This window comes from Microbacterium croceum, from assembly GCF_023091245.1.
GTDB lineage: Bacteria > Actinomycetota > Actinomycetes > Actinomycetales > Microbacteriaceae > Microbacterium > Microbacterium croceum.
On sequence record NZ_JAHWXN010000002.1, the window covers coordinates 565,569 to 680,150 of the forward strand.

General features: G+C 69.6%; 104 protein-coding genes. 54 read left to right on the plus strand and 50 right to left on the minus strand.

The features are described from left to right. Positions 1 to 35: 35 nt before the first annotated feature. Positions 36 to 638: an NUDIX hydrolase family protein gene (locus KZC51_RS16850; RefSeq protein WP_247631157.1), complete on the minus strand. Its 603-nt coding sequence runs from the start codon at positions 636 to 638 to the stop codon at positions 36 to 38. Between the two features lie 72 nt (positions 639 to 710). On the opposite strand from KZC51_RS16850, the gene KZC51_RS16855 reads away from it, so the two are divergent. Both KZC51_RS16855 and KZC51_RS16860 read left to right on the plus strand, forming a co-directional pair. Then, a complete protein-coding gene (locus tag KZC51_RS16855; protein WP_247631158.1) occupies positions 711 to 1,364 on the plus strand; it encodes an alpha/beta hydrolase in 654 nt (217 codons plus the stop codon). A 260-nt stretch (positions 1,365 to 1,624) separates the two neighbouring features. Continuing rightward, a complete protein-coding gene (locus KZC51_RS16860; protein ID WP_247631159.1) occupies positions 1,625 to 3,334 on the plus strand; it encodes an ABC-F family ATP-binding cassette domain-containing protein in 1,710 nt (569 codons plus the stop codon). 25 nt (positions 3,335 to 3,359) lie between these two features. Here the strand turns inward: KZC51_RS16860 and KZC51_RS16865 are convergent, their stop codons facing one another. Beyond that, positions 3,360 to 4,451 (minus strand): ATP-binding protein, encoded by a 1,092-nt coding sequence (locus KZC51_RS16865; protein ID WP_247631160.1) that lies wholly within the window; start codon positions 4,449 to 4,451, stop codon positions 3,360 to 3,362. Positions 4,452 to 4,608: 157 nt separating this feature from the next. Here KZC51_RS16865 and KZC51_RS16870 point away from each other — a divergent pair, with 157 nt between their 5' ends. The 5 genes from KZC51_RS16870 (at position 4,609) to KZC51_RS16890 (ending at position 12,325) form a co-directional block, all read left to right on the plus strand. Beyond that, on the plus strand, positions 4,609 to 5,556 hold the full coding sequence (locus KZC51_RS16870) for a DUF1214 domain-containing protein (protein ID WP_247631161.1): 948 nt from the start codon (positions 4,609 to 4,611) through the stop codon (positions 5,554 to 5,556). Positions 5,557 to 5,600: 44 nt separating this feature from the next. After that, entirely contained in the window at positions 5,601 to 10,241 is a 4,641-nt protein-coding gene (locus KZC51_RS16875; protein ID WP_247631162.1) for an ATP-dependent helicase, read from the plus strand. Between the two features lie 5 nt (positions 10,242 to 10,246). Further along, positions 10,247 to 11,062 (plus strand): EI24 domain-containing protein, encoded by an 816-nt coding sequence (locus tag KZC51_RS16880; RefSeq protein ID WP_247631163.1) that lies wholly within the window; start codon positions 10,247 to 10,249, stop codon positions 11,060 to 11,062. Then, a complete protein-coding gene (locus KZC51_RS16885; RefSeq protein ID WP_247631164.1) occupies positions 11,062 to 11,835 on the plus strand; it encodes a DNA-formamidopyrimidine glycosylase family protein in 774 nt (257 codons plus the stop codon). The genes KZC51_RS16880 and KZC51_RS16885 overlap by 1 nt, the downstream gene beginning before the upstream one ends. Positions 11,836 to 11,917: 82 nt before the next feature. Beyond that, positions 11,918 to 12,325: a DapH/DapD/GlmU-related protein gene (locus KZC51_RS16890; protein ID WP_247631165.1), complete on the plus strand. Its 408-nt coding sequence runs from the start codon at positions 11,918 to 11,920 to the stop codon at positions 12,323 to 12,325. 25 nt (positions 12,326 to 12,350) lie between these two features. Here KZC51_RS16890 and KZC51_RS16895 read toward each other — a convergent pair whose 3' ends face one another. Both KZC51_RS16895 and KZC51_RS16900 read right to left on the minus strand, forming a co-directional pair. Next, positions 12,351 to 13,010: a LuxR C-terminal-related transcriptional regulator gene (locus tag KZC51_RS16895; protein ID WP_247631166.1), complete on the minus strand. Its 660-nt coding sequence runs from the start codon at positions 13,008 to 13,010 to the stop codon at positions 12,351 to 12,353. Continuing rightward, positions 13,003 to 14,271 carry an ATP-binding protein gene (locus KZC51_RS16900; protein ID WP_247631167.1) on the minus strand — a complete coding sequence of 423 codons (1,269 nt, stop codon included), beginning with the start codon at positions 14,269 to 14,271 and terminating at the stop codon, positions 13,003 to 13,005. The genes KZC51_RS16895 and KZC51_RS16900 overlap by 8 nt, the downstream gene beginning before the upstream one ends. A 115-nt stretch (positions 14,272 to 14,386) precedes the next feature. On the opposite strand from KZC51_RS16900, the gene KZC51_RS16905 reads away from it, so the two are divergent. From KZC51_RS16905 to KZC51_RS16920, 4 genes are all read left to right on the plus strand, one after another. Continuing rightward, entirely contained in the window at positions 14,387 to 15,946 is a 1,560-nt protein-coding gene (locus tag KZC51_RS16905) for a PspC domain-containing protein (RefSeq protein WP_247631168.1), read from the plus strand. Further along, a complete protein-coding gene (locus tag KZC51_RS16910; protein ID WP_247631169.1) occupies positions 15,943 to 16,446 on the plus strand; it encodes a hypothetical protein in 504 nt (167 codons plus the stop codon). The genes KZC51_RS16905 and KZC51_RS16910 overlap by 4 nt, the downstream gene beginning before the upstream one ends. A 38-nt stretch (positions 16,447 to 16,484) precedes the next feature. Beyond that, entirely contained in the window at positions 16,485 to 17,228 is a 744-nt protein-coding gene (locus KZC51_RS16915) for a LysR family transcriptional regulator substrate-binding protein (RefSeq protein ID WP_247631170.1), read from the plus strand. 148 nt (positions 17,229 to 17,376) lie between these two features. Further along, entirely contained in the window at positions 17,377 to 18,093 is a 717-nt protein-coding gene (locus KZC51_RS16920) for a glutamine amidotransferase-related protein (RefSeq protein ID WP_247631171.1), read from the plus strand. A 31-nt stretch (positions 18,094 to 18,124) separates the two neighbouring features. Here KZC51_RS16920 and KZC51_RS16925 read toward each other — a convergent pair whose 3' ends face one another. Next, the gene (locus tag KZC51_RS16925) at positions 18,125 to 18,589 is read right to left on the minus strand and encodes a glutaminase (protein ID WP_247631172.1); all 465 of its coding nucleotides are present in this window, start codon (positions 18,587 to 18,589) and stop codon (positions 18,125 to 18,127) included. After that, entirely contained in the window at positions 18,589 to 19,803 is a 1,215-nt protein-coding gene (locus tag KZC51_RS16930) for a cation:proton antiporter (RefSeq protein WP_247631173.1), read from the minus strand. Before KZC51_RS16930 ends, KZC51_RS16925 begins: the two co-directional genes overlap by 1 nt. 83 nt (positions 19,804 to 19,886) lie before the next feature. Between KZC51_RS16930 and purU the strand changes: the two genes are divergently transcribed. After that, positions 19,887 to 20,738: a formyltetrahydrofolate deformylase gene (gene purU / locus KZC51_RS16935; RefSeq protein WP_247631174.1), complete on the plus strand. Its 852-nt coding sequence runs from the start codon at positions 19,887 to 19,889 to the stop codon at positions 20,736 to 20,738. A 19-nt stretch (positions 20,739 to 20,757) separates the two neighbouring features. Here the strand turns inward: purU and KZC51_RS16940 are convergent, their stop codons facing one another. Beyond that, positions 20,758 to 21,801 carry an NAD(P)H-dependent flavin oxidoreductase gene (locus KZC51_RS16940; RefSeq protein ID WP_247631175.1) on the minus strand — a complete coding sequence of 348 codons (1,044 nt, stop codon included), beginning with the start codon at positions 21,799 to 21,801 and terminating at the stop codon, positions 20,758 to 20,760. 119 nt (positions 21,802 to 21,920) lie between these two features. Between KZC51_RS16940 and KZC51_RS16945 the strand changes: the two genes are divergently transcribed. Together KZC51_RS16945 and KZC51_RS16950 are read left to right on the plus strand one after the other, a co-directional pair. Next, on the plus strand, positions 21,921 to 22,193 hold the full coding sequence (locus tag KZC51_RS16945; RefSeq protein ID WP_247631176.1) for a DUF6412 domain-containing protein: 273 nt from the start codon (positions 21,921 to 21,923) through the stop codon (positions 22,191 to 22,193). A gap of 63 nt (positions 22,194 to 22,256) precedes the next feature. Further along, on the plus strand, positions 22,257 to 23,024 hold the full coding sequence (locus KZC51_RS16950) for a YidC/Oxa1 family membrane protein insertase (RefSeq protein WP_247631177.1): 768 nt from the start codon (positions 22,257 to 22,259) through the stop codon (positions 23,022 to 23,024). Between the two features lie 16 nt (positions 23,025 to 23,040). Here the strand turns inward: KZC51_RS16950 and KZC51_RS16955 are convergent, their stop codons facing one another. The 3 genes from KZC51_RS16955 to KZC51_RS16965 all read right to left on the minus strand — a co-directional run bounded on the left by KZC51_RS16955 (position 23,041) and on the right by KZC51_RS16965 (position 25,429). Further along, positions 23,041 to 23,994, minus strand: a complete 954-nt coding sequence (locus tag KZC51_RS16955) for an EamA family transporter (RefSeq protein ID WP_247631178.1) — start codon at positions 23,992 to 23,994, stop codon at positions 23,041 to 23,043. A gap of 45 nt (positions 23,995 to 24,039) precedes the next feature. Then, the gene (locus KZC51_RS16960) at positions 24,040 to 24,924 is read right to left on the minus strand and encodes an SDR family oxidoreductase (protein ID WP_247631179.1); all 885 of its coding nucleotides are present in this window, start codon (positions 24,922 to 24,924) and stop codon (positions 24,040 to 24,042) included. A 157-nt stretch (positions 24,925 to 25,081) separates the two neighbouring features. Further along, on the minus strand, positions 25,082 to 25,429 hold the full coding sequence (locus KZC51_RS16965; RefSeq protein WP_247631180.1) for a DUF7882 family protein: 348 nt from the start codon (positions 25,427 to 25,429) through the stop codon (positions 25,082 to 25,084). Between the two features lie 264 nt (positions 25,430 to 25,693). On the opposite strand from KZC51_RS16965, the gene KZC51_RS16970 reads away from it, so the two are divergent. Beyond that, on the plus strand, positions 25,694 to 26,188 hold the full coding sequence (locus tag KZC51_RS16970; RefSeq protein WP_247631181.1) for an FHA domain-containing protein: 495 nt from the start codon (positions 25,694 to 25,696) through the stop codon (positions 26,186 to 26,188). A 109-nt stretch (positions 26,189 to 26,297) separates the two neighbouring features. On the opposite strand, the gene KZC51_RS16975 is transcribed toward KZC51_RS16970, so the two are convergent. Continuing rightward, complete coding sequence (locus KZC51_RS16975; RefSeq protein WP_247631182.1) at positions 26,298 to 27,386, minus strand: alcohol dehydrogenase catalytic domain-containing protein; 1,089 nt, start codon at positions 27,384 to 27,386, stop codon at positions 26,298 to 26,300. 386 nt (positions 27,387 to 27,772) lie between these two features. Between KZC51_RS16975 and KZC51_RS16980 the strand changes: the two genes are divergently transcribed. Next, entirely contained in the window at positions 27,773 to 28,258 is a 486-nt protein-coding gene (locus tag KZC51_RS16980; protein ID WP_247631183.1) for a YfbM family protein, read from the plus strand. Between the two features lie 152 nt (positions 28,259 to 28,410). On the opposite strand, the gene KZC51_RS16985 is transcribed toward KZC51_RS16980, so the two are convergent. Both KZC51_RS16985 and KZC51_RS16990 read right to left on the minus strand, forming a co-directional pair. After that, positions 28,411 to 28,641 carry a hypothetical protein gene (locus tag KZC51_RS16985; protein WP_247631184.1) on the minus strand — a complete coding sequence of 77 codons (231 nt, stop codon included), beginning with the start codon at positions 28,639 to 28,641 and terminating at the stop codon, positions 28,411 to 28,413. A 211-nt stretch (positions 28,642 to 28,852) separates the two neighbouring features. Further along, entirely contained in the window at positions 28,853 to 30,373 is a 1,521-nt protein-coding gene (locus tag KZC51_RS16990; protein ID WP_247631185.1) for an HNH endonuclease signature motif containing protein, read from the minus strand. A 385-nt stretch (positions 30,374 to 30,758) separates the two neighbouring features. Between KZC51_RS16990 and KZC51_RS16995 the strand changes: the two genes are divergently transcribed. From KZC51_RS16995 to KZC51_RS17005, 3 genes are all read left to right on the plus strand, one after another. Beyond that, complete coding sequence (locus KZC51_RS16995) at positions 30,759 to 32,042, plus strand: M18 family aminopeptidase (protein ID WP_247631186.1); 1,284 nt, start codon at positions 30,759 to 30,761, stop codon at positions 32,040 to 32,042. 152 nt (positions 32,043 to 32,194) lie between these two features. After that, the gene (locus KZC51_RS17000; RefSeq protein ID WP_247631187.1) at positions 32,195 to 33,637 is read left to right on the plus strand and encodes a purine-cytosine permease family protein; all 1,443 of its coding nucleotides are present in this window, start codon (positions 32,195 to 32,197) and stop codon (positions 33,635 to 33,637) included. Then, a complete protein-coding gene (locus KZC51_RS17005) occupies positions 33,634 to 34,227 on the plus strand; it encodes a cysteine hydrolase family protein (RefSeq protein WP_247631188.1) in 594 nt (197 codons plus the stop codon). The genes KZC51_RS17000 and KZC51_RS17005 overlap by 4 nt, the downstream gene beginning before the upstream one ends. A 124-nt stretch (positions 34,228 to 34,351) precedes the next feature. Here KZC51_RS17005 and KZC51_RS17010 read toward each other — a convergent pair whose 3' ends face one another. After that, positions 34,352 to 35,077 (minus strand): MBL fold metallo-hydrolase, encoded by a 726-nt coding sequence (locus KZC51_RS17010; protein ID WP_247631189.1) that lies wholly within the window; start codon positions 35,075 to 35,077, stop codon positions 34,352 to 34,354. An 81-nt stretch (positions 35,078 to 35,158) separates the two neighbouring features. Here KZC51_RS17010 and KZC51_RS17015 point away from each other — a divergent pair, with 81 nt between their 5' ends. Next, a complete protein-coding gene (locus KZC51_RS17015) occupies positions 35,159 to 35,683 on the plus strand; it encodes a TetR/AcrR family transcriptional regulator (protein WP_247631190.1) in 525 nt (174 codons plus the stop codon). A gap of 181 nt (positions 35,684 to 35,864) precedes the next feature. Beyond that, the gene (locus tag KZC51_RS17020) at positions 35,865 to 36,920 is read left to right on the plus strand and encodes an alpha/beta hydrolase (RefSeq protein WP_247631191.1); all 1,056 of its coding nucleotides are present in this window, start codon (positions 35,865 to 35,867) and stop codon (positions 36,918 to 36,920) included. Positions 36,921 to 37,089: 169 nt separating this feature from the next. Here the strand turns inward: KZC51_RS17020 and KZC51_RS17025 are convergent, their stop codons facing one another. Further along, positions 37,090 to 38,463 carry a pyridoxal phosphate-dependent decarboxylase family protein gene (locus KZC51_RS17025; RefSeq protein ID WP_247631192.1) on the minus strand — a complete coding sequence of 458 codons (1,374 nt, stop codon included), beginning with the start codon at positions 38,461 to 38,463 and terminating at the stop codon, positions 37,090 to 37,092. A gap of 10 nt (positions 38,464 to 38,473) precedes the next feature. Continuing rightward, on the minus strand, positions 38,474 to 39,091 hold the full coding sequence (locus KZC51_RS17030) for a TetR/AcrR family transcriptional regulator (RefSeq protein ID WP_247631193.1): 618 nt from the start codon (positions 39,089 to 39,091) through the stop codon (positions 38,474 to 38,476). A 103-nt stretch (positions 39,092 to 39,194) separates the two neighbouring features. On the opposite strand from KZC51_RS17030, the gene KZC51_RS17035 reads away from it, so the two are divergent. The 6 genes from KZC51_RS17035 to KZC51_RS17060 all read left to right on the plus strand — a co-directional run bounded on the left by KZC51_RS17035 (position 39,195) and on the right by KZC51_RS17060 (position 46,031). Next, complete coding sequence (locus KZC51_RS17035) at positions 39,195 to 40,262, plus strand: agmatine deiminase family protein (RefSeq protein ID WP_247631194.1); 1,068 nt, start codon at positions 39,195 to 39,197, stop codon at positions 40,260 to 40,262. Then, positions 40,262 to 41,980, plus strand: coding sequence for an amidase (locus KZC51_RS17040; protein ID WP_247631195.1), 1,719 nt, complete (start codon positions 40,262 to 40,264; stop codon positions 41,978 to 41,980). Before KZC51_RS17035 ends, KZC51_RS17040 begins: the two co-directional genes overlap by 1 nt. A 74-nt stretch (positions 41,981 to 42,054) precedes the next feature. Further along, entirely contained in the window at positions 42,055 to 42,912 is an 858-nt protein-coding gene (locus tag KZC51_RS17045) for a tryptophan 2,3-dioxygenase (RefSeq protein WP_247631196.1), read from the plus strand. Then, complete coding sequence (locus KZC51_RS17050) at positions 42,912 to 43,943, plus strand: amidohydrolase family protein (RefSeq protein WP_247631197.1); 1,032 nt, start codon at positions 42,912 to 42,914, stop codon at positions 43,941 to 43,943. The genes KZC51_RS17045 and KZC51_RS17050 overlap by 1 nt, the downstream gene beginning before the upstream one ends. A gap of 1 nt (position 43,944) precedes the next feature. Beyond that, complete coding sequence (locus KZC51_RS17055) at positions 43,945 to 45,189, plus strand: kynureninase (protein ID WP_247631198.1); 1,245 nt, start codon at positions 43,945 to 43,947, stop codon at positions 45,187 to 45,189. Next, positions 45,186 to 46,031, plus strand: a complete 846-nt coding sequence (locus KZC51_RS17060; RefSeq protein WP_247631199.1) for a PaaX family transcriptional regulator — start codon at positions 45,186 to 45,188, stop codon at positions 46,029 to 46,031. The genes KZC51_RS17055 and KZC51_RS17060 overlap by 4 nt, the downstream gene beginning before the upstream one ends. A 9-nt stretch (positions 46,032 to 46,040) precedes the next feature. On the opposite strand, the gene KZC51_RS17065 is transcribed toward KZC51_RS17060, so the two are convergent. Beyond that, positions 46,041 to 47,051: a LacI family DNA-binding transcriptional regulator gene (locus KZC51_RS17065; RefSeq protein WP_247631200.1), complete on the minus strand. Its 1,011-nt coding sequence runs from the start codon at positions 47,049 to 47,051 to the stop codon at positions 46,041 to 46,043. Positions 47,052 to 47,215: 164 nt separating this feature from the next. On the opposite strand from KZC51_RS17065, the gene KZC51_RS17070 reads away from it, so the two are divergent. Genes KZC51_RS17070 through KZC51_RS17085 form a run of 4 tightly spaced genes read left to right on the plus strand, consistent with a single transcriptional unit; the run spans position 47,216 to position 52,674 of the window. Next, positions 47,216 to 48,505 carry an extracellular solute-binding protein gene (locus KZC51_RS17070; RefSeq protein ID WP_247631201.1) on the plus strand — a complete coding sequence of 430 codons (1,290 nt, stop codon included), beginning with the start codon at positions 47,216 to 47,218 and terminating at the stop codon, positions 48,503 to 48,505. Further along, positions 48,486 to 49,424: a carbohydrate ABC transporter permease gene (locus tag KZC51_RS17075; RefSeq protein WP_247631202.1), complete on the plus strand. Its 939-nt coding sequence runs from the start codon at positions 48,486 to 48,488 to the stop codon at positions 49,422 to 49,424. Before KZC51_RS17070 ends, KZC51_RS17075 begins: the two co-directional genes overlap by 20 nt. Further along, on the plus strand, positions 49,421 to 50,311 hold the full coding sequence (locus KZC51_RS17080) for a carbohydrate ABC transporter permease (protein WP_247631203.1): 891 nt from the start codon (positions 49,421 to 49,423) through the stop codon (positions 50,309 to 50,311). Before KZC51_RS17075 ends, KZC51_RS17080 begins: the two co-directional genes overlap by 4 nt. 35 nt (positions 50,312 to 50,346) lie before the next feature. Next, positions 50,347 to 52,674 (plus strand): beta-xylosidase/alpha-l-arabinosidase, encoded by a 2,328-nt coding sequence (locus tag KZC51_RS17085; RefSeq protein ID WP_504927199.1) that lies wholly within the window; start codon positions 50,347 to 50,349, stop codon positions 52,672 to 52,674. A gap of 101 nt (positions 52,675 to 52,775) precedes the next feature. On the opposite strand, the gene KZC51_RS17090 is transcribed toward KZC51_RS17085, so the two are convergent. After that, the gene (locus KZC51_RS17090) at positions 52,776 to 53,261 is read right to left on the minus strand and encodes an FBP domain-containing protein (protein ID WP_247631204.1); all 486 of its coding nucleotides are present in this window, start codon (positions 53,259 to 53,261) and stop codon (positions 52,776 to 52,778) included. Between the two features lie 318 nt (positions 53,262 to 53,579). On the opposite strand from KZC51_RS17090, the gene KZC51_RS17095 reads away from it, so the two are divergent. After that, on the plus strand, positions 53,580 to 53,927 hold the full coding sequence (locus tag KZC51_RS17095) for a hypothetical protein (RefSeq protein ID WP_247631205.1): 348 nt from the start codon (positions 53,580 to 53,582) through the stop codon (positions 53,925 to 53,927). 40 nt (positions 53,928 to 53,967) lie between these two features. On the opposite strand, the gene KZC51_RS17100 is transcribed toward KZC51_RS17095, so the two are convergent. Beyond that, positions 53,968 to 54,369 (minus strand): four-helix bundle copper-binding protein, encoded by a 402-nt coding sequence (locus KZC51_RS17100; RefSeq protein WP_247631206.1) that lies wholly within the window; start codon positions 54,367 to 54,369, stop codon positions 53,968 to 53,970. A 215-nt stretch (positions 54,370 to 54,584) separates the two neighbouring features. On the opposite strand from KZC51_RS17100, the gene KZC51_RS17105 reads away from it, so the two are divergent. Continuing rightward, positions 54,585 to 54,791 carry a CsbD family protein gene (locus KZC51_RS17105; protein ID WP_247631207.1) on the plus strand — a complete coding sequence of 69 codons (207 nt, stop codon included), beginning with the start codon at positions 54,585 to 54,587 and terminating at the stop codon, positions 54,789 to 54,791. 80 nt (positions 54,792 to 54,871) lie between these two features. On the opposite strand, the gene KZC51_RS17110 is transcribed toward KZC51_RS17105, so the two are convergent. Next, entirely contained in the window at positions 54,872 to 55,036 is a 165-nt protein-coding gene (locus KZC51_RS17110; protein WP_170198021.1) for a hypothetical protein, read from the minus strand. 121 nt (positions 55,037 to 55,157) lie between these two features. On the opposite strand from KZC51_RS17110, the gene KZC51_RS17115 reads away from it, so the two are divergent. From KZC51_RS17115 to KZC51_RS17140, 6 genes are all read left to right on the plus strand, one after another. Beyond that, complete coding sequence (locus KZC51_RS17115) at positions 55,158 to 55,424, plus strand: DUF7218 family protein (RefSeq protein ID WP_247631208.1); 267 nt, start codon at positions 55,158 to 55,160, stop codon at positions 55,422 to 55,424. A 26-nt stretch (positions 55,425 to 55,450) separates the two neighbouring features. After that, positions 55,451 to 56,527: a carboxylate-amine ligase gene (locus KZC51_RS17120; RefSeq protein ID WP_247631209.1), complete on the plus strand. Its 1,077-nt coding sequence runs from the start codon at positions 55,451 to 55,453 to the stop codon at positions 56,525 to 56,527. A 50-nt stretch (positions 56,528 to 56,577) separates the two neighbouring features. Then, complete coding sequence (locus tag KZC51_RS17125; protein WP_247631210.1) at positions 56,578 to 57,984, plus strand: MFS transporter; 1,407 nt, start codon at positions 56,578 to 56,580, stop codon at positions 57,982 to 57,984. Between the two features lie 38 nt (positions 57,985 to 58,022). Then, complete coding sequence (locus KZC51_RS17130; protein WP_247631211.1) at positions 58,023 to 58,868, plus strand: endo alpha-1,4 polygalactosaminidase; 846 nt, start codon at positions 58,023 to 58,025, stop codon at positions 58,866 to 58,868. Positions 58,869 to 59,022: 154 nt separating this feature from the next. After that, positions 59,023 to 59,211, plus strand: coding sequence for a hypothetical protein (locus tag KZC51_RS17135; protein ID WP_247631212.1), 189 nt, complete (start codon positions 59,023 to 59,025; stop codon positions 59,209 to 59,211). A gap of 459 nt (positions 59,212 to 59,670) precedes the next feature. Continuing rightward, the gene (locus tag KZC51_RS17140) at positions 59,671 to 61,071 is read left to right on the plus strand and encodes a threonine/serine exporter family protein (protein WP_247631213.1); all 1,401 of its coding nucleotides are present in this window, start codon (positions 59,671 to 59,673) and stop codon (positions 61,069 to 61,071) included. Positions 61,072 to 61,092: 21 nt separating this feature from the next. Here the strand turns inward: KZC51_RS17140 and KZC51_RS17145 are convergent, their stop codons facing one another. From KZC51_RS17145 to KZC51_RS17175, 7 genes are all read right to left on the minus strand, one after another. Next, positions 61,093 to 62,181, minus strand: a complete 1,089-nt coding sequence (locus tag KZC51_RS17145; protein WP_247631214.1) for an alkene reductase — start codon at positions 62,179 to 62,181, stop codon at positions 61,093 to 61,095. Positions 62,182 to 62,234: 53 nt separating this feature from the next. Next, entirely contained in the window at positions 62,235 to 63,935 is a 1,701-nt protein-coding gene (locus KZC51_RS17150) for a long-chain-fatty-acid--CoA ligase (RefSeq protein ID WP_247631215.1), read from the minus strand. A gap of 48 nt (positions 63,936 to 63,983) precedes the next feature. Continuing rightward, entirely contained in the window at positions 63,984 to 64,868 is an 885-nt protein-coding gene (locus KZC51_RS17155; protein ID WP_247631216.1) for an NAD(P)-dependent oxidoreductase, read from the minus strand. A 34-nt stretch (positions 64,869 to 64,902) separates the two neighbouring features. Further along, on the minus strand, positions 64,903 to 65,385 hold the full coding sequence (locus tag KZC51_RS17160; RefSeq protein ID WP_247631217.1) for a MarR family winged helix-turn-helix transcriptional regulator: 483 nt from the start codon (positions 65,383 to 65,385) through the stop codon (positions 64,903 to 64,905). Positions 65,386 to 65,439: 54 nt separating this feature from the next. After that, positions 65,440 to 65,895 carry a MarR family winged helix-turn-helix transcriptional regulator gene (locus KZC51_RS17165; RefSeq protein WP_247631218.1) on the minus strand — a complete coding sequence of 152 codons (456 nt, stop codon included), beginning with the start codon at positions 65,893 to 65,895 and terminating at the stop codon, positions 65,440 to 65,442. 1 nt (position 65,896) lies between these two features. Then, positions 65,897 to 67,621 (minus strand): DHA2 family efflux MFS transporter permease subunit, encoded by a 1,725-nt coding sequence (locus tag KZC51_RS17170; RefSeq protein WP_372491812.1) that lies wholly within the window; start codon positions 67,619 to 67,621, stop codon positions 65,897 to 65,899. A gap of 441 nt (positions 67,622 to 68,062) precedes the next feature. Next, positions 68,063 to 69,454, minus strand: coding sequence for a helix-turn-helix domain-containing protein (locus KZC51_RS17175; RefSeq protein WP_247631220.1), 1,392 nt, complete (start codon positions 69,452 to 69,454; stop codon positions 68,063 to 68,065). A gap of 116 nt (positions 69,455 to 69,570) precedes the next feature. Between KZC51_RS17175 and KZC51_RS17180 the strand changes: the two genes are divergently transcribed. Further along, on the plus strand, positions 69,571 to 70,668 hold the full coding sequence (locus KZC51_RS17180; RefSeq protein WP_247631221.1) for an alcohol dehydrogenase catalytic domain-containing protein: 1,098 nt from the start codon (positions 69,571 to 69,573) through the stop codon (positions 70,666 to 70,668). Between the two features lie 122 nt (positions 70,669 to 70,790). Then, positions 70,791 to 72,164, plus strand: coding sequence for an APC family permease (locus tag KZC51_RS17185; RefSeq protein WP_308194324.1), 1,374 nt, complete (start codon positions 70,791 to 70,793; stop codon positions 72,162 to 72,164). A 136-nt stretch (positions 72,165 to 72,300) separates the two neighbouring features. On the opposite strand, the gene KZC51_RS17190 is transcribed toward KZC51_RS17185, so the two are convergent. Continuing rightward, entirely contained in the window at positions 72,301 to 73,302 is a 1,002-nt protein-coding gene (locus KZC51_RS17190; protein ID WP_247631223.1) for a serine hydrolase domain-containing protein, read from the minus strand. Positions 73,303 to 73,616: 314 nt separating this feature from the next. Here KZC51_RS17190 and KZC51_RS17195 point away from each other — a divergent pair, with 314 nt between their 5' ends. The 7 genes from KZC51_RS17195 to KZC51_RS17225 all read left to right on the plus strand — a co-directional run bounded on the left by KZC51_RS17195 (position 73,617) and on the right by KZC51_RS17225 (position 80,579). Beyond that, positions 73,617 to 74,579, plus strand: a complete 963-nt coding sequence (locus tag KZC51_RS17195; protein WP_247631224.1) for an ABC transporter ATP-binding protein — start codon at positions 73,617 to 73,619, stop codon at positions 74,577 to 74,579. Further along, positions 74,566 to 75,333, plus strand: a complete 768-nt coding sequence (locus KZC51_RS17200; RefSeq protein ID WP_247631225.1) for an ABC transporter permease — start codon at positions 74,566 to 74,568, stop codon at positions 75,331 to 75,333. Before KZC51_RS17195 ends, KZC51_RS17200 begins: the two co-directional genes overlap by 14 nt. Continuing rightward, entirely contained in the window at positions 75,330 to 76,013 is a 684-nt protein-coding gene (locus KZC51_RS17205) for a TetR/AcrR family transcriptional regulator (protein WP_247631226.1), read from the plus strand. Before KZC51_RS17200 ends, KZC51_RS17205 begins: the two co-directional genes overlap by 4 nt. A 23-nt stretch (positions 76,014 to 76,036) precedes the next feature. Beyond that, positions 76,037 to 78,337: an FtsX-like permease family protein gene (locus KZC51_RS17210; RefSeq protein WP_247631227.1), complete on the plus strand. Its 2,301-nt coding sequence runs from the start codon at positions 76,037 to 76,039 to the stop codon at positions 78,335 to 78,337. 5 nt (positions 78,338 to 78,342) lie between these two features. Next, the gene (locus KZC51_RS17215) at positions 78,343 to 79,050 is read left to right on the plus strand and encodes an ABC transporter ATP-binding protein (RefSeq protein WP_247631228.1); all 708 of its coding nucleotides are present in this window, start codon (positions 78,343 to 78,345) and stop codon (positions 79,048 to 79,050) included. A 48-nt stretch (positions 79,051 to 79,098) separates the two neighbouring features. Further along, on the plus strand, positions 79,099 to 79,785 hold the full coding sequence (locus tag KZC51_RS17220) for a HEAT repeat domain-containing protein (protein WP_247631229.1): 687 nt from the start codon (positions 79,099 to 79,101) through the stop codon (positions 79,783 to 79,785). A 188-nt stretch (positions 79,786 to 79,973) separates the two neighbouring features. Beyond that, positions 79,974 to 80,579, plus strand: coding sequence for an HAD family hydrolase (locus tag KZC51_RS17225; protein ID WP_247631230.1), 606 nt, complete (start codon positions 79,974 to 79,976; stop codon positions 80,577 to 80,579). A gap of 17 nt (positions 80,580 to 80,596) precedes the next feature. Here KZC51_RS17225 and KZC51_RS17230 read toward each other — a convergent pair whose 3' ends face one another. The 13 genes from KZC51_RS17230 to KZC51_RS17290 form a co-directional block, all read right to left on the minus strand. Continuing rightward, entirely contained in the window at positions 80,597 to 81,352 is a 756-nt protein-coding gene (locus KZC51_RS17230) for a PIG-L deacetylase family protein (protein WP_247631231.1), read from the minus strand. A gap of 43 nt (positions 81,353 to 81,395) precedes the next feature. Continuing rightward, positions 81,396 to 82,232, minus strand: coding sequence for a carbohydrate ABC transporter permease (locus tag KZC51_RS17235; protein WP_247631232.1), 837 nt, complete (start codon positions 82,230 to 82,232; stop codon positions 81,396 to 81,398). Then, complete coding sequence (locus KZC51_RS17240; protein WP_247631233.1) at positions 82,222 to 83,130, minus strand: carbohydrate ABC transporter permease; 909 nt, start codon at positions 83,128 to 83,130, stop codon at positions 82,222 to 82,224. The genes KZC51_RS17235 and KZC51_RS17240 overlap by 11 nt, the downstream gene beginning before the upstream one ends. A gap of 52 nt (positions 83,131 to 83,182) precedes the next feature. Further along, a complete protein-coding gene (locus KZC51_RS17245; protein WP_247631234.1) occupies positions 83,183 to 84,481 on the minus strand; it encodes an extracellular solute-binding protein in 1,299 nt (432 codons plus the stop codon). A gap of 164 nt (positions 84,482 to 84,645) precedes the next feature. After that, positions 84,646 to 85,431, minus strand: coding sequence for an SDR family NAD(P)-dependent oxidoreductase (locus KZC51_RS17250; RefSeq protein ID WP_247631235.1), 786 nt, complete (start codon positions 85,429 to 85,431; stop codon positions 84,646 to 84,648). Then, positions 85,428 to 86,102, minus strand: a complete 675-nt coding sequence (locus KZC51_RS17255; protein ID WP_247631236.1) for a GntR family transcriptional regulator — start codon at positions 86,100 to 86,102, stop codon at positions 85,428 to 85,430. The genes KZC51_RS17250 and KZC51_RS17255 overlap by 4 nt, the downstream gene beginning before the upstream one ends. Positions 86,103 to 86,109: 7 nt before the next feature. Continuing rightward, a complete protein-coding gene (locus tag KZC51_RS17260; RefSeq protein WP_247631237.1) occupies positions 86,110 to 87,000 on the minus strand; it encodes an aldose epimerase family protein in 891 nt (296 codons plus the stop codon). Further along, a complete protein-coding gene (locus KZC51_RS17265; protein WP_247631238.1) occupies positions 86,997 to 88,508 on the minus strand; it encodes a sugar porter family MFS transporter in 1,512 nt (503 codons plus the stop codon). The genes KZC51_RS17260 and KZC51_RS17265 overlap by 4 nt, the downstream gene beginning before the upstream one ends. After that, a complete protein-coding gene (locus KZC51_RS17910; protein ID WP_308194320.1) occupies positions 88,498 to 90,093 on the minus strand; it encodes an N-acyl-D-amino-acid deacylase family protein in 1,596 nt (531 codons plus the stop codon). Before KZC51_RS17910 ends, KZC51_RS17265 begins: the two co-directional genes overlap by 11 nt. 4 nt (positions 90,094 to 90,097) lie before the next feature. After that, on the minus strand, positions 90,098 to 90,826 hold the full coding sequence (locus KZC51_RS17275; protein ID WP_247631239.1) for an amino acid ABC transporter ATP-binding protein: 729 nt from the start codon (positions 90,824 to 90,826) through the stop codon (positions 90,098 to 90,100). Continuing rightward, on the minus strand, positions 90,823 to 91,530 hold the full coding sequence (locus KZC51_RS17280; protein ID WP_247631240.1) for an amino acid ABC transporter permease: 708 nt from the start codon (positions 91,528 to 91,530) through the stop codon (positions 90,823 to 90,825). Before KZC51_RS17280 ends, KZC51_RS17275 begins: the two co-directional genes overlap by 4 nt. Beyond that, positions 91,530 to 92,192, minus strand: coding sequence for an amino acid ABC transporter permease (locus KZC51_RS17285; RefSeq protein WP_247631241.1), 663 nt, complete (start codon positions 92,190 to 92,192; stop codon positions 91,530 to 91,532). The genes KZC51_RS17280 and KZC51_RS17285 overlap by 1 nt, the downstream gene beginning before the upstream one ends. Before the next feature lie 57 nt (positions 92,193 to 92,249). Then, complete coding sequence (locus KZC51_RS17290) at positions 92,250 to 93,068, minus strand: transporter substrate-binding domain-containing protein (protein WP_247631242.1); 819 nt, start codon at positions 93,066 to 93,068, stop codon at positions 92,250 to 92,252. A gap of 183 nt (positions 93,069 to 93,251) precedes the next feature. On the opposite strand from KZC51_RS17290, the gene KZC51_RS17295 reads away from it, so the two are divergent. Genes KZC51_RS17295 through KZC51_RS17305 form a run of 3 tightly spaced genes read left to right on the plus strand, consistent with a single transcriptional unit; the run spans position 93,252 to position 96,034 of the window. Further along, on the plus strand, positions 93,252 to 94,394 hold the full coding sequence (locus tag KZC51_RS17295; protein WP_247631243.1) for a mandelate racemase/muconate lactonizing enzyme family protein: 1,143 nt from the start codon (positions 93,252 to 93,254) through the stop codon (positions 94,392 to 94,394). Between the two features lie 51 nt (positions 94,395 to 94,445). Further along, entirely contained in the window at positions 94,446 to 95,084 is a 639-nt protein-coding gene (locus KZC51_RS17300; protein WP_247631244.1) for a bifunctional 4-hydroxy-2-oxoglutarate aldolase/2-dehydro-3-deoxy-phosphogluconate aldolase, read from the plus strand. Between the two features lie 20 nt (positions 95,085 to 95,104). After that, entirely contained in the window at positions 95,105 to 96,034 is a 930-nt protein-coding gene (locus KZC51_RS17305) for a sugar kinase (RefSeq protein WP_247631314.1), read from the plus strand. Positions 96,035 to 96,306: 272 nt separating this feature from the next. Here the strand turns inward: KZC51_RS17305 and KZC51_RS17310 are convergent, their stop codons facing one another. From KZC51_RS17310 to KZC51_RS17345, 8 genes are all read right to left on the minus strand, one after another. Beyond that, positions 96,307 to 101,970 carry a DUF7927 domain-containing protein gene (locus KZC51_RS17310; protein ID WP_247631245.1) on the minus strand — a complete coding sequence of 1,888 codons (5,664 nt, stop codon included), beginning with the start codon at positions 101,968 to 101,970 and terminating at the stop codon, positions 96,307 to 96,309. Between the two features lie 165 nt (positions 101,971 to 102,135). After that, the gene (locus KZC51_RS17315) at positions 102,136 to 103,059 is read right to left on the minus strand and encodes a helix-turn-helix domain-containing protein (protein WP_247631246.1); all 924 of its coding nucleotides are present in this window, start codon (positions 103,057 to 103,059) and stop codon (positions 102,136 to 102,138) included. 92 nt (positions 103,060 to 103,151) lie between these two features. After that, positions 103,152 to 103,973, minus strand: a complete 822-nt coding sequence (locus KZC51_RS17320) for a patatin-like phospholipase family protein (protein ID WP_247631247.1) — start codon at positions 103,971 to 103,973, stop codon at positions 103,152 to 103,154. Positions 103,974 to 104,061: 88 nt separating this feature from the next. Further along, positions 104,062 to 105,468: a glutamate decarboxylase gene (gene gad / locus KZC51_RS17325; RefSeq protein WP_247631248.1), complete on the minus strand. Its 1,407-nt coding sequence runs from the start codon at positions 105,466 to 105,468 to the stop codon at positions 104,062 to 104,064. A 91-nt stretch (positions 105,469 to 105,559) separates the two neighbouring features. Further along, a complete protein-coding gene (locus tag KZC51_RS17330; protein WP_247631249.1) occupies positions 105,560 to 106,564 on the minus strand; it encodes a phosphotransferase family protein in 1,005 nt (334 codons plus the stop codon). Between the two features lie 181 nt (positions 106,565 to 106,745). Beyond that, the gene (locus KZC51_RS17335; protein WP_247631250.1) at positions 106,746 to 107,558 is read right to left on the minus strand and encodes a DUF1206 domain-containing protein; all 813 of its coding nucleotides are present in this window, start codon (positions 107,556 to 107,558) and stop codon (positions 106,746 to 106,748) included. After that, complete coding sequence (locus tag KZC51_RS17340) at positions 107,555 to 108,226, minus strand: phosphatase PAP2 family protein (RefSeq protein WP_247631251.1); 672 nt, start codon at positions 108,224 to 108,226, stop codon at positions 107,555 to 107,557. The genes KZC51_RS17335 and KZC51_RS17340 overlap by 4 nt, the downstream gene beginning before the upstream one ends. Positions 108,227 to 108,231: 5 nt before the next feature. Further along, positions 108,232 to 108,492 carry a DUF6458 family protein gene (locus KZC51_RS17345; RefSeq protein WP_247631252.1) on the minus strand — a complete coding sequence of 87 codons (261 nt, stop codon included), beginning with the start codon at positions 108,490 to 108,492 and terminating at the stop codon, positions 108,232 to 108,234. A 116-nt stretch (positions 108,493 to 108,608) separates the two neighbouring features. On the opposite strand from KZC51_RS17345, the gene KZC51_RS17350 reads away from it, so the two are divergent. After that, entirely contained in the window at positions 108,609 to 109,271 is a 663-nt protein-coding gene (locus KZC51_RS17350; RefSeq protein WP_247631253.1) for an arsenate reductase/protein-tyrosine-phosphatase family protein, read from the plus strand. Between the two features lie 29 nt (positions 109,272 to 109,300). Here KZC51_RS17350 and KZC51_RS17355 read toward each other — a convergent pair whose 3' ends face one another. Next, positions 109,301 to 109,867 carry an aspartate/glutamate racemase family protein gene (locus KZC51_RS17355; protein WP_247631254.1) on the minus strand — a complete coding sequence of 189 codons (567 nt, stop codon included), beginning with the start codon at positions 109,865 to 109,867 and terminating at the stop codon, positions 109,301 to 109,303. A gap of 374 nt (positions 109,868 to 110,241) precedes the next feature. Between KZC51_RS17355 and KZC51_RS17360 the strand changes: the two genes are divergently transcribed. Both KZC51_RS17360 and KZC51_RS17365 read left to right on the plus strand, forming a co-directional pair. Then, complete coding sequence (locus tag KZC51_RS17360) at positions 110,242 to 112,950, plus strand: DUF7927 domain-containing protein (protein WP_247631255.1); 2,709 nt, start codon at positions 110,242 to 110,244, stop codon at positions 112,948 to 112,950. 50 nt (positions 112,951 to 113,000) lie between these two features. Further along, positions 113,001 to 114,557 (plus strand): SpaH/EbpB family LPXTG-anchored major pilin, encoded by a 1,557-nt coding sequence (locus KZC51_RS17365; RefSeq protein WP_247631256.1) that lies wholly within the window; start codon positions 113,001 to 113,003, stop codon positions 114,555 to 114,557. The last annotated feature ends 25 nt before the right edge of the window (positions 114,558 to 114,582 follow it).

A 114,582-nucleotide genomic window follows, 5' to 3' on the forward strand; every position in this document is an offset into this window, starting at 1 on the left:
CGGGACCAGGCTCGGCGCGATCAGGCGCGGCGAGTTCAGCGCAGCAGGCCGAGGTTCGCGAGGGCCTGACGGATGAGCGTGCCGCGGCCGCCCTCCATCTCGGCGGCAACCGCGTCGGAGCCTGCGGCCTCCGGCGAGAACCAGGTGACCTCGAGGGCATCCTGACGCGGCTCGCACGTGCCGGTGACGGGCACGACGAAGGCGAGCGACACCGCGTGCTGACGGTCGTCGTGATAGGCGCTGACGCCGGGGATGGGGAAGTACTCGGCCACCGTGAACGGGAGCGGCTGCGGCGGCAGCAGCGGGAACGCCATGGGCCCGAGGTCGTTCTCGACGTGGCGGAAGAGCGCATCGCGGATGGTCTCGCCGAAGCGCACTCGACCGGAGACGATGGTCCGTGTCATCTCGCCCATCGGCGTGGACCGCAGCAGGATGCCGATCTCGGTCACCTGACCGGAGCCGTCGGTGCGCACCGGGATCGCCTCGACATAGAGCATCGGCAGGTGCCGACGCGCCTCCGCGAGTTCGAACTCGCTCAGCCAGCCGGGGTTGGCGCCTCGGGAGGGCTGCTGCCCGTCGCCGAAACCGCCCAGGCCGTCATCGGGCTCAGGATCGGGATCAGGTGTGCGAACGGCCATGCGTCCTTTCTACCAGCCGTTCCTCTCCGCCGACACAGCGTGCACGTCGGCGGCCCCTGGCAGGATGAAGGAGTGAGCGAGAACCTGACGATCGACGACACCGCGACACGCTGGTCGACGCCCGACCGCGCCGGGATGCCGCTGGTGGTGCTGCTGCACGGCTACGGCGCCGACGAGCACGACCTGTTCGGGCTCGTCCCCCACCTGCCGGAGGGCATCGTCGCCGCATCCGTCGCCGCGCCGCTCTCACCGCCGTGGCCCATGCCCGGCCGCTCCTGGTACCCGATCGAGGGCCTCGACGGCCGCAGCGCAGTTGCCGTCACGGCCGCAGCCGACGCCTTCCTCCGGTGGCTCGACACCGCAGGAGCGGAGGCCTCCTCCGTGGCCCTGCTCGGTTTCTCCCAAGGTGCAGCCGTCGCGCTGCAGGCCCTGCGACTGGCACCGGAGCGGTTCGGCGCCGTGGCAGCCCTCAGCGGCTACGCCACACCGGGCGAGCTGCCCCTCGACGACACCCTGAAGGAGCTCCGTCCGCCGGTGTTCTGGGGACGCGGCTCGCACGACGATGTGATCCCCCCTGCGCTGATCGATCACACCGCGCAGTGGCTGCCCGAGCACTCCGAGCTGTCCGGTCGCGTCTACATCGGCCTCACCCACAGCATCTCCGAGGAGGAGCTCGTCGACGTGCGGCTGTTCCTGGAGAAGTGGATCGACGACATCGCCCCCTGACGTCGACGTCGATCGCCGCAGGGCCGCACGACACGCCCGAGTGTTGCGAAACGCGACACGCCCGGGTATCGTCGGGGAGTCCTGTCCGCCGTGTCTGGAAGTCCTTTGATCTGATCCGTCGCCTCCGCGCCTCTCTTTCCGCGCGCTGACCCGACGATCGCCGACTCACACGGCCCGCACCGCCCTTCGGGGGCGTCGATTCTCGACGACCCCGCCGGTGCTCCGGTGTCAGTGCACCCTCGCACTCGACAGGAGACTCCATGTCCACCCCCACCCTTCATGCCTCGGTCACTCTGGACCGGCTCACCTTCACCTGGCCTGACGGCTCGACCGCGCTGGACCAGGTGTCCGGCTCCTTCGGCGTCGGCCGCACCGGCCTCGTCGGCCGCAACGGCTCCGGCAAATCCACGCTTCTCCGGCTGATGGCCGGCGAGCTGACGCCCACGTCCGGCACCATCAGCAGCGCCGGAGACGTCGCGTATCTCCCGCAGCGACTCACGCTCGACGTCGAACGTCGGGTGTCCGAGCTCCTCGGCGTCGCTCCGGCGCTCGATGCGGTGCGTGCCATCGCCGCGGGCGACGTCGACGCCACGCACTTCGACACCGTCGGCGACGACTGGGACATCGAGGCGCGCGCCGAGGCGTCGCTGGCCGAGGCCGGCCTCGCTCCGGACTTCCTCGATCGGCGGGTCGGCGAGCTCTCGGGGGGCGAAGCGGTGCTGGTGGCGATCGCCGGCATCCGCCTGCGCCGCGCACCCATCACCCTGCTCGACGAGCCGACCAACAACCTCGACCGCGACGCGCGCGCGAAGCTCGCCGCCATGGTCGCGGCGTGGAAGGGCACCCTGATCGTGGTGAGCCACGACGTGTCCCTGCTGGAGCTGATGGACGACACCGCCGAGCTGTACGCGCACACCCTGAGCGTGTTCGGCGGCCCGTATTCGCAGTGGCGCGCCTGGCTGGACGCCGAACAGGATGCCGCGAAGCAGGCCGAACGCGAGGCGGCGCAGTCCGTGCGCAAGGAGAAGCGGCAGCGCATCGAGGCCGAGACCAAGCTCGCGCATCGGGCACGCACGGCGAAGAAGGCCGAGCGGGAGAAGCGCGTGCCGAAGATCGTGGCGCATGGTCGAAAGATGGCCGCGGAGGTGTCGGCCGGCAAGCTGCGCACGGAGGTCGGGGCGAAGGAGGAGGCCGCGCGCGCCGCGCACGACGAGGCGGGACGCCGCATCCGCTCCGATGCGTCGATGAACATCGAGCTGCCGGATCCGGAGGTGTCGCGCGCCCGACGCATCGCGACGATCGGCGACGGCGCGCGGTCGTGGGTGGTCCAGGGGCCGGAGCGGGTGGCGCTGGTCGGGCGCAACGGCGCCGGCAAGACCACGCTGCTGGAGCGTCTGGTGGCGAGTGCCGGTGCAGTGTCCGGCGACGCGGTCGTCCGCAACTCAGGAGAAACGGAGCCTCCGAGCCTCGAGACGCCTGATTCGGGCGACACCGACGCGGATGTCCTGAGCTGCGAACGGCCGCCTCTGCAGGCACAGGCACATACTGCCCTGGTCGGCTACCTGCCACAGCGCGTGGACGGGCTCGAGGAAGGCCGCTCGGTGTTCGAGAACATCGCCGCGGCGGCACCGCACGTGCCGGAGAAGGAGCTGCGCAACCGGCTCGCCCGCTTCCTCATCCGCGGTGCGACGGCCGATCGACCGCTCGCCTCGCTGTCGGGAGGAGAGCGGTTCCGGGTGGCGCTGGCGACACTGCTGCTCGCCGATCCGGCACCGCATCTCGTGGTGCTCGACGAACCGACCAACAACCTCGACCTCGACACGGTCGACCAGCTCGTGGAGGCGCTGCGTGCCTATCGCGGAGCAGTGCTGGTCGTGAGCCACGACGACGCGTTCCTCGCACGGCTCGACCTGGATCTGCGGCTGGAGATCGACGCCGACGGCGCGCTGCAGGAGGTGGACGCGAGCTGATGACGCCCGTGACGGTCCTCCTGTGTCACACGACAGGGCGCAGGGGGACCTTCACATCGGCTCCGGCCTCTTCCGTGATCCGGGCCCCCATCTGCACGAACGTCGGCTCGGAGATGAACCCGCCGGCGAACAGCGCCTGCCCCTGCGCGAAACCGGAGGAGCGACGGATGGCTTCATCCGACGCGAACCCGAACACGTCGGCGATCTCCGCGAGGTCGCGCGGCGCGTTCACCCGCATCAGGGCGAGGTTGTCGCACTGCGAGAGCACGTTCGGGTGGATCTTGGTCGGGCGCTGGGTCGACAGGAGCAGCCAGAGGCCGAACTTCCGGCCCTCCGCGGCGATCTGCACGAGCTGCGCGGTGAGAGCGCGCTCGACAGCGGTCTGCGGGTTCGGCGAGCAGATGTTGTGGGCCTCGTCGATGACGATCAGCACGGGACGGCGCTCCTCACGGCGCGCCCAGAGGTGCTCGAGCACCGCGAGGGCAGCGACCTTCGGTTCGACCGGATGCGCGAACCCGCCCAGATCGAGGACGGTGGCATGAGGACGTTCGTCGATGGTCTCGAGCACGGTCGACGCACCTCGCGACCACAGGTCCCAGTCCAGCACCTGCAGGTTCTCCATGCGGTTCGCCAACCGCGCCTCGCCCGGGTCGCCCGATGCGCGCAGGCGTCCGAGCAGGTGCTCCGCATCGAAGTCCTGAGCGTCCACCCCGGCGTGCAGCAGCACGTTGTACTCATCGGCATCCGCGATGGGATCCAGCTGGAGCACCGCCGCCTTCGACGCCACCGAGAGCTCGGTGTAGCGCACGTGCAGAGGCTCGCCGCCGGAAGGCCCGGAGCGGAACACGCGGATGTCCCGCTCAGAGATCGTCGATGCATCGTCGCCCTGTGCCGATGGACGTGTCTCGCGCAGCCGGGTGTAGTCGCCGTTCGGGTCGAGGATGAGCAGCGGCAGCTCCGTCTTCAGCAGGAGCTGCTCCAGCACCACGCCCAGCGCATAGGTCTTGCCGCTGCCGCTCTGACCGCACCAGAAGGTGTGCCGGTTGAACCGTCGGGCGTCGAGCTGCACAGGGATCTCGGGGTCGCCGAAGGCACTCCCGATCGTGAGATTCGTCATCGTGCGATGTGCCTTTCGTTCGCGCCGCGTCCCGCACGGTGCCTTCGTACCGAGAAGGAGACCTGCGAGTCTTCGTGATCGAGATCTTCCTCGCTCGGGGATGCGCGCGCCAGTGCGGATGCTCCAGGATGGGCGTATCTCCGAAGAAGGGCAGCCCATGGTCGACTCCTCCGTCCACGTCACATTCGAGAACTTCGTCCGCGTCGAGAGCTCCCGCATGTTCGCCGGCATCGCCGCCGCGGCCGGCGGATCGAACATCTGGAACCACTACCGGACCCCGACGCCGATCGACCAGCAGACCGTCATCCGCATGAATCGCGACACGCTCTACAGCGCCACCATCATCGATGTGTCCCAGGGCGCGACCATCACGATCCCGGATGCCGGTGAGCGCTACATCTCGGTCATGTTCGTGAACGAGGACCACTACATCAACCTGGTGCTGCACTCCGGCGGCACGTACGACCTCACCGCCGACGCGCTCGGCAGCGACTTCGTGCTCGCGGCCGCGCGGGTGCTGGTCGACCCGGAGGATCCGGCGGATGTCGCGGCAGTGAACGCGCTGCAGGATCAGCTCGCGCTCTCCTCTGTCGCGGGCGGGCAGTTCACCCCTGCCCCGTATGACGAGGTCTCCTTCGCGGCGACGCGCGGCGCGATCCTCGAGCTCGCGAAGGGACTGGGCGGTTTCGACCGCGCCTTCGGCAGGAAGGAGGACGTCGACCCGATCCGACACCTGCTCGGCGCGGCCGCCGGATGGGGCGGCCTGCCGGAGACCGAGGCGTTCTACATCAACGTCAACCCGGAGCTGCCGGTCGGCGAGTACACGCTGACGATCGGAGACGTCCCGGTCGACGGCTTCTGGTCGATCTCGCTGTACAACGCCGACGGCTACTTCGAGGAGAACCCGTCCGGCGCCTACAGCGTGAACAACATCACAGGCCAGCGCGACGACGACGGCACGATCACGGTGCGCTTCGGCGGCGATCCGTCGGCGCCCAACGCGCTGCCGATCACGGAGGGCTGGAACTACCTGGTGCGGTTGTATCGCCCGCGCCCCGAGGTGCGGGACGGCTCCTGGACCTTCCCTGGCATCCGCCGGAAGTGATCCGCAGCGCGCCGGATGTCGGTGGCAGGCGTGATGATGGAGGGATGAGCGACGTGCTCGACCGCTTCACCCCCGCCACTCAGGACTGGTTCCGGGGGGCGTTTCCCGCGCCCACGCCCGCGCAGGACGGAGCGTGGACGGCGATCTCAGCCGGCAAGCACGCCCTCGTGGTCGCTCCGACCGGATCCGGCAAGACGCTCTCGGCGTTCCTGTGGGCGATCGACAGCGTGTTCCGAGAGCGCACCCGTGCGACGGAGGCCGGGATCCCGGCGCCGGCGAAGGGCGAGCCCCGCACGCGCATCCTCTACATCTCGCCGCTGAAAGCACTGGGGGTCGACGTCGAGCGCAACCTGCGCTCCCCCCTGATCGGCATCGGGCAGTCCGCGCGTCGCCTCGGCATTCCTGCTCCTGCCGTCACGGTGGGGGTGCGCTCGGGCGACACGACGTCGAGCGATCGGCGCAAGCTGGTCTCCGATCCGCCCGACATCCTGATCACGACGCCGGAGTCGCTGTACCTGATGCTCACCAGCCGCGCGGGTGAGACCCTGCGCGGCGTGCACACCGTCATCATCGACGAGGTGCACGCGGTGGCCGCCACCAAGCGCGGCGCCCACCTGGCTGTGAGCCTGGAGCGCCTCGATGCGCTGCGGCGTTCGCACGCCCTTCGAGAGGGTCAGGAGCCCAGCGAGTTCACGGCGGCTCAGCGCATCGGGCTGTCGGCGACGGTGCGCCCCATCGACGAGGTCGCCCGGTTCCTCGGCGGGTCGGCGCCGGTCGAGATCGTGGCGCCGCCGGCATCCAAGACGTTCGAGCTCTCGGTGGTCGTGCCGATGGACGACATGACCAATCCTCCGCCGCCACCCGGCGCCCCACCCGAAGCGCCCGGCGTCGATGCGGAGTACACCGAGGTCACCGGCTCGGTGTGGCCGCATGTCGAGGAGGCGATCGTCGACCGCATCCTGCAGAACAACTCGACCATCGTCTTCTCGAACTCCCGGCGTCTGGCCGAACGACTGACCGGCCGCCTGAACGAGATCTACTCCGAGCGCATCGGGGCCCCGCTCCCCGAGACCACCGTGCCCGCGCAGATGATGGCGCAGGCGGGCGCGACGGCCGGTGCCGACCCCGTGCTGGCGAAGGCCCACCACGGCTCGGTGTCGAAGGAGCAGCGCGCCCTCGTCGAGGAGGAGCTCAAGTCGGGTGCGCTGCGGTGCGTGGTGGCGACCAGCAGCCTCGAGCTCGGCATCGACATGGGAGCGGTCGACCTCGTGATCCAGGTCGAGGCCCCGCCGTCGGCCGCATCGGGGCTGCAGCGCGTCGGGCGCGCCGGTCACCAGGTCGGCGAGATCAGCCGCGCCGCGCTGTTCCCCAAGCATCGCGGCGATGTGCTGCACACCGCGATCGTCACCGAGCGGATGCTGGCGGGCAAGATCGAGGCGATCCAGGTGCCGCGCAATCCGCTCGACATCCTCGCTCAGCAGACGGTGGCCGCCAGTGCTCTCGGGGCGATCAGCGTCGAGGAGTGGTTCGAGACGGTGCGCCGTTCCGCGCCCTTCCAGTCGCTGCCGCGCTCGGCGTACGAGGCGACACTCGACCTGCTGGCCGGTCGCTTCCCCTCCGACGAGTTCGCCGAGCTCCGCCCCCGGCTGGTGTGGGACCGCGACGCCGGAACGCTCACCGGCCGCCCCGGCGCCCAGCGCATCGCCGTGACGAGCGGTGGCACCATCCCCGATCGCGGTCTCTTCGGCGTCTTCGTAGCGGGCGAGACGACCGGCGCCAGGGTGGGCGAGCTCGACGAGGAGATGGTCTACGAGTCGCGTGTGGGCGACGTGTTCACGCTCGGCACCACGAGCTGGCGGATCGCCGAGATCACGCACGACCGCGTCAACGTGATCCCCGCATACGGACAGCCGGGCAAGGTGCCGTTCTGGCACGGCGACGGCATCGGCCGCCCGTTCGAGCTCGGCGAGGCGCTCGGAAAGTTCTCCCGTGAGGTCTCGACGGCCGCCCCGGAGAAGGCCGCTCAACGCCTGATCGAAGCGGGGCTCGACGAGCAGGCCCGCGCGAACCTCCTGGCCCACCTCACCGAGCAGCGCGAGGCCACGGGTACGCTCCCCACCGACCGGACTCTGACGGTCGAGCGCGGGCGGGACGAGGTCGGCGACTGGCGCGTGATCCTGCATTCCCCCTACGGCATGAAGGTGCACGCGCCCTGGGCGCTGGCGATCAACGCCCGGGTGCGCGAGCGCCTCGGCGTCGAGGGATCGGCAGTCGCGAGCGACGACGGCATCATCGTGCGCATTCCGGATGCCGAAGCCGAGCCCCCCGGCGCGGAGCTGTTCGTGTTCGACCCGGATGAGCTCGAGCACCTCGTCACCGAGGAGGTCGGCGGCTCCGCACTGTTCGCCTCTCGCTTCCGCGAGTGCGCCGCCCGCGCGCTGCTCATGCCGCGCACCAACCCGAACCGGCGCTCCCCGCTGTGGCAGCAGCGGCAGCGCTCGGCGCAGCTGCTCGAAGTCGCGCGTCGGCACCCCACCTTCCCGGTGATCCTGGAGACGCTGCGCGAGGTGCTGCAGGACGTCTACGACCTCCCCTCCCTGCGGCGCCTCGCGACCTCGATCGCCGACCGTCGGGTGCGCCTGGTCGAGACCCAGCCCGCCCAGCCCTCCCCCTATGCGCGCGATCTGCTGTTCGGCTACGTCGGCGCCTTCATGTACGAAGGCGACTCTCCGTTGGCCGAGCGGCGGGCGGCGGCGCTCTCGGTCGACCCCGCACTGCTCGGCGAACTGCTGGGCACCGTCGAGCTGCGTGAGCTTCTCGACCCCGAGGTGATCGCGCAGTTCGAGCGCGAGGCCCAGCGTCTCGACCCCGAACGCCGGGCGCGCGGTCTGGAAGGAGTCGCGGACCTCCTGCGCATGCTCGGGCCGCTCGACGCGGTCGAGGTCGCCGCCCGACTCGCCCCCGAGAACGAGACCGATGCCGATGCCGTCCGCATCGACGACGCCGCCGCGCACCTGGACGCCCTGATCAGCGCCCGCCGGGCGATCCCGGTCACGATCGCGGGCACGACCCGCATCGCGGCGATCGAGGATGCCGGGCGGCTGCGTGATGCGCTCGGCGCCGCGCTCCCCACCGGCATCCCCGTCGCGTTCCTCGAACCGCTCTCCGACCCGCTGGGCGACCTGGTCGCCCGGCACGCCCGCACCCACGGCCCCTTCACCACGGATGCCGTCGCCACCCGTTTCGGCATCGGGGCAGCGGTGGCCCGGCACACCCTGCAACGACTCGAGGCCGCCGGGCGCCTGACGAGCGGGTACTTCCTTCCCGACCCTTCGTCGGGCTCAGGGAACGACATCGAGTGGTGCGACACCGAGGTGCTGCGGCGGCTGCGCATGCGGTCGCTCGCCGCGATCCGAGGCAGCGTGGAGCCGGTCTCGCCTGAGGCCTATGCACGCTTCCTGCCCGATTGGCAGCATCTGAGCCGTCCGCTCGAAGGGCTCGACGGCGTGATCAGCGTGATCGAGCAGTTCGCCGGCGTGCCGATCCCGGCCAGCGCGTGGGAGTCGCTCGTGCTCCCCTCGCGGGTGCGCGACTACTCCCCCGCGATGCTCGACGAGCTCACGGCAGCGGGCGAGGTCATCTGGTCAGGGCACGGCACACTGCCCGGACGTGACGGCTGGGTGTCGCTGCACCCTGCGGACCTCGCCCCCTTCACGCTCCCCGAGCCCGACGCCGAGATCGCCGCCGACTCGCTCGAGGCGCGGCTGCTCACGGCGCTGCAGGCGGGAGGCGCGTACTTCGCCGCCCCGCTGAAGGAGATGGCGGCGGCCGAGAACGAGCAGTCCGTGCTGGAGGCGCTGTGGTCGCTGACCTGGTCGGGGCATGTCACGAACGACACCTTCGCGCCGATCCGCTCGCTGCTCGCCGGGGGCTCCCAGGCGCATCGTGTGACCCGCAAGGCGCCTCGTGCCCGCACGTACCGCGGCATGTCGCTGACGCGCACGGCCCCGCGGCCCCCCTCGATCGGCGGCCGCTGGTCGTTGCTGCCCACCGTCGAGACCGACGCGGCGCGGCGCGCCACGGTCACGGCAGGGCTGCTGCTCGATCGCTATGGCGTCGTCACCCGCGGCGCCGTGCAGGCGGAGGGCGTGCCGGGAGGTTTCGCGCAGGCCTACCGGGTGCTCGCGGGCTTCGAGGAAGCCGGCCACTGCCGCCGCGGCTACGTGATCGAGAAGCTGGGCGCTGCGCAGTTCGCGGCGTCGGCCACGGTCGACCGTCTGCGCACATTCGCCGGGCTCGCCGACCCCGCTCCCCGCACGGCGGTGACCCTGGCGGCCACCGACCCCGCGAATCCCTATGGCGCCGCGCTCGGCTGGCCCAAGCTCGACGAGGTGTCGCATCGTCCCGGCCGCAAGGCTGGTGGGCTCGTCGTGCTGGTCGACGGATCGCTCGTGCTCTACCTCGAGCGGGGCGGACGCACCGTGCTGTCGTTCAGCGACGACGGCGAGGTGCTGCGCGCCGCCGCCACCGACCTCGCCGCGACGGCCCGCAGTCGGCGCCTCGACACGCTCACGGTCGAGAAGGTCAACGGGGAGGGCGTGTACGGCACCGAACTCGCCCTGGCCCTGCAGGATGCCGGTTTCGTGGTCACCCCCCGCGGCTACACGCTACGCAAGGCGGTCTGAGAGCCATGATCCGAGAGTTCACCACCGGCGTGCGTCTCCTGTTGCGCGGCTTCGGACTATGGCGCACGCGGCCGGGCCTGATGGCGCTCGGTCTGATCCCCGCGGTCATCGCGATCATCGTGCTCGCCGCCGTGCTGGTGCCCCTCGTGCTGGGCACCGGGTCGATCTCGACCTGGATCACACCCTTCGCCGACGGCTGGATCGAGCCGTGGCGCGGACTGCTGCGCGGCGCGGTCAGCCTCGTCATCATCGCGGCCGGTCTCGCCCTCGCGGGCGCCGTCTTCACCGCCCTCACCCTCACGATCGGCGACCCGTTCTATCAGCGCATCTGGCACGCCGTGGAGCGCGACCTCGGCGATGCGCCTCCGGCCGACGGCGGCAGTTTCTGGACCACGGTCGGCGAGGGCCTTCGCCTCGTGCTGCTCGGTCTGCTGATCGCGATCCTCGTGCTCGTGCTCGGGCTGCTCCCCCTGATCGGCGGCTTCCTCGGCCCCGTCGCCGGTATCGTGCTCTCCGGGCGGATGCTGGCCCGCGAGCTGACCGGTCGCGCGTTCGACGCCCGCGACCTCAGCCCCGCTGACCGTGCGGCGCTGTTCGGCGGCAGCAGGGCGCGGGTGCTCGGCTTCGGTGTCGCGACGCAGTTGTGCTTCCTCATTCCCGGCGGCGCGGTCGCGGTCATGCCCGCGGCCGTGGCCGGTGCCACGATGCTCGCCCGCACCATGACCGAGCGCACGCCCACGCCGGCGCCGGGCTCGTCGCCCTTCGTCGAGCTCAGGATCCCGGGCTCAGGGCCCCACGAACCGCCGACGGGACTCCGCTGATGCCCGAGGGCGACACCGTCTTCCGCACGGCGCGACGACTCGATGAGGCACTGGCTGGCTCCATCGCCACCCGCTTCGACCTGCGCGTGCCGCAGGCCGCCACGGTCGATCTGACCGGTCAGCCGATCCACGGCGTGGCGGCGCGCGGCAAGCACCTGCTGCTGCGGATCGGCGACAGCACCCTGCATTCGCACCTGCGCATGGACGGCGCCTGGTTCGTCTACCGGCCGGGCGAGAAGTGGCGGCATCCGGCCTTCAAGGTGCGCGCGATCGTCGGCACCGCCGAGCGTGAGGCGGTCGGTGTCGACATCGCCGAGATCGAGGTCGTTCCCACGCGCGACGAGAGTCAGCTGGTCGGCCATCTGGGCCCCGATCCGCTCGCTGCGGACTGGGACGCGGCCGAGGCCGTGCGTCGTCTCAGCGCCGACACCCGCAGCATCCACGTCGCCCTGCTCGACCAGCGCAACGTCGCGGGCTTCGGCAACGAGTACGCCGCAGAACTCCTGTTCCTCCGCGGAATCTTGCCGACCACCCCGACACCGGAGGTCGACACCACCGCGCTGATCGACCTGGGCGTGCGCACCATCCGCGCCAACCGCGACCGCTCAGGACGCACGTTCACCGGCATCGATCGCCCCGGCCAGGCCACGTGGGTCTATGGCCGCGCGGGAAAGCCGTGCCGCCGCTGCGGAACCCGCATCCGACGGGGTGAACAGGGCGCTGATCCGACCCGGGAACGGATCACTTTCTGGTGCCCCTCGTGCCAGCGGTGACCAGCATCCCGGCGAGGGAATGAATCCGCCAGTCCCATGGTTATGCATATATCCGGGGAATCTCCGGAGCACGGGAGGAATCGTGGGCAAGAACTACATCGACATCGAGAACGACCAGGGCGCCACGCTGCGGTATCGCAAGCACGCGAACGGTCGCGGTCTGGTCGCGCACGGCGCGAAGGTGCACCCGCAGGCGCACATCGAAGCCGGCGCCTACATCGAACCGGGTGCGCGCATCGGCGCCGGGGCGACGATCGCACGGGGTGCGTGGATCGAACCGGATGCCGTGATCGGCGAAGGGGCGCACATCGAGGCGCACGCCCACATCGGCCAGGGCGCGGCGATCGGCGACAACGCGTATGTCGGCGTCCGCACCGACGTCGGCGCCGGTGCCCGCATCGTCCGAGGAGCCCGCATCGGCGACGACGAGACAGTCGCGGCCGGTCTCACGGTGGCCACGAACCCCAAGGGTCTCTGGCTCGCCGCCTGAACCACCCTGCCCCGGAGCGCGGCCGCTACAGCAGCCGCCGCTCCGAGGCCCACGCCGTCAGTTCATGCCGTGAGGAGAGCTGCAGTTTGCGCAGCACTGCGGACACGTGCGTCTCGACCGTCTTGATCGAGATGAACAGTTCCGCGGCGACCTCCTTGTAGGCGTAACCGCGGGCGATGAGGCGCATGACCTCCTGCTCTCGCGCGGAGAGCCGGTCGAGCTCGTCGTTCGCGGTCGCGGTCTCCCCCGACACCGCGCCGAATGCGTCGAGGACGAAGCCCGCCAGCCGCGGCGAGAACACCGCATCGCCGCCGGCCACCGCATGCACAGCGCTGCTGACCTCGACGCCCGACGACCCCTTGGTGATGTAGCCGCGCGCACCGGCACGGATGACCCGCACCACGTCGGACGCCGCGTCCGAGACGCTGAGTGCGAGGAACTTCGACGTCGTGGGCGCGCTGCCGCGGATCACGGCTTCCCCACCACTGGCGTCATCACCGCTGCCACCGGGAAGGTGCACGTCGAGCAGCACGATGTCGGGAACCGTCTCACGGATCACAGCGATCGCGGAGGGCACGTCGGCTGCTTCCCCCACCACGTCGACGCTGTCGTCGAGGTCGGCGCGGAGGCCGGAGCGGAAGATCGAGTGATCGTCGACGATCACCACGCGCACGCGGTCAGCCACGGTTCTCCCCCGTCGTCGTGAAGGTCAGGTGCACCTCGGTGCCGCTGTCGGTGCTGCGCACGGTGGCACTGCCTCCGGCGCGGCGCATGCGTCCGATGATCGACTGTCGGACACCGAGCCGATCACTCGGAACCGTGTCGAGGTCGAACCCGGCGCCGCGGTCGCGGATGAAGACGTCGACGCCCGAGGCGCTGCCCTCGATGTAGACCGAGATCTCTCCACCCGCGTGCCGTGCGGCATTCACCATCGCCTCCCGCGCCGCCGCGGCCAGCTCCCCGCTCGCGCGCTCCGCCGACAATCCGGCGGAGACCACGTCGATCCGCACCGGATAGTCGAGCTCGAGCGCGCCCGCGTAGTCGCGCAGGTCGGTGGGCAGGTCGCTGTCGGCGGGTGCATCTCCGTCGTACAGCCAGGCACGCAGCTCGCGCTCCTGCGCCCTGGCCAAGCGAGCCGCCTCGCTCGAGGCTCCCGCCCGGTTCTGGATCAGTGCGAGTGTCTGCAGCACCGAGTCGTGCAGGTGCGCGGCCATCTCGCTGCGCTGCTCTTCGCGGATACGGCGGGTGCGCTCCCCGGCGAGATCCCGCCAGCGATGGATGAGCGTCGATGAGGCGACAGCCAGGATGCCGGCCAGCGGCAGCAGCGCGATCAGGAACTGGATGCCGCCAGTGGCGCGAGACAGCAGCACGAAGAAGAGCACCACGAGCAACGCGACCGCGAGGATACGGACCACGGTGGTGTGCCGGGGGCCGCGAGCGGTGTCGGTGCGATCGATCAGCGTCGCCCACAGCCCTGCAGCCGTCGCGAGGACCACGGATGCCGTCGCCGTCAGCACAGCCGGCGCCTGCGAGAGCACACTGCCGGTGGGACTCCCGCCCACCGACCACGACGCGAGGATCAGCACCCCGAGTGCGGCCGGTGCCAGCAGGATCCAGGCCACCGGCACCCGTCGGGACGGAGCGGACCCGCCTGCCGACGCAGCCGCCGCAGGCTCACCCTCGGTGCCGTCAGCGACCGTGTCTGGCGCGGCATCCGTCCACGGCGTGAACACCCAGCACCAGGCATACAGGAGCACTCCCGCGCCGCCGCACAGGGTGAGCGCAATGAAGAGCGCGCGGATCATCCACACCGGTGCGCCGAGGTGACGCGCAAGGCCCGCGCTGACGCCCGAGACCAGGCATTCGCGGTCCCTGGTGAGCGCCGGGCGCGGAGGCGCGGCGACACGGGGAGGGCGCGCGGAGGCGGGCGGCGCGGAAGAGGACATGTCGCCCATCCAATCACCCGCCGGCGCCCTGGGGGGATTCCCTCGGACAAGATCAGGGGTCGCTCAGGGGTTCACCCCATGGTCGGCGCGCGCCGGTGGCGGACAGTATCGAAGCATGACGATTCCGACAGCGCCTCCGCCTGCCGCCGACGCGACCGATCCCGCCGCCGGCACCCGCACTCCGCACGCCGCCTCTCCCTCTGCCGAGCGCTTCTTCCTCTGGTTCGCCGGTCTCGGCATCGCACGCTCCGACGGCTGGCTCGGCGGCATCGCCGCGGGCATCGCGGCCCGACTGCGCATCGATCCGCTGATCGTCCGCGGTGTGCTGGTGATCGCCGCGCTGTTCGGGCTGCCGGTGATCTTCCTCTACGCCCTCGCCTGGGCACTGCTGCCGGATGCCGACGGGCGGATCCACGCCCGCGACCTGCTCAACCGGGACTTCCAGCCCGTGCAGCTCGGCATCCTCGGCATGGCCGTCGTCGGCCTCATCCCGACGGCACCCTTGAGCGGCCGCCTGTTCGGCCTCGGCTACGAGAGCTGGTCGGCCCTGTCCGTCTTCGGCTGGATCGCCGGACTGGTCGTGGTCGGCGGCCTGCTCTTCCTGATCGTGCGTGCTGCGAGCCGCACCCCGGATGTCTCCGCGTCGAGTGGGCAGGCTTCGCCCGACTCCGCGGCTCCGGGAGCATCCGCGACCCTCGGCGATTCGGGTACCGCCGAGGGCGCGGGTGCGACACCGCCGCTCCCCGCGGTTCCTGCGCCTGACGCCGCCGGAGAACACGCGTTCTCCGCCGCCGAGCGACCGATCGCCCCCACTCCGCTCCCCGCGAGCACCCAGAACCCCGAAGAGCTCGCCGCCTGGCGCGCGCAGCATGCCGCCTGGCGGGAGCAGGATCAGGCCTGGCGCCGACAGCAGCAGGACGCCGAACGTGCCGCGCGCGACCAACTGCGCCGAGAGCGCCAGGCCGCCGCAGCGACCTTCGCGACCGAGGCAGCGGAGCGTCGCCGCCTCCGCCGGGCGTCGAACCCGCGCGCGAGCTTCGCGTTCGTCGCGTCCGCGATGGGGCTGGCACTGGTGGTCGGCGCGGCCGTGGGACTCACGGGCGGCCCGACGGCCGGCGCTCTGGGCTTGCTGTCCGCCGCACTGGTGCTCGCGGTGGGCATGATCGTCGCCGGTCTGTTCCGCCGTCGCAGCGGCTTCCTCGCCTTCCTCACGATTCTCACGCTGGCCGGAGGCGTGACCGCGAGCTCGTTCGCGACCTTCGACGACCTGACCCTCGGCTGGGCCTCGGTGTCGAACGTCGAGTCCTCGCACGTGCGCCAGCCGTTCGGCGACCTCAACGTCACACTCCTGCCTCACGACGACGCACCGCGCCCGATCGTGATCGATAAGGGGACCGGACAGACCTGGATCGATGTGCAGCCCGGAGTGGAGCTCGAGCTCAGCGCGACCCTGGGCACCGGAAGCGTGACCTGGATGCGCACGGACCCCGACACGGGTGCCGTGCTCGACTCCGGCATCTGGCCGCTGGTGGGGCAGCAGGACGGAACCCAGACGGCCGTCGCAACAGCGGCCGCCGAGAACACTCCGGTGCGGACACGACAACCGGTCACGATCACCCAGACCTCCGGCGATGTCCGGGTCATCATCTACGACAGCACGGAGGAAGAGCGATGAGCGCCGACACCACCCCGACCAGCCCCCTGGATGACGCGGTGGGCGAGACGGATGCGACGGCCGTGACACCCGGACCGATCGCGGATGCTGCCGCTCTGCCGTCCCCCACGCAGGCCGACGTGAACGGCGAGGTGCAGACGGAGTACGCTCCCCCTCCCGCCGACGACGGAACGGCGCACTCCGCCCCCGTTGCGGCCACGGCTGCGGTGTCATCCACCGCAGACTCCGCCTCTGCATCCGCGGCTTCCGCCGAACCGACGCCGCCGCGCACCCGCGGCGCGGCGATCGTCTGGGGGCTGCTGTTCGCCGCGATCGCCGCGTTCGGGATCTGGACCCTCACCGACGACGACCGGCGCGCGAGCACAGCCGACTGGATCACGACCTTGACTCCGAACACGGTCTACTCGCTCGTGCTGCTGACGATCGGCGTGCTGATCCTGGTGAGCGGCGCGGTCGGACTGATCCGCCACGCCCAGCGCCGCGCTGCTCCCCAGAGATGACACGGGTGCGCCGCCCGGCGCCCGATACTCTGGATCACATGGCGACTCAGGGACGGCGACCGGCGCGGCGCACCGGCGGAGCGACGCCCGCGCGTCGCGGCAGGGCGGGGGCCGCGAAGAAGCCCGCCGCGAAGTCCCGCACGAAAGCACAGGCCAAGGTCGTCTTCGACGCCCCACGCAGCGCACCGGAGGAGCCGCATCTCTTCCGCCTCGGAGCGGTTCCCGGTGCCACTCCCGGCCGCTGGATCGACGCGTGGAAGCAGCGGATGCCTCACGTGCGACTCGAGCTCGTGCCGATCTCCGCCGCCGAGCAGCGCGCCGCACTCGCCGATCTGGATGCGGCCCTGGTGCGGCTGCCGCTCGTCGATCCGACGCTGCACATCATCCCGCTCTACGACGAGGTTCCGGTCGTGGTCGCCGGCGCGGACTCGCACCTCCTGGCGGTCGACGAGCTCTCCACGGCCGATCTCACCGGCGAAGTCGTGATCGTCCCGCGCGACGACGTGCTCGGTCCGCTCGAGCTCCCCGGCACGGTGAGCCCGAACTTCCCCGCACTCGAGACCACTGCCGACGCCATCGCTACCGCCGCCTCTGGAGCCGGCATCGTGATCGTGCCGATGTCGCTGGCACGTCTGCACCACCGCAAGGACGCCGACTACCGTCCCCTGGCCGACGGCCCGTCGTCGACCGTGGCCCTGGTCTGGCCGCGGGACCGTACGACAGACGATGTCGAGACGTTCGTGGGCATCGTGCGCGGGCGCACCGCGAACTCCTCGCGCTGACCGGGCATCCGCAACTCAGGAGATCCGTACCGGTTCGATGACCGCACGCCCGGAAAAGTGCCCCGAGCGCTCGGTTCTTCGTGAGTCATGGACACGGTGCGAGCGCGACGGCGTTCTCGCCTCCCCCGTTGATCGTTAGAATCGCCGGATGGCTTCGCTTCTCTACGTCTGCGTGCGTCCTGAGCGCGGGGCGGCGGATGCTGAACATGCGTCGTTCCGTCGTGCGCTCGGCGCCGAGGCGGTCGATCGGCTCGATCTGCTCGACGAGCCGCTCGACCCCGCACGTCTCGCGCGCTACCGCGGTGTGGTCGTCGGCGGCTCCCCGTTCAACGTCAGCGACCCCGTGAAGGACGAGGTGCAGCTGCGCGTCGAGTCCGACCTGCGCCGCATCGCGCGTCGGGCGATCGACGGTGACATCGCCGTGTTCTTCACGTGCTTCAGCATCGGCGTCGTGACCCGCATGCTCGGCGGCGAGGTGACCACCGCGACCCCGGAGGCCGCGAGTGCCACGGTCATCCGCACCACGGCCGACGGCGCGGTCGACCCGGTCTTCGGTCCCAGCTCCCCTGCCCTGACGGTGTTCACCGCCCACAAGGAGAGCGCGGTCGCACTGCCCGCCGGCGCCACCCTGCTCGCGACCAACGACTCCTGCCCCGTGCAGGCGTACCGCGTGGGCACGCACCTGTACACGGCGCAGTTCCACCCCGAGCCCACGCCCCGCGACTTCGCCGATCGGATGACGTTCTACCGCACGACCGGCTACTTCGACCCCGAGGAGTTCGACCGCGTGCAGCACCAGGTGCTGACGGCGTCCGTGACCGAGGGCGCGGCGCTCCTGCGCCGGTTCGCCGACACCTTCGCCTGAGGCCGACTCGGCTCCGACCGCACGCCCGACTTCAGCCCGCCGAACCCCGCAACAGCTCGACCCGTTCACGCAGGTATGCCCCCAGCGGCATGTGCCCTCCGGCCGCACTCCAGCGCACTTGCGGCACCCCATCGATCAGGGCGAGCGGCCCGGAGGATCCGCCGGCGTCCACGGCATCGACGTCGATGATGCTCCAGCCGACGTGCACGACCTCGCCCTCGGCGAAGCCGCCCCGCAACGCTTCCTCTCGGCGCACCGCGCGCTCACGCGCCGACTCCGCGGTGTAGCCCCGCCGGCCCGGGTCCGCCGCGCGCAGCACCTCGGCGGTCGCCAAGGCGTGCGTCTCCGTGAGCAGCAGCACGCCGAGGTGCCACGCGGCCCCGACCCGCACGATGCGCCGGCCGCGCCACCGGGATTCGCGTTCTTCGCCGAGCCCCTCCTGCGGGGCGCCGACGAGGTCGTGGGCGGCCTGCGTCAGCAGAGCGGATGCCGTCATCACAGTTCTCCTTGCGGAAGTTCGTCGGCGGGACGTCGGCCGGCGATCCGGTCACGGTCTCCGTGCAGCAGCATCCCCAGCACCGGGAAGAACAGCACCGACAGCATGCCGGCGCCGACGAGAGCGGCTGCAGTACCCGGCTCGATCATCTTCTCATCCACGCCGATCGCGGTCACGGCGACGATGATCGGCAGGCCCGTCGCGGTGAGGAGCCCGAGAGCCGCACGGTCGCGCACCGTCGCGCGGTCCGGTGCGGAGAACTGCGCGGCGGAACCGCGGATCACCAGCAGCGCGATCAGGAACAGCGGCACCAGCGCCATCGCGGCCGGCGAGCTCAGCAGCGCCTGCAGATCGAAGTTCACGCCGGTGTACAGGAAGAAGATCGGCACGAGGAACCCGAACGCGATCCCCTCGAGCTTGCTCTCCACCGCCTCCGCATCCTTCTTCGGCGCGCGTGCCATGATGATGCGCCACACGGCTCCGGCGACGAAGGCACCGAGCAGCATGTCGAGATCGAGCATCACGCTGAGTCCCACGAGCGCCGCGATCAGCAGCAGCACGAACCGCACACCGAACTGATCGGAGGTGTGCAGCGTGGCGCGCACGATCGCGTGCAGCCGGCCGTGCGGCACGCGGTGGGCCGCCACCACCGCCACCACCGCGAGCAGCACGAACGCGAGGAGCACGGCCGCGGCGACCGGAGTCGTGCGGGTGCTGAGGAAGATCGAGATCGCGATCAGCGGCAGGAACTCACCGACCGCTCCGATGGCGGTGAGCGCCTTGCCGAAAGGGGTGTCGAGCTCGCGCGCATCCCGCAGGATCGGCATCAGCGTGCCGAGAGCGGTGGAGCTGAGCGCGATGCCGATCACCACCATGCCCTCGCCCGGAGCGAAGAAGAACCCGACGCCGATGCCGAGGGCGACGCTCATCACCCAGCCGAGCGACGCGCGCATGACGGGTCGTCCGGCCACGGCGCGGAAGTCGATCTCGGAACCGGCGACGAAGAACAGCATCGCCAGGCCGAAGTCGCTGAGCTTCTCGAGCAGGGCGTGCGGCTCGACCCAGCCGAGCACGGCGGGCCCGACGAGGATGCCGAGCACGAGCTCGAACACGATGATCGGGACCCGCACGATCGGCCGGACGCCGCGCGCCAGCAGCGGCGCGGCGACAGCGAGCAGAGGGATCAGCACCAGTCCTACGTCGCCCGCGTTCACGGACTCAGGGTATCGAGTCGTCCACGATTCGTCCGGTGGCGCGCATCCACGGCAGAATCGAAGCACATCCCCGAGGAGCGTTCATGTCACAGCCCGATACCGCCCGCCTCCTGATCGCCTGCGACGACCAGCCCGGCATCGTCGCGGCGGTGGCCGGAGTGCTCTCCGCGCACGGCGCGAACATCATCTCGCTCGACCAGCACTCGACCGACTCCGAGGGCGGGCGCTTCTTCCAGCGCACCGTCATCCACCTCGAGGGGTTGGCGGCCGCGCGCCCGGCGCTCGAGGCGGACATCGCCCAGGTCGCCGAGCGCTTCGGCATGGAGTGGTCGCTGCACGACACCGCCCGCCGCAAGCGCGTCGCGATCTTCGTCTCGAAGTACGACCACTGCCTGATGGAGCTGCTGTGGCGCACGCAGCGCGGGCAGCTTGACATCGACATCACCATGGTGGTGTCCAACCATCCCGACCTCGCCGAGTCCGTGCGGTCCTTCGGGGTGCCGTTCGTCCACATCCCCTCGGGCGACAAGCAGGCCATGGAGCAGCGTCAACTCGAACTGCTGCGCGGCAATGTCGATCTGGTCGTGCTCGCGCGCTACATGCAGATCCTCACCGACGACTTCATCCGTGAGCTCGATGCCCCGGTGATCAACATCCACCACTCGTTCCTGCCCGCCTTCATCGGGGCGAACCCCTATGCCCGGGCCAAGGAGCGCGGCGTGAAGCTGATCGGCGCCACCGCGCACTACGCGACCGCCGACCTCGACGAGGGGCCGATCATCGAGCAGGATGTGACACGCGTCACGCACTCCGACTCGGCCGCCCAGCTGCAGAGCCGTGGCGCCGACGTCGAGCGCCTGGTGCTCGCCCGCGCCGTGCAGTGGCACGCGGAGGACCGCGTGATCGTGCACGGCAAGTCGACCGTCATCCTCTGACGACGACCGACGCGCACGGTCACCGGGCGGGAACCCCCTCCACGAGCTCGGCGAACGCCTCGGCCGCCGTGCCGTAGCGTGCGAGCGGCGCGGCCTGCCCCATCCACAGCGACTGCAGCTCGCCCAGGTTCTGCTGTCCCGCCGCGGCGCGGAACTTCCCGGTGAGCCAGTTCTGCATCGGGAACGGGGCGATCGTGCCGCTGGCCTCGATCGCGCGCACGGCACGGTTGCGGGCTCCACGGGCGAGGCGTCCGCTCATGGCCCTGGTCAGCACCATCTCATCGGCCGCGGTACGGCGGATCGCCTCGCGGTGCGCGTCGGTGATCGCGGACTCCGCGGTGGCGAGGAAGGCTGTGCCGATCTGAGCGCCCTGCGCACCCAGAGCGAAGGCGGCGGCCACCCCGCGGCGGTCGGAGATGCCCCCGGCGGCGATCACCGGCACATCGACCGCGTCGACCACTTGCGGGACGAGCGGGAACGTGCCGACCAGCGACTCCTCGGCGGTGCGGAGGAACGAGACCCGATGGCCGGCGGCTTCCGCGCCCGTGGCCACGACGGCATCCACTCCTCCCTCGGCGAGCGCCACCGCCTCCGCGACCGTGGTCGCGGTGCCGATCACCCGGACGCCGCGGTCATGCGCCTCCGCGATCAGCGCCTCCGACGGCACGCCGAACACCACGCTGAGCACAGCGGGCGCCACGTCCCAGACCGCCTCGAGCTGTTCGTCGAGCGAGGGCAGGTACGCCTCGGGTCGTGCGGGGAGCTCTTCGCCGACCGCCTCGAAGAACGGCTGCAGCGCCTGCGCGAAGATCGCATGCTGGGCGTTCGGCGCGACCTCATCGCCCATGGGGAGCCAGATGTTCACTGCGAAAGGCTGAGACGTCGCCGCCCGCAGCTGGGCTCCGGTCTGCCGGATGCGATCGCCGTCATAGCCGTACAGCCCGAAAGAACCGAGACCGCCGGCCTCGCTCACCGCCGCCGTCAGCGGCACCGACGACAGGCCGCCGAAGGGGCCGAGGACGATCGGATGCTCGATGCCGACCAGGTCGCGCAGATCACTCATGTGTCGAGGCTACGCCGCACCGCACGCCAGAGCGCCGGCTGTGACGCCCCATCCGCCGATGCCCGACCGCCCGGCGTCCCGCGCCCGGTGCTACCCTCGCAGCAGAGGGGAGAGCGCACATGAGCGAGTGGTTCGGGCAGATGCTGAGCATCGTCCTCACGGCGCTCGGCCTGGTCTCCGTCCCGGATGCCGCCGCTCTCGGCCTCGCGATCGCCCTCATCGCCGTGACCGCTCTCACGCTCGCGCTGGTCCTGAGCCTGCAGCGGGCCACGGGCCGTACCGCGCCGCATCCCTGGCGAGCCATCGACGTCTCCACCCTCCTCTCGCAGAGCGATCCGGATGCCGCGGGGCACCCGCGCCCGCGAGCGCCGGGAGTCGCGACCGCCGCGTAGTCCGTTCCGACCGGGACCGCGCGGCTTTCGCCGACCCTTCCCGACCTCTCGAACGGACATCTGATGGACTTCTTCGCCTTCCCACCTCTCGCTGCCCTCCTGGACGCCGCCTATGGCGCCCTCGCCGGGCTCTCGTCCCTGCTCGAACCCCTCGCCGGCGGTGCCGCATCCGCCGCCGCCGTGATCCTCGTCACACTCCTGGTGCGTGCTCTGCTCATTCCCGTCGGCATCTCGCAGGCCAAGGCGGAGCTGACCAGGGCACGCCTCGCACCGAAGCTGCGCGAGATCCAGCGCCGCCACAAGAAGAACCCCGAACGACTCCAGCGCGAGACGCTCGCGCTGTACCGCTCCGAGAACACCTCGCCGTTCGCGGGGATGCTGCCCGTGCTGGCGCAGGCCCCGGTGGTCGGCATCCTGTACACGCTGTTCCTGCGTCCCGAGATCGCCGGGCACCCCAACGAACTCCTCACCCACGACCTGTTCGGCGCCCCGCTCGGCACGAGCCTGGTGTCCGCGATCTTCGGCGGCACCGCGACCCCTGCCACGTTCCTGGTGTTCGGCACGCTGCTGGCGATCATGATCGCGGTCGCCGAGGTCACCAGACGGGTGTTCCGTCCCGCACCCGTCGAGGACGACTCACCCCTCAACTCCCCGGCGATGGCGCGGATGATGAGCGCTCTGCACTACCTGACCGCGGTCTTCGCGGCGTTCGTCCCGCTGGCCGCCGCCCTGTATCTCACGGTGACCGTGGTGTGGACGCTCGCACAGCGGGCGATCCTGCGCCGCCGCTACCCGCTCCCGGTGGCGACGCCTGCGCGGGTGGCCGCCTGACGGCTCCCCCGGCCGCTCAGTCCGGCAGGGGGATCGGCCCGGTGAAGACGGCGGGGGGATCGCCCTCATCCCGGGAATCCGCTCGGGTCTCCTCGGCATCCGCTCGTGAACGGCGGCGGATGCCGAGGGTGGCCCCGACACTCGCGGCGACGACCAGGGCGATCGCGAGCATCCGCAGCGGCGTCGCGCTCTGGCCGAGGATCAGCCACCCGGCGAGCGTCGCGAAGACGGGCTCCAAGCTGAGCAGCACCCCGAACACGCGCTGCGGCAGCCGGCGCAGCGCCGCGAGCTCGAAGCTGTACGGGATCACCGAGGACAGCACCGCTGTGACGGCCGCGAGAAGCAGCAGCTGCATGTCACCCGACACGGTGACCGCGGCGGGCACGCCCACCGGCGCGAGCAGCAGCGCCGCGATGAGGAGTCCCATCGCGAGTCCCCCGCTGCCGGGGATCAGCGCTCCTACGCGGGCGCTCGTGCGGATGTACATGGCCCAGAATCCGGCGGCGATCAGGATGAACACGACGCCGATCGGGTCGAGCGGCTCCGCGCCGATCAGCCCGTCGACGCCCAGCAGCACCATGCCGACCAGCGCGAGGCCGACCCACGCGGCATCAGCCAACCGGCGGGTGAGGACAGCGGCGAGGACGAGGGGGCCGAGGAACTCGATCGCGACGGCCGGTCCGAGCGGGATGCGGTCGATCGCGGCATAGAAGAAGCCGTTCATCGCGGCGAGCGAGAAGCCGAAGAGCACGGCCGCGATCCACTGCGGCCTGGTCCAGCGCCGGGGACGCGGGCGCACGATGACGAGCAGGAGCAGCGCGGCGATCGCGACGCGCAGCGAGGTCACGCCCCAGGGGCCGAGCACCGGGAAGAGCTGCGCGGCGACGGCGGCGCCGAACGGCAGCGACAGGCACGAGCCGATGACGAGAGCGACGCCGACGAGAGGACGGGACGACGCTGACTGCTGCACGTACTCCAGCGTGGGGCATCGGCATCGCCCGCGTCCACTCGACACTCAGAGGTGCTTGCCTCCTGTCACCGGGAGCACAGCCCCGGAGACGTACATCGATTCGTCCGAGGCGAGGTAGACGTAGGCTCCGGCGAGCTCGGCCGGCTGGCCCGCGCGTCCGAGCGGGGTGTCCTGGCCGAAGGTCGCCAGCCGCTCGGCGTCCCATCCGGTGGCCGGGATCAGCGGCGTCCAGATCGGGCCGGGGGCCACCGCGTTCACGCGGATGCCGCGCGGACCCGCCTCTTCGGCGAGCGCCTTCACGAACGCCACCTGTGCGGCCTTGGTCATGGCGTAGTCGATGAGCCCCGGCGAGGGCTGATACGCCTGCACCGAGGCCGTCACGATGATGCTCGCGCCCGGAGCCAGGTCGGGGTACGCGGCGCGAGCCGTCTGCACGAGACCGGTGAGGTTGGTGTCGAACACTCGCCGCATGTCCTCGGTCTTCAGGGTCTCGAAGCCATCGATGTCGTGCTGGTACCCGGCGTTCAGCACGAGGATGTCGAGGCCGCCGAGCGCTGCTCTCGTCTGCGCCACGACACCGGTCGCGAAGTCCTCGTCACGGAGGTCGCCCGACAGGCCGAGAGCCGTGCGTCCCGCGTCGCGGATGTGGGCGATCGTCTCATCGGCGTCGCCCTGCTCCTCCGGCATGTGCACGATCGCGACATCGGCGCCCTCACGGGCGAAGGCGATCGCGACGGCGCGGCCGATCCCGGAGTCTCCGCCGGTGATCAGCGCACGGCGGCCCTGCAGCCGATCGTGCCCGCGGTAGCTGGATTCGCCGTGGTCAGGGGTGGGGCTGGTCTGCGCGGTGAGCCCTGGTTGCGACTGCCGCTGATCGGGGAAGCCGTCTTCGCGGTGGGCATGACGGGGGTCGACGGGGGTGTCGGTCATCGTGATCTCCTTCGTCGAGGTGTCTTCCGACTCTCGACGAAGGGGCCGTCCTCGCCCAGGGGGTTGACAGCATCTGCCCGGTGCGGCGATGGTTCTCGCGCTCGGAGTGCCGAGTGATCAGCCGCAGTGCCGCGTGATCAGCCGTAGTGCCACGTGATCAGCCGGGCAGAGTCACGGGATTCTCGCCGGTCCTCGGACCCTCGCCGCCCTCGGCCGGCTCCGGCGCCAGGTACAGGCCGGACGGCGCGTTCGCGGTGAACGCGAGCGCTTCGATCCAGGCCCGGTTGATGGAGGGCTGGCGACTGCCGAAGTACTTGAAGACGAGTGAGCTGCCCGGATGGATCCACACCGTCGTGCGTCCTCCACCGACGCTCGCGTCTTCGCGCCAGCTGAACGGGAACGGCTCTCCGCGACGAAGCTTCGCCGTGATCACGAGCTGCAGGTGTGTGAGAGCGCGATCCTCGATCTCGGTCTTCACGCCGCCTTCGTAGATGAACTTGCCCATGCGGAATGATCTCTTTCTCTGGCAGGGCTTTTTCGGCCGGTCGGACACTTTCCCCTCTGCGTAGCGTAAGTGCTGCCGCGACATCCTGCACTACGCGCGGGGAACCGCGCGCGTCGCGCCCCTGCCCGCGTCCGCGTCGCCCCTGCCCGCGCCCGCGTCAGGGCAAAGCGCCCATGCCGCCATCGCGACGCGAAGTCAACCCCCTCCATCCGCACCACCGCAGCCCCTAGAGTCGGTGATCCACCAGCCGAGGAGGCGATGAGGATGAGCGATCCGCAGACACCCGAGCAGGGGTACACCCCGACCACCACTCACGCGGAGTGGGGCGCCGGAGATCCGCGCCTGCGCATCACGCGCGACGAGGAGCGCACCGAGTATCTGCTCGATGTGGATGTCGTCCGCATCGGATCCGCCGAAGGCAACGAGCTGCGGCTCGCCGACACCGACCCGGTGCACGCGACCATCACCCACGATGAGCGCGACGAGTACGTGCTGACGCTGCATGGCGAGGGCAGCACCAGCGCCAGCGCCGGCACGGACGGCACCCACCAGGCTGAAGACGCGCAGACGCTCCGCACCGGGGCTCAGTTCACCGCCGGCCCCTGGACGTTCGTGTTCGCACGCGAGGAGTTCGCCGACCACGGTCGCCCGTTCGGCGGACGCAAGGGCGGCGAGTACGACGACCAGGAGTTGCAGCCGCCGCGTCCCGATTACAGCGCCGACGCGGCAGCCTCCGCAGCCGACGACCGCACCACCTGAGTCGGGTCCGCGCTTCCCCGCGCTTCCCCCTCGCCTGACACTCGCGGCCACGACTTCCGGGGCGGAGCGACCCTATCGCGGCCGTGGTGTCGCGCGAACCTGCGTGTGCTCAGCGGCCGGGAATGAGGCCGATCCTCAGGGGCGCACCCGGTGCCCCCGCCGCGTGCAGGGCGTCGTCGATCTCGGCCAACGCCCGCACCGCACTCACCGCGTCGGCGAACGGATACGCGCGACCGGGGCCTGCGAGGAACCCGACCGCGGCGGCCAATTCGGCGCCGGTGCAGTTGTGCACCGCGGTGATCGTGACCAGGCGTCGCAGGATGCTCTCGGCATCCATCGGCACCGGATCGGCGGGCAAGACGCTGCCGACCAGCACGACGGTGCCGCCGACTGCGACCCCGGCCAGCGCGTCGGCGACGGCATGGCCAGAGGCCTCGATCACGACATCCGGCTCCCGGTCGAGTGCGGTCGCCCCGAACCGGGTCGCCAGCGTGCGGCGGTCAGAGTTCGGATCGAGCACCTCGACGAGGGCGCCCTGATCCGCAGCGATCGCCGCGGCGGACAGGCCGACCAGTCCGGCGCCGTGGATCCGCACCCTCGCTCCTTCCAGCTCCCTCCCCTGGGCCGCCCTGGCCACCGCGGCCCAGGCGGTCGCGGTCGCGCAGCCGGCGGGAGCGAGGACCGCGGCTGGCAGCGCCTCGGGCACCCGCACGATCGCGGTTCCCGCGCGCAGCTGCATGTGACTGCCGAAGGCGCCGGCGAGGTCGCCGTGCACGCCGATGCGGTCGTGGCCGTAGGTGCCGAGGTCCCGGCACTTCTGCGGCATCCCCGCCAGACACCGGTCGCAGCGCCCGCACGACACGGTCACCGACCACACCACGCGATCTCCGATGCGCAGCGGCGTGCCGTCCACGGCGAGCGCGCCCTCGTCGCCGATCGCGATCACGCGTCCGACGCTCTCGTGGCCGAGCACCAGCGGCGACGGCGCGGAACGACGCCCCTGCACGGTGTGCACATCCGATCCGCAGATCGTCGACAGCTCCACCGCCACCAGCACATCGGCATCACCCAGCGCGACGCCCGGCACGGCGATCATCTCGTGCGGGTGCCCCTCGCCGATCCACACCATCGCGGTGGCGGCGGGGCGCAGGGCGACATCCCGGCGATGGCCGGGTGGTCTGATCAGCAGCGTGCCCACGAGGTGCTCCCGGTCACGAGGTCGCGATCTGTGCGCCAGGGCTGGTGACGATGCGGTTCCTTCGCGGACGCGCGATCCGAAGCAGGTCGCCGAAGAGAGGGAGAGTGCGCAGCGCCATCAGGGTCTTTCCGGGTCGGAGCAGTGTCTGCCAACGACTCTCTCAACCCGAGAGGGGAGCGAACGCCGCAATACGGAAGTGTTCAGCGCATGTTCACCACGGGTTCCACGAGGGAACCCGTCGATGGCGAGATCCCGCCGCATCCGTGGTTGATCGCCATCCACGGATCTTCCTGCTGATCGTGGCGCCCCGCAGCCGTCCTTCGGCGTCGCATGCTCGACGTAGAGTCGAAGGGAATCGATACGCATTCGGAGGGACTCTGATGGGGATGCGCGCGGCCTACACACTCGTGGATGAGCGGACACTCGACCGCCTGGTGTCGCTGGCGCCGGAAGTGCTCGTCTCGACGCTGGAGGAGCTCGAATCGGGTGGCTCTCCGACGGTCTACCTCGACAAGATGTGGGATGGTCTGCACTTTCTGCTCACCGGCGTGTCGGCTGCGACCCCGCGTGACGATGACCCGCTGAGCGAGTCGGTCGTGGGCGTGCACGTCTTCGACGGCGAGGACTTCGTGGGCTGCACCGAGAACGACGAGCTGCAGACGATCATCGAGGCGCTGGAATCGCTGGATCGCGATGAGGTGATCGGTGGTGCCGACTTCGCGGCGTTCGCTGAGGCCGGCATCTACCCGAATGTGTGGGACGACGATCCTGACGTCCTTCGTCGCGAACTCACCGACGCGTGGGACGCCCTCGCGTCGGTGCACCGCAGAGCAGCCGACGAAGGTCATCATCTCGTGATCAGCATCTTCTGAGGCGGCTCAGCGGGCGGTGGACCCCGTCGTTGCGGCCCGAGCCGGGAGAGCCATGAGCAGGCTGCCGACTCGACCGGCCGGGCCGGGAAGGAGTTGCTCGCGCGCGGGTGATGTGGGCGGGCATCATCTATCGGCGGGACGAGCAAACTCGGTCAGGACGGAGCAGACTGGTTCGACTTCACCTTCGCCATGATCGCTGCGAAGACTCCCGACCACCCGCTGGCGACTGCTGCGAACATCGCACTCGCCACAGCCATCTGAACGCCTGACCCGTCGGCGGCAGCGAACCCGAACCAGACGACGGCTATGCCCGCACCGACAATCGCACCGGCACTGGTGAGCCGCAGCGCCAGCCGCAGCCGCCGAACACCGCGAACACCCACTTCTCCTCTTCGATGAATCAACTCCATGGTTCAACTGCAGCACACGCGTCGCGGCCGCACATCCCTCTGAAGACGGACCCCGGCCACGGGCACGCGAACCTTCTACGAAGACGGACGCGCGCTGGGGCAGAACGTCGTGACTGTCTCAGCACTCACTCATTCAGAGCCCACCACCCCAGAGCCCACCACCCCAGCGCTCACCACCCAGCGCTTACCGTCTCTTCGTGGCGGCGAACGCGGCGTCGCCTGTGGGTCGTGGTGTGCGCCATCGTCGTGCGGGGTCCCACCAGGCGGGTCCGCGGACGACGGGGAGACCGTTGTCCATACGGATCTCCCACCCGGACGAGTCCAGGGTGCGGTGGTGGTGCCAGCACAACGTCACACCGTTATCGGTGTGCGTCCGCCCGCCGCGGGAGTGTTCCTGCACGTGGTGGATCTCACACCACGAGCCGGGGACATGACACCCGGGGATCAGGCACTCTTTGTCGCGGAGCGTGATCGCGCGGCGTTGAGGAGTGGTGAAGATGCGGTCGGTACTCCCGATGCCGACGATGCGACCTTCGGGGTCGAACAACACCCGTTGGATGGTGCCTCCGCAGGCGGTGTGCCGGGCCGTGCCGATCGTGGTCGGCGTGTCGATCCCGTCGATGTGCGCCCACCCTCGGCCGGTCGCATAGGCCTCCGCCGTCACGGACACGATCAGCGTCGGCGCCGCCCCACCGAGCTTCGGCATCTCGTCATGCCGGGCCGCGATCCCCAGCACCGCCGCCAACGCATCGTGCTGCTTCTGCGCCCGGGTGCGCGGGTCGACCATGCCGCCTGGATCCCCGGACGGCAACACACCACCGTCCCGATCCGCCCTGTCCTGCACGTCCAGAGCATCCCGTTCCTCCCGCGCGTACTGTGCGTCCCCGTTGTCAGACGGCACGAACCGGACCCCCGGCATGGGAGGCCCGTCGACTTTCGGGTTCAGGTACGCGTCCCAGATCCGTTGCAGCTGCCCCGCTGTTTCCGGCAACAGGTCTCCGCGGATCGGAATCAGCCCGTTCTTCGCCCGGCCCAGGATTACCCCACGCCCCCGCATCGCGATCTCCTCCGCGGGTTCGGCCCCGTCCGGATCGAGGAACATCACGATCCGTTGCGCGAGAATCCGCAGATCCTCCGGCGTCGTCACCGGTGCCGCCTCAATAGAGTTCTGGACCCCGGGTTCGTCATCACCGACAGGCACACCGCGCACCAGACGCGCGAGCTGCGCGTCAGCCTGAGCTCGCGCCTCGTCCGAGATCCGACGCTGAGCTTTCTCGAGCGGGCCGATCGCCGCGAGGAGCCCCGCGATTCCGACCGACCCGTCAAGAAGCGCCTCCCGCAGCGCGGGCCAGCGCGCAGGCTGCACGCTTCCCGATGAGATTTCGACCTCACGGTGGACGGCCCTTGCAGCGTGAACGACACGGCTCGCGCCCGTGGCATCGACCCTCAGCACACGTTGCAGGAGCTCATGCATCGTGCGGCATCCGAACATGCCGCAGAACGCCGGATCTCCCGACCCCGACGGCCGAGCGGCCACCGAGGCCACGGTCTCGACGACGATGGCATCTGCCTTGCGCTGGACGTCTCCTGCGAGCCGCAGCACTCGCATCTTGGCGTCATCCGAGAACGTTTGAAAGGAGCCCGCGCTCAGGGCCCGATCCAGGTCGCTGACGACCTGCTCCAGGATCTCCTCGGCGTTGTCCATGCCCCTCATCCAACCCGGGGGCACCGACATTCATCGCCTGTTTATCCCTGTTCAGGGCGATATTTCGGCATGCGCTCCCCGCCCACTACCGCTCCACGAAGGTCTACGGATTCCCGTTCTCCACAGACATCGGCGACCCCCAGACCTGCGCCCGTGCGATTGATGCCGCGGACAGCGGTGCTCCCTGCCGCGTGCGACGCCGCAGCACCGACCACGGGAGTGCCACGAGTCCCAGACGCTATCGCGACCTGGAAGACCGCGCCCGATGAACGCCCGGCACACAGCACTGGTCCGATCCCGGATGCGAACCTGAAGCACTCCGGGCGAGGACCACCTCGCCACCGCGACTACGCTCGAATCACGCCCGTCTTCAGGAAGGCACACCATGCCCGTCACCCCGGTCGCCCTCTCGCACGCCGATGACCTCGCCGACTTCATCGCCGCCTCCCCCTCGAGCTACCACGCCGCAGCCGAGATCGCTCGCCGCCTCGAAGGCGTCGGTTTCACTCGGGTGAACGAGGAGGACTCCTGGCCGTCGCAGGCCGGCGGACGCTACGTCGTCGTCCGCGATGGCGCGGCGATCGCCTGGGTCGTCCCGACCGACGCCACCGCGACCACACCCGTGCAGATCTTCGGCGCACACACCGACTCCCCCGGCTTCAAGCTCAAGCCGCAGCCCACGACCGGAACCCGCGGCTGGCTGCAGGCCGCCGTCGAGGTGTACGGCGGCCCGCTGCTGAACTCCTGGCTCGACCGGGAGCTGCGCCTCGCCGGGCGGCTCGCCCTCGCCGACGGCCGGGTCGTGCTCGCCGACACCGGAGCGCTCCTGCGCCTGCCGCAGCTCGCGATCCACCTCGACCGATCCGCGAACTCCGGACTCGCTCTCGACAAGCAGGTCGAGACCCAGCCGGTCTGGGGTCTCGGCGACCCGACGCAGGCCGACATCCTCGCCGAGCTCGCCCGCTCGGCCGATATCGCGGCATCCGACATCCGCGGCTACGACGTCGTGATCGCCGACACCGCCCGTGGCGCGGTGTTCGGCAAGGACGACGCGTTCTTCGCCGCCGGGAGACTCGACGACCTCGCCTCGGTGCACGCGGGTCTCGTCGCTCTCGAGACGTACGACCCCGCGGCCGGCGCTCCGATCGCCGTGCTCGCCGCCTTCGATCACGAGGAACTCGGATCGGCATCCCGCTCGGGCGCGGCGGGCCCGTTCCTCGAAGACGTCCTGGAGCGCGTCTACGCCGAGCTCGGTGCCGATTCCTCCGCGCGGCGCCAGGCGTATGCCTCGTCGTGGTGCCTCTCCAGCGACGTGGGGCACTCGGTGCATCCGAACTACGTCGCCAAGCACGACCCGGTCGTCCAGCCCGTGCTGGGTTCCGGCCCCATCCTCAAGCTCAACGCCAACCAGCGGTACGCGACGGATGCCGTCGGCACCGCGTCCTGGCGAGCATGGTGCGAACGCGCGGGAGTGCACACGCAGGAGTTCGTGTCGAACAACGCCGTGCCGTGCGGGTCGACGATCGGGCCGATCACGGCGACGCGCCTCGGCATCCGCACGGTCGACGTGGGCATCCCGATCCTCTCGATGCACTCCGCGCGGGAGCTCGCGGGAGTCTCCGACCTGCACGACCTGACCCGCACCGCACAGGCGTTCTTCGCGGGCTGATCGGCCAGGCACGCACGTCAGAACACGCGAGGGAAGGGCGCGAACAGCGCCCGACACCCAGAACGAGCGCGAAAGCCGGATGACCGGCGCACCACCCGCAATATTCACCCCATCGGCGCCCCAGATGCCCCGGGCAGTGCCAGGATGTTGGCATGACGGACATCAAGCCGGCTCTGATCGAGCGCGTCGGCATCGAGATCATCCCCGAATCCGACCGCACCGCGAAGCCCCGCGACCTCTTCTGGCCGTGGTTCGCGGCGAACGTGTCGGTGTTCGGCATGTCGTACGGCTCGTTCGTGCTGGGCTTCGGCATCTCGTTCTGGCAGGCGACGATCGTGTCCGTCATCGGCATCGTGGTGTCGTTCCTGCTGTGCGGACTGATCGCCATCGCCGGCAAGCGCGGTTCCGCACCGACCATGGTCCTCTCGCGGGCCGCATTCGGAGTGCACGGGCAGAAGGTGCCGGGCATCGTGTCATGGCTGACGTCGATCGGCTGGGAGACCTTCCTCGCTATCCTCGCGGTGCTCGCCACCGCGACCGTCATCACGCAGCTCGGTGGCGACGGTGACAGCATCGCCCTGAAGATCACCGCGACCGTGATCGTCGCCGCGCTCATCGTCGCGGCATCCGTGCTCGGGTATCACACGATCATGAAGCTGCAATCGGTGCTCACCTGGGTCACCGGCATCGTGACGGTGCTGTACATCATCCTCGCCGCGCCCAGCATCGACATCGCCGCCGTCATGGCACGACCGGACGGCGGCATCGGCCATGTCATCGGCGCCCTGGTCATGGTCATGACCGGCTTCGGGCTCGGCTGGATCAACATCGCCGCCGACTGGTCCCGGTACCAGAAGCGCACGGCGTCCGACGGGGCCATCGTCGCGTGGAACACGATCGGCGGCTCGATCGCCCCGATCATCCTGGTGGTGTTCGGTCTGCTGCTCGCCGGGTCCAACGACGACCTCTTCAACGCCGTGCAGGCAGACCCCGTGGGCGCACTCGCGACCATCCTGCCCGTGTGGGTGCTCGTGCCGTTCCTGCTCACCGCCGTGCTCGCGCTGGTCTCGGGTGCCGTGCTCGGCATCTACTCGTCCGGGCTGACGCTGCTCAGCCTCGGCATCCGCATCCCCCGCCCCTCGGCGGCCGCGATCGACGGCGTGATCCTCACGATCGGCACCATCTTCGTCGTCTTCTTCGCGACGGACTTCCTCGGCCCGTTCCAGAGCTTCCTGATCACCCTCGGCGTGCCGCTGGCCTCCTGGGCCGGCATCCTGATCGCCGACATCCTGCGCCGCAAGAAGGACTACGACGACGACGCGCTGTTCGACGAGAACGGCCGCTACGGCGCCTGGGACTGGACCTCGATCGGCACCATGATCGTCACCAGCGCCATCGGCTGGGGCCTGGTCGTGAACAACTTCGCCGAGGACGCCGCCTGGAACAACTGGCAGGGGTATCTGTTGTTCCTGATCGGCGGCAAGGACGGCCAGTGGGCGTATGCGAACCTCGGTGTGTTCTTCGCCCTCGTGCTGTCGTTCGCGGTGACCTACTTCGCGCGGGCGGGGAAGATCCGTCGGCAGGAGCGGGCGTGACGGGTCCTTCGGCGAGCTCAGCGCCGCACGAAGAGCAGGCAGCGGATGCCGCGTGGCTGGTCGTGATCGATCCGCAGGCGATCTTCGCGTCACCCGACTCCGCATGGGGCTCTCCGTTCTTCGCCGAGGCGATGCCGCGCATCCGCGAGCTGGCCGCAGCGTTCGGCGAGCGCGTGCTCGTGACGCGCTGGATGCCGACGGCCGACCGCTCGACGTCGTGGGGTGACTACTTCGCCGCCTGGCCGTTCGCCGACCAGCCGCCGAGCGACGCCCTGTTCGCTCTCGTGCCCGAGGCCGCACCGCTGTCGCCGCATCCCACGCTCGATCTGCCGACGTTCGGCAAGTGGGGTTCCGAGATCGAGGCGGTGGTCGGACGCGGCGCCCGCGTCGTGCTCACCGGCGTCTCGACGGACTGCTGCGTGATCTCGACGGCCTTGGCGGCGGCGGATGCCGGTGCACACGTGACCGTCGCGGCGGATGCGTGCGCGGGATCGACGGCGGAGAACCATGCCGCGGCTGTGCAGGTCATGGGCCTCTACCCGCCGCAGATCACGATCAGCGACTCCGCCACGGTTCTCGCGACGCGCTGAGTCCCGCGGCGAACCGGGCGACGGATGACGGACCCGATGACGGATCACGGACGTATTCAGGGAATCAGTCCGTGATCCGTCATGTGCTCCGCGATCCGTCCGCGTTCACTTCGCCGCAGTCCGCTCAGCCCGCCGCACGCACGGCCGCGGCGCGCACGGCCGCGGAGATCTCGGCGGGAGATCCCCGCCAGGGCGCCCCATGTCCGGGCAGCACCCATGATGCCGAGACCTCCGCGAGCCGGTCCAACGACGCGAGTGCCTCCTGAGGATCGTCGGTGAACGGCGCCGGCTGCGCTCCCGTCCGCCCGGTGAGCACATGCCTGGTGGTCAGCGCGTCACCCACGAACACCGCGTCGGCGAGGGGCACGTGCACCGCGATGCTGCCGGGCGAGTGTCCCGGCATCCCGACCACGACCGGCGCTCCCGGCAGATCGAGCACATCCCCGTCGGCCACTTCGGTCACCGCGGTCACGTGCGGGATGCGCAGGGCGCTCTTGCGGATGCCGTAGGCGAAGAACCCGAGCGTGGGGCCCAGACGCGCGGGTCCCATCGGGGTCGTGGGCTTCTCGCCCGTGCGCACGCGGTGGGCATCCGCGGCGTGGATGAACACCGGCACCCCCGCCTCCTTGCGCAGGCGCTCCGCGAAGCCGATGTGGTCTCCGTCGCCGTGGGTCAACACGAGTCCGCGGATGTCGGACAGCGGCCGCCCGATCTCCTCGAGCTCGCGCTGCAGATCGCGCCAGTGCCCCGGCAGGCCCGCGTCGATCAGGGTGATGCCGTCCGGCAGGTCGACGAGGTAGGAGGCGACGATGTCGTTGCCGAGCCGGTGCAGATGCGGTGCGAGCTTCATGGCGGGTCCTCTCAGGATGATTGCGATGGCTACGTTACGTAGCTATCATGGCTATTGTCAATAGCCATGAAGGAGAGCCGCATGCCGACACCTGAACGCACATCGACCGCGGCGATCGTCGCGGCAGGGCGCGAGATCCTGGAGACCGCCGGTCCCGCCGGACTCACGATGCAGGCGGTGGCCGACCGCGTCGGAGTACGCGCACCCTCGCTCTACAAGCGCGTCCGCGACCGCGATGCCCTGCACGCCGCCGTCGCCACGGCATCCATCGACGCGCTCACCACCCGGCTCGAGGCGGCGGGCGACGACCTCACCGACCTCGCGCACGCGTATCGGTCTTTCGCACAGGACCACCCGGAGGGGTTCCGGATCATGTTCACGGCGGCCTCCCCGCACGATGCGCTCGAGCGCTCGGCGGCACCGCTCATCCGCGCCGCATCCGCTCTGGTCGGCGAGGACGACGCGCTCGATGCCGCCCGCCTCCTCACGGCCTGGGCGACGGGCTTCCTGCAGATGGAGCTCTCCGGCGCGTTCCGCCTCGGCGGCGACGTCGACCGCGCCTTCGACTACGGACTGCAGCGTCTCCTCGCCGGGCTGACGGGCTGAGACCGGAGCCGAGAATCATCCGATCGGGACGACGGATCACGGAGCCGATGACACTCTGCGGACGGATCACCGTCGATGTCTCCGGGATCCGTCACGAGTTCCGCGATTCGTCAGCCGAACACGACGACCAGTTCACCCGACGACCGGAATACTGGCACACTGAGGCGCGGAGAGGGGCGACATGACCGCGCGCGAGAACGACGCAGAGCTGGACAGCACGAGGAAGGTCCGCCGACCCTGGCACCGCACCAAGGTCGCCATCGCCTGCGTCGTCGGTGTCACGGCGATCGTGGCGATCGTCGGCTCGCTGACCCCGTGGCCCTCGGCCATGATCATCCGCGCGGTGTTCACGAAGGGCGGCGACGAGACCGCCGCCGAGATGGACAAGCACGTCCCCGATACGAAACTCACCGAGCGGCTCGACGTCGCCTACGCGGATGACGGCGCCGACACCACGATGGATGTCTTCGCCCCGGCGGCCGCCAGCGGCCCGCTGCCCACGATCGTGTGGATCCACGGGGGCGCGTGGATCTCGGGAGTCAAGGAGAACATCGACCCCTACCTGCGCATCCTCGCCGCCGAGGGCTACACGACGATCGGCGTGAACTACACGATCGGCCCGGAGGGCGTATACCCGCTCGCGGTGCACCAGCTCAACGATGCCCTCGCCTACATCGACGCGCATGCCGCGGAACTGGGTGTCGACCCCACCCAGATCGTGCTCGCGGGGGACTCGGCCGGCGCACAGCTCGCCAGCCAGATGGCGACCCTCATCACGAACCCCGAGTATGCCGCGCTCATGGACATCTCACCGTCGATCGGGGCCGACCAGCTGGCCGCGACCGTGCTCAACTGCGGCGTCTACGACCTCGCGGCCCTCGCCCGGCTCGACGGCGTCGCCGGCTGGGGCTTCAAGTCGGCGATGTGGGCCTACTCCGGCACGAAGACCTGGGCAGAGGACTCGACGGGCGCGACCATGTCGACCGTCGACTGGGTGACCAAGGACTTCCCGGCCACCTACATCTCGGGCGGCAACGGCGACGGCCTCACCTGGCTGCAGTCCATCCCGATGGCGCAGCGCCTGGACGAGCTCGGCGTCGACGTGACGACCCTGTTCTGGCCCGCACCGCACCAGCCGGAACTCCCCCACGAGTACCAGTTCCACCTCGACCTGCCCGATGCGCAGACCGCGCTGCAGAAGACGATCGACTTCCTCGGCGCGCACACCACCCGCTGACCCGCATCCGCTCTGGACCGCTGCGCTTCCACCCTGCCTCGCCCATCCGGAGGGAGGCGAAAACACGGGCGTAGGCCGAATCCGCCCGAATCCTCCTACGCCCGGTCGATCGCCTACGCTCGATCGCCCACGGATGATCGCCGACGCCCGGCGCGTCCGCAGGGGCCGGCTACTTCATGGTGTCGAGGATGCCGACCAGGTCGTCGAAGGTGGTGAGCGGATTGAGGATCGCGAAGCGCGTGTTCGGGCGTCCGCCGTGCGAGCTGGGCACCACGAAGGCGCGCTGCGAATCCAGCAGCGCCGCCGACCAGCGGTCGTAGTCGGCGCGCTCCCAGCCGTCGCGCTCGAAGACCACGACCGACAGCTGCGGGTCGCGCACCAGCCGCAGCTCGGGACGACGCGAGATCTCGGCCGCGATCTTCTTCGTCAACGCGATCGTGGCACTCACCGCATCGCGGTAGGCGGTCACCCCGTAGGTCGCGAGCGAGAACCACATCGGCAGTCCGCGCGGACGCCGGGTGAGCTGAATGGAGTAGTCCGAGGGGCTGAACTCGTCGGCGTCGGTGAGGGTGTCGAGGTACTCGGCGTGCTGCGTGTGCGCCCGACGTCCGCTGTCGGGGTCGCGGTAGATCAGCGCGCAGCAGTCGAACGGGGCGAACAGCCACTTGTGCGGATCGACGATCACCGAATCGGCACGCTCGACGCCGGCGAAGATGTGTCTGGTCTCGGGCGCGAGCATCGCGGTGAGCCCGTAGGCGCCGTCGATGTGCAGCCAGAAGTCGAACTCGTCCTTGAGCGCGGCGATGCCCTCGATGTCATCCACGATGCCGAAGTTCGTCGAGCCGCCGGTCGCCACGACCGCGCAGATCTCGTCGCCGTGCTCGCGCAGCGCCTCGCGCACGGCGTCGGCGCGCAGCACACCGTCGTCGCCCGCAGGCACCAGCAGCACGTCGGCGTCCATGACCTTCGCCGCCGACTTGTTCGAGGAGTGCGCCTCGACACTGCAGACGATCTTCCACCGCCGCGGCAGCTCCTTGCCCTCGTCGATCAGGCGCGCCTTCGCCGCTTCACGCGCCGCGACGAGGGCCGAGAGGTTGCCGATCGTGCCGCCCTGCACGAACACCCCGCCCGCGGTCTCGGGCAGACCGAACTCGCGCGCCAGCCACGACAGCACCTCGTTCTCGGCATGCACGGCGCCCGCGCCTTCGAGCCAGCTGCCGCCGTAGAGTCCCGAGGCCGACACGACCAGGTCGAACGCGATCGCGGCCATGGTCGGCGCGGTCGGGATGAACGACAGGTACAGCGGATGGCTCGTGGTCAGACAGGCCGGCGCCAGGATGTGCTCGAACACGCTCAACGCCCGCGGCGCACCGAGGCCGGCATCCGTGATCGTGGGCCCGACCAGGCGGCGCAGCTCGGCCTCGGTCTGCGGCTTGTCGAGCGGCACGTCGGCGGCGAGCATGCGGCGCCGCGAATAGTCGAGCACAGCGTCGACGATCGCGGTGGATTCGGGCGAGGCCGCGTGCATGCGCACAGCATCCATGGGCGTTTCCTTACTGTCGGGACGAGAGGGATGCGCGAGCCGGCGCATCGGGCGAGTGAGCGGGATGGTCGAGGGCGACCGACAGCACCCGGCGCGCGAGATCCGCGCGATCATGCGGCGCCCATTTCACGAGCGAGTGGGCGTTCATCCCGTCGATCATGGCGAGCAGCATCCAGGCCGCGGTGTCGGTGCGCGATGCGGCGATCTCCCCCGTGGCGACGGCGCGCGCGAGGTGCTCCTCGATCGCGCTCTGCCAGAGGTCCATCTCGGTGCGCACCCGCGCGGCGAGCGTCTCGTTGCGCACACCGAGCGCCCAGGCCTGCACCCACACGAGCGTGACGTCGTCGCGACTCCCGTCGAGCAGGGTCTCGACCATGCGGAACAGGTCCTCGCGCACACCGCGCTCCGGGTCGAATCCGGACATCACCTCATCGCGCTCGGCGCCGACGATCTCGCCGAAGACCTCGGCCAGGAAGTCATCCATGACGGGCCGATAGTGCGCGACCAGAGCGGGCGTCACCCCGACGCGCTGCGCCACCGCGCGGACGGTCATGCTCTCGAGTCCGCTCTCTCGGGCGAGTCCGATGGCGCCCTCGAAGATCGCGCGATCACGCTCCTCCGGCGACATGCGCCGAGGAGAGGTACCTATTGACGTGGTCTTCATCACGGGCTACCGTAACACCTGTTGATCGCATGTTCAATAGAGCCGTCTCGACAGCGAGGAGACCCCCATGAGCTGGCGCATGCCCGCGGAGACCGCACGCCATGAGCGCACCTGGATGGCGTTCCCCGCGGAGGGCGAGACCCTCGGCGACACGGATGCCGCCCGCGAGGAGGGCTACGCAACCTGGACCGCCGTGGCCCACGCGGTCGCCGAGTTCGAACCGGTGACGATGCTCGTCGACCCTGCCGAGATCGCCCGCGCCCGACGCATGCTCAGCAGCAGCATCGAGATCGTCGAAGCGCCGGTCGACGAGTTCTGGATGCGCGACGCCGGCCCGACATTCGTGACCGACGACGAGCGCCCCGGCGTGCTCGGCGCGGTGGACTGGATCTTCAACGGCTGGGGAGCCCCCGACTGGGCCGAGTGGCGCAAGGCGGCTCAGCACGCGCGCATCATCGCCGACGCCGTCGGGGCCGAGCTCGTGAGCTCGACGCTCGTGAACGAGGGCGGCGGCATCCACGTCGACGGTGAGGGAACCGTGCTGCTCACCGAGACCGTGCAGCTCGATCCGCGTCGCAACCCCTACGCCGACCGCCAGCGCGTGGAGGCCGAGATGGCGCGCACGATCGGGGCGACCACGGCCATCTGGCTGCCGCGCGGGCTCACCCGCGACTATGACGACTTCGGCACGAACGGCCACGTCGACATCGTCGCCACGATCGTGTCACCCGGGCGACTGCTGCTCCACGACCAGCAGAGCCCCGATCACCCCGACCACGTCGTCACCCGCGACCTGCGCGCCCTCCTGTCGGAGCAGACGGATGCCGCCGGCCGCCGTTTCGAGATCATCGATCTGCCGGCTCCCGCCACCCTGCGCGACGAGGAGGGGCCCGTGGACTGGAGCTACGTCAACCACCTCGTCACGAACGACGGGGTCGTGGCCTGCGGCTTCGGCGAGGAGAAGGCGGATGCCGTGGCGCGCGAGATCCTCGCCGACGCTTATCCCGGACGCCGCGTGGTGACGGTCGACGCCCGCCCGTTGTTCGACCGCGGCGGCGGCATCCACTGCATCACGCAGCAGCAGCCCGCGCGGTTGCCGAGCGAGGAGCGCAGCGCCGGGTCGAAGGGCGCCTGATGTTCGAGGTGACCGAGGCCTCCATCGCCGAACTGCGCGCGGCCCTCGAGGCGGGCGAGACGACGGCGGTCGAGCTGGTCGACGCATTTCGCGCCCGCATCGCGGCCTACGACACCCCCGATACCCCGACCGCGCTGAACGCGGTGGTCGTCGCGAACCCCGACGCCCGGGCCGAGGCGGCGGCGTCGGATGCCCGGCGTTCCCGCGGCGACACCCTCGGTCCGCTCGACGGCATCCCGTACACCGCGAAGGACAGCTATCTGGTGCGCGGGCTCACCGCCGCGGCCGGCAGTCCGGCCTTCGCGGGACTCATCGCGCAGCGCGACGCCTTCACGATCGCTCGGCTGCGGGCGGGCGGTGCGATCTGCCTCGGCCTGACGAACATGCCCCCGATGGCGAACGGCGGCATGCAGCGCGGCGTCTACGGCCGGGCCGAGAGCCCGTACTCGGCGGGCTGGCTCACCGCACCCTTCGCGTCCGGATCGTCGAACGGCTCCGGCACGGCGACGGCGGCGAGCTTCGGCGCCTTCGGCCTCGGCGAGGAGACCTGGTCGTCGGGTCGTGGTCCTGCCACCAACAACGCCCTGTGCGGGTACACGCCCTCGCGCGGCGTGATCTCGACGCGCGGCAATTGGCCGCTGGTGCCGACCATGGACGTGGTCGTGCCGCACACCCGCACGATGGCCGACCTGCTTGAGGTGCTCGACGTGATCGTGGCCGATGACGCCGAGACCCGCGGCGACTTCTGGCGCGCGCAGCCCTGGGTCGCGCTGCCGGCCGCATCCGCCGTCCGTCCGGAGTCGTATCCGGCGCTCGGGACCGACGCGGCGAGCGCGCTCGCAGGCGCCCGCATCGGCATCCCCCGCATGTACGTCAACGCGGATCCGGCTGCGGGAACGGCGCAGTATCCAGGCATCGGCGGACCGACCGGTCAGCGCATCGAGACACGACCGTCGATCGTGGAGCGGTGGGAGGCCGCGCGGCGCGACCTCGAAGCGGCCGGGGCGACCGTGGTCGAGGTCGACTTCCCGGTGGTGTCGAACTACGAGGGCGATCGCCCCGGCGCCCCCACCATCGCGAGCCGCGGCCTGGTGTCGCGCGAGTACCTGCACCGCGAGATCGTCGACCTCTCGGCGTGGGCGTGGGAGGACTTCCTGCGGGCGAACGGCGACCCGGCACTGCTCACCCTGGCGGATGTCGACGGTGCCACGATCTTCCCGCATCCGGACGGCGCGCTGCCCGACCGCTACACAGGGTTCGACGACGACATCGCGGAGTATCCGGACTGGGTGCGCCGCCACCCCGGCACCTCGTTCAGGGACATACCCGAACTCGAAGACGGGCTGCGCGGACTGGAGGAGACTCGCCGTCGCGACCTGGAGATGTGGATGGACGGTCTGCGGCTCGACGCCGTGGTCTTCCCCGCCGTGGCCGACGTGGGACCGGCCGACATGGACGTGAACGTGGCATCCGCCGACCTCGGCTGGCGCAACGGTGTCTGGATCGCGAACGGCAACCTCGCGATCCGTCACCTCGGCATCCCCACGGTCACGGTGCCGATGGGGGTGATGCGCGACATCGGCATGCCGATCGGGCTGACGTTCGCGGGACGGGCATACGACGACGCGAACCTGCTGCGCCTCGCCGCGGGGTTCGAAGCGATCGGCGCTCCGGGGGCGCGGCGCGTGCCACCACCACGCACACCCCCGCTGGCGTAGGGTCCGCGGTCACACGCGAACATCCAGACATTTCACACCTGTGACGCTCGACATGATCGTGATATGTTCTCGTCATGAGCACCGAGCAGCAGAACGAGCGCGCCCTCGAAGCCGGCATCGTCACCGACATGTCGGGGCGCATGACCTACGGCTCCTACCTGTCGCTCGACCAGCTGCTCACCGCGCAGCATCCGGTCAGTGTTCCCGAGCACCACGATGAGCTGCTGTTCATCATCCAGCACCAGACCACCGAGCTCTGGCTCAAGCAGCTGCTGCATGAGCTCTCCTCCGCCCGCGAGCTGCTGGCCAGCGACGATCTGCGGGAGGCGCTGAAGCGGGTCGCGCGGGTGAAGAAGATCCAAGACGTGATGACCCAGCAGTGGGCGATCCTCGCGACCCTGACTCCCACCGAGTACGCGCAGTTCCGCGGTGCGCTCGGCAGCTCCTCCGGCTTCCAGTCCGTGCAGTACCGCGCGGTGGAGTTCGCACTGGGCAACAAGAACGAGAAGATGCTGAGCGTCTTCCGCGATCACCCCGCCAACCTCGCACTGCTGACCGCCGAGTGGGAGAAGCCCACGCTGTACGACGAGTTCCTGCGCTACGCCTCTCGTCGCGGGCTCCCGATCCCCGCCGAGATCCTCGACCGCGACGTGCGCGAGCCCTACCGGGAGACACCCTCGCTCGTGCCGGCGATCCGCGAGATCTACCAGAACCACCAGGAGAACTGGGATCTCTACGAGGCGTGCGAGGACCTGGTCGACCTCGAGGACAACTTCCAGTTCTGGCGCTTCCGCCACCTGAAGACCGTGGCCCGCACGATCGGCATGAAGGTCGGCACCGGCGGTTCGAGCGGCGTCGGCTTCCTGCAGCGCGCCCTCGATCTCACGTTCTTCCCCGAGCTGTACACGGTGCGCACGGAGATCGGCGGCTGATGAACGCGGCGACCTTCTTCGACGGCGAGGAATGGCGCGAGGGCGTCATCGACCTCACCGACGGGCGCCTGGTGCTGCGCGACGACCCCGCCCCCGCCGACGCGCCCCGACTCGACGGCCTGATCGTGGGCGGGTTCACCGACCACCACGTGCACCTGCAGCTCGTCGATCACACCCGGCTGGCCGGCTCGACCCTTGGCCGGGTGGTCGATCTGGGCGCGAATCCGGAGGTCGTGGCGCCGCTGGCGGTTCACAACTCCTCAAAGAACTCGCCCGGCGCGGGTTCTGGGACGACTTCCGCCCCCAGAACCTCTGTTCTTGAGGAGTTGCGAACCCCGCGCCCGGTGCAGATCGACTTCGCCGGCGCCTTCCTCACCCCGACCGGCGGCTACCCGTCCGACCGCAGCTGGGCACCGGCCGGCTCCTTCCGGGAGATCGCCGATGCCGCGTCAGCCGCACGAGCTGTGGCCGAGATGGCGGACGCTGGAGCCTCCTGCATCAAGGTCGCGAGCAACGGCAGCGCCGGCCCGGTGTTCGACGACGCACTGTTCCGCGTGATCGTCGAGCTCGCCGCGGCGCGCGACCTCGACGTCACAGCCCATGCCGAGGGCCGGGGCGAAGCCCAGCGCGTCGCCCGTCTCGGTGCGCGTCGCCTCGCTCATGCCCCGTTCACGGAACGCCTCAGCGACGACGAGATCGCCGAGCAGGCGGCATCCGTCGCCTGGATCTCGACGCTCGCGATCCACGGCGGAGCAGACCTGACCATCGCCCTCCACAACGTCCGTCGGTTCCATGCGGCGGGCGGCACCGTGCTCTACGGCACCGACATGGGCAACGGCCCCACACCGGTGGGCGTCAACGGCGCCGAGCTGCGGGCGCTCCGCGACGCCGGCCTCGATGATGCCTCGCTCCTGCGCGCGCTCGCGCCGTGCGACCCCCGCGATCCTTCGACGTTCCTGCTCCTCCTCCCCGGCGCGACCGCCGACCCCCTGCTCGCCCGCCCGCTCACCCCCGCCGATCTGAAGGTGTGACATGACCGACCCCATCGACACCCGCCTGCTCGACCGCGCCCGCGCCCTCGATGCCGCCGACCCGTTGCACGCACATCTCACGGCCTTCGCCGACGCACCGGGAGTCACCGCCTACCTCGACGGCAACTCGCTCGGTCGACCGCTGCGCGACACCCCGGAGAAGCTCGCCGCGTTCGTGCGTGAGGACTGGGGCACCCGACTGATCCGCTCGTGGGACGAACAGTGGATGGCGCTGCCCATGGAGCTCGGCGACCGGATCGGCCGGGTGGCCCTCGGCGCCGCCCCCGGACAGACCGTGGTCGCCGATTCCACCAGTGTGCTGATCTACAAGCTCATGCGCGCGGCCCTTCGCCCTTCGTCAGGCTCAGGATCCGCCGCCCGCACCGAGCTCGTCATCGAGGCGGGCAACTTCCCCACCGACCGCTTCCTCGCCGAGGGCGTCGCCGCCGAGACGGGCATGACACTGCGCTGGCTCGAACCGGACCCGGTGCGCGGCGTCACGGTCGACGATGTCGCCGCCGTCGTCTCCGAGCGCACGGCCCTGGTCTCACTCAGCCACGTGGACTACCGCTCCGGCGCACTGGCGGATATGCCCGCGATCACGGATGCGGTGCACGCGGCAGGCGCCCTCATGATGTGGGACCTGTGCCACTCTGCGGGCGTGGTGCCGATGCAGCTCGACGAGTGGGGCGTCGACATGGCCGTCGGCTGCACCTACAAGTACCTCAACGGCGGCCCCGGGTCCCCCGCGTTCGCCTATCTGCGCCGCGACCTGCAGGGTGTGCTGCGCCAGCCCATCCAGGGATGGTGGAGCGCCGCCGACATCTTCGCGATGGGGCCGGAGTACGTGCCGGCCGGCGACATCCGCCAGCTGCTCAGCGGCACCCCTCCGGTCACCTCGATGCTCGCGATGCAGGGGATGCTCGACCTGATCGAGCAGTCGTCGATCGCGCACATCCGCGCCAAGTCGGTCTCCCTCACCGACCTCGCGGTGGAAGCCTACGACGCGGTGCTCGCGCCGGCGGGCGTGCGGCTGCTGAGTCCACGCGAGTCGGACCTCCGCGGCGGGCACGTCACGATCGGGCATCCGGACTTCCGCGCGGTGACGCAGCGGCTGTGGGCGGAGGGGATCATCCCGGACTTCCGGTTCCCCGACGGCATCCGCCTCGGGCTCTCGCCTCTGAGCACCTCGCACATCGAGACCGTGACGGGCGTGCTCGCCGTCCGCGACGCCCTGCGCGCATGACCGCGCAGGCGCGCGTGACGCCCGACGCCTCCGCGGCCCCCCGGGTGCTCGACGACATCGATGCCCGCCCCGGCAGCACCGCCTCCCTGCTGCGCACCTTCATCGGACTGTTCCTGCGGCCGCTCGGCGGCTGGATCTCGGCGGCCGACCTGGTCGCGCTCGCCGGCGACCTCGGCATCCCGAGCGCGCAGGCCCGCACCGGGATCACGCGTCTGAAGCAGAAGGGGCTGCTGCTCGCCGACCGCGACGACGCGATCGGCTACCGTCTGAACCCCGCCGCGGTGCCGATGCTGGAACGCGGCGACCGACGCATCTTCGCGATGCGCGAGATGCAGGACCAGGACCCGTGGTGCCTGATCTCGTTCTCGATCCCGGAGAGCGCACGCAGCGTGCGTCATCAGCTGCGCCGACGGCTGCAGTGGATCGGGGCGGGCACCGTCTCACCGGCGCTGTGGATGTGCCCGGGACATCTGCAGGGCGAGGTCGAGCTGCTCCTCGATGAGCTGGATGCACGCCGCTGGGTCACCCTGTTCCAGGCCGGCGCGCCGCAGACATCCGTCCCGTTGGTCGATGCCGCCGCCGGCTGGTGGGACCTGGAGGCGCTGCGCACCGAGCACCTGGCATTCCAGCGCTCACTCGACGCGCTTCCCGACGAGCCGTTCGCGGCGTATGTGCAGCTGATCGACAGCTGGCGGGTGCTCCCCTATGTCGACCCGGGCCTTCCGCCGTCGATGCTGCCGATCGACTGGCCAGGGCGTCGCAGCTTCGATGAGTTCGCGCGGTTGTCGTCGGCGCTCGCCGTCCCGGCGCGCGCGCACGTGCACGCGGTCACCGGCACCTGACCGCCGTCGTCACACCGCGGCGGTGCTCGGCGCTGCGGTCGTCGCCCTCACGACCAGGCGCGTCGGCAGTGTCACGTGCATCTCCTCGACCGGCTGCCCGGCGAGCAGCGTGAACACCATCTCCGCCGCGACGCTGCCCAGCCGGCGCATCGGCTGCTGGATCGTCGTGAGGGGCAGGGCCCGGCGCGAGGCCTCCGGCACGTCGTCGAAGCCGATCACGGAGAGGTCTTCCGGCACGCGAAGTCCCAGCTCGTGCGCCACCTCGATCACCGCGATCGCCGACAGATCGTTCGCCGCGAAGACCGCGGTCGGCCGCGAGGGTCCTGCCAGCAGAAGCCGCGCCGAATCCCTCGTCGTCTCGTGCTCGTAACGGCCCGACCTGATCAGGTCCGGGTCGATGGGAATGCCGGCATCGGACAGCGCGCGACGATACCCGGCGTCTCGGAGCCCGGCGGAGCGGAGGTCGGGCCGCCCGCCCAGGAAACTGATCCGGCGGTGTCCGAGCTCGAGCAGATGCCGGGTGGCAGCCAGCGCGCCTCCGAAGCTGTCGGACTCCACGGTCGGCAGATCGGCACGACCCGTGTGCGGATCGATCGCGACCACGGGAATCTCGGTCGACGCCCCGACGACGGTGGGGGTGACCATGATCGCCGCGTCGATGAGCGTTCCGGAAAGCCTGCTGAGCGACCGACGCTCCCACCCCTCGCCCTGCCCGTGCCGTGATCCGCTGTACGCCAGCAGATCGACGGCCGAGTCGTGCACGGTGGCGCCGACGCCTTTGAGGATCTCGGCGCTGAACGGCTCGAAGCCGGCCAGGAGCACCCCGATCACCCCCGTGCGTCGAGCACGCATGCTGCTGGCGACCAGGCTCGACTCGTACCCGAGCTCCTGCACGACGTCGAGCACGCGCCTGACCGTCGCATCTGCGATCCCGTATCGCCCGTTGACCGCCTTCGACACCGTCGATACCGAGACTCCCGCCGCCTGTGCGACGTCGTGGATCGTGGTTCTTCCGCTCATGATTGCTCAGCGTATCGGCGAGTGTCCCCATTATGGAAACTGTTTTCGAAAACGTTTGACGAGGTGGCGGAACGGCATAAGACTGCATCCCGACGCGGTCTCACCTTGCTGCCGCGGCGCCCGCATCGACGCGGCGCACCACTCTCGATGAGGAGAACGATCATATGAACAGCACACGGCGTTCCTTGGTCTCCGCGGCCGCCCTCGCAGCCGTCGGAGCACTCGCGCTGAGCGGGTGCACAGCCAGCACCCCTGATGATGGCGGGGGTTCTTCGATGACCCTCTGGCACAACTCCACGACCGGTCCGGGAGTCAAGTTCTGGGAGGACACCGTCGCGGACTTCGAGAAGGCGAATCCCGGTGTCACGATCGACATCCAGTCGATCCAGAACGAGGACCTCGACGGCAAGCTCCAGACCGCGCTCAACTCTGGCGACGCCCCCGACATCTTCCTGCAGCGCGGTGGCGGCAAGATGGCCGCGATGGTGAAGGCCGGGCAGCTCAAGGACCTGACCGACGTCATCAGCGGGCCCGCAGCCGAAGAGATCCCCGACGCGGCCTTCTCCGCCAACAGCCTCGACGGCAAGCGCTATGCGATGCCGGTGGCCGTGCTCCCCGGTGGCCTGTTCTACAGCCAGGACCTGTTCGACGCGGCCGGCATCACCGAGAACCCGACCACGCTCGACGAGCTCGAGACGGCGACCGAGAAGCTGAAGGCGTCGGGGACCGATCCGATCGCCCTCGGCGCCAAGGATGCCTGGCCTGCGGCGCACTGGTACTACTGGCTCGCACTGCGCGAGTGCAGCAACGACACGCTCGCCAAGGCCGCTGACGAGATGAACTTCGACGACGACTGCTGGGTGCGAGCCGGAGAAGACCTGCAGGCGTTCGCCGCGACCGAGCCGTTCAACGACGGCTTCCTCACCACCACCGCGCAGCAGGGTGCCGGCAGCTCGGCTGGACTCATCGCCAACCACCAGGCTGCCATGGAGCTCATGGGGGCCTGGGACCCGGGTGTGATCGGTTCGCTGACGCCCGACCAGAAGCCGCTGGCCGACCTGGCCTGGTTCCCGTTCCCCGAGGTCGAGGGCGGCGAAGGCGAGCCCGGCTCGATGATGGGCGGTGTCGACGGCTACTCGTGCTCGGTCGATGCGCCGGATGCCTGCGTCGACTTCCTGAACTACCTCGGCACGTCCGAGGTGCAGACGGCCTACTACAAGTCCTTCAACGCTCCGCCCGTGAACACCGTCGCCCAGGAGGCTGTGACCGAGCCCTACCTGAAGTCGATCCTCGAGGCCTACAACGCGGCACCGTACGCCTCGCAGTGGCTCGACACCGTGTACGGACAGAACGTCGGCAACGCGCTCAACGTCGCCGTGGTCAACATGCTCGCCGGTCAGGGAACCCCGGAGGACATCGTCAAGGCCGTCCAGGATGCCGCAGCCAAGGCATAAGGCGGCCGCCCGGCTGGAAGTGATCCTTCTGGCCGGGCCCGCCCTCCTGGTCTTCCTCGCCTTCGTCATCTTCCCGGTGCTGATGGCGGCCTACTACGGCTTCTTCAGCTGGCAGGGCTACGGCCCGCCCACCGACTTCGTGGGTCTGAAGAACTACCTGACGATCCTGCAGGACCCGCTGTTCCATGATGCGCTCGCGCACAACGGCTTCATCCTGGTGTTCTCGCTCGTGTTGCAGGGGCCTGCGGCGATCCTGCTGGCCCTCCTCCTGAATCGACGGATGCGCGGGCAGTCGCTCATCCGGGTGCTGATCTTCATCCCCTACGTCATCTCCGAGGTCGTGGTGGGCACGGGCTGGAGCCTGATGCTGCAGACCAGCGGGGCGTTCAACGACCTGCTGAAGAACATGGGGCTGGGCTTCCTCGCGAACGACTGGCTGTCGAACCCCGACATCGCCATCTGGACGCTGATGGTGATCATCACCTGGAAGTACGTCGGCTTCGCCGTCATCCTCTTCCTCGCGGGCCTCCAGGGCATTCCCGAGGAGCTGCACGAAGCCGCCGCGATCGACGGGGCGTCGTACTGGCAGATCCAATGGCGCATCACGCTGCCGTTGCTCGCGCCGACGCTGCGCATCTGGGCGTTCCTGTCGATCATCGGATCGCTGCAGCTGTTCGATCTCGTCTACATCATCTGGGGCCAGTACATCGCCTCCACGGCCGGCACCTCGACCATGGCGACCTACATGGTCTCCGAGGGTCGCAACGCCGGCAACTTCGGATACGGCAACGCCGTCGCGGTGGTGCTGTTCCTGATCTCGCTCGTGGTGGCGCTGATCTATCAGCGCGCCGTGCTCAAGCGCGACACCGACGGCGCCCTGACCGGCGCCCCCGCACGGAAGAAGAGGACCAGGGCATGACCGCCACCTCGCTACTCGTCACGCAACGACCGGCGCGGCCCGGCCGTCCGGAGCGCCCTGCACGGGCGCGACTGCCCTGGGCCAACCCCACGGTGTACTTCGTCGCACTGATCGTGGTCGGGCTCATGCTCGCACCGATCGCGTACATCATCATCGGCGGATTCCGCACGAACGCCCAGATCACGACCGATCCGTCCGGTCTTCCCCAGCCCTGGATCCTGACGAACTACCTCGACGTGATCACCGGCGGCGTGTTCTGGCGGCAGGTGCTCAACTCCACGATCGTCGCCCTCGCCACCACGATCGGCGTGGTGGCGCTCGGGCTGATGGCCGCCTACGTGCTCGCGCGCTACAAGTTCGCGGGGCGCGGAGTGCTGTACGCGTTCTTCGCCGCGGGGCTCATGTTCCCGCTGACGGTCGCGATCACCCCGCTCTACATCGTGGTGCGCAATCTGGGCCTGATGAACTCGCTCGGCGGAGTCATCCTGCCGCAGATCGCGTTCGCACTGCCGACCACGATCATCATCCTGGTCCCGTTCCTCCGCGCCATCCCCGATGAGATCCAGGAGGCTGCCTTCATCGACGGATGCAGTCGATTGGGCTTCTTCTGGCGGATGGTGCTGCCCCTGTCGATCCCCGGCGTGATCACAACCGGCATCCTGGCCTTCATCGGCAGCTGGAACGGCTACCTGCTGCCCCTGTTCGTGCTCAACGATGCGTCCGCGTTCACACTGCCGCTGGGCGTGCAGTCGTTCGCCTCGCAGTATTCGGTCGACACCGCGAAGGTGCTGGCATTCACCTCGCTGTCGATGATCCCCGCGCTGATCTTCTTCAGCCTGTTCGAGCGCCGCATCGTCGGCGGCCTGACCGGCGCCGTCAAGGGTTGAGCATGTCGGTCGAATCCCCACAGAAAGAGATGGTCGTGTTTCCCACACCCCACCCCCGCTTCTCCGATCGCGTCGAGAGCCTCCTGGCGCAGATGACTCTGGAGGAGAAGCAGGCGCAACTGGTCGGCTTCTGGGTCGATCAGGGCGACGAGCTCGTCGCTCCGATGGCCGGCGAGAAGAAGACGTCGACCCGCTACGAAGAGGCGAGCGCCCACGGCATCGGGCACCTGACCCGCGTGTACGGCACACGTCCGGTCGATCCGATCGAGCGCGCGCAGTGGCTCTGGAGCGAGCAGGCACGCCTGCAGCGGGAGACCCGCCTGGGCATCCCCGCGCTGGTGCACGAGGAGTGCCTCACCGGACTCGCCGCGTGGAAGGCGGCCACGTTCCCCACTCCCCTGGCCTGGGGCGCATCGTTCGATCCCGATCTGGTGGAAGAGGTGGGCCGCGCGATCGGTTCATCGATGCGCGAGCTCGGGATCCATCAGGGACTCGCCCCGGTGCTCGACGTCATCCGCGACCCTCGCTGGGGCCGCGTCGACGAGTGCATCGCGGAGGACCCGCTCGTGGTCGGCGCCGTGGGCACCGCGTACGTGCGCGGCATGCAGTCGGAGGGGGTGCACGCGACCCTCAAGCACTTCGTGGGGTACTCCGCCTCACGGGCCGGCCGCAACCACGCACCGGTGTCTGCGGGGCGCCGCGAGATCGAGGACGTGCTGCTGCCGCCGTTCGAGATGGCGGTGCGCGAGGGCGGGGTGCGCAGCGTGATGAACTCGTACACCGACATCGACGGAGTTCCCGTCGCGGCCGATCCGTACTACCTCGACGAGGTGCTGCGCGGACGCTGGGGCTTCGACGGGGTCGTGGTCTCGGACTACTTCGCCGTGGACTTCCTGCGCAGCATGCACCACGTCGCGGCCGACTCGGCACAGGCCGCAGCGCTGGCGATCACGGCCGGGATCGACGTCGAGCTGCCGTCGCCCGATGCCTACACGACGCTCGCCGCGCAGGTGCGCGACGGCTCGCTCGACCAGGGCATCCTGGACCGTGCGGTCGCCCGCGTGCTCGCGCAGAAGGAGGAACTGGGCCTGCTGGACGCGGACTTCACGGCTGCCGACTCCTCCGCACCCGACGAAGTCGACCTGGACTCCCCGGCGCATCGCGCCCTCGCCCGCCGCCTGGCCGAGGAGTCGATCGTGCTGTTGAGCAACGACGGCGTGCTTCCGCTCGATCCGTCGGCCTCGCCGCGCATCGCCGTGCTCGGGCCGAACGCCGACAGTGCCGAGGCGCTCATGGGCTGCTACTCGTTCGTCAACCACGTGCTGGCGCACCACCCGGAGGTGCCGGCGGGCATCGCCCTGCCGAGCGTGCTCGACGGGCTCCGCACCGCGCTCCCGTCGGCCACGTTCACCACGGCCACGGGCTGCGCTGTCGAAGGCGAGGATCGCAGCGGGTTCCCGGCCGCGGTCGCGGAGGCCGCAGCGGCCGACATCGCGATCGTCGTGATCGGCGATCGCGCCGGTCTGTTCGGACGCGGCACGGTCGGCGAGGGGAACGACGTCGACTCGCTGGAGCTCCCCGGCGTGCAGCGCGAGCTGGTCGAGGCCGTGGTCGCGACCGGGACGCCGGTCGTGGTCGTCGCCCTCACGGGGCGGCCCTACGCTCTGGACTGGGCGCTCCCGCACCGCGAGACGACAGCGGGAGCGACCGCGGGGCTCGGATCGGTGAACTCCCCCGCCCCGGCCGTCGGCGCCGTGCGGACGGAGCGGCCGGTACCCGCCGCGGTGCTCCAGTCGTTCTTCCCCGGCGAGGAGGGCGGACCGGCCGTCGCCGCGGTGCTGAGCGGCATCGTGTCGCCGTCGGGTCGTCTGCCGGTGTCGTTGCCGCGGTCGGCGGGAGCGCAGCCGTATTCGTACCTGCATCCCGCGCTCGGCGGACGGACGGATGTGACCAGCGTCGATCCGACTCCGGTGCGACCGTTCGGCTTCGGCCTCGGCTACACGACGTTCACGCATGAGCACGTCACGGCCGACGCGTCTGTGATCGCGGGCGAGGCGTTCCGCGTCTCGGTGATCGTGCGCAACTCCGGCTCGCGCGAGGGCACGGACGTCGTGCAGCTCTACGCGCACGACGAGGTCGCCAGCGTGGCTCGGCCCGTGGCGCAGCTGGTCGGATTCCAGCGCGTGCGCCTGGCGCCCGGCGAGGAGCAGCGTGTGGATTTCGACGTACCCACCGAGCGCCTCGCGTTCACCGGCGTCGACGGCATCCGTCGGGTGGAGCCAGGACGCATCCGCCTCTGGGTCGGCGAGGCGTGCGACCACGAGGAGACCGTGACCACGATCGAGATCGTGGCCGCAGGCTGAGGCTCTCCGACAGACTCATCCCTTCGACAGGCTCAGGGACCTCCGGGTCTCTGAGCCTGTCGACGTGTCGGGCGCGGAGGACGTGGATGGTCGCTCCCGGTTCACGCGTCGAGCGCGCGGACGAACGCCCGCACGTGCTCACCGAGGCGCACGATGCGCTGCGCGCGTGCGGCTTCCCGGTCGAAGCCCGGGTAGGCCAGCGGCGGCAGCCGTCGCACGTTCGCCGAGCACTCGAAGTTGGCGCACACCAGGGTGCCCACGGTGTCGCCCTTGCGTCCGGCCGCGCCGGTCTTGCGCGCGGTGAACAGCTGCACGTCGTTGCGGAGCGTCACGTCGTCGCACCAAGAGCACTGGGCTCGCGCGATCACGCGCTGCTCGGCCTGCTGCAGCAGGACGCCGGCGAGGGTGTCGTCGACCTCGACGAGCACATAGGCGCGGCGAGGCGACTTGGGGTCTGACCAGCCGAGGTAGTCCAGCCGGCTGAAGTCGATGTCGCGGAAGCCCGCGGGCAGGTTCAGGTCGGAGGCCTCTTTGCGGGAGGCGTTGCGGAAGGAGGCGCGGATGGCGCGCTCGTCGATGGGACGCATGGGATGAATGCTTTCGTACGGTGCTCGCCGACACGGGCGAGCGGGATGACAGGGAGAGGACGGCATCCGAACGGACACCGGGTACGACGCAGCTCCGGGGACGGGTGTTCCGCCTCCGGCTGGTCGTCAGCCTCTGCCGCCGGCGCGGAGTGCGCCTGCGGCTCCCCTCTGCGCCACGCGGACGCTCATCGAGAACAGCACCCGGCGAGCCTACACCCGACACGCCCGGGGTTTTGTTTCGTCTCGTGTCGGCCCGGGTTCCCCTCGACACGGACCCGACCTAGTCTTGCCGGAACATCCGCTCACGAAGGAGACCCCGTGTCCACGCCGCTGAACCGCCTCTCACCCCCCTCGGTGCGCGAACGTTCGGCCTGCATGTGCGCACAGGGAGACGGATGCTCCTCCTTCGCCCCCGGACACGCCCTGCACCTCATCCAGGCGCGGATCGCCTCGGCCACCCCGGCCGAGTGGGTCGACGGGATCGTCGAGTCGGCGGATGCGGTCAGCGGAGAGCTCGTGGTGCGCACGCTCGACGGCGACGCGCACGCACTCTGGAACAACGCGGGCGCCGCGCTCGAGGCCGCCCCCGGCACGCCGGTGGCGCTGCACATCCGCTACAGCGTGCTCGCGGTCGGCCGTACGCAGTTCAACGTCGCCGCACTCTGATCAGGCTGCGGCCTGATCGCCTCGCTCTGATCGTGCCGGGTCAGGCCGACGCCATGATCATCGACCGCACCGCCATGCAGGCGTCCATGCACGCCTGGCAGGCCTGAGCGCACATGCGGCACACGTCGCTGTCATCGGCGTGCATCATGCACTCGTCCATGCAGGTCTGGCACATGGCGATGCAGGCGTCGAGCATCGCCATCATCGACGCCGGCGTCATGCCCTGAACCCGCATCATCGACCGCATCATGGTGTTCGCCATGTCGGCGCAGTTCATGCAGGCCGCGGAACAGTCCATCATCTGCGTCGAACAGACCGTGCAGGCCTGTTCGCAGGCGGCGCAGGCATCCATGCAGGCCTGCATGACCGACATGTCCATCGCCGCCATGTCGGGCATCGCCTTCATGCTCTTCGACATCTCATCCATCATCATCGAGTCCATCGCACACCGCTCCCATCGTCGGCTTCCACCGAATGACCGCGGGCCGGATCACCCGCCTGTCGCCAGGCTAGTCCGCAGCGCCTCCCACGTCGATGGGTCGCTGACAGCCCCGGTTCGCCTGTCACGCCGAGCGCCGGTTGTCAATCCCGTGGCCGGGTCGGGAGAGGGATGCGATGGTGGCAGTCCCATCGACCCTTCGACGAGAGGAACACGCCATGAGCGTTGGAGACGACATCAAGAATGCCGCCGAGAAGGCAGCGGGCAAGGTCAAGGAGAACGTCGGGAAGGTCACCGACAACGAGAAGCTCGAGGCCGAGGGCCGAGCAGATCAGGTCAAGGCCTCCGCGAAGCAGGCCGGCCAGGATGTGAAGGATGCCGCCGAGAAGGCGGGCGAGAACGTCCGGGACGCATTCAAGGAGTGAGACCTTCGCCGATGGCGGGTCTCACTCCTTGAGTCTCGGTTCAGGAGGGGGCCCGCCATCCGGCGGACCCACAGCTGAGGTCAGACCTTGCGGCTGCCGGAGATGCTCCGGATCAACCACGCGATCACGGCGATCGCCAGCAGGACCAGTCCGACCCAGAGCAGGAACTGCAGCGACTGGACCAGTCCGCCGGTGATCGCGAGGATCACGGCGATGACGATGACGATGATGAGGAGGATGTTCATCGGTCTTCCCTTCTTCCGGGGCTGGGCACCCCGATTGCGGTTCATCACGCTAATCGCGCCCACCCGTTCCTGGGGAGGGGGTTGACGTGGACACCTCCGAGATGCCAGAGAGGCCGAGAAGATGCCAGGAAACCGGAACAGTTCACTGAAGGACCCGGAGCTGTACGAGGAGCTGCGCAGTGACGGCGCCTCCAAGGAGAAGGCCGCGCGCATCTCCAATGCCGCTGCCAAAGAGGGCCGCAGCACGATCGGTCGTCGCGGCGGCGAGCACGGCGACTACGAGGACTGGACGGTCGCCGAACTGCGCCGTCGCGCGAAGGAGCTCGGCCTCACCGGATACAGCGGCCTGCGCAAGGCGGAACTGATCTCCGCACTGCGGAACCATTAGGTGCCCGTGATGACGAGGTGCCGGCGATGACGAGGTTCGGGATCGAAGAGGAGTTCGTCTTCGTCGAGGCCGCGGCGCTGGTGCCGACAGCGGTCGGCGCGGACGAGCGGCGGCAGCTGACCGCCCCCGCGACCGGCGGCCGCATCACCCCCGAATACCTCACCTGTCAGGTCGAGTGCGCGACGGATCCCGTGTCCACGCGAGCGGATGCTCTGGCGCAGCTTCGCGGTCTGCGCACGTCGATCGCCGCGCACGCGACCGCGAACGACACCATCGCGGCATCGACCGCGACCCCCTTCGCCACGACGAACACGGCGGAGGTCTCGGTCTCGCCGCACTACGACGAGGTCGCCGCACTCCTGCGGCACATCACGCGCGGGCATGAGGTCAACGGCCTGCACGTGCACGTCGAAGTGCCCGATGCGGAAGAGCGCGTGCGAGTGCTCAACCGGATCCGCGGCTGGCTCCCGCTCCTGCTCGCCCTCACCGGCAACAGCCCGTTCACGAACGGCCTCGACTCCGGCTTCGACAGCTGGCGCAGCATCCTGATCCGACGTCTTCCCTCTTCGTGGTGCCCTCCCCGGTTCCACGACTTCGAGCACTACCTGGCGCATGTGGATCGGCTGGTCACGCTGGGGGCGATCGGCGAACCCGCATCGCTGGCCTGGGCCGTGCGGATCTCCGAGCGCTTCCCGACGGTCGAGGTGCGGGTCTTCGACGCACAACTCGATCCCGAGGACAGCGTGCTGGCCGCCGCACTGGTGCGCGCGGTCGCCTCGACGGACGGGGCGGCGTGGTCCAGCGGCAGCATCGACGCGATCGACGCCTCGCTGTGGACCGCGGCGCGCCACGGCACGCACGCCCGCATCATGAACCCGGCTGCCCCCGACGTCGTGGGAGTGACGACAGCGGCGTCCCGGCTGTTGGATGTCATCGGGCCTGCACTCGATGACCACGACGACCGCGCGTTCGTGGAGGACCGTATGGCGCGCATCCGCTCGGACGGCACGGGTGCCGAGCGCCAGCGGAGGGCCTTCGCCCACGCCGGGGTCGACGGACTGAGGGAGCTCTATCGGCAGAGCACGGCGGCGACCTCAGCGTGAGCGGCGCTGCGTCCGCCCCCGAGGTCGTCGCCCGGGAGTAGGGTCGGGCTGTGGCCGCCTTCGCCCCTCTCCAGCGACTCGTGATCTCGATCGCCGTGCTCGCCTCGTTCGTGACGTTCCTCGACGGCACGGTCGTCACCGTCGCCCTGCCCGCGATCAGCGAAGAGCTCGGTGGCGGCATCACCACCCAGCAGTGGGTCGTGGACTCGTACCTGATCACGCTGAGCGCGCTGATCCTGCTGGCCGGCTCGGTGTCCGATGCCTTCGGCCGGGTGGTCGTGATGCGCGTGGGACTGATCGCGTTCGGTATCGCCTCGATCGCCGTCGCCGCCTCGATCGATCCGCTCATGCTGATCATCTCGCGCGCCGCGCAGGGGGCGGCCGGCGCGCTGCTCGTGCCGAGCTCGCTCGCCCTGATCACCGCCACCATGCGCGCCGGCGTGCAGGCGCGGGCGATCGGCGTGTGGACGGCATTCACCACCGGCGCGCAGCTGGTGGGGCCGCTCCTGGGCGGACTGTTCGTCGACTACCTCTCGTGGCGCTTCGTGTTCCTGATCAACGTCATCCCGATCGGCGTGACGCTGCTGCTGCTCTCCCGACTCCGGCTGCCGGAGCATCCGCGGGGAGTGCGGGTGGACTGGTGGAGCGGCGCCCTGTGCGCGGTCGGGCTCGGTGCGGTCGTGTTCGCGCTCATCGAGCAGCCCAACCTCGGCTGGGACTCCCCCGCGATCTGGATCCCCGGCATCGTCGGCGCCGCGCTGTTCGTCTGGTTCCTGCTGCGTCAGCGGGGGGCGACCGAGCCGCTCATGCCGCTCTGGCTGTTCCGCGTGCGCGACTTCGGCTGGGGGAACCTGGCTACCCTGTTCGTCTACGCCGCGCTGTCGCTCAGCGGCTTCGTGATCGGCGTCTACCTGCAGCAGGGTGCGGGCCTCTCGGCCACCGCCGCGGGCCTGGCGAGCCTGCCGATGACGATCCTGATGATCCTGCTCAGCTCCCGTGCCGGGCAGTGGGCCGGACGTTTCGGCCCCCGCATCTTCATGACCGTCGGGCCCCTGCTGATGGCGGCGGGCGCACTGCTGCTGCTGTTCGTGTCGACCGAGTTCTCGTACTGGTGGCAGGTGCTGCCGGCGATGATCGTGATGGGTCTCGGCCTCTCGCTCACCGTCGCCCCGCTCACCGCGGCGATCCTCGGTGCGATCGACGAGAAACACTCCGGCATCGCCTCGGCCGTGAACAACGCGGTCTCCCGCGTCGCCGGTCTGCTGGTGGTCGCGATGCTGTCGACCATCGTCGGCGGCTCTCTCGATCTCGGCGGCTTCCACAACGCCGCCTGGGTCACCGCCGCGCTTCTCGTGCTCGGCGGCGTGGTGTCGTGGATCGGCATCCGCCGCAATCCCGTCGAGGCCGTGGACGCGCCGGTGCCCGCCCCGGGAGGTCCGGTGCCCGCGACGCGATGACGGCGCCCGTCCCGCGCGCACGTCCGTATGCTCGAAGGATGCTCGCACGAGACCGGTACGGCGCCCGCGGCAGCGTCGCCGTGCTCATCACCCTGCTCGCGCTCACCGGCTGCACGTCCGGGGCGGCGACGACCCCTTCTCCCGCCGCCCCCGCCGACTGGGCACTGCCGCCCGCCGGCGCGGTGCCCGACTATCAGCTCGGCGGAGCCTACGAGCCGGCGGCCGAGGTCGGCATCGTCGGCCGCGATCGGTCGGCGGAGCCCGCGGCCGACGTCTACTCGATCTGCTACGTGAACGGGTTCCAGACGCAGCCGGGCGAGCTCGACACCTGGGATGCCGACCTGCTGCTGCAGCACGGCGGCGAGACCGTGTTCGACCCGGACTGGCCGGACGAGGCCCTGCTCGACACGTCGACCGCCGACCGCCGCGAGCGCATCGCCGCGCAGATCATCCCCTGGATCGAAGGGTGCGCGGATGACGGGTTCGCCGCCGTCGAGTTCGACAACCTCGACTCCTACACCCGGTCGCACGACGCGCTCTCGCTGGACGACAACCTCGCCCTCGCCGCACTGTTCGTCGACGCCGCCCACGGCGCCGGTCTCGCGGCCGGTCAGAAGAACGCCGCCGAAGACGCCGTTCAGCTGCGCGAGCAGGCGGGCTTCGACTTCGCGGTGACCGAGGAGTGCGCCGTCTACGAGGAGTGCGGCGTCTACGCCGCGGTCTACGGTGACCACGTGATCGACATCGAGTACAGCGACGAACTGCCGCGCAGCTTCGCGGAGATGTGCGCTGATGCGGAGTCGCCGGCGTCGATGGTGCTGCGCGACCGCGACCTGGTCACGCCGGACGACCCCGCGTACGTGTTCGAGACCTGCGGGGACTGAGCGCGGGCGGTCCGTGGCACCTGCGACCACGGGATGCGCGCGTTGTCAACGGGTGCGCGAGTCTGCGCGCGGTGCGTGATGCTGAGCATCCGATCGGCCGTCGTCGATCGGTGCCGCATCCGATGGTGCGGCATCCCCTCAGAGAGGCGCCATCATGTCCGACCCCCGTTCCTACCCCGAAGACCAGGGCCCGTTCGACGCCGCCGCCGAAGCGCCGGCCGGCGAGAAGGTCTTCACCGCCGATGACGGTGCCGACGACGACAGCGACGGCCTCGACCCGCTCGAGCAGGGCGACGAGGCGAACGTCGACCCCGACCTGGGGTTGAGCAACGACGCCGACTGACCCTGCGTGCCGGACCGGCGCGGACCGTCGCGCGACATGCAGGAGAACTCGCGGATCGCAGGATGATCCCCGGGCGTTCGCTCCTGCACTCGGCGAACTCTCCTGCACGTCGCGCGGGCCCTACGGCCGCACCCCCCGGCATCCGAAGATCGCCGGTGACCCACGTCGCCCCCTGAGGACGACGGTGGACCACCGGCGTGCGGAGCTCACGCGGAGGCCGCACCCTCCCGAGGCCTCGACGGCTCCACACTCCTGAACGTATGTCGAGACGCCCTGCGACGACGAGGGGGTTGCCCCGCACAGCACGGATGCAGTATTCCGCGCGCTCTTGCGCCACCGAGTGCACGACTTCGCGTCGAGTGCACGACCTCCCTGCGCGGATGCGCCGTGCACTGGGCAGGAAGTCGTGCACTCGGCGCGCGCCGACGCGGGACTGCACACGCGGGAGACAATAGAAGCATGTCTCCGAAGAACCCGCGGCGACTGCTCGCCTCCCTCGGCCGGATCGTGCACAGCGACCCCTCAGCCGTCGCGCTCACCGAAGTGATGCCCGTGATCGACGAGGGCATGGTGCCCAGGGTGCTGGACCTGTCGACCCGCATCGGCGAGTCGATGTTCGCGGTCGGCGCCTCCGCGCACGAGGTCACCCTCGCCATCACACGCGTGTGCGACGCCTACGGGCTCCGCGGCGTGCAGGTCGACGTCACGTACAACTCGATCACGGTGTCGTTCCACCTCAGCGGCGAGGTGTGGCCCGAGACGCTGGTGCGTGTGGTGCGTGTGGCGGCGCCGGATCACGCGAAGCTGCAACGTGTGCAGGCGCTGGTCTCGGACATCCGCGGCGGCCTCGACCTGGAGTCCGCCCGCACCGCGTTCCGGGTGATCCGTCGCGTCCCGTTCCGCTACCAGCAGTCGGTGGTCATCGTCGCGCGGGCCATGCTCGCGGTCGGGGTGAGCATCCTGCTCGGCGCGTCGCCGCTCATCGTGGGCCTGACCTTCGTCGCCGCCCTCGCCGCCGCGCTCACCCAGGCAGGGCTCGCGCGCCTGCGTGTGCCGCTGTTCTTCAGCCAGATCGCCGGAGGGTTCGTCACCACCGTGGTCGCGGTCGCCGTGTCGGCGCTCGGGGCGGCGGGGATCGAACCGTTCGTCGGCATCCGCCCGTCGATCATCGTCGCCTCTGGCATCGTGCTGATGCTCGCGGGGCTCACCGTGGTCGGTGCGGCGCAGGATGCGATCGACGGGTTCGCGCTGACCGCCGGGGGCCGCATCCTCGACCTCACGATGCAGACCCTGGGCGTGGTGATCGGCATCCTGGTCGGACTCGAGCTGGGCACCGTGCTCGGCTTCACGATGGAGCTGCCGGATGACCCCGCGACCTTCGGCCCGCTGCCGAGCGTGTTCGCGGGCGCGATCATCATCGCGGTCGCCGTGGCCGTGTTCAACGGCGCCGGCATCCGGATCATCCTGGTGAGCGCGCTGCTGAGCGCCATCACGATCGCCGGCTACACGCTCGCGACCGGTCTGAACCTTCACCCCGCCGCGGCGAGCGCGATCGGCGCCCTGCTGGCGAGCTTCATCGGCGTGCTGATCGCGCACAACCTGCACGTGCCGTCCGTGGCCGTGACGACCGCGGCGATCGTGCCCCTGGTCCCCGGAGTCGCGGTGTTCCAGGGGCTGCTCGAGATGGTGCACACCGACGGCTCCGCCTCGGATGTCGTCGGCGCCGGCAGTTCGCTCATCTATGCCGCGGTCATCGGCGTCGGGCTCGCCTCCGGCGCGTCACTGGGCCTGTACCTCGGCACCCCGGTGCGTGCGACGCTCGGGAGCGTGACGAAGACCCGCGCCCGCGTCCGCCGCTGAGCGCTCAGGCCCGCCGAGCGCTCAGGCCCCCGCGCGCACCGTCTCGAGGAAGGGGTAGTCGGTGTACCCCTCGGCGGTGAAGCCGTAGAACAGCTCGGGGCGGGGCTCGTTGAGCTCGGCATCCTGCAGCCAGCGTTCGACCAGGTCGGGGTTGGCGATGACCGGACGCCCGGCGGCGACCGCATCCGCCCAGCCGCCCTCGACCAGCTCCTCCGCCTCGACACGGGAGGTCGGCACGGCGAAACCGGTGTTGACGATCAGGGGCGCTCCGGCGGTACGACGGATGTGCTGCACGAGCTCGCCGGTCGGCGCGGCCTGGAGCACGTCGACGAACGCGAGGCCAAGCGGGGCGAGTCCTTCGGCGACAGCGGAGTAGGTGGCACGGACGTCCGCGTCATCCTCTTCGAGCACGCCCTGGATGTTGTGCTGCGGCGAGAGGCGGATCCCGGTGCGGTCCGCCCCCACAGCCTCGGCGACCGCCGCGGTGACCTCGATCGCGAAGCGCGCGCGGTTCTCGGGCGATCCGCCGTACTGGTCGTCGCGGACGTTCGACACCGGCGACAGGAACTCGTGCACGAGGTAGCCGTTCGCGCCGTGCACCTCCACACCGTCGAGTCCGGCGGCGATCGCGTTGCGCGCGGCCTGCGCGAACTGCTCGATCACGGCGGGGATCTCCTCGGCGGTCAGGGCGTGCGCGACGGGCAGGTCGGCCTTGCCCTCGGGTGTGCGGGTCTGTCCCGGAGCGGCGAGAGCGCTGGGTGCCACGACCCGCGGCTCCCCCGAGATCGCCGGGTGACCGACGCGTCCGCCGTGCATGAGCTGCATCACGATCGTGCCGCCCGCCGCGTGCACGGCATCCGCGATGCGCCGCCATCCCTCGATCTGCGCGGGCGTGACGATGCCGGGCTGTCCCGGGTACGACTTGCCCTCGGCCGCGGGCCAGGTGCCCTCGGTGATGATGAGGCCCACGCCGGCGCGTTGCCGGTAGTACTCGACCATCACATCGGTCGGCACACCGTTGGCGTCGGCACGCGTGCGGGTCAGCGGCGCCATGACGACGCGGTTGGACAGCGGCAGGGCGCCGAAGACGGCGGGCTCGTAAAGACTCACAGTGGGAGACAAGGCACAGGGGGTGTGGAGTATTCCCTGCGCGACGACTCCGGTCAGTCGCCGTCCAGCATCCGCTCCCGCACCTGCTTCCGCAGCACCTTGCCGATGAGCGAGCGAGGGAGGTCGTCGACCGCGACGATGCGCTTGGGCACCTTGTAGGGCGTGAGCCGGGTGCGGCAGAAGTCGCGCAGCGCACTCGCGTCGAGTTCAGCCCCCGCGCGCAGCACGACGGCCGCGGCGACCTCCTCGCCGCCGCCGGATCGCGGCAGCCCGACGACGGCCGCAGCGACGACATCCGGATGCGCCTCCAGCGCGTCCTCCACCTCGCTCGGTGACACGTTGAAGCCCCCGGTGATGATGAGCTCCTTGAGCCGGTCGACGATCGTCACGAACCCGTCCTCCGACACCTCGGCGATGTCTCCCGTGCGCAGCCATCCGTCGGCGAGCAGCACATCGGCGGTCTCACCGCGCCGCCCCCAGTAGCCCTGGAACACCTGCGGACCGCGGATGAGCAGCTCACCGCGCTCTCCGGTCGGAAGGTCGATGTCGGTGTCATCCGGATCGACGACGCGGATCTCGGTGCTGGGGAACGGCACGCCGACGGTGCCGGGACGACGGGTCCGCCCGATCGGATTGCCGAGCGCGACCGGTGAGCTCTCAGTCATGCCGTACCCCTCGACGAGCAGACCACCGGTCGCCTCCTCCCAGCGCTGCACCGTCGCAACCGGAAGGCTCATCGCGCCCGAGATCGCGAACCGGACGGTCGAGAGGTCGATGGTGCCCCGCGCCGCCGCACGAGCGAGCTGGTCGTAGATGGGCGGCACCGCAGGGAGGAACGTCGGCGGACTCGTGCGCGCCGCAGCGGTGACCAGCCCCAGGTCGAACGTCGGGAACAGCACCAGTTTCGCGCCGATGCTCATCGCGAACGTGAGACAGAGCGTCATGCCGTAGGCGTGGAACAGCGGCAGGACCCCGTAGAAGGTCTCCTGTCCGTCGACCAGCCCCGGCACCCAGGCGCGCCCCTGCATCGCATTGGCGCGCAGATTCGCATGGGTGAGGATCGCGCCCTTCGGCACCCCGGTGGTGCCGCTCGTGTACTGCAGCAGCGCGGTGTCGCTCAGCGTCGGCCCCGGGGTGCGGCGCGAGAGCTTGCGGTGATCCACCAGCTTCTTCCAGGCGATCAGATGCCGCGCCTTCGGAGCAGCGGTCAGCTTGGCGCGCGACTCGCGCGCCTTCGGCACCGGCAGGCGCAGCAGCAGACGCTTCGACAGCGGCATCGCGGCCGTGAGGTCGACGCTCACGATGTGCTCGACGGTGAGGTCGGACGGGAAGCCTGAGACCGTATCGGCGACCTTGTCCCAGACGATGGCGACCCGCGCGCCGTGATCCTCGAACTGATGCCGCAGCTCGCGGGCGGTGTAGAGCGGATTGTGTTCGACCACGATCGCCCCCAGGCGCAGCGTCGCGTAGAAGGCGACGACGTGCTGCGGGCAGTTCGGCAACACGAGCGCGACGCGGTCTCCGGCGCCGACGCCGAGACGCCGCAATCCCTCAGCCGCACGCTCGATCTGCTCGCCGAGCTCCCGGTAGGTGGTGACGGCGCCGAAGAACTCCAGAGCCGGGCGCCGCGCGAACGTGCGCACGCTCGCCGCCATCATCTCGGGCAGCGTCTGCGTCGGCTCATCGATCTCCGCGGGGACTCCCTCCGCATAGGAGTTGAGCCACGGGCGGGAGTCGTACGGATGGGAGGTCATGCGTCCATCCTCCCTCGCGCAGGTGTCGCCGTGGTCGCGAATGGTCGGTCAGTGCCCCGTCGTATCCCGCGCCGCGACCGCGTCGATCACCGAGCTCATGTCGATGCGCGCATTGCCGAGGTCGACGGCCTCGCGATACAGCTCCTCGGCGACGTCGAGCAGCGGGCTCGCGATCCCCTGCGCCCGCGCGGCCTCTGAGACGAGGCGCGCGTTGGCCAGTCCGTCCTCGGTGGCCGCCTGCACGCTGAACTCCCGCGCGGAGAGTTTCGGCAGCTTGGCGCGGGTGATGTCGCTGGCGAGCTGGCCGGAGTTCAGCGCCTCGCTCAGCACGTCGAGATCGAGGCCGTGCCCGTCGGCGAAGTGCACGGCCTCGGCGAGACCGGCGATACTGATGACGAGATAGTGGTTCACGGCCAGCTTCATCAGCAGCCCGTGACCGACCGGGCCGCAGTGGATGACGGTCTTCGTCAGAGGCTCGAGCAACGGCGCGACCTCCGCGACATCGTCTGCGGCGCCCCCGACGAGCGCGACGAGCCGGCCCGCCTCCGCCGGGATCCGCGACCCGGACACCGGAGACTCGACGAACCTCCCACCCGCGGTGCGGATGTCGGCCGCGAGACCACGCGAGTACTCCGGCGAGGTCGAGCCGGTGGAGACGATCAGATGCCCCGCGACCCGTTCGGCGAAGGCATCCGTCCCGCGACCGAGCACCTCATCGGTGACGCGCTCGTTGACGAGCATCAGGAACAGCGTGGACGTGCGGCGGAACACGTCATCGACCGACGCGGCCACGTCCGCCCCGGCGGCGCGCAGCGGCTCCGTGCGCGCATCCGTGCGATTCCACACGAACAGGGGGATGCCGGCGCCGGCGAGGTTGAGGGCCATGGGCTGCCCCATCACTCCGAGCCCGATGAAGCCGATGCGGTCGTCCATGGTTCCGTCCCTTCGTGCTGACCTGACGTGGCGCTCAGTCACCGAAGTCGGCGAGCAGCTCGGCGAAGTGGTCGAGGTCCGCGGCCGACCAGCGCCGCAACCGCTCCGCGAGACGGGCCTCGTACCGCGACCGCGCGAGCGCCACCCGCTCCTGTGCCAGCTCGGTCGCGACCAGCACACGCGCCCGGCGGTCTTCCGGGTCGCGGACGCTCTCGACCAGACCCAGCTGCTCGAGCTGACGCACGTGGCGGCTGACGGCGGACTTGTCTGTCTGCAGCCGCTCGATGATCGCTCCGGCGGAGGTGGCCTTGCCCGTCGCGATCGAGGTCAGCACCTGGTACCCCAACGGCTGCAGATCGGGATGCACGGTGGCGGCGGCTTCGCGCCAGCTCACCCGGATCCGCGCGAACAGGCGCCCCAGCTCGTGCTCGACGCGCGAGACCGCCTGGTCGAGATCGGAGCCTTCGGCGGAGTCCGGCGCCTCGGTGCGGGCGGGTTCGTCGGACGCGGCACTCATGCCCGCCAGCTTACGGCGAAGCCCCCGCCATCGGAGTGACGGCAGGGGCTTCGATCACACCTCGGACAGCAGCCGGAAGACCTTCGACGCGGCCGCGATCTCGTCCTGCGTGAGCCCCGCCACGACCGTGCGCAGGCGTGTGGCGTGGTCGCGGCGCAGCTCGGCGAGTGCGGCACACGCCGCGGGCGTGGCCGTCAGCACCCGCTGGCGGCCGTCGCGCTCGTCGGGACGGGACTCCAGCAGACCCAGGTCCTCCAGCATCCGCACGTGGCGGCTGATGACGGACTTGTCCATCTCGAACTTGTCCGCGAGCTCGTGGGCGTTCGCCCGCTCCGCACGCTCGATGAACGTCAGCAGCTTGTAGCCGCCGACCTGCAGCTCCGGATCGATGCGGGCCGCCGACTCCTTCCACAGCGTCCGCGTGCGCGCGAAGATCAGGTTCAGATGGGTCTGCAGATCGCTGAGCGCCGTGTCGACGTCCGAGGACATCGCCGCTTCCGAAGCGACCATGTCAGCGCCCCGACTCCCGGTCCTCGCGTTCGAGCACGGTCACCGCTCCGGTGGGTGCCGACGTCGACTCGGCACCGGCGATCCGGATGGAACCGGTGGCCATCGAGGCGCCGACCTCGGCCTCGGCGACCTCGATCACCGACTCCTCGGCCTGCTCGCGCAGCTGCTCGGCGGCATTCTTGGTCGACAGCGGCTTGTTCTTGATGAACGCGATCGCGATGATCGAGATCACGGCGAGGGGGATCGCGACGATGAAGGCGTCGGCGATGCCGTGACCGTACGCTCCCTCGACGATCGCGCGGATCGTGTCGGGAAGCTGCGTCACCTTCGGCACATCACCCGAGGCGAGGTGCTGCAGCGCGTCGACCTCGTCCTGCGTGGTCGGGGTGAACCCCTTCAGCGCATCGGTCATGTAGCTGGCGACGCTCGTCGAGAGCATGGCGCCCATGACCGTCACGCCGATGGTGCCGGCGATGGTGCGGAAGAAGTTGACGTTCGACGACGCCGCGCCGAGCTGCTGCGGAGGCGTGTCGTTCTGCACGATGAGCGTGAGGTTCTGCATGACCATGCCGAGACCGGCGCCGAGCGCGAACATGTAGACGGCGACCAGCGGGAACGGGGTGTCGTAGCGCAGCGTCGACATCAGGCTGACGCCGATCGTGGTGAGAGTGGCGCCCGTGAGCATCCAGCCCTTCCACTTGCCGAAGCGGCTGACGAGCTGGCCGATGATGATCGACGCGCCCATCTGACCGACGATCATCGGGATCGTCATGAGGCCCGACTCCGTGGGCGTGGCCCCACGGGCCAGCTGGAAGTACTGCGCGAGGAACACCGAGGTGGCGAACATCGAGACGCCGATGGCGATCGAGGCGATGACCGACAGCGTGAAGGTGCGGCCCGTGAAGAGCGACATCGGGACGATCGGCTCCGTGACGAAGAACTCGACCGCGATGAAACCGGCGATCGCGACACCGGCGATCACGGCGAGCATGATGCTCGTCGAGGAGTCCCAGTCGAACTGGCTGCCGCCCATCGACACCCAGATGAGAAGCGTCGAGACGCCCACCGCGAGCAGCACGATGCCGAAGTAGTCGATCGAGACCTTGGTGTCACGCTGGGGCTTCGGCAGATGCAGCGTGAACTGCAGCAGCACGAGGGCGAGGATCGCGAACGGGACGCCGACGAAGAAGTTGGAGCGCCAGCCCCACACGTCGGTGAGGAGTCCGCCGAGCAACGGGCCGCCGATGGTGCCGAGGGCCATGATGCCGCCGACGACACCCATGTACTTGCCGCGCTCGCGCGGAGAGATGATGAGGGCGACGGCGATCATCACGAGCGACATCAGGCCGCCGACGCCGATGCCCTGCACGACGCGCACGGCGATCAGCATGTTCGTGTCGGTCGAGAACCCGGCGACCACGGTGCCGACCGTGAAGATGATCAGCGAGAGCTGCACGAGGATCTTGCGGTCGACCAGGTCGGCGAGCTTGCCCCAGATGGGGGTGGACACGGCGGTCGCCAGCAGGCTCGCCGTGATGACCCAGGTGTACTGGGACTGGGTACCGCCGAGGTCGGCGATGATGACCGGCATCGAGGTCGAGACGACGGTGCCCGAGAGCACCGCGACGAACATGCCGACGACGAGGCCGGAGATCGCGGTGAAGACCTCGCGAGGCGAACGTGTGGCCTCGGAGACCGGTGAAGAAGAGGGTGTTGTCACGGGGATAGAGCTCCTGCGTAGAAAGTTGATAAGAATCAACTATACAACTATTAGTTGCAGAATGGCAACTATGGACTCCGCGCAACGATCGCCTCAGGGAGACCTTCAGGAAACTCTCAGCAAAATACCGTGTCCCCCATTTGGGGGACACGACATTTCGCGCTATTCTCGATCAACGTAGCTGGGGCTACACGGGTGAAGCGTCTGGGGCGCCGAACCCACAAGCAAGGAACAGAGGCGCCACCTCTTGGCGGCAGCGCCCCTCGAGAATCCGGCTGGGGAGCCGGAGAACTCGAGAGGGGCGCCTGTTCCCCGCGACGGTCGGTACGCACCCGAGCGACACCGATCTCCCATCGCGGAACACCCCGTTGCGGGCCTCGTCACCCTGGACGAGGCCCGCAAGGGGTCGAACTCATGGTGCGTCCGCTTTCACGGCCACATGCCGCTCTACGCCTGAGCACGCAGCGCGATCCAGGCGGCAGCACGGTCGTCGGGACTCGACATCGACAGCCCCGTGAGCTGCTCGATCCGGCGCACCCGAGCAGCCAGCGTCTGGCGATGGACCCCCAGTCGCGCGGCTGCTGCGCCCCACGCGCCGTTCTCGGCCAGGAAACCCCGCAGCGTGTCGAGGAGGTCGTCGTCGCGGAGGGGTTCCAGCACCGATGCCAGTCGACGCGTATCGGGCGGAGACAGCCGGTCGAGCACCAGATCGATGGTCGGCATGCCGCGATAGCGCACCACCCCTCGCCCCTCGGCGACGGCGACCTCGTACGCGCGTCGCGACTCCTCCGCCGAGCCCGCGAGCGCGTCGATGGGGGCGGGAGATCCGAGACCGAGGTGCAGCGGCACCGAGAACGCCGCTGCCCGCCGCGCGATCTCCTCGATGTGCTCCTCGCGCGCGAAGCCGGCCACCACCCCCTGCGAGGGCGAGAGCAGATGCGGGGCCCCGAGATCCTCCAGCCAGTGGATGACGACCCGCTCCGCATCCACGTCGGATGTGCGTGCCGAGAGCGCGAACGCCGCGAGGGTGCGATCGCGCACGCCCCAGTCCTTCGCCAGCGTGAGAGCGGCGGACCCGCCCTCTTCGAGGACGCGCATCATCGTGGCCCGGCCGAGCCGCTCCGTACGACTGCCGTCATGGGTGCGCAGCAGCAGGTCGAGCAGCGCCGCGGCCTGCGAGCTCAGGTCGCGCGCCCGGCTCGTCGAGCCGCTCCGAGCAGTCACGACCAGGAACGCCGACATGTCCTCGTCCGTGCCGACCGGGTGCACCTGCAGCGCCCGGCTGCGCACCCGCACCGGACGGTTGAACGCCACGGCGACGGCATCCCCCACATGCAGCGCCCCCGCACCGGCCGAGGCGATCGGCTGCGCGTCGCGGTCGAGCAGCACCGCCCATCCGTCGAGACGCCTGGCGAGCTCGGCGACGACGCCGGCGACGCCGCTGCGGCGCGCCGCGAGCGCCAGCACCTTCGTCGCCGCGAGCACAGCACGATCCTCCGCCGCCGCATCCGTCGCGAGCAGCGCCTGCAGAGTCGGGAGCACGACTGCGGGTTCCATGGCGGGGTCGATGATCGCGGTGACGCCATCGGGCACGGGATCGAGGACTCCCGTCACGACGACGACGGCGAGCCGGAGCGGGGCGCCACGCTCGTCGCTGTCGAGGGCGGCGACGACATCGGCAGGGTCGCCGACGACGAGGGTCGCGAACTGCGGATGCGGCACGACCGCGAAGTCCGCGAGCGGGACGACGCTCGACACGGCTGCGCGGGCGCCCAGCGCACCGCCGTCGACAAGGGTCCCGCCCAGGAGGCGGGCGATCGACGCCAGGTCTCGAGCCATATCCGAAGTATAAGGAATGTCGATCACACCCACACGCACTCATCATTTTGATGAATGACACGGAGGGGCGCGCGTTCCTACGATGGGGCCCGACCTACACGAACGAAGGAGGCCACATGCAGGCCATCGTATTCCGCGACACCGACAGCCCGATCGAGCACACCGAGGTGCAGCTCGCACCCCCGGCTGCCGGCGAGGTGCGCGTGAAGATCGCCGCCGCAGGCGTCTGCCACTCCGACCTGCACGTCAAGCGCGGAGAGTGGACGGCAGCGGCACCGATGGTCATGGGCCATGAGGGCTCGGGCGTGGTCGTGGAACTGGGCGAGGGCGTCACCTCGCTCGCGGTCGGCGATCATGTCGTGCTCAGCTGGGTGCCGCCGTGCGGCGAGTGCCGCTACTGCCGCTCCGGCCACGAAGCGCGCTGCCAGAAGGTGGCGACGGTCGTCGCCCCGCACGGCGTGCTGTTCGACGGCACCTCGCGCCTGAGCAAGGACGGCGAGACGATCCACCACTACCTCGGCGTCTCCTCGTTCGCCGAGGAGGTCGTGGTGCCCGCCTCCGGCGCCATCAAGGTGCGCGACGACGCCCCTCTCGATGTCATCGCCGTCGTGGGGTGCGCAGTCGCGACCGGCGTCGGCGCGGTCATGAACACGGCCGGCGTCGAGCCCGGTGCGCTCGTCGCCGTGATCGGATGCGGAGGCGTCGGTCTGAACGTCATCCAGGGCGCGCGCCTGGCCGGCGCCGAGCGGATCGTCGCGATCGACGTCCGTGAGGACAAGACCCGCCTGGCCGCACAGTTCGGCGCCACGGACCAGATCGTCGCCCCCGACGGCGACGCGGTCGCACAGCTGCGCGCCCTCCTGCCCGACGGCGTCGACTACGCCTTCGACGCGATCGGCCGCACCGTCACGACCGAGCAGTCCATCGAGATGCTCGGTCTCGGCGGCGCCGCCGTGATCGTCGGCCTCCCGCCCACCGGGGCCCGCGCCTCGTTCGAGCCGCTCGTGCTGGCCGAAGCAGACCAGCGCATCCTCGGCTCCAACTACGGCTCGGTGCGCCCGGCCATCGACATCCCGGCCCTGGTCGACCGGTACATGGACGGGCAGCTGATCCTCGATCCGCTGATCTCCTCGCGCCGCCCCCTCGCCGAGGCCGCCGAGGCGTTCGCCGAGCTCGAATCCGGCCAGGCGCTGCGCACCCTCCTCATCCCCTGACCCGCACTCCCTCCCCTACCCGCACTCCGACAAGACCCGATGCGAAGGAGCACCCCTTGACCACGACAGCCCACCAGCAACCGCCCGGCGCGCCGACCGACGCGGGCCTGCGCCGCGGCGTCATGAGCGGCCCCGAGCTGGCCGCCCAGGCGATCGCCAACATCGCCCCGAGCGCGGTGATCGCGTTCACCGCCGCCGCGATCTTCCTCGGAGCCGGCAACGGCACCATCTACGCGTTCGGCCTCGCGACGATCGTGATCCTCTGCGTCGGCTACTGCGTCGTGGTGTTCGCCCGCAAGCACGCCTCCGCCGGCTCGCTCTACACCTACGTGTCGAAGGGCTTGGGACCGGCGGGGGCATACCTCGCCGGTGCGACGCTGCTGATCGGATGCTTCGGCATCGCGGCGGCATCGCTCATGGGGTCGGTCTCGTACATGAGCCAGTTCCTGACGCTGCTCGGCGTCCCCGCTTCCGGCCTCGGCTGGAGCATCGGGCTGGCGATCGTGCTCGGCGGTCTCGCCACGCTGTTCACCATCCGCGGCATCCGGCTCTCTGCGCGGGTGTCTTTGGTGCTCGAACTGCTGTCGGTCGCGATCATCCTCGTGCTGCTGATCTCGGCGCTCGTGTGGGCAGGCCCCGGGGCCTGGGACCCGGCGCAGCTGCTGGCCGAGGGATCCTCCTTCCAGGGCATCGCCGCCGGCATGGTGCTCGGCATCCTCGGTTTCGTCGGATTCTCCTCGGCGGATGCGCTCGGCCGAGAGGCGAAGAACCCGTACAAGGCCATCCCCCGCGCCATCATGTGGAGCGCCCTCACCGTCGGCATCCTGTACGTCTTCGCGGCGTACACGCAGATCGCCGTGCTCGGCGATGACCTGGCCACCGCGGCGAGCCCCCTGGAGAGCATGTCCGAGCTCATCGGCATGCCGGCCTGGTTCGCCCCGGTGCTGACGTTCGGCGTCGCCGCATCGTTCTTCGCCGTGGTCGTCGCCCCGCTCAACGTCATCGGCCGCATCGTCTACGTGATGGGCAAGGAGGGCGTGGTGCACGAGCGGTTCGGCCGCACGCACGAGCGCCACCTCACGCCGCACCGCGTGCTGCTGGCCGCCGGCGCCCTGGCCGTCATCGTCGACATCGTGTTCCTGATCGCAGGCGCAGAGCCCATGGAGATCCTGGTCTGGGTCAACACCTGGGGCACCTACGGCTACATGGTCGCGTACGCGCTCGTCGCGATCGCGTGCGTGGTCTACACGCAGCGCGCCGGAATGCGCAACGGACTCGTCTGGGTGTGCGCGACCATCGCGGTCGCCACCATGGCGTACGTCTTCTTCGCGAACGTGTTCCCGGTTCCGGCGTTCCCGTTCAACGTGATCCCCTACGTGTTCATCGTCTGCGTGCTCGCGGCGCTCAGCCGGTACTGGTACCTCAAGGCCCGCCAGCCCGAGGTGATCGCCCGCATCGGCAACACCGAGACCTCGGCGATGGACGGAGTCGGCTGATACGGCATCCCCCCTCCGTATCAGCGGCTGCGCGATGTGACCCGAATCCTCATCCCGCAGCGACGAAGGCCCCGCCTCCCCGGCCCCGGGACGGCGGGGCCTTCTGCTGCGCCGTCATGTCGACGGCGTGCGGTGGTCACGACCACTCGATCGCTCCCAGCACCGGCCACGCCCCCTCCGAGGAGTTGGCGATGACCGTTCCCGTCACACCGGAGTCGGGGTCGTGCCAGGTGCGGCCCGAGACGCCGGCGTCGTACCCCTCGAGCAGAACGGTGTCGGACTCCCAGCCGCGCCAGAAGCCGCGGCCGTAGCGCATCTCCTCGTCGTCGACGGAGTACAGAGGTTCCGTGAGCGTGCGCAGCGTGCGCTCGGAGACGATGCGGTGCGCGAAGAGCGCCGCCCAGAAGGCCTGCAGATCACGCGCTGTGGTGGCGGCGCCGCCGTCGCCATTACCTCGCACCGGCAGGTGCAGCACATTCGTCCTGTCGTCGGTGTCGCCGAGGTAGCCGAGAGCCAGATCGCCGGGCATGTCATCCGTCCGCGGGTAGCCGCTCGACGTCATCCCCGCGGGAGCGAACACCTTCTGCTGCACCAGCTCATGGAACGGCACGGATGACGCCCGCTCCGCGATCAGCGCCAGCAGCACGAAACCGCTGTTGCAGTACGCGAACTGCTCCCCGGGGGCACTGACCTGCGAATGCCCGTCGAGCACCGGGATGAATGCCTCGGTGTTGTCGAGCTCGTGCAGCGGGCGATCGATCACGTAGTCCGTGATCGATCCGGTCGACTCGTCGATGTAGTCCCCGATGCCTGACGTATGGGACAGCAGGTGGTCGACCGTGACGGCGTCGTCGACGAGCGGAAGATCGTCGCCCAGAAGAGGGCGCACCGCAGTGTCGAGCGCGAGGACGCCGTCGTCGATGAGCGCCCCCACCGCCAGCGCGGTGAACCCCTTTCCGATGCTGGCGACGAGGCAGCGGCTGTCCACCGTCATGGGGATGCCGCGAGCGCGATCGGCGGAACCGTAGGCGCGGGCGAAGGGCTCCGCATCGGGTGCGTCGACGCGGATGACTCCGCTGAAGCCCGCATCCAGGGCGGCGTCGTGCAGTGCTGTGGTCGTGTCGTGCGGCGAGGTCATGGGAAGAAGAACCCTCTCGATCGTCGGGACGAAGCGCGAGTCGCGCAGCGCTCAGCGGAGATCGCTGTACATCGATGCAATCATGGCTCGAGCAGACGCGCATCCCTCTCCGGGAGGAACGCCTGATACCCCCGGAGGCCGATGCGCACCGTCTCCTCGCCGCCCTACCGTCGAGATCATGACTCCCCGTGCGCTTCCTCGTCGCCTGCTCCTGCCCCTCGTCGCCGCCGGCCGAGCGGGGATCGTGCGGACGGGTGCCGCACTCGTCACGTCGGTTTCCCGAAGTCGGGATTCATACTCTACAGTGTAGAGATATGAACACGGCGAAGAAACAGACACGACTGGAGATGCGCGGCATCCGCAGGTCGTTCGGCGAGCGTGCAGTGCTGCGTGGCGTGGACCTGCGCGTGGAACCAGGACAGGTCCTGGGCCTGCTCGGGCCCAACGGCGCAGGCAAGTCGACGCTGATCGCCATCGCCGACGGCACGCTCGCACCCGACGCCGGTTCGGTGATGGTCGACGGCATCGACCTGCGGACGCGTCGCAGGGCCGCAGCCGCGGTGATCGGCAGCGCGCCGCAGAGCCTCGGGATCTACCCGACGCTGAGCCTGCAGGAGAACGTCCGGGCATTCGCGCGGCTGCATGGCCTCCGCGGCAGCGCTCTGCGCGCGCGATGCACCGAGGTCATCGAGGGCCTCGGACTCGCCTCGAGCGCCCGCCTGCCCGCCGAGCACCTGAGCGGAGGCCAGAAGCGGCGCCTGCATCTCGCGATGGCGCTCACGCACCAGCCTCGCCTGCTGTTCCTCGATGAGCCGACGGTCGGCGCCGACGTCGAGTCGCGACAGCAGATCCTCGACCTCGTGCGCCGGATCGCCGCCGACGGTGCCGCCGTCGTGTACACGACGCACTATCTCCACGAGCTCGAGCAGCTCCCCGCCCGCATCGCGATCCTGCATGACGGCATCGTCGAAGAGCGGGGCACGGTCGACGACGTGGTGCACGCTCAGGGCGGCGGCGCACTGCGCGTGCGGGTGCCGGGCGATGCGCACCCTCCGACCGGGTGGGTGCGCGAGGGCGAGTGGCTGGTCGGCGAACCGGCGCCGACGGCCACGGGAGAACTCCTCGCCGACCTCATCACCGGGCTCGGCGAGCGCGCCGGGGGCATCACCGATGTGCAGTTCTCCCGTCCGACGCTCGAGAGCGCCTACCTGCGGATCCTCCAGGAACGCGCGCCCCGATCGCCCTCGATCGTGGGGGTGCACGATGCTGCGGCCTAGCCTGGCGGTCGCCGCGATCGACGCCCGGATCCTCCTGCGCGACCCGTCGCCGGTCGTGGTCATGACCGTGATCCCCCTCGTCTTCGTGCCGTTCTTCGCACCGGGAGCGCGCGCGCAGCTCGTCGCCGCCGGCTATCCCTCCGCGTCGGGCGTCGAGTACGCCGTGCCCGGCCTGGCGGTGCTGTTCGCCCTGCTGTGCGTGCAGCAGGTCATCACGGCGTTCTTCCGCGAGCGCCAGTGGAACACCTGGGATCGGCTGCGCACGTCGCCGGCGCGCGGCACCGACCTGCTCGTCGGGAAGTCCATGACCGCGTTCGGCGCACAGCTGCTGCAGCTGGTCACCGTGCTCGTCGGCGGCGCGCTGTTCTTCGGATTCCGCCCGACCGGTTCCCTCCCCGCCCTCGCCCTCGTGCTCGTCGCCTTCTCCGCCGCGATGATCGGATTCGGACTGCTGCTGGTCTCGGTGTCGCGTTCGCTCGAGTTCGCGCTGGTCATCGGCAATGTCATCGCCATGCTCATGGCCGGTGTCGGTGGGGCGTTCGGCCCGGTCGACGCCCTGCCGACGTGGATGCAGGCGATCGCGCCGGCATCGCCGGCCTACTGGGCTCTGCGGGCGATGAGTGCGATCACCCTCGATCGGGCGGACCTGCACGATGTCGCCGGGCCCATACTGACGCTCCTGGCCTTCACCACCTGCTTCGCAGTGCTCGCCGCACTCGCACTCGCGCTGCGTGCGCGGAAAGGAACCTCATGATGACTCCCCGTCCCGAGCGGGTATCCCGCCACGACGTGCTCTCGGCCGCCCGCGAGATCGTGGATGCGCAGGGCCTGGAGCAGCTGACGATGCGGCGCCTGGGCACTGCCATCGGTGCGGACCCGATGACCGCCTACCGGCACTTCTCGGGCAAAGCCGAGATCGCCGCGGCCCTCGCCGACGAGTTCTGGGTGGGCCTCTCCCTCCCTTCGCCTGCGGAGTCCGCGGACTGGCGCGCCTACGCGCTGGCGCTCATGCGCACGATCCGCTCCCAGCTGGCGGCGCACCCGGGCCTGATCCCGATCGTCTCGACGCATCCGATCACCTCGCCTGCGGCCTTGACGGTCGCTGACGAGGCCATCGGTGCACTGCTGGACCTGGGCGCTCCGGTCGATCCGTCGCTCGGCGACCTCGTCAACGTGCTCGTCATGGTGACGGTCGCCTCGGCGATGGGAGAGTTCGCGGCGCCTGCCGGCACCGAGCCGGCAGAAGCGGATGCCGCGCACGCGGAGGGGAACCCTGCCGGGCACGACGATGCCGAGGCGGAACTCCTGGCGGCGCTGCCCCATCTCGGACGCGTAGTCGCCGCCGGCTGGGCCCCCTCCGCCGAGCGGCAGTTCGAGGCGGGCGTCGCCGCGATCGTGCACGGGTGGAGCTTCGCGCCACCGGCCACACCCTGATGGACCTCGCAAGCACGGGGCGCATGACCGCTGCCCGCATCCGAAGGAACCCTCTGAGCAGCATCGCGCTGATGCTGCTCATCGCGATCAGTGCGGCGACGGCGGGCGCGGGCGTCTTCGCGCTGACCTCGTCGATCGGCGCGACCGAGCGGCTCTTCCGCCTTGCGCAGGCTCCGGATGCCGTGCAGATGCACGTCGGCCCGCTCGACCCGGACGCGTTGGACGCCTTCGCCGAGGCGAACCCCGACATCGTCCGCGACCATCAGGTCCAGGTCGCGCTCCAGCTCGACAACCTGGCACTGCGCGTGGACGGGGAATCCGACGTCGCCAGAGCGGGCGTCATGGATCTGCTGTTGGTCACGCAGAGCCCGCGGTTCGATCTTCTGCTGGACGCGGAGGGCGAGCCGGTGACCGTGCGCGACGGCCAGATCGCGGTGCCGAGCTACTACGCGAGCGCTTATGAGCTCGCCCCCGGCGACATGGTCGATCTCGTCATCGACGGAGCGGCACAGCCCTACACCGTATCCGACGTCATCCAGGACGCCCAGATGGGTCCGAGCCTGGTCAACTCGAAGCGCTTCGTCGTCTCCGCCGATGACTGGCAGCGGCTCTCCGGCAGCCTTCCCCCAGAGCACATCCTCACCTTCCGCCTCGTGGACGGCGCCGGCGACCGGTTCGCGGAGGCCTATCGCCTCGCGCAGCTGCCCGCGAACGGTGCCGCCGTCGACGGGTCACTGCTGCGCCTGATCACCGCACTGTCCGACGGGCTGGTGGCGATCGTCACCATCCTGGTGAGCCTGATCCTGTTGTCGATCACGCTGCTCTGCCTCCGGATCATGGTGCTCACCGCGCTCGAGGAGGATGCCAGACGGATCGGCGTACTCCGCGCGATCGGCTTCTCCCACCGCGACGTGAGAGGCACCCTGCTCATCGGCTACGCCGTGCATGCCGCCGCGGGATCGATCGTGGCGCTGTTCCTCGTCTGGCCGGTGTCGTCGCTTCTGACGAGCACGGGGAGCGCCACGCTGACGGGCCCGCAGGGCGGATTCGTGTCGGCCGCGACGATCATCACCGTGGTGATCACGTCCATCCTGCCGGTCCTGGTCGCCGCTCAGCTGCTGCGGGGCATCCGCCGCATCAGCCCGCTGGCTGCGCTGACCCGACCGCAGGTGTCGCCGCAGACCGGGCGCCGCCCGCGACGACTCCGGTGGGATCTCCCGACGCCCGTCACCCTGCGCCTCGCCCTGCGCGGCCTGACGTCCCGGCCCGGTGCTGCCGTGCTGCTGATCGCGATGGTCGCCTGCGCGGTCACGCTGTCCGCCCTGCCGCTGCGGGTGACTCAGACGATTGCGGCACCGGACTTCGTCACGGTCATGGGCGTCGGACAGAGCGACATCCGCGCGTTCGTCCGGGAGGGCGTGGAGAGCAGCGCGCCGGGACGACTCGAGCGATCGCTGGCGGACGACCCCGACATCGATCGGTTCGCGAGTGCGACCAGCTATCGCGTCGACGTGGTCGCGGGGAGCCACCGTGAGACCATCGCGCTGGAAGCAGGCGATACCTCTCTCTTCCCCGTCGCGTACGTGCACGGCACCGCACCGAGGCATCCCGGCGAGATCGCGCTGTCGACGCTCGCCGCCGAGACGGCGGGGGTCGGGGTGGGGCAGTCGGTCGACGTGATCTCCGACGACACCAGCCGCAGCTACCGGGTCACGGCGGTCTATCACGACATCACCAACGGCGGACGATCCGGAAAGACCGCGTCGTTCGACGAGGCCACCGGTGTGCCGCTGTGGCGGACCGTGCTGATCGACGTGCGCGAAGGAGTCGATCAGCACGCGAAGGCCACGTCGTTGTCCGGCGAGCATCCCGCGGCCTCGTTCACCGAGCTGGATCGCTTCGTGCAGTACACCCTCGGCGACACGGTCGAGCGGATGCAGGCGGCGTCGATGGTCGCCGGAGGCTCGGCGGCCGTGGTGATGCTCCTGGTGTTCGCGCTGCGAGGCCGACTCGAGTCTGCGCGTGATGAGGCGGACCTGCGGCTGCTGCGGCTGCTCGGGTGGTCAGGGAGCGCCGTGCGCGCCGTTCCGATGCTCCGCACCGTGACTGTGGCCGCGCTCGGGCTCCTCCTCGGAGCCATCGCGACCGAGGCGCTCGGTCCCTCCGTGCTCGGCGCCATGCTCTCTTCGTTCGGCGGCGGGGCGACCGCACTCGCCCCGCCGGACGTCCTGCCCGTCATGACCGCGGCGAGCGTGGCGGCAGCCGTGCTCGCCGGCACGCTGATCGCCTCCTTCGCTCTCCCGACCCTCCGCAACGAAAGCTGAGCATCATGACCCGCTCCCCTCTCATCGACGCCCGAGGCGTCACCCGGCGGTTCCCAGCAGCCGGCGACGACCGCACGACGGTGCTGGACGGCGTCGATCTCGCGATCGAGGAAGGAGACTATGTCGCGCTCACCGGTCCGAGCGGATCGGGCAAGACCACCCTGCTGTCCTGCCTCAGCGGCCTCGACCAGCCCACGTCGGGCTCGGTGCGCCTGGCCGGCACCGACCTCGCGACCCTCGACGACCCTCGCCTCGCGCGCACCCGGCGCACCACGCTCGGGTTCGTCTTCCAACGCACGGATCTGCTCGACGAACTGCTCGTGCGCGACAACATCCTGCTCCCCGCGCACCGGCGACGAGGACGGATTCCGAACGAGACACGAGCGCACACCGCAGGACTCATGGAGCGACTCGGGATCGGGCACCTCGGCGACCGCCGCACGCACGAGCTGTCCGGCGGCCAGCGCCAGCGCGTCGGCATCTGCCGCGCGCTCGTGAACCGGCCCCGCATCGTGTTCGCCGATGAGCCGACGGGCGCTCTGCACAGCGAGTCCGTCGAGGAGGTGCTGGCTGTGTTCGACGAGCTGAACGCCGAGGGCACGACCCTCGTCGTGGTCACGCACGATCCCGCCGTGGCGCGGCGCGCACGTACCCGCTGCCACCTCGTCGACGGACGGATCGTGGACGCGCCGGCGACGGCCTCGGTGCGCTGAGCGCCGGCATCCCCCGCCGAGTGGGCGACAGCGGAGTACATTCGGGGCATGTCGACGTCACAGGTGCTGCAGAGCGAGTTGCGCGAGTTGGATCCGCAGCGCTGGCCGGAGTTTCTCACCGCCCGCTCGGGACTTCCCGGTCCGCGGGCGAACCTCACGCTGGTGGACGCGGCCGCTCGCATCGCCGATCCCCCGGCCATCGAAGCCCTGCTCGTGGACGGCGCGGAGTACCCGATGATGTGCGCGGCGGCGGCGATCGCTCGACGCGCGGCCGAACCCGCATCCGCGGCGCAGGCGCGCACCCTGGCGACGGATGAGCGGTGGCGTGTGCGCGAGGGCGTCGTCATCGGCCTGCAACTGCTCGGCGACGAGTCGCCCGACGCGCTGATCGCGACCGTGCGCGCCTGGGCGGACGATCCCGACCTGTACGTCGAGCGCGCGGCGACCGCGGCGATCTGCGAACCGCGGCTGTTGCGCTCCGCCGCAGCCGCAGCCGCTGCCCTCGACATCTGCCGCCGAACCACTCGGCACCTGACCGCCCTTCCCCGCGAGCGCCGGTCCGAGCCGGCGGCGAGGAACCTCCGGCAGGCGCTGGGCTACTGCTGGAGCATCGCCATCGCCGCCGACCCCGAGCCCGGCCTTGCCGCCTTCCGAGAACTCTCGTCGGAAGACCCCGATGTCGCGTGGATCGTGAAGGAGAACCTGCGCAAGAAGCGGTTGTCCTCGATCATCTGAGGGCCAGGCCGATCTCGAGCTGTCTCCCCGCAGGAAGCTCGGAGCGGATCCCCCTTTCCCGGCCTCCTCACCGACATGCCGTAAATTGTCGACAATCGACGATAAGATGCCGGGAGGCGCGCCCCGCCCATGGCCGCCACCGAGGCCGGAGACGCGGCGCATCCGCCACTCCAGGATCGGACGCATGCATGCACACCTCCCCTCACCACTGGCAGCACCTCGCGGAGCAGGCCGCACGCGGCGCGTTCTCCGCGGTGCTCTTCGATTGCGACGGCACTCTGGTGGACTCGGAACCGTTGTGCGACCGGGCCTGGAGTTCCGTCGCCGACGACCTGGGCCTCCCTCGCACTCCCGACGACTCGGCGGTGGGCTCCAGCTTCGAGCAGAGGGTCGACGCGCTCCGCCCACAGCATCCCGGGCTGCCCCCGTCAGCGGATCTCTACCGCACCTACTGGTCCCGGCTGAGCCGCCTCTATCGCGCAGAGCTCCAGCCGATCACGCCGGTGTACGAGGCTGCGGTGCGACTCCGACGAAGCGGCGTCCCGGTGGCGGTCGTGAGCAACAGCGAACAGCTCCGGCTCGAGTTCACCATCCAGTGCGCGGCGCCGCTGCTGTCCGCCGTACCGCTGGTGGGGTGGAGCCAGGGTCGTCGCCCCAAACCCGCGCCCGATCTGTACCTCCTCGCGGCAGATCTGCTCGAGGTGGAGCCGTCGCGATGCCTTGCCGTGGAAGACAGCACGATCGGCGCGGATGCCGCCCGCGCGGCCGGCATGACGGCGACGCTCGTGCGCTGACCCCGGGCCGGGATCGACTACTCCGCCGCCGCACGCCAGTCTCCGGGAAGCAATTCCGCTCCACCCGTGACCGGATAGGTGGGCACGCTCCGGAAGCCTTCGACGAAGTCCCAGCGAGTTCGCCCGGCTCGCACTTCCGCCTGCTTCCTGGCTTCCGCGATGTAGTCATCACCGTACGCGCGCTGCATCCATTCCACCTGGCTCGCGTGCAACCTCAAGAGCTCTTCCTTGAGCGCCTGGTGTCGCGAGATGTCGACGAGGAACTCGGGCTCGAACGAGATCCCGCCGAGCGTGTCCATCACGAACAGATGCGGGATCCTGTCCAGTGCCGGGTACCGAGTGCGCACGTGCGGCACCGCGGCAGGGATGCGGCTGTCGATCGCGATCTGGCCCGCGATGCGGTGATCGGGGTGGTAGTCGTCGGTGGAGTGCACGAAGACGACGTCGGCTCGCGCCTGGCGATACGCGTCGATGAACGCCACTCGGCTCGCGCGGTCGTTGAAGAGCATCTCGTCCGGGAAGCCCATCCAGATCAGGTCGGCCCCCAGACGGGAGGTGGAAGCCTCGGCCTCGTCGAAACGTTGCGCGGCGATCTTCGCGGGATCGGCGCCCCCTCCCCCGACTTCGCCGTTGGTGGCGATCGCGAAGGTCACCTTCGCTCCCGCTTCGGCATACAGCGCCATCGTCCCGCCGCAGAGGATCTCGATGTCATCCGGATGGGCCCCGATGGCGAGGACGGAGAGTTCGGACAGGTCAGGGGTTCGCTGCGTCATGAGGATTCCTTCTCTCGGGAGGTGGATGCGGGCACGCCGAGCATCACTTGAGCCCGCTGGAGGCGAAGCTTGCGACGATGTGACGACGCAGCGCGAGGAAGACCAGGATCACCGGGATCGCCGCGAGCATCGAGACGGCGAGCACCTGACCGTAGTCGGTGGCGTTGGAGCCGCGGAACTGGGAGAGTCCGAGGGGCACCGTCGTCATCCCTGTGCTTCCCACCACGATGAGCGGCCAGAGGAAGTTGTTCCAGCTCGCGAGGAAGGTGAGCGCCCCCAGAGCCGCCAGCGGCCCCCGCGCCAGGGGCAGGACGATCCTCAGGAAGATCCGCAGTTCACCCGCGCCGTCGATGCGTGCGGCTTCGAACAGCGCCTGCGGCAGCCCCGAGAGGAATTGCCGCATCAGGAAGACTCCGAACGCACTGACCGCACCGGGGATGATCAGCCCCGCGAAGCTGTCGAGCCACCCCAGCGTGCGCACCTGGATGAAGAGCGGGATCATGATGGCCTGGAACGGCATCATCATCGCCGCGAGCGTCAGAACGAACAGCACTCGTCTCCCCGGGAACGAGAAGCGCGCGAACCCGTAGCCCGCCGTCACGCTGCCCACCAGCGTGAGAGCCGTGACAGCGATCGCGACGAGGAAGCTGTTCGCGAAGTAGGTCACGAACGGAGACGACTGCCATCCCTGCACGTAGTTGTCGAGGGTGAATCGAGTGGGCAGCTGGAACAGCCCTGTGCTCATCACCTCCCCGGTGGGGGTGAAGGACGACTTCACCGCCCAGATCAGCGGCGTCGCGACGAGCAGGGCCGCCCCGACGAGCAGCACATGCGGGCCGGATCGGCGCAGGATCCGGAGCGAACGGGTGTCAGTCGTCATGCGAACTCCTCAGTGCGCGGAACTGGACGATGGCGAAGAGGATGGCGATGACCAGCAGTACGACGGCCATCGCCGAGGCCTTGCCGACGTTTCCGAACGAGAATCCGACCTGGTAGATGTACAGCGACAGCGTCTGCGTCGCACCGCCGGGCCCTCCCTGAGTCAGCAGGTACGGCTGGACGAACAAGGTCAGGGCCTCCGTCGTCGCGATCACCAGCACGAAGAGGAGGACGGGGCGTAGCAACGGCACGATGATGTGCACCAATCGCTGCAGGGGCCCCGCACCGTCCATGCTGGCCGCTTCCAGGATCTCGGCGGGGATGTCCTGAAGACCGGCGAACACGAGGATGGTGTAGTAGCCGACGTTCGTCCACACCATGAGCATGAGGATCGAGACGAGTGCCCACACCGGATCGGCGAGCCATTTGATCTGCGTCCCGAGCAGCGTGTTGATCACGCCCTGCCCCAGGTACATGGCACCCCAGATGATGGACGAGACCACGCTCGGGATCACCAGAGGCAGATAGAACACCGCCTGATAGGCGGCCCGACCGCGAGCGACGTTGCTCATCAGCAGAGCGAGGACCAGTGCCAGCACGGAGCCGGGGAGTGCGACGCCGGCCGCGACCTGGAAGGTCACGATCAGCGCCTGCCCGAATGCCGAATCCTCGAACAGAGCCAGGTAGTTGGCCGCGCCGACGAACTTCGGGCTCCCCACGAGGAACCACTCGGTGAAGCTGAGCACGATCGCGGCGACCGACGGACCCAGCACGAACACCGTGAGCCAGAGGAAGGTCGGCGCCACGAACGCGATTCCGACACGTGCTTCGCGGCGAGGGAGGGAGGCGGGGCGTTCGCGTCGATGCGGTGTCACGATCGCCGAGGTTGAGTCATCCATGGTTCTCCGTTCCGTCGGGGTGCGGTCGACGCATCGACCGCACCCCGACGCCTCAGTTGTCGAGCAGAGGCTCGATCGCGGCGTGCGCTGCATCGAGCGCGCTCTGCGCGTCGTCGCCGTTGACGACCACTCGCTGGATGGCGCTCTCGAGGATCTGGCTGATCTCGTTGTACTGGCTCAGCGGCGGGAGGAAGTTGCCGCGAGCGAACCCTTCGACGAACACGTCCCAGCTCGGAACATCGGCGGTCGCCTCATCGATCAGCACATCGTTGTCTCCGAGCCAGATCCCGGCCTCCGCGAAGTAGGTGGGAGAAGCATCGGCCAGGTAACGCGCGAACTCCCACGCCTCCTTCTGGTGCGCACTGGTCGCCGGCACGTAGAGTCCGTAGCCGTACAGATCCGCGCCCACCTCCTCCCCACCGAACGTGGGGTACTGGCCGACCGTCCAGTCGATGTCCGGATAGGTTCCCTCCAGCGTGGGGATGAACCAGGAGCCGCCGGTGTTGACCATCGCCGCGGTCCCGTCACCGAAGAGGTCCTCCGCATTGGTGGAGGCGGTCGGCCCGAGCGCGGGGTCGTTGACGCCGTGATCGTTCGCCAGGTCTCCCCAGGTCTGCAGCGCCTTGACGGCCTCCGGCGAGTTGACGAACGATTCCGAGCCGTCGGGACCGAACAGCATTCCGCCCGCCTGCCTGGTCATGGCGTCGAGCACGAGCACATCACGCACCTGGTTGTTCAGTGACAGCGCCACTCCTTCGGCCGGACCACCCGGCGCATCCTGGACCAGCGCCCCCACGGTCGCGACGTCGGCCCACGTCTTCGGGAAGTCCTTCGCCGGATCGAGGCCGGCGTTGGCGAAGTGCTGATCGTTGACCCAGAACTGATAGGTGGAGATCTCGTGCGGGATGCCGATGAACTCTCCGTCGGCGGAGAATCCGGCCCCGATCGCCTCGGTGTACTGGGCCGCGAGCTCGTCGGCGGTCATGCCGTACGCCTCGTGGTCGACGGGGGCGAGGTAGCCCTTGCCGATCAGGCCGGCGGCATACGACTGGAAGTAGTTGACGAGGTCGGGCCCGCCGCCTGCCGCGATCGCGGCGTTGAGCTTGGCGGCCATGGTCCCGAACTCGATGGGCAGGTAGTCGATGCGCACGCCCGGATGGTCTTTCTCGTACTGAGCGATCAACTCGCGTTCGACCGCCTGCGCAGGAGCGTTGACATGAGTCCAGTAGGTGATCGTCGTCGAGCCGTCCGCGGACGGCGATCCCTCTCCCGCACACCCGGTGACAGCCAGCGCGGCAAGTGCCGCGACGGTGATGCCTGTTCCGCGCCGACCCCAGAGTCGTCGTTCCATAGTGTTCACGCCTTCCGCCCATTCGGTAGCTGAATGCCGGCAGCCCTGCCGACGGATCGACTCTAGTCGATTGTCGACAATCATCCTCAGACCGTGATCCGTCTGTTCTCGAAGGGCGTCTCTGCGGGCGCTCGACGGCAGCGAGCGCACCCTCGAACGCGAACTCAGAACGTGTTCGCGCTCTTGGCCAGCAGACCTCCGTCGCACACGAGATGGCTGCCCGTGACGTAGGCGCTCTCGTCGCTCAGGAGCCAGAGGACCGCATCCGCGATCTCCTCCGGTCGCGCCATCCGGCCGAGGGGGATCTGACGCTGCGCCGCCTGCGCGAGCTCGGCACGACGGGCCAGCAGCGCCTCCCCCTCCAACCCGAAGTAGAGGATGTCCGTATCGGTGGCCCCGGGCACGACCGCGTTCACGCGCACTCCGTCCGGGGCGCCGTCCAGGGCGGCTGCGCGCACGAATGCCGAGATGCCGCCTTTCGACGCACCGTAGGCGGTGTTCGCACCTCCGGCGAAGCCCACGAACGCAGACGGCGACGAGACGCACACCAGCGATCCGCCCGATCCCTGCGCACGCCAGTGATTCACGGCCGCCCGAGACGTGAGGAATGTTCCGCGGAGGTTCACCGCCATCACACGATCCCAGGACTCCACGGTCGCGGAGGCGAGGGGCTCGCTCACCTCGATACCCGCATTGGCCACGACGCCCGAGATCGCCGGCAGCCGATCGGCGACAGCCTCGAATGCAGCGTCCACCTCACGCTCATCGCTCACATCGCAGACGAGCGGAAGGGCCGATGCCGCGCCCGCAGCGAGGACCGCGGATGCCGCGTCGGCCAGCGCCTGCTCGTCGATGTCGAGCAGGGCGACGTGTCTTCCTCGCTTCGCCGCTCCGATGGCGATGCCGCGGCCGATCCCGGATGCGGCTCCCGTGACGACGACCGCGCTCACCGGTCGCTCTCCGCTACCGCTGCGGAGGAGAAGTGCGTGCGGATGTGCTCCGTGATCGCCTGCAGGCCGTGGTCGCTGTCACCGCTGCGCAGCGCACGGATGAGGTCTCGATGCTGCTCCGCCACCGCGTGCGAGTCGCCGTAGTAGTTCGCGTCACGGCGGAAGTACGCACGGACGCGGGGCTGAATCGTGCGCCAGATCTGCAGGCAGTGCTGCTGGCCGGACAGGATGACGATGGCCTCATGGAACCGGATGTCGTCATCGGCGAGACGAGCAAGATCACCCGCGGAGGCAGCCGCGTCCATGCTGTCGATGATGCTCTCCAGTCCGGCGATATCGTCGTCCGTCACCACCGACATCGCCTTGTCGAACGCGAAGCGCTCGAGCGCGACACGGATCGGCACGAGCACATTCTCGATCTCCTCCTGCGAGACGCCGAGGACCTCGGTCCCGCGGTACGGGTAGGACACGACGAGGCCTTCCTGCTCGAGCTGACGCAGAGCCTCGCGGACCGGTGCACGACTCGTGCCCAGCTGCGCGGCCAGCTCCAGCTCGGTCAACTTCTGCCCCACTTCCAGATCCCCGGTCGTGATGGCCTCGCGGAGGATCTCCGCGACGCGCTCACGACGCGACGCGGCAGGGACGGAGGGGAGGGAGGAGAGAGCGCTCATCATGTCATCATACCCGCGAGTCGGCGATTGTCGACAAAGTCCATCCGCATCTCAGAGAGGCGCGGAAACTCTGACCGGCGCCCAGTCGTTCCACCGCGTCTGCGGCGATCGCATCGCCCACGCTCAGGCCGGCCGCTGTCGAGGGTTCCCACGCGAGCGTGTCTGCGCGCGGGAGTTCGGCGGCCGCGTAGTTGTACCAGTACAGCCAGTGCGGAAGCGTGCCGGCCTCGTCGCTCAGAGCGATCGTGAGGCTCCGGCCGACGACGCCGGCCGCTGCGCCCGCGTCGCTGCGGGCGGCATGCCCTGCGGCGCGGTTCGCAGATGAGGGCACCGCCGCCACCTGCTCCCCGGCGAAGCAGGCATGACCCCCGGCGAAGAGGTCGCGCGAGAAGCACGGATGCTCGCCCCAGGTGAACGATCGCACCCCCGAGCCCGCGTTCCGCACGGTGCTCGACACCGTGAGGGCGTCGGGTTCGAGCTCGATGGTCCGCGCCACCTCCGCGATGCCTCCGTCGAGGAACGGCCCCGTCGCCGTGCAGACCGCTCTCGTCGCGCTGCGCTCGAGCACCGCCCACGCCACGCGGGGCGCCCAGCCGTGCTGTTGCGTCGTCGCGGTGGGAACGCCTGCGCTGGGGAACATCGGGAACCAGCCGCCGATGAGGACCTCATCGTCGAACTCGCGGGCCGACTCCTCACCGACCGCCTCGGACTGCTCGAGTGCACGCGGCCGACGCCCGTCGGTCCAGAGGATGTTGCCCTCACCGAGGTCGATCGACTGGATCACGCAGCCGTGAGCCGGTGCGATCGACACCCGAGCGCCGCCGGCGCGCAGCACGAGGACCTCCGCCGCCGGCGTCGGGAGGTCTGCGCGGGCCGTCCGGGTCGATGACGGCGTCATCGCCCCTCCCCCTCACGGCCTCCCCCGCCCGCGTGCATCTCCTCGAGGGAGCGGCCGTTGGTCTCCCGGACGCAGAAGAACACGAGCAGGAACGACAGTGCCGCCATCACGGCATACAGGGCGTAGCTGCCGGGAAGCGAGATGTCTCGCAGGCTCGGGAAGGAGAAGTTCAGCGCCACTCCCGCGAACCAGTTCGCCGAGGCGCATACCGACAGCGCGACTCCGCGGATGCGGTTCGGGAACATCTCACCCAGCAACACCCACACCACCGGCCCCCAGGAGACGGCGAAAGCGACGACGAAGAGGTTCGCGCCGACCAGGGTGATCGGTCCCCACACGCCATCCAGCTGGGGCGACCCGTCGACCATGCGCGCCGTCGAGAACCCGATGCTCACGATGACGAGGCTGATGAACATCCCCACCGACCCCGTGAGAAGCAGCGCGCGGCGCCCGACGCGATCGATGAGCACGATGGCGACCACGGTGGCGGCCACGTTGATGAAGGAGCTGAGCACCGACAAGCCGAACGCGGCGGACTCCTCGAATCCGACCGATTCCCAGAGCGAGGTGGAGTAGTAGAAGATCACGTCGATGCCGACGAGCGCCTGCAACGCAGCCACCCCGATGCCCACCCAGACCACGGGGAGGAGGCCACGGCGTCTGTCCAGCAGATCGCGGAATCGACCGGACTCCTTCTGGTGCAGCGTGTCCTCGATCCGATCGGTGAGGATGCGTGCCTCGGCCGGATCGACCCGCTGGAGGCGGATGAGCACCCGACGGGCCGCCTCGACCCGCCCGCGCGCGACCAGGTACCTCGGGGACTCCGGGACGACGAGCGCGAGCACCAGGTAGATCAGCGCGGGGATCACGCCCGCGATGAACATCCAGCGCCACGCCGGGAGCCCGAGGAACAGCTCGGCATCCGCACCACCCAGCGCCAACGCGATGCCGCTGTCGGAGAGGAGAGCCACGAAGATCCCCAGCACGATCGCCATCTGCTGCATCGAGGCCAGTCGCCCACGGGCGTGTGCGGGGGCGATCTCCGAGATGTAGAGGGGGCCGAGCACGGTGGCGAAGCCGACCGCGATACCGGTCACGAGTCGCCACGCGGCGAGATCGAACACCCCGTGGGCCATGCCGCATCCGATCGCCGCGATGAAGAAGACGATGCCGGCGGCGAGCATCGTGCGGGGACGCCCGATGCGGTCCGCGATCCACCCCGCGCCGAGCGCGCCCAGCGCTGCACCGAGGAGCGTCACCGCGACCACGACGCCGAGGCCGACGGCGTCCAGGCCGAGATTGCCCTCGATCGCCGTGACTGCGCCGTTGATCACCGCGGTGTCGAATCCGAAGAGGAAGCCACCGACCGCCGCGGCGACCGCGAACCCGGTCACGGCCGGGGTGAGGCGCCCGCTCTCCCCGACGCTGTCCGGTGCGGTTCCGGGCGCGCGGCCGCGGCGGCGGGTCGGCGCGGGGCCGAGGGCCGGGGATGACGTTTCAGGTGACATCTACTCGTTCCAATCGGTTTCCAGGTCGGTGCATGGTGCGGGCTCCGTTCGTGACGACCGGCGTGCCGTTCACCCAGACATGCCGGGCCGCGGTGGCGTAGCGCTCCGGCATGACGAAGGTGTCCGTCTCGCGCAGCAGCCGCTGGTCCCAGAGCACCAGGTCGGCGAACGCCCCCTCCACGACGCGCCCCCTGTCGCGGAGGCCGAAGTGCGCCGCGACCGCCGCCGTCATCTTGTGCACGGCGTTCTCGAGCGTCAGGGTGCCCGTCCGCAGCGCGTGGTGCCCCAGGAAGTGCTGGTATCCGTGGAAGAACAACGGATGCGGCGTCCGCGCGCCGAGAATGCCGTCGCGGCGGGAGGTGAAGCCGTCGACGCCGAGCAGGAACAGGTCGTGGCCGACCGCCTCGGCGACATGATCCGGCGCGAACAGCGCTCCCATGAACTGCACCGCTCCCAGATCGGCGCCGGACGCCGCGATGACGTCGAAGTAGGCGTCCCACTCGTCCGTCCCGTTGGCGGCGGCGATCTCCGGGAATGTGAGGCCCTCCCATTCGGGCGTGGCGGGGCTCACGGCCAGACGGACCCGATCCCACTGCCCGCTGTGCACGAATCGCCAGTAGCGATCGGAGTCCGCGCGGACGCGCTCGCGCACCTCCGGACGCCGGAGGGCATCGGCAGCCGCCTGCTCCCCGTCGGAGAGCAGCCACTCGGGCAGCAGGCCTGCGGCGAGCCCGATGCCGTCCGGATAGGGCGTCATGTCCGCCAGCACGTCGATACCGGAACGACGCTCGCGCTCCAGCCGCGCCACCGCTTCCGCCCAGGCTCCTTCCGCGGCTCCCGTGCGGTGCCGGACGTTCAGATGCGAGAGCTGTGCACGCAGCCCTCCGGCGTGCACGACGCGGAAGAACTCCTCGACGGCTTGGGACAGCGCGGCGTCGCGGTTGCGGATGTGGCTGGCGTACATCGCGCCGTGTCGGCCCGCCACGCGCGCGAGGGCCTCCAGCTCCGCGGTCTCCGCGTTCCGCCCGGCGCCGTACTCGAGCCCGGAGCTGAAGCCGAGCGCCCCCGCCTCCAACGCCTCCTGCAGGTGCCGCTCCATCGTGCTGACGAGGTCGCCCCTTTCTCGCTCGGCGGCCCGGCGCAGTCCGGTGTGCCCGACGAACCACGCCAGGTTCTGCGCGGTGCCTCCGCCGTGCACGACGCTCAGCAACTCGGCGAAGGAATGCCACCGCACCTCGCCCTCGTACCCGAACGCGGCCAGCGCACGACGAGCGGTCTCCTCGTCGCCCTCCGCGATCGGCGCATACGTGACGCCGCAGTTGCCGACGATCTCGGTGGTGACTCCTTGATGCACGGTGCTGAGTGCGTCGCGGTTCCCGAGGATCGACCAGTCGCTGTGGCTGTGGGGATCGATGAGGCCGGGGGTGAGCAGGAGTCCCGCGGCATCGATCTCCTGGGGGGCTCTTGCTCCCTGGTCACGACCGACGAACGCGATGCGCTCACCGGTGATCCCGACGTCCGCCACGAACGGAGGGGCGCCGGAACCGTCGATCACGCTCGCGCCGCGGATGAGCACGTCGATCACGAGGTCAGAGCACCTTGCCGAGGAACGCGCGGGCACGCTCCGTCTTCGCGTGGGAGAGCAGCTCCTGCGGTGCGCCGCTCTCGACGATGCGCCCGTCGTCCATGTAGATCACGCGGTCGGCGACCTCGCGCGCGAAACCGATCTCGTGTGTGACGACCACCATCGTCATCCCCTCGGCCGCGAGCTCCTTCATCACTGCGAGGACCTCGCCGACGATCTCGGGGTCCAGTGCCGAAGTCGGCTCATCGAAGAGCATCACACTCGGCTGCATGGCGAGCGCCCGCGCGATCGCGACGCGCTGCGCCTGGCCCCCGGACAGGTTGCCGGGGAACGCGTCGGCCTTCGCGGCGAGCCCGACCTTGGCCAGGAGCCTGCCCGCACGTTCGTCGGCCTCCTGGGCGCTCAGCCCGAGCACCTTCCGCGGAGCCAGCGTGACGTTCTCCCGCGCCGTGAGGTGAGGGAACAGGTTGAACTGCTGGAACACCATGCCGACATCGCGGCGAACGGCGGCGAGATCCGCTCGGCGCTCCTTCGAGGTGAGCAGGTGTCCGTTCACCTCGACGCTGCCGCGGCTGGGGGTCTCGAGGCCGTTCATGCAGCGCAGGAGGGTGCTCTTGCCCGAGCCGGATGCCCCGATGATGCAGACCACCTCGCCCTCCGCGACATCGCAGGTGATCCCGTGCAGGACTTCGGTGGAGCCGAAGCTGAGTCGCAGGTCGGTGACAGTGATCATTTCGAGTCTCCTCGTGAGGGGGTGAGCGCGTCTTCCACTCGGGGTGCCCGCGCGTGAATGGTCAGTCGCCTCTCGTACCGCCGACCGGCGGCGGAGAGGGCGAAGCAGATGACGAAGTAGACCGCACCGACCACCAGGTAGGCGAGGATCGGCTGTCCGGTCTGCGAAGCGACGATGTTGCCCGCTCGGGTGAGCTCGATGAGTCCGATCACCGCGACGAGCGAGCTGTCCTTGATCAGCACCACGAGGAACCCGATGCCAGGCGGCACCATGATGCGCGCGGCCTGCGGCATGACCACGTGGCGCAGCTGCTGCGGCCACGACAGCCCCAGCGCCTGTGCCGCTTCGAACTGGCCGCGGGGAATCGCCTGGATGCTCCCCCGGACGATCTCGCTGATGTAGGCCGAGGCGAAGATCGTGAGGGCGAGAACGGCGGCCCAGTAGTCCGGGACATTGGTTCCCGGCGACATCAGCGGCAGCGCGAAGTAGACGAAGAAGATGATGAGCAGCACCGGGACGCCCCGGATCGCGCCCACCCAGATCGCGCTGATCCAGCGCAGCGGAGCGGACGGACTTGCGGCGAGGATGCCGGAGACGATGCCCACCACGCCGCCGAGGATCACGGACAGCAAGCAGATCTGCAGCGTCACGAAAGCGCCCTGCAGGATGAGCAGCAGGTCGGGGAGATCGAAGGATGTGAACATCAGGCCACCTTCCAGCGGATGCCGCGCGTCTCGACGAGACGGGATGCTCCCGCGATGAGGAACGCGACGATGAAGTACAGGAGTCCGCCGACGACGAACGTCTCGATGGTGCGGAAGGTGCTCGTCGTGATGCCCATCATCACGTGCATCAACTCGGGCACGGCGACGATCGAGGCGATCGAGGACGCGAGGAAGAGCAGGATCACCTGGTTCGTCAGCGACGGCAGGACGTTGCGCATCGCCGGCACCAGCCGCACGTGGAAGAACGTGGTGCGCCGTGACAGCCCGAGTGCGTCCGCGGCCTCGATCTGTCCCTTCGGGATCGCCTCGAACCCGGCCCGGTAGATCTCCGCGAGATAGGCGGAGTTGTTCACGCTCAACGCGATGATCCCCGCCGTGATGGGATCGAAGTTGACCCCCACGGAGGGCAGCGCGAAGTAGATGAGGTAGAGCTGGAGCAGCAGCGGCGTGTTGCGGATGACCTCGACATAGGTGCTGCCGACGGCTCGCGCGACGGGATTGCCCGACGCGCGCAACAGGTAGACGCCGACGCCGAGCGGTGAGCCGATGAGCACGGCGGCGACGGTGATGAGCACGCTCACGCCGAGACCGGCGAGCAGCTCGGGAGCGTAGGGGATCAGGTCCCCGAAGAAGAGTTGCATGAGAGGTCCGTTCGGGCTGCCCCGCCGGCGAGGCGGGGCAGCCGAAGAAGGTCGTCGCTACTTGATCAGTTCGGGGACGTCGGTGCCGAGCCACTCGTTGTACGAGTCGTTCGCGGCGTCGCTGATGTTGTAGTTGAGGATGAAGTTGTCGACATAGTTGAGCCAGAGCTGATCGCCCTGCTTCAGTCCCATGGAGACGACGGACGGGCTCAGCTGCGGTGCGTCGACGACGGTGAACTCGCTGCCGGAGTCGTCGAGGATCCCCTGTGCCACGGAGTTGCTCTCCATGAGCGCGTCGACCTTGCCGCTGCGCAGCGCCTGGATCGAGTCGGCGACGGCCTCGAACAGGCTCGCGTTCGCCTCAGGGAACCGCGTCTCGAGGATCGTGGCCGGCACGCTGCCGCGCGTCGCCGCGACGGTTCGCCCGGACAGCGCGTCATAGGAGGTGATGTCGCTGCCGGCGGGGACGAGCACGACCTGGCCTTCGGCGGCGTACGGCCGCGACATGGCCACCTTCTGCGCGCGTTCGTTCAGGTTGGTGAGGGCCGCGACGATGATGTCGACCTTGCCCGTCTCCAGCAGGGGGATGCGGTTGGCGTTCGTGGTGGAGACGAACTCGATCTTCGCGCCGAGGGAGTCGGCGAGCGCCTGCGCGGCGTCGATGTCGAAGCCCTCGTATTCGCCGGAACTCGTCATGACTCCGTAGGGAGGCGCGTCGGCGAAGACGCCGACCACGAGTGTCTTCTTCTCGAGGACCTTCGTCAGGGTGCTCTCCTGCGCTGTCGCCCCCGGGCTCCCGCTCGAGGTGCACGCGGCGAGTGCGAGGACGCTCGTCGCGGCTACCGCCACGCCGACAAGGATGCGCGTCAACTTCATTGTGATGCCTTTCGGGTTCGGCCTCCGGCGCTGCCATCGTGCACAACGCTGTGGGTCTGTGGACGCACCGCTGAGGGGTGCAGGAACAGACAATACCCGGAGATTGCTCTGTTGTCGACAATCGACTATCTTCGAATTCTGGCAGCGGGGTTCTCCCGTCCTCATCACGGTTAGAAGGTCTTCATGCACATCCTCCGAATCGACACGTGCGGCCTGCGAGGTGCGACGCCCGAGGGAGGGTGGTCGCACGAGCTGCAGCCCGACGACATCGTCCACACCCTCGTCGCGGTCCACACCGACGACGGCAGGGTGGGCGTCGGCAGCGCGTTCACATCCGAGAACCTGGTGCGGGGCGCCATCGATCTGCTCGCCCCCCACCTGATCGGCCAGAACCCTCTCGAGGTGGAGCGCCTCACGGAGACCCTGCACCAGACCGCCTTCTGGATGGGACGCGGCGGCTCGCTCACACACGCGACCAGTGCGATCGACATCGCGCTGTGGGACCTCGCCGGACAGGCGTCGTCCCAGCCCGTCGGCCGGCTCCTCGGCGGCCGCCACAGAGAACGAGTGCGCCCCTACGCGTCGGTGCTGATGGACGACCCCGCGCCCATGACCGCGAACCTGGAAGAACTTGTCGAGACCGGCTTCTCCGCATTCAAGATCGGCTGGTGGAAGTTCGGGCGCGTGGATGCGGCGACCGACGAGGCCACGGTCGCCGCAGCGCGGGCCGCGGTGGGCGATCGCCTGCTCGCCGTCGACGCCGGCGGCTCCGAGGCCTTCTTCCCCGGCGACCTGGCCTGGGCGAAACGCACCGCCCGCATGCTCGCCGACTACGACGTCGCCTGGTTCGAGGAAGCGCTCGCCCCCGACGACATCGACGGGTTCGCCGAGCTCCGCGCGTCGTCGCCCGTGCGGATCTCCGGCGGCGAAGTGCTCACGCGACGCCAGAGCTTCCAGCCGTACCTCGACAGACACGCGTTCGACATCGTGCAACCGGACACCACGAAGGGCGGCGGGCTGAGCGAGTCGCGCCGGATCGGATGGGCGGCTCAGGACCGCGGCATCCGCCTCATCCCACACGGATGGAACACCGGCATCGGGCTCGCGGCGGATCTGCAGCTGGCTTCGGCTCTCGCCTCGACCGACCTGGTCGAGTACAAGACCGGATCCGCGTACGTCGACGACCTCATCAGCGGGGGCTGGAGGCTGGATGCCGACGGCTTCCTCGACATCCCGTCGAAGCCGGGTCTCGGCGTGACCCTCGACGAGGACACGCTCGCGCGCTACGGCACCCGGCCGGACTTCGCCGCGACCGCCCGATCATGACGAAGCGAGTCGCCGACCTTCCTGCCCGACCGACACCGAGAGGCGTGACCGATGCGCTCGGCCCCTTCTGACACGCTGACGCGCACAGGGGTGGTCGCGGTGCTTCGTGCCGCCGACGCACGGCTGTACGAGCCGGTGGTGACCGCACTCGCCGAGTCCGGAGTGCTCTGCATCGAGCTCACGATGACCACCCCGGGAACCCTCGAGATGCTTCCGCAGCTGATCGCCGCCGTCCCTGAGGCCGAGATCGGCGTCGGAACCGTGCTGACGGCGCACGATGCCCGCGCGGCGCTGGAGGCGGGGGCATGCTTCCTCGTGTCGCCGACGGTGTCACCCGAGGTCATCGAGGTCGCGGACTCGTTCGGTGCAGCGGTCTATCCCGGTGCGCTCACTCCGACTGAGGTGCACGCGGCGTGGGAGCGCGGCGCGACCGCGGTGAAGGTGTTCCCCGCGGCGTCCGTCGGCTCCGACTACGTGCGCCAGCTGGCCGGCCCCCTGCCCCACCTGCTGACGCTGCCTTCCGGCGGGGTCACGCTCGAAGAGATACCGGAGTGGATCAGGGCCGGATGCGTCGCGGTGAGCCTCGGGGGGCCGCTCATCGGCGATGCCTTCGCCGGTGGAAGCCTCGACGCACTGAAGGAGCGAGCACGGCGGGCACTCGCCGGCGTCATCGAGGGCAGGGCCGCATGACGAGGGCGCCGTTGCATGTCGTGACAGTCGGCGAGACGATGGGGCTGTTCGCCAACGACCGCCCTGGACCGTTGTCGACGGCACGCGCGCATTCATTCAGCTTCGGCGGCGCGGAGAGCAACGTGGCGATCGCGCTCGCCCGCCTGGGCGCTCGGGTGTCGTGGGTCAGCCGTCTCGGTGACGACCCGCTGGGGGACCTGATCTCCCGTGAGCTGCGCGCGGAACGGGTGGATGTGCATGCATCCCGGCACGCCGAGCTGCCGACCGGACTCATGCACAAGCACCGTCGCACGACCTCGACGGCCACTGTGCGCTTCTGGCGGACGGGGAGCGCGGCGTCGACGCTGCATCCGTCGGATGTGCCCGACGAACTGCTGCGCAATGCCGACCTCGTGCACCTGACCGGGATCCTCCCCGGCCTCTCCGCCGACGCCCGCGCCTGCGCACTGTCCACCGCGCAGCGGGCGCGCTCTGCGGGGATCCCGGTCTCGTTCGACATCAACCACCGCGAATCCGTGTGGCGCGGACGCGACCCTCGTCCCACGTACTCCGAACTCGTCGAATCGGCGGACATCGTCTTCGCCGGCGAGGACGAGGCCGCCCTGCTCGTCGGAGAGGGGGAACCGGCCGAGCTCGCTCAGCGCCTGCGGCACCTCGGTCCCCACGAAGTCGTGATCAAGCGGGGCGAGCTCGGGGCCATCGGCCTGGACGGCAGCCAGCATCGTCTGCAGCCGTCCTACGCCGTGGACGTGGTGGACACCGTCGGGGCGGGCGACGCCTTCGTGGCGGGCTACCTGAGTCTCTGGAACGCAGAGTCGACGATGGCGGATCGCCTTCGTCGGGCCGCGGCCGCCGGCGCCTACGCCTGCACGACGATCGGCGATTGGGAAGGAAGCCCGACCGTCTCAGAGCTCGCGCGCCTGAGCGCTCGGGAGGGCATCACACGGTGATACCGTCGGGTGTCGCCGGCTGCGGATGCGGCCGGCGGCACCCGGGGTTCGTCTCGTGATGCCGGACGCCCCGCTCAGACGCCGCCCGATTCCTCCGCGGCGCCGGCATCCCCGGCGGCCGTCGCGAGAGCCCCCAGATCCTCGATCGTCGCACGTCTCACCAGAAGAACACCCGCGCATGAAGTCTAGAGTTCCGCGCCGAGGAAGCCGATTCCCCCGCACACGACGGCGGCGGCTGCGGGGTCGATCCCGCAGCCGCCGCCGTCGATCACTCAGCTCTCCTGCAGCGCCGCGGCGTTCTCAGCCCGTCGGCGCGCGAACAGCCAGAGTCCCAGCGCGAGCAGTGCCGCTCCCGCGACTCCACCCGCGATCCACGGGGCCCCGCCGGTGAACGCCAGTCCCGGAGGAACGACGATCGTGGTGGTGTCGCAGTCCTCATCCGTCGACCCGGTGCTGCAGTTCGCACCGGACCCGTCGGGGGTGACGACCACGTTGCGGATCTCGCCGGTCGAGCGCAGCGTGACGGAGTACGTCACGGTCACGCTCTCGCCGACCCCGACCGCTCCGGCCCACGACAGCACCGGACGCTCGTACTCGGCGCCGTTGGTGGCATCGCCGTTGTAGGTGCCGACGGCCAGCGATGTCGCGAGGTCATCGGTGAACGACGCCGGACGCTCATCGGTGTAGGCGACCTGACCGGTGTTCGTCACCGTGATCGTGAAGGTGACCCGGTCACCGATCGTCGCCCGTGTGGACGAGACGTCCTTGGTCACGCGGTAGCTCGCGATCGGCGTCTCGGTGACGCATCCGCCCTCGGTCGAGCATCCGCCGCCGGGGCCGTCACCGGTCACCGCGTTGCGCAGGTTCCCGTCGCCGGTCGCCGGCTGGTTCACGGTCACCGAGTACGTGATGCTCACGCTCTCGCCGATCTCCAACGGGCCCTCCCACGTGAGTGCCGTTCCCGATACCTCGGCGCCGGAGGTCGCGTCGTCGTTGTACGTGGCATCGTCCAGCACGCCGGACAGGTCGTCGATGAAGGATGCCGGAGCATCCGCGGTGTACGGAACCTGTCCGATGTTCTCCACGGTCACGGTGTAGGTGACGACACCGCCGAGCACGACATCCTGCATATCCGCCGACTTCGCGACGGCGTACGAGGCCACGGGGGTGTCCGTGATGCACTCGCCTTCGATGCACTCGCCACCGGGAGCAGACGGGGCGACCACGTTTCGCAGGGAGAAGTCACCCCTGATCGGGTCGTCCACCGTCACCGAGTACGTGACCTCCACGGTCTCGCCGACGGCGAGCGCACCCGACCAGGTGAGCGTGCCGTCCGCGACCTCGCCGCCTTCGGAGACGTCGCCGTTGTAGCTCGCGTCATCCAGCACGCGCGAGAGGTCGTCCTCGAAGGAGGCCGGGTTCTCGTCGGTGTAGGCGACCTCGCCCGTATTGGTGACCGTGACGGTGTACGTCACGGTGTCTCCGGGGAGGACCTGACTCGCAGAAGCCGACTTGGCCACCGAGTACGAGGCTGCGGGGACGTTCGCGACACACGCGGGGTCGGTCGACCCCTCGGCGCAGTTGGCGCCAGAGCCCGGAGGAGTCACCACGGTGTTGTCGAGTCGACGATCACCGGATGCCGGGTCGTTCACCGTCACCGAGTAGGTGATGGTGACCGTCTCGCCGATGCCGAGCGCCCCCGACCAGCCGAGCTGCGGAGCCGTGTACGTCACGCCCGTCCCGGAAGTGCTCGTGGCGTCGGCGTTGTACGTCGCGTCATCGAGGACTGCCGAGAGGTCGTCGGCGAAGGACGCCGGTGCATCCTCCGTGTACGCGACCTGCCCGATGTTCGTGACCTCGATGGTGTACTCCACCACGTCACCCGGCACGACCTCGGTCGAGGTCGTGGACTTGACCACACGGTAGGAGCCCACCGGGGTGTTCGTCTCGCACACCTCATCGCAGCTTCCGCCGGGACCCGACGGGGTCACCGCGTTCCGCAGCGTGAAGTCGCCCGTGATCGGGTCGTCCACCGTCACCGAGTAGGTGACGGTGACCGTGGCGCCGACGGCCAGCGCACCAGACCAGGTGAGCGTGCTGCCGGACACCGTTGCGCCGTTCGAGGCGTCGTCGTTGTAGACGGCGTCATCGAGCACGCCCGACAGATCGTCTTCGAACGATGCGGGCTCATCCGCCGTGTAGGCGACCTCACCCGTGTTGGTGACGGTCACGGTGTAGGTGACCACACCGCCCGGACGCACGGTCGCGGAGTCGGATTCCTTCGACACGGTGTACGAGGCGACCTCGGTCTGCGTCGCGCACTCGGCCTCGGGGTCGCAGCTGCCGCCGGGAGCGGAGGGAACCACGGCGTTGACCAGTTCCTGGTCGCCGGTGAGCGGATCGTTGACGGTGACCGAGTAGGTCACCGTGACCGTGTCGCCGATGGCCAGAGCACCCGACCACGTCAGCGTGTTCTCTGCGACGGAACCGCCGGCCGAGACGTCGTCGTTGTAGGTCGCGTCGTCCAGCACGGCCGTGAGGTCGTCCTCGAACGAGGCGGGCGCCGCGTCCGTGTAGTCGACCTGTCCGGTGTTCGTGACGACCACGGTGTAGGTGACGACGTCACCGGCCATCACCGTGGCGGTGTCCGCCGACTTCGCGACCGTGAACGACGACACCGGAGTGGTCGTTCCGCACTCGTCCGGCAGGCATTCGCCCGTCGGGTCGCTCGGCACCACGACGTTGCCGAGAATCGAGTCGCCCGTGGTGGGGTCGTTCACCGTCACCGAGTACGTCACGGTGGTGCTCGCACCCGCCGCGAGCGGACCCGCCCACGTCAGGGTGCTGCCGTCGACTGTGCCGCCGGCAGAGACGTCGTCGTTGTACGTCGCGTCATCCAGCACGCCGGACAGGTCGTCCTCGAACGATGCCGGCTCGGCATCCGTGTAGTCCACGGCGCCGACGTTCGTGACCGTGACCGTGTACGTGACGACCGCACCCGGGGTCGTCGTGTCGGAGTCCGACGACTTCGCGACGGTGTACCCCTGGATCGGGGTGACCGTGCACTGCGCAGACTCCGGGTCGCAGGGGCCGGCCGGAGGTGTTCCGGGCGGCACGAGGAAGTTCGACGAGACGTTGTTGCCCCGGTCGCCGACCGCGTTGACCGTGACCGTGTAGGTGACCTCGGCGGTCGCACCCGCCGCGAGCGTTCCGCGAAGGGCCAGGATGCCGTCGTCAGGTCCGTCGACCGTGACCGACGAGGTGTCGGACTCCGGCGCACCGGTGAGGGTCGCGTCGTCCAGCACATCGCTGAGGTCGTCATCGCGGAGCACGTCGACCACGGTCGCGCCGGTGTTGGTCACGACGATCGTGTAGGTGAGCTCGGTGCCCGTGCGCACCGGCGTCTCCGACGCCTCGACCGACTTGGTGTACGTCACGCCCGTGATGGGAGTGGTCGTGCAGTTCGGTGCCTCGTCGTCCGTGGGGACGCAGACGCCATCCGTCGGAGGAGTCTCACCGGGCTCCAGCAGGAAGTTCGATGCGACGCTGTCGCCGCGCTCGTCATCCGGCAGCACCGTCACGGTGTAGCTGACCGTGGAGGTCTGTCCGACCGGCACCGATCCCGTGACAGAGATCTGCGCGCCGTCCCGCACGACCGTCAACCCGTCCGATCCGGTCGGCTCGGTCGTGACCGCCGCGTCGTCGAGCACGTAGGTGAGGTCGTCGATCGCGTCGACCGCGGCCGGCGACTGTCCGTCGTTGTCGAAGAACAGCGTGTAGGTGATCGTGGAACCGGCCACGACCGGGTCGGACGATGCCTGGGCCGTCTTCCACTGGGTCAGCAGCGCGCCGGGAACCTGCACCCGGTCGCAGCTCTGGGCGCCGGGGGCCGTGTCGTCTTCCGGGATGCACGCGAGGTTGCGGAGGATCTGGTCCCCTTCACCGGTGTAGGTCACCGAGTACGTGATGGTGGCCTGCTCGCCCGCGGCGAGCGCGCCACTCCACTCCAGCGTGTCGCCGTCGCGCGTGGCCGTGCCGACATCCGCGGTCAGCGACGCATCGTCGAACGTCGCGTCGTCGAGCACCTCGCTGAGGTCGTCGGACGCGGTCGCGGGGGCAGCCGCGGTGTAGTCGCCGGGGCCCGCGTTGCGGACGACGACCGTGAAGGTCGCCTGCTCACCGATCTCGGGGAGCTCCGAAGTGTCGACGGACTTGTCGATGGTCAGCCGCGGGAGGTCGAACTCCTCGATCGCACAGGGCTGGCCGGTCGCGTCGTCGACGCCGCCGGTTGCCGGGTCGCACGTCGGGGGCGTCGTGATCTCGGGGTCGTTCGGCACCCAGGTCACGTTGGCGACCTCGCCATCGCCGCCGCTCTGCAGCGTGACGCTATAGGTGATGTCGACCGATTCGCCGACGCCGAGGGCGCCGGACCAGGAGATCAGCGGAGCCTGGTAGCCCAGAGACCCGGCCCGTGTGGCGGCGGCATCTGCGTTGTACGTGGCATCGTCCAGCACACCGGACAGGTCATCGAAGACCACAGCCGGGTTGTCGGCGGTGTACGCGCCGGCCCCCGTGTTGGTGGCTGTCACCGTGTAGGTCACGACATCGCCGGGACGCGCATCAGCCGTGGCATCCGAGGTCTTCGCGACCGAGAGTGCGAGGGCGCAGGATTCGGCGTTGGCCTCATCGTTCTCCGGGTTCAGGTCGGCCTCGTTCCCGTCCACGGAAGCGGTGTTGACGACGCAGGCCGGCGGGTTCACATCGGTGTCGACCTCGATCGTGAATGTGGTCGACTGACCGACCCCGAGCCGGGCACCGCTCACCGTCACGGTGTTCCCCGACACGGTCGACGAGACATCGCCGGTCACGGTCGGGTTGCTCAGGCCTGCAGGCAGCGCGTCGGTCACGGTCCAGCCGCTGGAGACACCGGCCCCGTTGTTCGTGACGGTGATGTCGTAGCCGATGCGGTCACCCGTGGTGAAGGTCGCAGGACCCGTCTTCTCGATGGACAGGTCGGCCGGGAGCCCCGGGATCGCTGTACCGTCGTTGCCGTTCGACGGCGGGCCCGACACCAGTGGCAAGACGGTGATGGTCGGCGAGGGGGACGCACCGTTCGTGATGCGGATCTGTGCGATGCTTCCGGTGCTGTTGTTCGAGAACCCCAGGTTGCCGTTGCCGAACTTCCAGGCCGCTCCCCACGCCCCGCCGAGACCGCCGGGGATCACGCCCCGGAACCTCAGCACGGCACCGTTGCTGGGGTCGATCCGGATCAGAGTTCCCGCGGGCTGAGAGGCGTTGTAGTCGACGGCCCAGAGGAAGCCGTCGAGGAACTCCATGTCGGCGATCGTGTAGTCGGTGGCGGCGATGGTGAACGCCGCCGTGATCACGCCGGTCGTGGTCGTGGCATAGACGATGCGGGAGTTCGCTGCGGTGCCGTTGGTCGTGTAGAGCCGGCCGTCAGCCGGGTTGAACGCACCCGACCACTGAGCGATCGGGTAGGTGGAGTTTCCGACGCGTGTGACGCGACCTTCTTGTCCGACGCGGACCACGGCATTCGCAGGAATTCCTCCGCTGATCGCCTGGATGCTGGCGCCGTAGATGTAGTTGTCGTTCGTGTTGAAGCTGATGGCGTTGTAGTTTCCGGACGCGACAGCAGGGCCTTCAGCGGTGAACGAATAGGCGCCGTCGCCCGACGTCTCTGATCGGAACAGGCCGGTCGGATCGCCTGCGACTCGCGACTGCGCGACGAAGACGGTCGGCGAACTCGGGTCGAACGCATCCCCTGGCGCAGCCTGCGCTGGCACCGCCGTCGCCACGTTCAGGCCGACGAGCGTCGCGACCGCCAGACTTCCTGCGGCGACCGCTGCCAGCGATCTGCGCAACCGTCCGTGTGCCTGCGGCGCGCGCCGTCTCCAGCGAGTGCTGTCCGTGTTCATTTCTCTCCCCGTGCGTCTGCTTCTCGGCGCAGGCGCCGAGAACTCATCCGATATACCGCCACGCCGGAGCCTAGGTTGAGAGCGCTATCAGCGAACATCGCCCTGCGCGAAACGTGACATCCTGCAGGAGGATCTGCGCGAAACGTTCCGCGTGCGCTCTCGCGCTCAGCGCGAAAGCGCGTCGCGCTGAGCGCGATGCAGCGACTGCCTGGTCCCGAAGCCGGTCAGCTGTGCGACGGTCGCCAACGGCAGACCGGGGTTGCGATTCTTCAGATCCGCGGCCGCCTTGAGTCGGATGGCGCGAAGCTCCCGCGAGAAGGTCGTGCCATGCTCGCTCAGGGCGGACTGCACGGTGCGCACCGAGACGCCGAGTGCCTCGGCCACACCCGCGACGGAGAGGCGCGGCGAGGAGTAGTCGCGCAGGATGAAGCGCATCACGGAATCGAACAGCTGCGGACGCGTGACCGGTTCGCCCACCACCGTCGCCACGAGGGTACGCGCGACCTCGCACGCGGCATCCTCAAGGGGCGACACGACTCCGTCCGGCTCATCCGCCTCGATCGCGCAGAACGACTTGACGAAGCTCGTCAGGGGACGCAAGGTCTCCTCGCTCGGAGGCTGTTCGCCCACCCGATCGAAATCGACCTGCCGCCCACCCGACAGTGCGTCCTCGTCGAGGGAGATGAACACGAGCTCCGTCGGCATCGTCGCCTCGAATGTGACGGTCGCGCCGCCCGGAGGGATGACGAACCACGATGGCTCGCGCACGATGACAGGACCCTCCGATGCGACCGTGAAACCGGGAGCCTCGGCCACGATGACCACGACCCTGCTCCGCGACAGCTCGTCGCGCGGCCATTCCAGCGTCGCCGGCGGAAGCTGCACGTGGGCGAAGGTGTAGCGACCGATGTGCACGAGGTTGGCGCGCAGCATCGCGTGCTCGTCGCGCACAGAGGTGAAGCCGAAGTTCGCCGACGACAGATAGGCGCTGAGCGCCTTCGCGTGCAGAAGTCGTTCCCGCCCGGCGATGCGGAACTTCATCAGCTCCAAGGCGCCTCGATCGGCTGCGGTCGAGCGTCGGCGTCGCATGCTCTCCCTCTCGTCGCGCGAAGCTGGCAGTCATCACCACCCTATCCACGAGCTTCCGAGGGCTTCAACTCGGCGCCGGCGGGTACGCGGCGTCAGCGGGGAAGGCGGAGGAAGCCGTCTGCGCCGGGGCGCAGAGCGGCCCTCTGCAGCGCCTCTTCGCCCGCGCGGCGTCCTTCCGCGATGAGAAGCGGCACATCGCGCATCGTCCACTGCGCGCGCCGCTGCATCTCGGGCTGGATCAGCAGCACCGACTCGTCGGCGGCGAGCGCAGCCGTGCGGGTCACGGTCCTCATCATGCGCACGTTCTCCCACTTGGCATGGAGCCGCACCACGATGACGCGCTCCGCACCGAGGGCGCGCGCAGCCACCACAGGGACGTTGTCGATCATCCCGCCATCGACGAGCAGCATCCCCTCGTGGCGCACCGGCGGCAGCAGTCCCGGCACGGCGATCGTCGATCGCAGTGCCGTGCTCAACGGGCCGCGGTCGAGGATGACACCTTCACGCGTGCGCAGGTTCGTCGCATAGGCGCCGAAGACACGAGGGAGATCCTCGATCGATGGATCAGCGCCGAAGATGCGGTGCACTGCTTCTCGCGTCGCAACGGTATCGAGGAGCCCCCACCGCGCAGTGTTCGTCCACCGCGCGATCTGGCGCCACCGGAATGCCCGAGCCGCCCGCTCGATCGCGTCGACGGAGAACCCGGCCGCATAGGCCGCGGCGACCAGGGCACCCGAGCTCGTCCCGACCGCGATCCCCGGACGGATGCCGCGCTCGGCGAGCACCTGCAGCACGCCGACGTGCGCGGCCCCGAACGCGCCGCCACCGCTGAGCACGAGGCCCAGTCCGCGGTCGTCACCGGAGCTGTCGCGCACGCCATCGCGGCGCGCGGCGGATCCGTCGTCAGGCATCATGTCGTTCACCCTACGACGCGATCCTCGGGGCTTCCCCCGAGCGATCGTCGGCACCGTGGATCTCTCCCGGCGGCTGCGCGCACAGGCGTCAGTGGTGGAAGTGCGACCCGTTGGCGCTGTCGGGCAACGGCGTGGTCAACGATTCGAGGAACTCGACCTCGCCACGGATGTCGGCCAGCAGCGCCGTGGCGAGGTCGCGGCTGAGCCCGACCTTGACCACGATGCGCTGCAGCACGACATCGGCCAGGTCATCCGCCATGGGATACGCGGGCACGAGCCACCCCTTCATGCGCAGACGGTCAGCGAGGTCGTAGAGGGTCCAGATGTCGGTGTGGCCCTGCTTCAACACCCACGCGAACACCGGGATCGTGTCGCCGGTGCTCACGAGCTCGAACGGACCGATCTTCGCGATCTCACTCGAGAGGTAGGTGGCGACGTCGATCGAGTTCTGCTGCACCGCCCGATAGCCCTCGAACCCGAGGCGCAGGAACTGGTAGTACTGCAGCAGCACCTGGGCGCCAGGGCGCGAGAAGTTCAACGCGAGGGTCGGCATGTCGCCCCCGAGGTAGCTGACGTGGAAGATCATGCTCTCGGGCAGCGCCGCGGTGTTGCGCCACACGACCCAGCCCACGCCCGGGTAGACCAGACCGTACTTGTGCCCCGATGTCGAGATCGAGTTGACCCGGTCGAGCTGGAAATCCCACACCAGATCGGGCTGGCAGAACGGCGCCACCATGGCACCGGATGCGCCGTCGATGTGGATCTTCACGTCGAGTCCGGTCTTCGCCTGGATCTCGTCGAGCTTCTTCGCGATCGCGATGGTGTCGTCATAGAGACCGGTGAAGGTCTGCCCGAGGATGGAGACCACGCCGATCGTGTTCTCGTCGACGTAATCCTCCAGATCGTGACCGTCGAGGGTGATGTGCTCCCGCGTGACGGGAACGTAGCGCGGCTCCACATCCCAGTAGTTGCAGAACTTCTCCCACACCACCTGCACGGCCGCCGACATGATCAGGTTCGGCTTCTCGGTCGACTTGCCCTCGGCCCTGCGCTTCTCTTGCCACAGCCGCTTGAGCGCGAGTCCCGCCAGCATGCACGCCTCCGACGACCCGATCGTCGAGGTGCCGATCGTGTCGTCCTTGTCCGGCACGTTCCACAGGTCAGCGAGGATGCGCCAGCACCGGTCCTCGATCGCCGCCGTAGCGGGGTACTCGTCCTTGTCGATCATGTTCTTGTCGGCGGCTTCGAGATACAGCCTCTTCGCCTCGTCATCCATCCAGGTGCCGACGAACGTCGCGAGATTCAGCCGCGAATTGCCGTCGAGGATCGACTCGTCGTGCACGATCTGATACGCCGTCTCCGGCAGACTCGGCCCCGCCGGCAGCGTGAACCTGTCGAACTCGGTGGCCTCTCCCGGACGGACGAAGACCGGGTTGATGCTCAGAGTGGGGTCGAGGTTGGTCGACTGGCGGGCCTTGCTGGTGTTCGCGGTCACGTGTCGCTCCTCCGGATCGTCGGGGCGGATACGTCAGCGGATCGCCCTCAGGACAGCCTGACTCCGAACGTACCCCAGAGAAGGACCGCCGCTAGCTGTGCAGCCGGCGCAGTGTGGTGCGGAGACGGCGGCGGATGAACCGCTGAGACATCACCGCGTCCATGCCCCGATAACCGCGCGGAACGGCTTCCGCGAGCATGAGCATGCACAGGTAGGCGTCGTACAGCGCCAAGCGGGTGCGCTGGTCTTCGTCGAAGGTCCATTCCCGTCCTCCGGCGCGCGCATAGGCGACGTTGAACGCGACGTCCTCTGCCGGTTCGCGGAACAGCGACGTCGATACCAGCTCGGCCAGGGGATCCCCCCAGAACATCCGCTCGCCGTCGATCAGCCCCGTCAGACGGGCCGCGTCGCCGTCGTGAGCCGCGAACACATTGCCGTCCCAGAGGTCGAAATGCACCAGCGTCGGCTCGGACACCTCGTCGAGCAGGGCGGAGTGGCGCCGGACCGTCGAGCGGAGGAGCTCTTCGGACGGGCCGATACGCACCCGGTACCGCACGATGTCCGACACGGCCGCGTCCCAGATGCGGCTGAAGGCCTCACTCCAGGTGTCGCCCCGCAGGGAGTCGCGGTCGCCGGGGCGGTCGTAGCCGAAAGACTCGCCCCGTACCTCGTGCAGCCGCGCGACGGCCGTGCCGAGTTCTGCTCGCACCGCGGTGAGCCCCTGGGGCGTCAGGTCGCTCCCGATGCGCTGGAGCGGTGCGCCGTCGAGGAACGACAGGACAATCACATCGCGATCGATCAGACGGCGGGTGAAGTCCTCGGCGAGCACCGCCGGAACGGGCGCTCGTCCCGCTGCACGCGCGTAGTACGACACTTCGGAACGCATCAGCGCATGTTCGTAAGCCAGGCGTGGGAGATCGTCCGGGGGCGCCACCTTCACCACGACCTGCGCGCCGTCCGCGAGCGCGACGCGATAGGCCGCGTTGTACGTGCCGTCCGCGAGCTCGTCGACACCGGCGACCGGGGCGCCGAGATGGTGCTCCACGAGCCCGGTGACGACCGGGGTCGGGACGGGCGCCTTCGTCCTGCTGTGCATGTGGCTCCTCCGGATACGCGAACTGCCGGGCTCCCCGATGCGGCGAGGCGACGGCTCTGGTCTACCAGGATGTCATCGTCGACGGTCCCGTGTTCCTCATCGAAGGAAGACCTTCCGCTCTCTGGGCAGTGGGCTGAGCTCGCCGTGGGGGCACCGACCCACAGCATCGCCGCTCCGGATCTCACATCCGCGCGTAGCGGGCACGCGCGAAGCAGAACACCCCATAGAGGGCGAGGCCGGCTCCGACCGCCCACAGGATGATGACGCCGAAGGGCAGCCCGGCCAGACTGCGCAGCGCCGCATCCAGTCCGCCGGCCTTCTCCGGGTCGTGCGTGACGGCGGCGATGACGAAGAGCACCCCGGCCACCCCGACCGCGATCCCCTTCGCGATGTAGCCGGCGATGCCGAAGGCGACGATCCCGGAACGCGCGGCCCCGGCCGGCAGCGCCAGGCTCTTCGCGAAGGCACGGGTGATCCCCCGCACGATGAACGCGACGCCGACGGCGACCACGCCGAGGCCGACGACCACCAGCAGCACGACGCCGGCAGGCACCGCCAGCAGACGCGCACTGAACGACTGCGACGACTCGGACGACTGCGACTGACCGCCGAGGGCGTAGATGAGCGCGGTCGCTCCGATCGCGAGATAGGCGGCGGCGGTGCCGAGGAACTTCGCCCGGTGCCCCCACTTCTTCGTGGAGTCCGGGTCGCGCTCGACCACGGCTTCGGCGATCTGCCAGATCGCGAGCGCGAGCAGTCCGAGCACGATCACCCACAGCAGGAGGACTCCCGCGGGCGCCTGCTGGATCTGCGCCAGCGCCCCGCCCTGGTCGGCCTCGCCACCACCCCCGCCGATCGCGATCGAGATGGCGATGACGCCGATCAGGATGTGCAGGATGCCGAGGACGACATAGCCGATCCTCGCGAGGGTGCGGAAGGCCCGGGAATCCTGGGCCGCCGCGGCGGTGGAGGAAGCCGACGAGGAGATGTTCATGAGGAGCTCACGCTTTCGTTCGAGTGTTCGGGGGACGGGGTGCCGACCGCGCGGATCGCACGGCGGTCGCGGACGGCCTCGACGCAGACCCAGACCACAGTCGCGACGGCGATCCCCTCCAGCAGCCCGGCGACGACGTCGCTCAGCCAGTGCGCGTGCAGGAAGGTGCGGCTCCACATCATCGTGACGACCCACACCACCCCCACCGCCCAGACGTACCAGCGGCGGAGCACGATGCCGAGCACGACGACCACCGTCGTGGCGACCGCCGTATGACCGGAGGGGAAGGAGGTCGCCACGCTCTCGGCGAGCGAGTCCGCAGGGCGCGTGCGACCGATCACGGCGGCCATGGTCGCGCCGACGGCGACGACGACCACCATCGCGATCGCCAGCGTCGCGGCATCCGCTCTCCGGCCACGCCACAGCAGGCACGCGATCAGCAGGACCCCCACGACGATCATGCCGATCGTGCCGCCGACGACGGCGGGCACCCAGGCGACGATGATCCCGACGTCGCCGGTCGTCGCCCGCATGAGGTCGTTCCACCACACGTCGATCCCGAGCGGCTCGTGCCCACCGACTGCGACGATGCCGCGCAGGGCGACGAACGCGACGGTGGCAGCGATGCCCACGAGGAGCGCCGTGTGGCGACGGGCGACGTCGGACACGGGGCTCAGGCGAGAGGATCGCTGTTGCGGATGCTCCGGCGCGTCACGCGCTCCCCCGTGGCGGGGTCGACCGCGGTGCGCGCGACCGACTCGGTGCGACGGCTGCGCATCACCAGGACGAGACTGATAAGGAAGACCAGGACGCCGGCGCCCATGAGGATGTAGCCGATCAGATCGAGGTCGACGAACCCTCCGGTGTCGATGTTGAGCGCGAAGACGAGGATCGCTCCGATGACGATGAGCGCGATGCCGGTTCCGATACCCATGATGCTGCTTCCTCTCCGGGGCCGGATCTGCGGCCCGCACGGGACACAATAAGGTCAATCGGCGTTGAGTCAATCCTCATGGACATAATCGCCGCGAGGTGGTAGGGATGGAGTCGATGACCGATCTGGAACGCCGCGCGGGGATCTTCGCCGCACTCGCCGATCAGACGCGCCTGCGCATCGTCGACCTCCTCACTCTCGGCGATCTGTCGTCATCTGAGATCGGCGCGACCCTCGATCTGCGCTCGAATCTGATCGCGCATCACCTCGGCGTCCTGGAATCCGCCCAGATCGTCGCCCGCACCCGCTCGGAGTTCGACCGGCGACGCACCTACATCGGGCTGCGCCCCGAGGTCTTCGACACCCTCGCTCCCCCGAGCGTGATCCCTCCACGACGCGTCCTCTTCGTGTGCACCGCGAACTCCGCGCGATCCCAGCTCGCCGAGACGATCTGGCGCGACGCGAGCGCGGTGGACGTCGCCTCCGCCGGCACCCGTCCCGCCGAGGAGGTGAACCCCGAGGCCATCGCCGCGGCAGCCCGGCACGGACTCGCCATGCGCCCTTCGCACCCGCCGCAGCACATCGACGACGTCCGCGCGGATGGCGACCTGGTGATCACGGTCTGCGACGACGCCCACGAACGGCTGCGCGACGGCGACGACCTGCACTGGTCGATCCGCGACCCCGCCCGCGTCGGCACCGCCGCCGCCTTCGATGCCGCTTTCGACGCCCTCTGCCTGCGCATCCGCGCCTTGTCCTCGCGCCTCGTCGCCGCCTGAGCGCGTGAGGCGGGCCGGGCAGGGCGGCTTCACTCGCTCAGCGCGAAGTCGACCGCTGCGGCGACGTGGATCTGCGCGGTCGGGAAGAGGGGGACCGCGCTGTCGGCGGCAGTGATCAGCAGTTCGATCTCCGTGCATCCGAGGATCACGCCCTCCGCCCCCGCATCGACGAGGCGGGCGATCACTCGTCTGTAGACGGCTCGGGATTCCTCCCGGATCACCCCGTGGACGAGCTCGTCGTAGATGATCCGGTGCACGGCCGCGCGGTCGTCGGCATCAGGGACCACGACGGTCAGGCCGTGCGATGCGAGGCGTTCGCGGTGGAACGGCTGTTCCATCGTGAACGAGGTGCCCAGCACAATGACGGCGGCGCCGGCCCGCTCGAGGGTCCGCGCCGAACGCGCGAGGACCGCTCCCGCGCTGTTCCAGTCCCCCTCGACCTGGAAGCGTTCGATCTCCGCGAAATCCAGTGAGTCGAGCAGGATTCGGGCGGAGTGGAATCCGCCCAGGTGAGAGGCGATCTGCTGGTTGGCCATGCGATAGTACTCCGCCGTGGAATCCCAGCACATTCCGCCGATGAGCCCGATCGTCCGCATGCCCAGCCCCTTCCCCCCTCGAGGTTGCCGAAGCGGTGCGGGGCCCGGCGCCCTGTCGCGCCCGTCCACTTTCGTGGTCACGCGGCCCCGACCGGATGCCGGTGCCCTCGCTCTGCAGCCGCTGCGCGCTGTTCTACAGCACTTCCGCGGCCACCGATGACCATCCGATCACCCCCCACATCGGGGGGACTGGACGCCTAAGCCTGGCGAGCATGCATCGCGTGCTTCTTTCATGTCTGTGACGCGCATGGCCCAGAGGTCGCGGCGCGTGCGCTACCCGACAGCGACCCGAAGGGACTCTTCGGTCAAGACACCCGTTTCCGGCGTCCGCCGCGCCGCTGCTCACCGTTCAGCTCTGACCCTGGAGGAGAAGAATGACCTACTCATCCACCCATATATCGCCGGAGGGACCTCGCCTCGGTGAGCCAACGCCGCGCCGCGGTCGTCTCGCTGCCCTCGCGGTGGTGCTTCTCCTCGTGGTCGGTCTCGGTGCGTCCATTGCCCTGGCCACGGCCTCGCCCGCCAACGCCGAGACAAGCCCCACCGGCACGACCATCCGGGAACCGCAGAAGTTCTACGCGTACACGACGCCCGGGCAGAACCTCGATGTGACCTTCACTCGGACGACGAGCTCCACGATCCCGACGTTGCTGCGGATCACCTCCCCCGCCGGCGTTCAGACCTTCTGCACCATCGGAACCGCGTCGGGGAGCAGCTGCAGCCGGCTCAACCTGACGTCGCCGACGGCAGGCGTGTGGGAGGTCTACTTCTACGCGAATGACGACTCTGTGAGCCTCGGTTTCCACACGTGGAGCATCCAGGTCCAGCAGGGGATGAACAACCTGAGCGGCCGGGTGTGGAGCTACCGGTACTTGATGTACAACTCCAACCCCGCGACCTTCGACATGTGGTACGTGTCGCCGCTCGGCTACAAGTACAAGGCGACGCACACGGACTTCTTCGGCGTCGACAGCATCTTCGAGGCGAACCAGTTCGGGAACATCTACACCGGCACCTGCACATCGGCCTACCGGAGCATCGAGATCGCAAAGAACGGCCCGTACTACGACCCCGCGTTCGACAACAAGTCGCAGGTTTGCGGAAAGCCGTACGCGGTCTTCTTCCAGGCGCCGGCGGCTGCGCTGCCGGTCTCGGCGGTCGATGCGTCCGGCGCCACGCACGTGCTCAACCGCACGCCGGTCGCTCCGACGGTCAGCGGTCTGACCTTCACCCCCGATGCGCCGAACACTCGCAGTGGGCAGTTTACGTTCACCGCGACGTCTGCTCTGGGAACGTCCACGCTGCTGATCGACGCCGACGGCGACGGGCAATACGGCGGGCCGCTGGACCGAAGGATCCCCGTCGGTATCGCGAGCGACGGCACGCAGACCTACGCCTTCGACGGACTCGACGGAGCCGGCAATCCCATCCCGATCTCCGTCGAGATGAGCGCCTACCTGGGCGTGAACAAGGCCGGTGAGGTCCACGTGCTGAGCGTGGATGTGGAGTCTCGTCAGGGCATCAGCATAACGGCGCTGAACGGACCGAACAGCGGGATGTCAACGATCTACTGGAACGACTCGTTCCTGCAGACCGGGCAGCGGCTGCCGTGCCGGCCGGGGCAGTTGGACGCAACCGCGGGTGTGGACACCAGCGGGGGCCCCCGCCACACCTGGAACTGCTTCGGACAGCCGGGCCTCAACCCCAACGATGGCGTCGGCGGAGCCTGGGGAGACGCACGGTCGATCGACGACTGGATGTTCCACACGGTCGATGTGCGGACCAACACCGTCATCGTGCCGGCGGTGTCCACGTACACGGTGGAGAAGACCTCCGACCCTGCGTCGGGTGACACCGTCTCCCCCGGTGACGAGGTGACCTACACGATCCTGGTGACGCAGAGCGGCCCCGACGCCGTCGATGCCAGCCTCAGCGATGATCTGTCGAACGTCCTCGACGACGCCGAGATGGTCGGAACCGTCACATCGAGCCTCGGCACCGCGACGCTGAACGGCACCTCTCTCGAGTGGTCCGGCACCGTGCCGGCGGGTCAGGTCGCGACGATCACCTACACGGTGAAGGTCAAGGACCGCACCGGCCTGGCAGGAGGCGGGGACTACACCCTCGGAAACGTCGTCACCAGCGACGGATGCCTCACGGCTGCCGATTGCGAGACCACGCACCCGGTGGGGACCTACACCGTCACGAAGAGCGTCGATCCTGCATCAGGGACCGACGTCCAGACAGGCCACACGGTGACCTACACCGTCACCGTCGCCCAGGTCGGCACCGGCGCAGTGACCGGAGCATCCCTGGAGGACGACCTCAGCGACGTGCTCGACGACGCCACCTGGAACGACGACCTGAGCGCCACTTCCAGCACCGCGTCCTTCGACGCGGCCGCGAAGACGCTCGCATGGTCGGGAGACCTGACCGTGGGTCAGCAGGTCACGATCACCTACTCGGTGACGGTGACGTCACTGGGCACCGAGTCGGAAACGCTGTCGAACGTCGTGACGAGCGATGGCTGTGACACCGGTGCCTGCGAGACCGAGAACCCCGTGGTACCGAAGATCGTCACGATCCAGGTGCTCAAGATCGGCGAGGACACCACCGGCGAGATCGTTCCGATGGATGGCTCCCAGTGGGCGATCTACTCGAGCGCCACGGGCGGTACGGCAGTGATCGCTTCTCTGTCCGGCGCGGGTTCGACGGGTCTGTTCGAGGCCACGACCCTCACGGCCGGCAGCACCTACTGGCTCGAGGAGACCACGGCGCTGCCCGGGTTCCAGCTGCTCGCCCAGCGCGTGCAGTTCACCGTGGGCGTCGACGGTCAGGTTCAGCTCGCGCAGGGAACGTCGTCGAACGTGACGGTCAGGCATGCCGACGGCGTCTCGACCATCTGGGTCCAGGACGTGCCCCAGTTCGCGCTGCCGACCACCGGCGGCACGGGCACGACGTGGATCTACCTCACCGGCGGCGGGATCATCCTCGCCGCACTGGCGGTCCTCGCCGCCATGCATCTGTCCACGCGCCGCCGCATCACGCAGATGCACGCGGCATCACACCCCGAGGCTGACTGAGTCAGCCGTCCACCCATCCATTGCACGACCCCTCACCAAGGAGAAGGAAGATGAACAACCCGTTCACCCGGCGCGGTCTGCGCGTCGGAATCGCCGCCGTCGCCGCCGCGACCGTGGCCACACTCGGCCTCGCGCTTCCCGCGTCGGCCGCGCCCCTGGTCGATCCCGACCAGATCGGCTCGATCACCGTCCACAAGTTCGAGACACCGGAACCGCTCGGCGGCAACAACGGCGGCAACGGCGGCAACGGCAACGGCAACAACGGCGGCGGGAACAACGGCGGCGCTCAGTCCGGCTTCGGCCAGCCCGGCGACGGCACCCCCACCGACACCACTGGTCTCACCCCGCTCCCGGGTGTGACATTCCAGGTGCAGCAGGTCAACACCATCGACCTGTCGACGAACGCCGGCTGGGCTGAGGCATCCGCGCTTTCGGGCGTGTTCGACGCAGCCGACGCCGAGAACTCGATCACCGGCGCCGGCTACTCACTCGGTGCCGGGTCGTCGCAGGTGACCAACGCGGCGGGCGAGGCTGCGTTCACGGGGCTTCCCGTCGGCCTGTACCTCGTGCAGGAGACCAGCTACCCCGCCGGGGTGACGCCGGCCGCGCCGTTCCTGATCACGGTGCCGCTGACCGACCCGAACAACCAGAACACCTGGCTGTACGACGTGCACGTCTACCCGAAGAACGCGGTCACCGCCGCCGAGAAGACCGTGACCGACGCCGCGTCGATCCAGCTCGGCGACATCGTCACCTGGACGATCACCGCTGACATCCCCAACGTCTCCCCGATCGACGGGTACAAGATCGTCGACCCGCTCGACAGCAAGCTCGACCTCATGAGCACCACCGTCGAGCTCTCGGGCGGCCGGGTCCTCGTCCCCGCCGACTACACGGTCACGTTCGATGAGGCGACCAACACGGTCACCGTCGAGTTCACCGCGGCAGGCCTCCTGAAGCTCGCTGCGAACAACGACGTCTCGGTCGTCGTGACCCTCGACACCGCGGTCAACACCATCGGGGAGATCTCCAACCAGGCGCTCGTCTACCCGAACGCGGCGGCGTTCGACATCGCGCCCGGTCAGCCCGGGGGCCCGGTCATGACGAACACTCCGGAGACCAAGTGGGGCGCGTTCACCATCAAGAAGACCGACGGCACCGACACCCTCCAGGGTGCGCAGTTCCAGGTCTTCACCTCGGCCGCCGACGCCGCCGCGCAGACCAACCCGGTCGAGCTCGGTGGACAGACCACCTTCGATGTCGACGCTGAGGGTGGGCTGACCCTGTACGGCCTTCGCTACAGCGACTTCGCGAACAACCAGACGGTCGCGGCGGGCGACGCGGGCTTCATCCAGTACTACCTGGTCGAGACCAAGGCTCCGAACGGGTTCGAGCTGCTCGCCGAGCCGATCGAGTTCACGGTCACCGCCGCGACCACCGCGGCGGGCGTGGACCTCGAGGTCGTCAACGTGCCCAGCAACGGCGGCTTCATCCTGCCCATCACCGGTGGCACCGGTACGGGCCTGCTCTACCTGGTCGGCTTCGCGCTCATCGCCGGTGGTGCGATCTTCATGATCGTCACCCGCCGTCGTAAGCAGGAGGCCTGACCCGCTCCACGGCGCCGGCATCCCC

Coding starts and splice junctions, on each gene's coding strand:
- KZC51_RS17015 (WP_247631190.1), top strand. CDS start 35,159: ATGCCGACACCTGAACGCACATCGACCGCGGCGATCGTCGCGGCAGGG.
- KZC51_RS17335 (WP_247631250.1), bottom strand. CDS start 107,558: ATGAACATCTCCTCGTCGGCTTCCTCCACCGCCGCGGCGGCCCAGGAT.
- KZC51_RS17255 (WP_247631236.1), bottom strand. CDS start 86,102: ATGAGCGCTCTCTCCTCCCTCCCCTCCGTCCCTGCCGCGTCGCGTCGT.
- KZC51_RS17045 (WP_247631196.1), top strand. CDS start 42,055: ATGAGCACCGAGCAGCAGAACGAGCGCGCCCTCGAAGCCGGCATCGTC.
- KZC51_RS17180 (WP_247631221.1), top strand. CDS start 69,571: ATGCAGGCCATCGTATTCCGCGACACCGACAGCCCGATCGAGCACACC.
- KZC51_RS17285 (WP_247631241.1), bottom strand. CDS start 92,192: ATGCAACTCTTCTTCGGGGACCTGATCCCCTACGCTCCCGAGCTGCTC.
- KZC51_RS17075 (WP_247631202.1), top strand. CDS start 48,486: ATGCCGCAGCCAAGGCATAAGGCGGCCGCCCGGCTGGAAGTGATCCTT.
- KZC51_RS17190 (WP_247631223.1), bottom strand. CDS start 73,302: ATGACCTCGCCGCACGACACGACCACAGCACTGCACGACGCCGCCCTG.
- KZC51_RS16910 (WP_247631169.1), top strand. CDS start 15,943: ATGAGCGCCGACACCACCCCGACCAGCCCCCTGGATGACGCGGTGGGC.
- KZC51_RS17345 (WP_247631252.1), bottom strand. CDS start 108,492: ATGGGTATCGGAACCGGCATCGCGCTCATCGTCATCGGAGCGATCCTC.
- KZC51_RS16965 (WP_247631180.1), bottom strand. CDS start 25,429: ATGGGCAAGTTCATCTACGAAGGCGGCGTGAAGACCGAGATCGAGGAT.
- KZC51_RS16860 (WP_247631159.1), top strand. CDS start 1,625: ATGTCCACCCCCACCCTTCATGCCTCGGTCACTCTGGACCGGCTCACC.
- KZC51_RS17000 (WP_247631187.1), top strand. CDS start 32,195: ATGACGGACATCAAGCCGGCTCTGATCGAGCGCGTCGGCATCGAGATC.
- KZC51_RS17165 (WP_247631218.1), bottom strand. CDS start 65,895: ATGGTCGCTTCGGAAGCGGCGATGTCCTCGGACGTCGACACGGCGCTC.
- KZC51_RS17160 (WP_247631217.1), bottom strand. CDS start 65,385: ATGAGTGCCGCGTCCGACGAACCCGCCCGCACCGAGGCGCCGGACTCC.
- KZC51_RS17365 (WP_247631256.1), top strand. CDS start 113,001: ATGAACAACCCGTTCACCCGGCGCGGTCTGCGCGTCGGAATCGCCGCC.
- KZC51_RS17275 (WP_247631239.1), bottom strand. CDS start 90,826: ATGATCACTGTCACCGACCTGCGACTCAGCTTCGGCTCCACCGAAGTC.
- KZC51_RS17295 (WP_247631243.1), top strand. CDS start 93,252: ATGCACATCCTCCGAATCGACACGTGCGGCCTGCGAGGTGCGACGCCC.
- KZC51_RS17355 (WP_247631254.1), bottom strand. CDS start 109,867: ATGCGGACGATCGGGCTCATCGGCGGAATGTGCTGGGATTCCACGGCG.
- KZC51_RS17245 (WP_247631234.1), bottom strand. CDS start 84,481: ATGGAACGACGACTCTGGGGTCGGCGCGGAACAGGCATCACCGTCGCG.
- KZC51_RS16880 (WP_247631163.1), top strand. CDS start 10,247: ATGATCCGAGAGTTCACCACCGGCGTGCGTCTCCTGTTGCGCGGCTTC.
- KZC51_RS17090 (WP_247631204.1), bottom strand. CDS start 53,261: ATGCGTCCCATCGACGAGCGCGCCATCCGCGCCTCCTTCCGCAACGCC.
- KZC51_RS17010 (WP_247631189.1), bottom strand. CDS start 35,077: ATGAAGCTCGCACCGCATCTGCACCGGCTCGGCAACGACATCGTCGCC.
- KZC51_RS17020 (WP_247631191.1), top strand. CDS start 35,865: ATGACCGCGCGCGAGAACGACGCAGAGCTGGACAGCACGAGGAAGGTC.
- KZC51_RS17360 (WP_247631255.1), top strand. CDS start 110,242: ATGACCTACTCATCCACCCATATATCGCCGGAGGGACCTCGCCTCGGT.
- KZC51_RS17235 (WP_247631232.1), bottom strand. CDS start 82,232: ATGACGACTGACACCCGTTCGCTCCGGATCCTGCGCCGATCCGGCCCG.
- KZC51_RS17035 (WP_247631194.1), top strand. CDS start 39,195: ATGAGCTGGCGCATGCCCGCGGAGACCGCACGCCATGAGCGCACCTGG.
- KZC51_RS17140 (WP_247631213.1), top strand. CDS start 59,671: ATGTCTCCGAAGAACCCGCGGCGACTGCTCGCCTCCCTCGGCCGGATC.
- KZC51_RS16865 (WP_247631160.1), bottom strand. CDS start 4,451: ATGACGAATCTCACGATCGGGAGTGCCTTCGGCGACCCCGAGATCCCT.
- KZC51_RS16940 (WP_247631175.1), bottom strand. CDS start 21,801: ATGAGTGATCTGCGCGACCTGGTCGGCATCGAGCATCCGATCGTCCTC.
- KZC51_RS17100 (WP_247631206.1), bottom strand. CDS start 54,369: ATGGACTCGATGATGATGGATGAGATGTCGAAGAGCATGAAGGCGATG.
- KZC51_RS17080 (WP_247631203.1), top strand. CDS start 49,421: ATGACCGCCACCTCGCTACTCGTCACGCAACGACCGGCGCGGCCCGGC.
- KZC51_RS16915 (WP_247631170.1), top strand. CDS start 16,485: ATGGCGACTCAGGGACGGCGACCGGCGCGGCGCACCGGCGGAGCGACG.
- KZC51_RS16900 (WP_247631167.1), bottom strand. CDS start 14,271: ATGTCCTCTTCCGCGCCGCCCGCCTCCGCGCGCCCTCCCCGTGTCGCC.
- KZC51_RS17320 (WP_247631247.1), bottom strand. CDS start 103,973: ATGATGCCTGACGACGGATCCGCCGCGCGCCGCGATGGCGTGCGCGAC.
- KZC51_RS17185 (WP_308194324.1), top strand. CDS start 70,791: ATGAGCGGCCCCGAGCTGGCCGCCCAGGCGATCGCCAACATCGCCCCG.
- KZC51_RS17025 (WP_247631192.1), bottom strand. CDS start 38,463: ATGGATGCTGTGCGCATGCACGCGGCCTCGCCCGAATCCACCGCGATC.
- KZC51_RS16990 (WP_247631185.1), bottom strand. CDS start 30,373: ATGGACAACGCCGAGGAGATCCTGGAGCAGGTCGTCAGCGACCTGGAT.
- KZC51_RS17150 (WP_247631215.1), bottom strand. CDS start 63,935: ATGACCTCCCATCCGTACGACTCCCGCCCGTGGCTCAACTCCTATGCG.
- KZC51_RS16875 (WP_247631162.1), top strand. CDS start 5,601: ATGAGCGACGTGCTCGACCGCTTCACCCCCGCCACTCAGGACTGGTTC.
- KZC51_RS17110 (WP_170198021.1), bottom strand. CDS start 55,036: ATGAACATCCTCCTCATCATCGTCATCGTCATCGCCGTGATCCTCGCG.
- KZC51_RS16995 (WP_247631186.1), top strand. CDS start 30,759: ATGCCCGTCACCCCGGTCGCCCTCTCGCACGCCGATGACCTCGCCGAC.
- KZC51_RS17215 (WP_247631228.1), top strand. CDS start 78,343: ATGACCCGCTCCCCTCTCATCGACGCCCGAGGCGTCACCCGGCGGTTC.
- KZC51_RS17205 (WP_247631226.1), top strand. CDS start 75,330: ATGATGACTCCCCGTCCCGAGCGGGTATCCCGCCACGACGTGCTCTCG.
- KZC51_RS16970 (WP_247631181.1), top strand. CDS start 25,694: ATGAGCGATCCGCAGACACCCGAGCAGGGGTACACCCCGACCACCACT.
- KZC51_RS16945 (WP_247631176.1), top strand. CDS start 21,921: ATGAGCGAGTGGTTCGGGCAGATGCTGAGCATCGTCCTCACGGCGCTC.
- KZC51_RS17040 (WP_247631195.1), top strand. CDS start 40,262: ATGTTCGAGGTGACCGAGGCCTCCATCGCCGAACTGCGCGCGGCCCTC.
- KZC51_RS16905 (WP_247631168.1), top strand. CDS start 14,387: ATGACGATTCCGACAGCGCCTCCGCCTGCCGCCGACGCGACCGATCCC.
- KZC51_RS17300 (WP_247631244.1), top strand. CDS start 94,446: ATGCGCTCGGCCCCTTCTGACACGCTGACGCGCACAGGGGTGGTCGCG.
- KZC51_RS17280 (WP_247631240.1), bottom strand. CDS start 91,530: ATGTTCACATCCTTCGATCTCCCCGACCTGCTGCTCATCCTGCAGGGC.
- KZC51_RS17260 (WP_247631237.1), bottom strand. CDS start 87,000: ATGACGCCGTCATCGACCCGGACGGCCCGCGCAGACCTCCCGACGCCG.
- KZC51_RS17240 (WP_247631233.1), bottom strand. CDS start 83,130: ATGGATGACTCAACCTCGGCGATCGTGACACCGCATCGACGCGAACGC.
- KZC51_RS17290 (WP_247631242.1), bottom strand. CDS start 93,068: ATGAAGTTGACGCGCATCCTTGTCGGCGTGGCGGTAGCCGCGACGAGC.
- purU (WP_247631174.1), top strand. CDS start 19,887: ATGTCACAGCCCGATACCGCCCGCCTCCTGATCGCCTGCGACGACCAG.
- KZC51_RS17310 (WP_247631245.1), bottom strand. CDS start 101,970: ATGAACACGGACAGCACTCGCTGGAGACGGCGCGCGCCGCAGGCACAC.
- KZC51_RS17265 (WP_247631238.1), bottom strand. CDS start 88,508: ATGTCACCTGAAACGTCATCCCCGGCCCTCGGCCCCGCGCCGACCCGC.
- KZC51_RS17115 (WP_247631208.1), top strand. CDS start 55,158: ATGCCAGGAAACCGGAACAGTTCACTGAAGGACCCGGAGCTGTACGAG.
- KZC51_RS17200 (WP_247631225.1), top strand. CDS start 74,566: ATGCTGCGGCCTAGCCTGGCGGTCGCCGCGATCGACGCCCGGATCCTC.
- KZC51_RS17225 (WP_247631230.1), top strand. CDS start 79,974: ATGCACACCTCCCCTCACCACTGGCAGCACCTCGCGGAGCAGGCCGCA.
- KZC51_RS16980 (WP_247631183.1), top strand. CDS start 27,773: ATGCGCGCGGCCTACACACTCGTGGATGAGCGGACACTCGACCGCCTG.
- KZC51_RS17315 (WP_247631246.1), bottom strand. CDS start 103,059: ATGCGACGCCGACGCTCGACCGCAGCCGATCGAGGCGCCTTGGAGCTG.
- KZC51_RS16950 (WP_247631177.1), top strand. CDS start 22,257: ATGGACTTCTTCGCCTTCCCACCTCTCGCTGCCCTCCTGGACGCCGCC.
- KZC51_RS17330 (WP_247631249.1), bottom strand. CDS start 106,564: ATGCACAGCAGGACGAAGGCGCCCGTCCCGACCCCGGTCGTCACCGGG.
- KZC51_RS17230 (WP_247631231.1), bottom strand. CDS start 81,352: ATGACGCAGCGAACCCCTGACCTGTCCGAACTCTCCGTCCTCGCCATC.
- KZC51_RS17105 (WP_247631207.1), top strand. CDS start 54,585: ATGAGCGTTGGAGACGACATCAAGAATGCCGCCGAGAAGGCAGCGGGC.
- KZC51_RS17175 (WP_247631220.1), bottom strand. CDS start 69,454: ATGGCTCGAGACCTGGCGTCGATCGCCCGCCTCCTGGGCGGGACCCTT.
- KZC51_RS17350 (WP_247631253.1), top strand. CDS start 108,609: ATGACCGATCTGGAACGCCGCGCGGGGATCTTCGCCGCACTCGCCGAT.
- KZC51_RS17070 (WP_247631201.1), top strand. CDS start 47,216: ATGAACAGCACACGGCGTTCCTTGGTCTCCGCGGCCGCCCTCGCAGCC.
- KZC51_RS16920 (WP_247631171.1), top strand. CDS start 17,377: ATGGCTTCGCTTCTCTACGTCTGCGTGCGTCCTGAGCGCGGGGCGGCG.
- KZC51_RS17220 (WP_247631229.1), top strand. CDS start 79,099: ATGTCGACGTCACAGGTGCTGCAGAGCGAGTTGCGCGAGTTGGATCCG.
- KZC51_RS17195 (WP_247631224.1), top strand. CDS start 73,617: ATGAACACGGCGAAGAAACAGACACGACTGGAGATGCGCGGCATCCGC.
- KZC51_RS17055 (WP_247631198.1), top strand. CDS start 43,945: ATGACCGACCCCATCGACACCCGCCTGCTCGACCGCGCCCGCGCCCTC.
- KZC51_RS17030 (WP_247631193.1), bottom strand. CDS start 39,091: ATGTCGCCGGAGGAGCGTGATCGCGCGATCTTCGAGGGCGCCATCGGA.
- KZC51_RS16870 (WP_247631161.1), top strand. CDS start 4,609: ATGGTCGACTCCTCCGTCCACGTCACATTCGAGAACTTCGTCCGCGTC.
- KZC51_RS17050 (WP_247631197.1), top strand. CDS start 42,912: ATGAACGCGGCGACCTTCTTCGACGGCGAGGAATGGCGCGAGGGCGTC.
- KZC51_RS17120 (WP_247631209.1), top strand. CDS start 55,451: ATGACGAGGTTCGGGATCGAAGAGGAGTTCGTCTTCGTCGAGGCCGCG.
- KZC51_RS17135 (WP_247631212.1), top strand. CDS start 59,023: ATGTCCGACCCCCGTTCCTACCCCGAAGACCAGGGCCCGTTCGACGCC.
- KZC51_RS16960 (WP_247631179.1), bottom strand. CDS start 24,924: ATGACCGACACCCCCGTCGACCCCCGTCATGCCCACCGCGAAGACGGC.
- KZC51_RS17210 (WP_247631227.1), top strand. CDS start 76,037: ATGACCGCTGCCCGCATCCGAAGGAACCCTCTGAGCAGCATCGCGCTG.
- KZC51_RS17060 (WP_247631199.1), top strand. CDS start 45,186: ATGACCGCGCAGGCGCGCGTGACGCCCGACGCCTCCGCGGCCCCCCGG.
- KZC51_RS17065 (WP_247631200.1), bottom strand. CDS start 47,051: ATGAGCGGAAGAACCACGATCCACGACGTCGCACAGGCGGCGGGAGTC.
- KZC51_RS17155 (WP_247631216.1), bottom strand. CDS start 64,868: ATGGACGACCGCATCGGCTTCATCGGGCTCGGAGTGATGGGGCAGCCC.
- KZC51_RS17130 (WP_247631211.1), top strand. CDS start 58,023: ATGCTCGCACGAGACCGGTACGGCGCCCGCGGCAGCGTCGCCGTGCTC.
- KZC51_RS16925 (WP_247631172.1), bottom strand. CDS start 18,589: ATGACGGCATCCGCTCTGCTGACGCAGGCCGCCCACGACCTCGTCGGC.
- KZC51_RS16850 (WP_247631157.1), bottom strand. CDS start 638: ATGGCCGTTCGCACACCTGATCCCGATCCTGAGCCCGATGACGGCCTG.
- KZC51_RS16885 (WP_247631164.1), top strand. CDS start 11,062: ATGCCCGAGGGCGACACCGTCTTCCGCACGGCGCGACGACTCGATGAG.